This window comes from Pseudarthrobacter sp. PvP004 (genome assembly GCF_017876035.1).
GTDB classification, from domain to species: Bacteria; Actinomycetota; Actinomycetes; order Actinomycetales; family Micrococcaceae; genus Arthrobacter; species Arthrobacter aurescens_A.
In genome coordinates this window covers 4342633-4457349 of record NZ_JAGINL010000001.1, presented here as the reverse complement: position 1 = coordinate 4457349, position 114717 = coordinate 4342633, and the positions used below count along the sequence as shown (strand labels likewise).

General features: G+C 62.6%; 107 protein-coding genes and 1 riboswitch (2 of these 108 cut by a window edge). Of the genes, 48 read left to right on the top strand and 59 right to left on the bottom strand.

Annotation, left to right across the window (positions count from 1 at the left end):
* The 4 genes from J3A64_RS20370 to J3A64_RS20355 all read left to right on the top strand — a co-directional run.
* Positions 1–83 carry the 3' end of an asparaginase gene (locus J3A64_RS20370; protein WP_085939264.1) on the top strand. Its footprint begins 967 nt before the window's first position, so the window shows 83 of its 1050 coding nt (coding positions 968–1050); its start codon lies beyond the left edge, outside the window; the stop codon is at positions 81–83.
* Between the two features lie 13 nt (positions 84–96).
* Entirely contained in the window at positions 97–1512 is a 1416-nt protein-coding gene (locus J3A64_RS20365) for an aspartate ammonia-lyase (protein ID WP_011776399.1), read from the top strand.
* Between the two features lie 138 nt (positions 1513–1650).
* Complete coding sequence (locus J3A64_RS20360; RefSeq protein WP_210065641.1) at positions 1651–3159, top strand: amino acid permease; 1509 nt, start codon at positions 1651–1653, stop codon at positions 3157–3159.
* A gap of 153 nt (positions 3160–3312) precedes the next feature.
* Positions 3313–3984, top strand: coding sequence for a FadR/GntR family transcriptional regulator (locus J3A64_RS20355; RefSeq protein WP_011776401.1), 672 nt, complete (start codon positions 3313–3315; stop codon positions 3982–3984).
* On the opposite strand, the gene J3A64_RS20350 is transcribed toward J3A64_RS20355, so the two are convergent.
* Genes J3A64_RS20350 through J3A64_RS20330 form a run of 5 tightly spaced genes read right to left on the bottom strand, consistent with a single transcriptional unit; the run spans position 3981 to position 8693 of the window.
* Complete coding sequence (locus J3A64_RS20350) at positions 3981–4850, bottom strand: amidohydrolase (RefSeq protein ID WP_210065639.1); 870 nt, start codon at positions 4848–4850, stop codon at positions 3981–3983. The two genes, J3A64_RS20355 and J3A64_RS20350, sit on opposite strands and share 4 nt — an antisense overlap.
* On the bottom strand, positions 4843–5781 hold the full coding sequence (locus J3A64_RS20345) for an aldo/keto reductase (protein ID WP_286176419.1): 939 nt from the start codon (positions 5779–5781) through the stop codon (positions 4843–4845). The genes J3A64_RS20350 and J3A64_RS20345 overlap by 8 nt, the downstream gene beginning before the upstream one ends.
* A complete protein-coding gene (locus J3A64_RS20340; RefSeq protein WP_210065636.1) occupies positions 5778–6092 on the bottom strand; it encodes an L-rhamnose mutarotase in 315 nt (104 codons plus the stop codon). Before J3A64_RS20340 ends, J3A64_RS20345 begins: the two co-directional genes overlap by 4 nt.
* The gene (locus J3A64_RS20335) at positions 6085–7392 is read right to left on the bottom strand and encodes an alpha-L-fucosidase (RefSeq protein WP_210065634.1); all 1308 of its coding nucleotides are present in this window, start codon (positions 7390–7392) and stop codon (positions 6085–6087) included. Before J3A64_RS20335 ends, J3A64_RS20340 begins: the two co-directional genes overlap by 8 nt.
* Positions 7389–8693, bottom strand: a complete 1305-nt coding sequence (locus J3A64_RS20330) for an L-fuconate dehydratase (RefSeq protein WP_011776406.1) — start codon at positions 8691–8693, stop codon at positions 7389–7391. Before J3A64_RS20330 ends, J3A64_RS20335 begins: the two co-directional genes overlap by 4 nt.
* Before the next feature lie 140 nt (positions 8694–8833).
* On the opposite strand from J3A64_RS20330, the gene J3A64_RS20325 reads away from it, so the two are divergent.
* Together J3A64_RS20325 and J3A64_RS20320 are read left to right on the top strand one after the other, a co-directional pair.
* Positions 8834–9742: a fumarylacetoacetate hydrolase family protein gene (locus tag J3A64_RS20325; RefSeq protein WP_210065632.1), complete on the top strand. Its 909-nt coding sequence runs from the start codon at positions 8834–8836 to the stop codon at positions 9740–9742.
* Positions 9743–9746: 4 nt separating this feature from the next.
* The gene (locus J3A64_RS20320; RefSeq protein WP_210065630.1) at positions 9747–10508 is read left to right on the top strand and encodes an SDR family NAD(P)-dependent oxidoreductase; all 762 of its coding nucleotides are present in this window, start codon (positions 9747–9749) and stop codon (positions 10506–10508) included.
* Between the two features lie 35 nt (positions 10509–10543).
* Here the strand turns inward: J3A64_RS20320 and J3A64_RS20315 are convergent, their stop codons facing one another.
* Positions 10544–11698 (bottom strand): VCBS repeat-containing protein, encoded by a 1155-nt coding sequence (locus J3A64_RS20315; RefSeq protein WP_307807218.1) that lies wholly within the window; start codon positions 11696–11698, stop codon positions 10544–10546.
* 207 nt (positions 11699–11905) lie between these two features.
* On the opposite strand from J3A64_RS20315, the gene J3A64_RS20310 reads away from it, so the two are divergent.
* Both J3A64_RS20310 and J3A64_RS20305 read left to right on the top strand, forming a co-directional pair.
* On the top strand, positions 11906–13204 hold the full coding sequence (locus J3A64_RS20310; protein WP_011776411.1) for an ATP-binding protein: 1299 nt from the start codon (positions 11906–11908) through the stop codon (positions 13202–13204).
* A 119-nt stretch (positions 13205–13323) separates the two neighbouring features.
* Entirely contained in the window at positions 13324–14568 is a 1245-nt protein-coding gene (locus J3A64_RS20305) for a low temperature requirement protein A (protein ID WP_210065628.1), read from the top strand.
* Positions 14569–14594: 26 nt separating this feature from the next.
* Here J3A64_RS20305 and J3A64_RS20300 read toward each other — a convergent pair whose 3' ends face one another.
* Positions 14595–15131: an HD domain-containing protein gene (locus J3A64_RS20300; protein WP_210065625.1), complete on the bottom strand. Its 537-nt coding sequence runs from the start codon at positions 15129–15131 to the stop codon at positions 14595–14597.
* 101 nt (positions 15132–15232) lie between these two features.
* Positions 15233–16024 (bottom strand): SDR family oxidoreductase, encoded by a 792-nt coding sequence (locus tag J3A64_RS20295; protein ID WP_210065623.1) that lies wholly within the window; start codon positions 16022–16024, stop codon positions 15233–15235.
* Between the two features lie 103 nt (positions 16025–16127).
* Between J3A64_RS20295 and J3A64_RS20290 the strand changes: the two genes are divergently transcribed.
* Entirely contained in the window at positions 16128–16739 is a 612-nt protein-coding gene (locus J3A64_RS20290; protein WP_011776414.1) for a TetR/AcrR family transcriptional regulator, read from the top strand.
* 46 nt (positions 16740–16785) lie between these two features.
* Here J3A64_RS20290 and J3A64_RS20285 read toward each other — a convergent pair whose 3' ends face one another.
* Positions 16786–17904, bottom strand: coding sequence for a serine hydrolase domain-containing protein (locus J3A64_RS20285; protein WP_210065621.1), 1119 nt, complete (start codon positions 17902–17904; stop codon positions 16786–16788).
* 25 nt (positions 17905–17929) lie between these two features.
* A complete protein-coding gene (gene gluQRS / locus J3A64_RS20280; protein ID WP_210065620.1) occupies positions 17930–18817 on the bottom strand; it encodes a tRNA glutamyl-Q(34) synthetase GluQRS in 888 nt (295 codons plus the stop codon).
* 324 nt (positions 18818–19141) lie between these two features.
* Between gluQRS and J3A64_RS20275 the strand changes: the two genes are divergently transcribed.
* Positions 19142–19600 carry an Lrp/AsnC family transcriptional regulator gene (locus J3A64_RS20275; RefSeq protein ID WP_187329972.1) on the top strand — a complete coding sequence of 153 codons (459 nt, stop codon included), beginning with the start codon at positions 19142–19144 and terminating at the stop codon, positions 19598–19600.
* 6 nt (positions 19601–19606) lie between these two features.
* On the opposite strand, the gene J3A64_RS20270 is transcribed toward J3A64_RS20275, so the two are convergent.
* A complete protein-coding gene (locus tag J3A64_RS20270) occupies positions 19607–20062 on the bottom strand; it encodes an Lrp/AsnC family transcriptional regulator (protein WP_014923036.1) in 456 nt (151 codons plus the stop codon).
* A gap of 102 nt (positions 20063–20164) precedes the next feature.
* On the opposite strand from J3A64_RS20270, the gene J3A64_RS20265 reads away from it, so the two are divergent.
* Both J3A64_RS20265 and J3A64_RS20260 read left to right on the top strand, forming a co-directional pair.
* Entirely contained in the window at positions 20165–20821 is a 657-nt protein-coding gene (locus tag J3A64_RS20265) for a LysE family translocator (protein WP_210065617.1), read from the top strand.
* 199 nt (positions 20822–21020) lie between these two features.
* Positions 21021–21506 carry a peptidoglycan-binding protein gene (locus J3A64_RS20260; RefSeq protein WP_210065615.1) on the top strand — a complete coding sequence of 162 codons (486 nt, stop codon included), beginning with the start codon at positions 21021–21023 and terminating at the stop codon, positions 21504–21506.
* Between the two features lie 71 nt (positions 21507–21577).
* Here the strand turns inward: J3A64_RS20260 and J3A64_RS20255 are convergent, their stop codons facing one another.
* The 3 genes from J3A64_RS20255 to J3A64_RS20245 form a co-directional block, all read right to left on the bottom strand.
* A complete protein-coding gene (locus J3A64_RS20255) occupies positions 21578–22045 on the bottom strand; it encodes an SRPBCC family protein (protein ID WP_014923039.1) in 468 nt (155 codons plus the stop codon).
* Positions 22042–22413 carry a helix-turn-helix transcriptional regulator gene (locus J3A64_RS20250; RefSeq protein WP_210065613.1) on the bottom strand — a complete coding sequence of 124 codons (372 nt, stop codon included), beginning with the start codon at positions 22411–22413 and terminating at the stop codon, positions 22042–22044. The genes J3A64_RS20255 and J3A64_RS20250 overlap by 4 nt, the downstream gene beginning before the upstream one ends.
* 109 nt (positions 22414–22522) lie before the next feature.
* Complete coding sequence (locus J3A64_RS20245) at positions 22523–23494, bottom strand: hypothetical protein (RefSeq protein ID WP_043470781.1); 972 nt, start codon at positions 23492–23494, stop codon at positions 22523–22525.
* 156 nt (positions 23495–23650) lie between these two features.
* On the opposite strand from J3A64_RS20245, the gene J3A64_RS20240 reads away from it, so the two are divergent.
* Positions 23651–24130, top strand: coding sequence for a DUF4383 domain-containing protein (locus J3A64_RS20240; RefSeq protein ID WP_011776424.1), 480 nt, complete (start codon positions 23651–23653; stop codon positions 24128–24130).
* 117 nt (positions 24131–24247) lie between these two features.
* Here the strand turns inward: J3A64_RS20240 and J3A64_RS20235 are convergent, their stop codons facing one another.
* From J3A64_RS20235 to J3A64_RS20220, 4 genes are all read right to left on the bottom strand, one after another.
* Complete coding sequence (locus tag J3A64_RS20235) at positions 24248–25069, bottom strand: IclR family transcriptional regulator (RefSeq protein WP_210065611.1); 822 nt, start codon at positions 25067–25069, stop codon at positions 24248–24250.
* Between the two features lie 86 nt (positions 25070–25155).
* Complete coding sequence (locus tag J3A64_RS20230; RefSeq protein ID WP_210065609.1) at positions 25156–26412, bottom strand: aminopeptidase P family protein; 1257 nt, start codon at positions 26410–26412, stop codon at positions 25156–25158.
* A gap of 28 nt (positions 26413–26440) precedes the next feature.
* A complete protein-coding gene (locus J3A64_RS20225) occupies positions 26441–27799 on the bottom strand; it encodes an MFS transporter (RefSeq protein ID WP_014923047.1) in 1359 nt (452 codons plus the stop codon).
* Positions 27800–28464: 665 nt separating this feature from the next.
* A complete protein-coding gene (locus tag J3A64_RS20220; protein ID WP_210065607.1) occupies positions 28465–29136 on the bottom strand; it encodes a GntR family transcriptional regulator in 672 nt (223 codons plus the stop codon).
* A gap of 151 nt (positions 29137–29287) precedes the next feature.
* Here J3A64_RS20220 and glyA point away from each other — a divergent pair, with 151 nt between their 5' ends.
* The 7 genes from glyA to purU are packed head-to-tail and all read left to right on the top strand — an operon-like array spanning position 29288 to position 38201.
* The gene (gene glyA / locus J3A64_RS20215; protein ID WP_210065605.1) at positions 29288–30658 is read left to right on the top strand and encodes a serine hydroxymethyltransferase; all 1371 of its coding nucleotides are present in this window, start codon (positions 29288–29290) and stop codon (positions 30656–30658) included.
* Entirely contained in the window at positions 30655–31875 is a 1221-nt protein-coding gene (locus J3A64_RS20210) for a sarcosine oxidase subunit beta family protein (RefSeq protein WP_210065603.1), read from the top strand. Before glyA ends, J3A64_RS20210 begins: the two co-directional genes overlap by 4 nt.
* 16 nt (positions 31876–31891) lie before the next feature.
* On the top strand, positions 31892–32308 hold the full coding sequence (locus J3A64_RS20205; RefSeq protein WP_210065602.1) for a sarcosine oxidase subunit delta: 417 nt from the start codon (positions 31892–31894) through the stop codon (positions 32306–32308).
* A gap of 2 nt (positions 32309–32310) precedes the next feature.
* Positions 32311–35256 (top strand): sarcosine oxidase subunit alpha family protein, encoded by a 2946-nt coding sequence (locus J3A64_RS20200; protein WP_210065599.1) that lies wholly within the window; start codon positions 32311–32313, stop codon positions 35254–35256.
* Positions 35249–35908, top strand: a complete 660-nt coding sequence (locus J3A64_RS20195; RefSeq protein ID WP_210065597.1) for a sarcosine oxidase subunit gamma — start codon at positions 35249–35251, stop codon at positions 35906–35908. The genes J3A64_RS20200 and J3A64_RS20195 overlap by 8 nt, the downstream gene beginning before the upstream one ends.
* On the top strand, positions 35908–37299 hold the full coding sequence (locus J3A64_RS20190) for an L-serine ammonia-lyase (protein WP_210065595.1): 1392 nt from the start codon (positions 35908–35910) through the stop codon (positions 37297–37299). Before J3A64_RS20195 ends, J3A64_RS20190 begins: the two co-directional genes overlap by 1 nt.
* A 2-nt stretch (positions 37300–37301) precedes the next feature.
* Positions 37302–38201 (top strand): formyltetrahydrofolate deformylase, encoded by a 900-nt coding sequence (purU, locus tag J3A64_RS20185; protein ID WP_210065593.1) that lies wholly within the window; start codon positions 37302–37304, stop codon positions 38199–38201.
* Positions 38202–38294: 93 nt separating this feature from the next.
* On the opposite strand, the gene J3A64_RS20180 is transcribed toward purU, so the two are convergent.
* Positions 38295–38798 carry a DUF456 domain-containing protein gene (locus J3A64_RS20180; protein WP_210065591.1) on the bottom strand — a complete coding sequence of 168 codons (504 nt, stop codon included), beginning with the start codon at positions 38796–38798 and terminating at the stop codon, positions 38295–38297.
* A 267-nt stretch (positions 38799–39065) separates the two neighbouring features.
* On the opposite strand from J3A64_RS20180, the gene J3A64_RS20175 reads away from it, so the two are divergent.
* Positions 39066–40628 (top strand): alkaline phosphatase family protein, encoded by a 1563-nt coding sequence (locus J3A64_RS20175; RefSeq protein ID WP_210065589.1) that lies wholly within the window; start codon positions 39066–39068, stop codon positions 40626–40628.
* Positions 40629–40713: 85 nt separating this feature from the next.
* Here J3A64_RS20175 and J3A64_RS20170 read toward each other — a convergent pair whose 3' ends face one another.
* Entirely contained in the window at positions 40714–41904 is a 1191-nt protein-coding gene (locus tag J3A64_RS20170; protein WP_210065587.1) for an NADP-dependent malic enzyme, read from the bottom strand.
* Positions 41905–42179: 275 nt separating this feature from the next.
* On the bottom strand, positions 42180–42788 hold the full coding sequence (locus J3A64_RS20165) for a TetR/AcrR family transcriptional regulator (protein WP_014923058.1): 609 nt from the start codon (positions 42786–42788) through the stop codon (positions 42180–42182).
* A 202-nt stretch (positions 42789–42990) separates the two neighbouring features.
* Here J3A64_RS20165 and J3A64_RS20160 point away from each other — a divergent pair, with 202 nt between their 5' ends.
* The 3 genes from J3A64_RS20160 (at position 42991) to J3A64_RS20150 (ending at position 46492) form a co-directional block, all read left to right on the top strand.
* Positions 42991–44118, top strand: coding sequence for a VCBS repeat-containing protein (locus J3A64_RS20160; protein WP_210065585.1), 1128 nt, complete (start codon positions 42991–42993; stop codon positions 44116–44118).
* Between the two features lie 51 nt (positions 44119–44169).
* The gene (locus J3A64_RS20155) at positions 44170–45315 is read left to right on the top strand and encodes an FG-GAP-like repeat-containing protein (RefSeq protein ID WP_210065583.1); all 1146 of its coding nucleotides are present in this window, start codon (positions 44170–44172) and stop codon (positions 45313–45315) included.
* Between the two features lie 163 nt (positions 45316–45478).
* Positions 45479–46492 (top strand): VCBS repeat-containing protein, encoded by a 1014-nt coding sequence (locus J3A64_RS20150; RefSeq protein WP_210065581.1) that lies wholly within the window; start codon positions 45479–45481, stop codon positions 46490–46492.
* Between the two features lie 2 nt (positions 46493–46494).
* On the opposite strand, the gene J3A64_RS20145 is transcribed toward J3A64_RS20150, so the two are convergent.
* Positions 46495–47799, bottom strand: a complete 1305-nt coding sequence (locus J3A64_RS20145) for an MFS transporter (RefSeq protein ID WP_011776444.1) — start codon at positions 47797–47799, stop codon at positions 46495–46497.
* Between the two features lie 157 nt (positions 47800–47956).
* Between J3A64_RS20145 and rraA the strand changes: the two genes are divergently transcribed.
* Both rraA and J3A64_RS20135 read left to right on the top strand, forming a co-directional pair.
* Positions 47957–48430, top strand: coding sequence for a ribonuclease E activity regulator RraA (gene rraA / locus J3A64_RS20140; protein WP_014923063.1), 474 nt, complete (start codon positions 47957–47959; stop codon positions 48428–48430).
* A gap of 132 nt (positions 48431–48562) precedes the next feature.
* The gene (locus J3A64_RS20135; protein ID WP_210065579.1) at positions 48563–50215 is read left to right on the top strand and encodes an MDR family MFS transporter; all 1653 of its coding nucleotides are present in this window, start codon (positions 48563–48565) and stop codon (positions 50213–50215) included.
* Positions 50216–50304: 89 nt separating this feature from the next.
* Here J3A64_RS20135 and J3A64_RS20130 read toward each other — a convergent pair whose 3' ends face one another.
* The 8 genes from J3A64_RS20130 to J3A64_RS20095 all read right to left on the bottom strand — a co-directional run bounded on the left by J3A64_RS20130 (position 50305) and on the right by J3A64_RS20095 (position 57987).
* Positions 50305–51753: an aromatic amino acid lyase gene (locus tag J3A64_RS20130; protein WP_210065578.1), complete on the bottom strand. Its 1449-nt coding sequence runs from the start codon at positions 51751–51753 to the stop codon at positions 50305–50307.
* Positions 51754–51840: 87 nt separating this feature from the next.
* Entirely contained in the window at positions 51841–51993 is a 153-nt protein-coding gene (locus J3A64_RS20125) for a hypothetical protein (RefSeq protein WP_210065577.1), read from the bottom strand.
* A gap of 2 nt (positions 51994–51995) precedes the next feature.
* The gene (locus tag J3A64_RS20120) at positions 51996–53738 is read right to left on the bottom strand and encodes a urocanate hydratase (protein WP_210065576.1); all 1743 of its coding nucleotides are present in this window, start codon (positions 53736–53738) and stop codon (positions 51996–51998) included.
* Between the two features lie 44 nt (positions 53739–53782).
* The gene (locus J3A64_RS20115; protein WP_210065575.1) at positions 53783–54694 is read right to left on the bottom strand and encodes an ABC transporter substrate-binding protein; all 912 of its coding nucleotides are present in this window, start codon (positions 54692–54694) and stop codon (positions 53783–53785) included.
* Between the two features lie 98 nt (positions 54695–54792).
* Positions 54793–55545 (bottom strand): ABC transporter permease subunit, encoded by a 753-nt coding sequence (locus tag J3A64_RS20110; protein ID WP_307807217.1) that lies wholly within the window; start codon positions 55543–55545, stop codon positions 54793–54795.
* Positions 55506–56156: an ABC transporter permease gene (locus tag J3A64_RS20105; RefSeq protein ID WP_014923069.1), complete on the bottom strand. Its 651-nt coding sequence runs from the start codon at positions 56154–56156 to the stop codon at positions 55506–55508. Before J3A64_RS20105 ends, J3A64_RS20110 begins: the two co-directional genes overlap by 40 nt.
* Positions 56153–57259: an ABC transporter ATP-binding protein gene (locus tag J3A64_RS20100; RefSeq protein ID WP_210065574.1), complete on the bottom strand. Its 1107-nt coding sequence runs from the start codon at positions 57257–57259 to the stop codon at positions 56153–56155. Before J3A64_RS20100 ends, J3A64_RS20105 begins: the two co-directional genes overlap by 4 nt.
* Complete coding sequence (locus tag J3A64_RS20095) at positions 57256–57987, bottom strand: IclR family transcriptional regulator (protein ID WP_014923071.1); 732 nt, start codon at positions 57985–57987, stop codon at positions 57256–57258. The genes J3A64_RS20100 and J3A64_RS20095 overlap by 4 nt, the downstream gene beginning before the upstream one ends.
* Positions 57988–58175: 188 nt before the next feature.
* Here J3A64_RS20095 and J3A64_RS20090 point away from each other — a divergent pair, with 188 nt between their 5' ends.
* From J3A64_RS20090 to J3A64_RS20080, 3 genes are all read left to right on the top strand, one after another.
* A complete protein-coding gene (locus J3A64_RS20090; protein ID WP_210065573.1) occupies positions 58176–59375 on the top strand; it encodes an allantoate amidohydrolase in 1200 nt (399 codons plus the stop codon).
* Positions 59372–60742 carry a formimidoylglutamate deiminase gene (locus tag J3A64_RS20085; RefSeq protein WP_210065572.1) on the top strand — a complete coding sequence of 457 codons (1371 nt, stop codon included), beginning with the start codon at positions 59372–59374 and terminating at the stop codon, positions 60740–60742. The genes J3A64_RS20090 and J3A64_RS20085 overlap by 4 nt, the downstream gene beginning before the upstream one ends.
* Before the next feature lie 317 nt (positions 60743–61059).
* On the top strand, positions 61060–62529 hold the full coding sequence (locus tag J3A64_RS20080) for a sugar porter family MFS transporter (protein WP_014923074.1): 1470 nt from the start codon (positions 61060–61062) through the stop codon (positions 62527–62529).
* Between the two features lie 54 nt (positions 62530–62583).
* On the opposite strand, the gene J3A64_RS20075 is transcribed toward J3A64_RS20080, so the two are convergent.
* Genes J3A64_RS20075 through J3A64_RS20065 form a run of 3 tightly spaced genes read right to left on the bottom strand, consistent with a single transcriptional unit; the run spans position 62584 to position 64878 of the window.
* Positions 62584–63822, bottom strand: a complete 1239-nt coding sequence (locus J3A64_RS20075; RefSeq protein ID WP_011776448.1) for an MFS transporter — start codon at positions 63820–63822, stop codon at positions 62584–62586.
* Between the two features lie 30 nt (positions 63823–63852).
* A complete protein-coding gene (locus J3A64_RS20070) occupies positions 63853–64293 on the bottom strand; it encodes a MarR family winged helix-turn-helix transcriptional regulator (protein ID WP_210065570.1) in 441 nt (146 codons plus the stop codon).
* Between the two features lie 60 nt (positions 64294–64353).
* Positions 64354–64878: a GNAT family N-acetyltransferase gene (locus J3A64_RS20065; protein WP_014923075.1), complete on the bottom strand. Its 525-nt coding sequence runs from the start codon at positions 64876–64878 to the stop codon at positions 64354–64356.
* A 95-nt stretch (positions 64879–64973) separates the two neighbouring features.
* Between J3A64_RS20065 and J3A64_RS20060 the strand changes: the two genes are divergently transcribed.
* From J3A64_RS20060 to cycA, 5 genes are all read left to right on the top strand, one after another.
* Positions 64974–65303 (top strand): PadR family transcriptional regulator, encoded by a 330-nt coding sequence (locus tag J3A64_RS20060; protein ID WP_011776451.1) that lies wholly within the window; start codon positions 64974–64976, stop codon positions 65301–65303.
* A gap of 1 nt (position 65304) precedes the next feature.
* The gene (locus J3A64_RS20055; RefSeq protein WP_011776452.1) at positions 65305–65670 is read left to right on the top strand and encodes a DUF1048 domain-containing protein; all 366 of its coding nucleotides are present in this window, start codon (positions 65305–65307) and stop codon (positions 65668–65670) included.
* The gene (locus J3A64_RS20050) at positions 65667–66446 is read left to right on the top strand and encodes an ABC transporter ATP-binding protein (protein WP_011776453.1); all 780 of its coding nucleotides are present in this window, start codon (positions 65667–65669) and stop codon (positions 66444–66446) included. The genes J3A64_RS20055 and J3A64_RS20050 overlap by 4 nt, the downstream gene beginning before the upstream one ends.
* The gene (locus J3A64_RS20045; protein ID WP_011776454.1) at positions 66443–67204 is read left to right on the top strand and encodes an ABC transporter permease; all 762 of its coding nucleotides are present in this window, start codon (positions 66443–66445) and stop codon (positions 67202–67204) included. Before J3A64_RS20050 ends, J3A64_RS20045 begins: the two co-directional genes overlap by 4 nt.
* A gap of 164 nt (positions 67205–67368) precedes the next feature.
* Positions 67369–68829: a D-serine/D-alanine/glycine transporter gene (cycA, locus tag J3A64_RS20040; protein ID WP_210065568.1), complete on the top strand. Its 1461-nt coding sequence runs from the start codon at positions 67369–67371 to the stop codon at positions 68827–68829.
* 86 nt (positions 68830–68915) lie between these two features.
* On the opposite strand, the gene J3A64_RS20035 is transcribed toward cycA, so the two are convergent.
* From J3A64_RS20035 to J3A64_RS20000, 8 genes are all read right to left on the bottom strand, one after another.
* Positions 68916–73856 carry an LPXTG cell wall anchor domain-containing protein gene (locus J3A64_RS20035; protein ID WP_307807215.1) on the bottom strand — a complete coding sequence of 1647 codons (4941 nt, stop codon included), beginning with the start codon at positions 73854–73856 and terminating at the stop codon, positions 68916–68918.
* Between the two features lie 255 nt (positions 73857–74111).
* Positions 74112–74870, bottom strand: coding sequence for an ABC transporter ATP-binding protein (locus tag J3A64_RS20030; RefSeq protein WP_210065564.1), 759 nt, complete (start codon positions 74868–74870; stop codon positions 74112–74114).
* 25 nt (positions 74871–74895) lie between these two features.
* Positions 74896–75930 carry an iron chelate uptake ABC transporter family permease subunit gene (locus J3A64_RS20025; protein WP_210065562.1) on the bottom strand — a complete coding sequence of 345 codons (1035 nt, stop codon included), beginning with the start codon at positions 75928–75930 and terminating at the stop codon, positions 74896–74898.
* Positions 75923–76930: an ABC transporter permease gene (locus tag J3A64_RS20020; protein ID WP_210065560.1), complete on the bottom strand. Its 1008-nt coding sequence runs from the start codon at positions 76928–76930 to the stop codon at positions 75923–75925. Before J3A64_RS20020 ends, J3A64_RS20025 begins: the two co-directional genes overlap by 8 nt.
* An 11-nt stretch (positions 76931–76941) precedes the next feature.
* Entirely contained in the window at positions 76942–77823 is an 882-nt protein-coding gene (locus J3A64_RS20015; RefSeq protein WP_307807214.1) for an ABC transporter substrate-binding protein, read from the bottom strand.
* A 239-nt stretch (positions 77824–78062) separates the two neighbouring features.
* Complete coding sequence (locus tag J3A64_RS20010) at positions 78063–79211, bottom strand: mannitol-1-phosphate 5-dehydrogenase (protein WP_011776461.1); 1149 nt, start codon at positions 79209–79211, stop codon at positions 78063–78065.
* Complete coding sequence (locus J3A64_RS20005; protein WP_014923083.1) at positions 79211–81271, bottom strand: PTS mannitol transporter subunit IICBA; 2061 nt, start codon at positions 81269–81271, stop codon at positions 79211–79213. The genes J3A64_RS20010 and J3A64_RS20005 overlap by 1 nt, the downstream gene beginning before the upstream one ends.
* Before the next feature lie 66 nt (positions 81272–81337).
* Complete coding sequence (locus J3A64_RS20000; protein WP_014923084.1) at positions 81338–82060, bottom strand: TetR/AcrR family transcriptional regulator; 723 nt, start codon at positions 82058–82060, stop codon at positions 81338–81340.
* A 129-nt stretch (positions 82061–82189) separates the two neighbouring features.
* Here J3A64_RS20000 and ptsP point away from each other — a divergent pair, with 129 nt between their 5' ends.
* The 6 genes from ptsP to J3A64_RS24005 all read left to right on the top strand — a co-directional run bounded on the left by ptsP (position 82190) and on the right by J3A64_RS24005 (position 86599).
* Positions 82190–83890 (top strand): phosphoenolpyruvate--protein phosphotransferase, encoded by a 1701-nt coding sequence (gene ptsP, locus J3A64_RS19995; protein ID WP_210065558.1) that lies wholly within the window; start codon positions 82190–82192, stop codon positions 83888–83890.
* A gap of 30 nt (positions 83891–83920) precedes the next feature.
* A complete protein-coding gene (locus J3A64_RS19990; protein WP_011776464.1) occupies positions 83921–84199 on the top strand; it encodes an HPr family phosphocarrier protein in 279 nt (92 codons plus the stop codon).
* A gap of 114 nt (positions 84200–84313) precedes the next feature.
* Entirely contained in the window at positions 84314–84733 is a 420-nt protein-coding gene (locus J3A64_RS19985) for a helix-turn-helix domain-containing protein (protein ID WP_210065556.1), read from the top strand.
* Between the two features lie 18 nt (positions 84734–84751).
* A complete protein-coding gene (locus J3A64_RS19980; protein WP_210065554.1) occupies positions 84752–85417 on the top strand; it encodes a maleylpyruvate isomerase family mycothiol-dependent enzyme in 666 nt (221 codons plus the stop codon).
* 14 nt (positions 85418–85431) lie between these two features.
* Complete coding sequence (locus J3A64_RS19975) at positions 85432–86223, top strand: alpha/beta fold hydrolase (RefSeq protein WP_210065552.1); 792 nt, start codon at positions 85432–85434, stop codon at positions 86221–86223.
* Between the two features lie 112 nt (positions 86224–86335).
* Positions 86336–86599, top strand: a complete 264-nt coding sequence (locus J3A64_RS24005; protein ID WP_043470792.1) for a DUF6480 family protein — start codon at positions 86336–86338, stop codon at positions 86597–86599.
* Positions 86600–86602: 3 nt separating this feature from the next.
* Here J3A64_RS24005 and J3A64_RS19965 read toward each other — a convergent pair whose 3' ends face one another.
* Positions 86603–87667 (bottom strand): ATP-dependent DNA ligase, encoded by a 1065-nt coding sequence (locus J3A64_RS19965; protein WP_210065550.1) that lies wholly within the window; start codon positions 87665–87667, stop codon positions 86603–86605.
* Positions 87668–87917: 250 nt separating this feature from the next.
* Positions 87918–88063, top strand: a riboswitch (cyclic di-AMP (ydaO/yuaA leader).
* Positions 88064–88065: 2 nt separating this feature from the next.
* On the opposite strand from J3A64_RS19965, the gene J3A64_RS19960 reads away from it, so the two are divergent.
* Positions 88066–89415 carry a hypothetical protein gene (locus tag J3A64_RS19960; RefSeq protein ID WP_210065548.1) on the top strand — a complete coding sequence of 450 codons (1350 nt, stop codon included), beginning with the start codon at positions 88066–88068 and terminating at the stop codon, positions 89413–89415.
* A gap of 132 nt (positions 89416–89547) precedes the next feature.
* On the opposite strand, the gene J3A64_RS19955 is transcribed toward J3A64_RS19960, so the two are convergent.
* Complete coding sequence (locus J3A64_RS19955) at positions 89548–90762, bottom strand: CdaR family transcriptional regulator (RefSeq protein WP_043470794.1); 1215 nt, start codon at positions 90760–90762, stop codon at positions 89548–89550.
* 208 nt (positions 90763–90970) lie between these two features.
* Here J3A64_RS19955 and ald point away from each other — a divergent pair, with 208 nt between their 5' ends.
* Complete coding sequence (gene ald / locus J3A64_RS19950; RefSeq protein ID WP_011776472.1) at positions 90971–92089, top strand: alanine dehydrogenase; 1119 nt, start codon at positions 90971–90973, stop codon at positions 92087–92089.
* A gap of 67 nt (positions 92090–92156) precedes the next feature.
* On the opposite strand, the gene J3A64_RS19945 is transcribed toward ald, so the two are convergent.
* From J3A64_RS19945 to J3A64_RS19905, 9 genes are all read right to left on the bottom strand, one after another.
* A complete protein-coding gene (locus tag J3A64_RS19945; protein WP_210065546.1) occupies positions 92157–93020 on the bottom strand; it encodes a hypothetical protein in 864 nt (287 codons plus the stop codon).
* Positions 93017–93568: an RNA polymerase sigma factor gene (locus tag J3A64_RS19940; protein ID WP_014923094.1), complete on the bottom strand. Its 552-nt coding sequence runs from the start codon at positions 93566–93568 to the stop codon at positions 93017–93019. Before J3A64_RS19940 ends, J3A64_RS19945 begins: the two co-directional genes overlap by 4 nt.
* 87 nt (positions 93569–93655) lie before the next feature.
* Positions 93656–94354, bottom strand: coding sequence for a hypothetical protein (locus J3A64_RS19935; protein ID WP_014923095.1), 699 nt, complete (start codon positions 94352–94354; stop codon positions 93656–93658).
* 185 nt (positions 94355–94539) lie between these two features.
* Positions 94540–95589: a Gfo/Idh/MocA family oxidoreductase gene (locus J3A64_RS19930; RefSeq protein WP_210065544.1), complete on the bottom strand. Its 1050-nt coding sequence runs from the start codon at positions 95587–95589 to the stop codon at positions 94540–94542.
* Positions 95590–95825: 236 nt separating this feature from the next.
* Positions 95826–97553: an ABC transporter family substrate-binding protein gene (locus tag J3A64_RS19925; protein ID WP_210065536.1), complete on the bottom strand. Its 1728-nt coding sequence runs from the start codon at positions 97551–97553 to the stop codon at positions 95826–95828.
* 79 nt (positions 97554–97632) lie between these two features.
* Positions 97633–99792, bottom strand: coding sequence for an ABC transporter ATP-binding protein (locus J3A64_RS19920; RefSeq protein ID WP_210065534.1), 2160 nt, complete (start codon positions 99790–99792; stop codon positions 97633–97635).
* Positions 99789–100760 carry an ABC transporter permease gene (locus tag J3A64_RS19915; protein ID WP_014923099.1) on the bottom strand — a complete coding sequence of 324 codons (972 nt, stop codon included), beginning with the start codon at positions 100758–100760 and terminating at the stop codon, positions 99789–99791. Before J3A64_RS19915 ends, J3A64_RS19920 begins: the two co-directional genes overlap by 4 nt.
* Positions 100760–101743, bottom strand: coding sequence for an ABC transporter permease (locus tag J3A64_RS19910; protein WP_011776480.1), 984 nt, complete (start codon positions 101741–101743; stop codon positions 100760–100762). Before J3A64_RS19910 ends, J3A64_RS19915 begins: the two co-directional genes overlap by 1 nt.
* A gap of 330 nt (positions 101744–102073) precedes the next feature.
* Positions 102074–102679 carry a TetR/AcrR family transcriptional regulator gene (locus J3A64_RS19905; protein WP_193352630.1) on the bottom strand — a complete coding sequence of 202 codons (606 nt, stop codon included), beginning with the start codon at positions 102677–102679 and terminating at the stop codon, positions 102074–102076.
* Between the two features lie 124 nt (positions 102680–102803).
* Here J3A64_RS19905 and J3A64_RS19900 point away from each other — a divergent pair, with 124 nt between their 5' ends.
* Positions 102804–103373, top strand: a complete 570-nt coding sequence (locus tag J3A64_RS19900) for an NAD(P)H-dependent oxidoreductase (RefSeq protein ID WP_210065532.1) — start codon at positions 102804–102806, stop codon at positions 103371–103373.
* Positions 103374–103555: 182 nt separating this feature from the next.
* Positions 103556–104365, top strand: a complete 810-nt coding sequence (locus tag J3A64_RS19895) for a GerMN domain-containing protein (RefSeq protein WP_014923103.1) — start codon at positions 103556–103558, stop codon at positions 104363–104365.
* A gap of 29 nt (positions 104366–104394) precedes the next feature.
* Here the strand turns inward: J3A64_RS19895 and J3A64_RS19890 are convergent, their stop codons facing one another.
* From J3A64_RS19890 to J3A64_RS19880, 3 genes are all read right to left on the bottom strand, one after another.
* Positions 104395–104934 carry a hypothetical protein gene (locus J3A64_RS19890; RefSeq protein WP_210065530.1) on the bottom strand — a complete coding sequence of 180 codons (540 nt, stop codon included), beginning with the start codon at positions 104932–104934 and terminating at the stop codon, positions 104395–104397.
* Entirely contained in the window at positions 104915–106012 is a 1098-nt protein-coding gene (locus J3A64_RS19885) for a hypothetical protein (RefSeq protein ID WP_011776485.1), read from the bottom strand. The genes J3A64_RS19890 and J3A64_RS19885 overlap by 20 nt, the downstream gene beginning before the upstream one ends.
* A 104-nt stretch (positions 106013–106116) precedes the next feature.
* A complete protein-coding gene (locus J3A64_RS19880; protein WP_043470799.1) occupies positions 106117–106965 on the bottom strand; it encodes an isocitrate lyase/phosphoenolpyruvate mutase family protein in 849 nt (282 codons plus the stop codon).
* Between the two features lie 110 nt (positions 106966–107075).
* Here J3A64_RS19880 and J3A64_RS19875 point away from each other — a divergent pair, with 110 nt between their 5' ends.
* From J3A64_RS19875 to J3A64_RS19865, 3 genes are all read left to right on the top strand, one after another.
* Positions 107076–108383, top strand: coding sequence for a PLP-dependent aminotransferase family protein (locus J3A64_RS19875; RefSeq protein ID WP_210065528.1), 1308 nt, complete (start codon positions 107076–107078; stop codon positions 108381–108383).
* On the top strand, positions 108380–108808 hold the full coding sequence (locus tag J3A64_RS19870; RefSeq protein WP_011776488.1) for a universal stress protein: 429 nt from the start codon (positions 108380–108382) through the stop codon (positions 108806–108808). The genes J3A64_RS19875 and J3A64_RS19870 overlap by 4 nt, the downstream gene beginning before the upstream one ends.
* A 173-nt stretch (positions 108809–108981) precedes the next feature.
* A complete protein-coding gene (locus tag J3A64_RS19865; protein WP_014923108.1) occupies positions 108982–109293 on the top strand; it encodes a hypothetical protein in 312 nt (103 codons plus the stop codon).
* Here J3A64_RS19865 and J3A64_RS19860 read toward each other — a convergent pair.
* On the bottom strand, positions 109274–110704 hold the full coding sequence (locus tag J3A64_RS19860) for an APC family permease (protein WP_210065526.1): 1431 nt from the start codon (positions 110702–110704) through the stop codon (positions 109274–109276). The two genes, J3A64_RS19865 and J3A64_RS19860, sit on opposite strands and share 20 nt — an antisense overlap.
* Before the next feature lie 272 nt (positions 110705–110976).
* Between J3A64_RS19860 and J3A64_RS19855 the strand changes: the two genes are divergently transcribed.
* Complete coding sequence (locus J3A64_RS19855) at positions 110977–112014, top strand: amidohydrolase family protein (RefSeq protein WP_286176415.1); 1038 nt, start codon at positions 110977–110979, stop codon at positions 112012–112014.
* A gap of 11 nt (positions 112015–112025) precedes the next feature.
* Here the strand turns inward: J3A64_RS19855 and J3A64_RS19850 are convergent, their stop codons facing one another.
* From J3A64_RS19850 to J3A64_RS19840, 3 genes are all read right to left on the bottom strand, one after another.
* On the bottom strand, positions 112026–112622 hold the full coding sequence (locus J3A64_RS19850; protein ID WP_210065522.1) for a phosphatase PAP2 family protein: 597 nt from the start codon (positions 112620–112622) through the stop codon (positions 112026–112028).
* A 115-nt stretch (positions 112623–112737) separates the two neighbouring features.
* Positions 112738–114303 carry a dihydrolipoamide acetyltransferase family protein gene (locus J3A64_RS19845; RefSeq protein ID WP_011776493.1) on the bottom strand — a complete coding sequence of 522 codons (1566 nt, stop codon included), beginning with the start codon at positions 114301–114303 and terminating at the stop codon, positions 112738–112740.
* A gap of 100 nt (positions 114304–114403) precedes the next feature.
* Positions 114404–114717 carry the final stretch of an alpha-ketoacid dehydrogenase subunit beta gene (locus J3A64_RS19840; RefSeq protein WP_011776494.1) on the bottom strand. Its footprint extends 667 nt past the window's final position, so only the last 314 of its 981 coding nucleotides appear in the window; its start codon lies off the right edge, out of view; its stop codon occupies positions 114404–114406.

The window sequence follows — 114717 nt, the reverse complement described above, 5'->3', positions numbered from 1 at the left end:
TGGACACGCTTCAGAGTGCACCTGTGCTGGGTGGCGGCCTTCCGGTCGGCGAGCTCCGTGCAGCCCAAATTTTCAGCAACTAAACCAAGGACAGCTATGACCACCGTCGATCAGGCGATCCCCCTCCGTTCCGAACACGACCTCTTGGGAGACCGCGATGTCCCCGCGGATGCCTATTGGGGCGTCCATACCCTCCGCGCTATCGAGAACTTCCCCATTACCGGGCAGCCCCTTTCCACCAACAAGCACCTGGTCAGGGGCCTGGCCGCGGTAAAGCAGGCCGCCGCTCGCACCAATCATGAGCTCGGCCTCCTGGATGCCGAAAAGGCAGGTGCCATCGAGCAGGCTTGCCAGGACATCATGGACGGCATGCTCCATGACCAGTTCATGGTTGATGTGATTCAGGGCGGCGCGGGCACCAGCTCCAACATGAACGCCAACGAGGTCATAGCCAACCGTGCGCTGGAGATCCTGGGCTACCCCAAGGGCGAGTACTCCAAACTGCACCCGAATGACCACGTGAACCTGAGCCAGTCCACCAACGATGTCTACCCGACGGCGGTGAACCTCGCCACGATCTTCTCCGTCAAGGAACTCCTGGAAGCCCTCGAAGAACTCGAGGTGGCTTTCGCTGAGAAGGGCCGGGAATTCCGGACCGTGGTGAAGATGGGACGGACGCAGCTGCAGGACGCGGTCCCCATGACCCTTGGCCAGGAGTTCGGCGGCTACGCCGTGACCATCGGCGAGGACCGGGCGCGTTTGGACGAGTCCCACATGCTGATCCACGAAATCAACCTTGGTGCCACGGCTATCGGCACGGGCTTGAACGCTCCGGCCGGTTACGCCGAAGCTGCCTGCCGCCACTTGGCCGAAATCACAGGCCTTCCCCTGCTCACCGCTGCTGACCTCATTGAGGCCACGCAGGATGTGGGCGCGTTTGTTCACTTGTCCGGCGTGCTGAAGCGCGTGGCAGTAAAACTCTCCAAGATTTGTAATGACCTCCGCCTGCTGTCCTCCGGACCGCGTGCGGGTTTGGGCGAGATCAACCTTCCGGCCGTACAGTCCGGCTCGTCGATCATGCCCGGCAAGATCAATCCGGTGATCCCGGAAGTGGTCAGCCAGGTGGCGTATGAAGTCATCGGCAACGATGTCACCGTCACCATGGCCGCGGAGGCCGGCCAGCTTCAGCTGAACGCCTTCGAACCGATCATTGTGCACAGCCTGCACAAGAGCATCTCCCACCTGGAAGCAGCGTGCCGCACCCTTACGGCGCGCTGCGTCCGGGGCATCACTGCAAACACCGAACGGCTACGGCTTACCGTGGAGCAGTCGATCGGTCTCGTCACGGCATTGAACCCACATATCGGTTACGCCTCCGCCACCGCTATCGCCCAGGAAGCGCTGGCAACGGGCAAGGGCGTTGCAGAACTCGTGTTGGAGCATGGTCTCCTGACCGCCGCCCAGCTTGAGGAACTGCTTAGCCCCGAACGTCTGGCAAATCTGAGCAAATAGGCCGAAACTGGCCTGTAAACGCTCCAACCAGCCGTCTCGCCCCATAAGGCTTACCCCCACGAGGCTTTGTTCGGCGTGCCCGGAACCCCCACCGGACGCGACCAGGACACCCCCAACAGGACACCCCTAAGGATTCCAATGACCAACCCCATTACGGACCACACGGTCCCGGCCCAAGCGCACGCCAGCGAGAAAGCCCTCCACAAGGAGGACTCCGGCTATCACAAGGACCTCAAGCCGCGCCAGATCCAGATGATCGCGATCGGCGGCGCAATCGGCACGGGCCTGTTCCTGGGCGCCGGCGGCCGACTCAACGCAGCTGGTCCCTCCCTCGTTATCGCCTACGCAATCTGTGGTTTCTTCGCTTTCCTGATCCTCCGCGCCCTCGGCGAACTGGTTCTGCACCGCCCGTCGTCGGGTTCCTTCGTTTCCTACGCCCGTGAGTTCTACGGCGAAAAGGCAGCGTTCGTTTCGGGCTGGTTCTACTGGATCAACTGGGCCACCACCACCATCGTGGACATCACCGCAGCGGCGCTCTACATGGAGTTCTTCGGCAAATACGTCGCTTGGATAGGGGCCGTTCCGCAGTGGGCGTGGGCGCTCATTGCCTTGGTTGTAGTGCTCTGCCTCAACCTGGTTTCCGTGAAGGTCTTCGGTGAAATGGAGTTCTGGTTCGCGCTGATCAAGGTGGCCGCGCTGGTGGCCTTCCTCCTGGTGGGCACCTACTTCGTCGTCTTCGGTACCCCGGTTGAAGGCCAGGAAGTCGGCTTCAGCCTCATCGCGGACAACGGCGGGGTGTTCCCGAACGGCGTCCTGCCAATGATCATCCTCATGCAGGGTGTGCTCTTCGCTTACGCTTCGATTGAACTCATCGGCACGGCAGCCGGCGAAACCGCCAACCCCGAGAAAATCATGCCTAAGGCCATCAACTCCGTGGTCATCCGCATCGCCCTCTTCTACGTGGGCTCCGTGATTCTGCTGGCCCTCCTGTTGCCGTACACCTCTTACGAGAAGGGCGTCAGCCCGTTCGTGACGTTCTTCGGTTGCATTGGTGTGGAGGGCGTGGACGTCATCATGAACCTTGTGGTGCTCACCGCAGCACTGTCTTCGCTGAACGCCGGGCTCTACTCCACGGGCCGCATCCTACGCTCAATGTCCGTGGCCGGCTCGGCCCCGAAGTTCGCTCAGCGCATGAACAAGGCAGGCGTGCCCTACGGTGGCATCGCCATCACTGCCGGCGTTTCTCTCCTGGGCGTTCCGCTGAACTACCTTGTTCCGTCCGACGCCTTCGAGATCGTCCTGAACGTCGCTTCCGTGGGCATCATCGTCACGTGGGCCACCATCGTCCTCTGCCAGATGCAGCTCAAGCGCTGGGCCGACAAGGGCTGGCTGAAGCGACCGTCCTTCCGCTTGTTCGGAGCCCCCTACACCGGCTGGTTGTCCTTGATCTTCCTGGCGGCCGTGCTGATCATGGTGTTCATCGAATCTCCGTTGACCATGCTGGTCACCGCGATTGCCTGTGGACTTATGGTCTGGGGCTGGTTCCTGTGCCGCAAGCAAATCCATGAGCTTGCCGCCACCCGCGACGGCTACACCGGCAGCGCACCGGTCATCGCCAACCGCCCCTTGCCTGGCGGCGACAAGTAACAGCGGCCCTAAGTAAAGCCCAAGTAGCGTCCGACGGCGGCACCCGGGTTCCGTACCATCGGAACTCGGGTGCCGCCGTCGTTGGTTAACGCCCCACCCGGGTGAGGACGCGGCGGAAACAGACATCCGATCATTCGTGGCTACTATTGGTCCATGGCTGTCACAGACGAGGCGATCAGCAAGATCAAAGACATGCTGATCCGCGGCGAACTCAAGGCCGGCGACCGACTCCCGCCGGAAAAGGAACTGAGCGAACGGCTCGGCCTTTCAAGGAGTTCGTTGCGCGAAGCCGTGAAGGCCTTGGAGTTGATCCGCGTGCTGGACGTCCGCCGCGGAGATGGCACGTACGTCACAAGCCTCGATGCAAAACTGCTCAACGAAGCCGTGGCGTTTGTGGTGGACCTGCATCAGGACCGATCCATCCTGGAGCTCTTCGAGGTTCGGCGAATTTTGGAGCCCGCAACGGCCCACCTGGCAGCGGGCAAAATCACGCCGGACGAGATGTCGGCCCTCCGCGCCACCATGGACGGCATCGACGAGAACACGGACGTCGAGGAACTCGTGGCCCATGACCTGGAATTCCACAGCATCATTACCGAGGCCGCGGGAAACGACTACCTCGGGAGCCTCCTGGAAGCCCTGTCCAGCAGCACTGTGCGTGCCCGGATCTGGCGTGGGCTGACGCAGGAGAAAGCTGTGGCGCACACCTTGGCTGAACACCGTGCCATCGCGGACGCCCTGGAAAGGGGTGACGCCGAACTGGTGCGGGCCCTGGTCACCGTGCACATCAGTGGCGTGGAGAACTGGCTGCGGCAGGCTCTCTAGTCCTCGGTCACGGGGCTAACCGCCAAACCGTACGTCCGGATGGCAGTCTCCTCGAGCACCAGGTCCTGCTCTGAGGGACTCAAGGAAGACACGAGTTCCAGCAGAACATCCAGTGTCCGGCCATAGGGTGCCCCGAGGGTACTCACTGGCCAGTCACAGCCGATCATTAAACGCTCCGGCCCGAAAGCCTCCAACGCTGATTCGAACAGCGGCCGCAACGCATCCGCGGTGTATTCAGTGCCTGGCAGATGCAGCCCGGAAAGCTTGGCCACCGAGTTCGGTTCCCGCCCAAGCGCGCTGAAGTCGGCGCGCCACGACTCCATAAGCTGAGGGTCAGCCAGCGGTGGCTTTCCCAAGTGATCCAGCACCACTGTCAGTTCCGGCATCTCACGGGCCAGTCGGACCGCAGAACTTAGGTGCCGCGGGTACGCATCCGGTATGTCCAAGGTGAGGCCGCGCCGCGCCACCAGCGCCAGCGACGCCCGGACCGGAGGAAGGTCCAGGAAATCATCCCGGGGATCGTCATGCACCAGATGCCGCACGCCTTTGAAGACCGACTGGGCTGTGAAACGGTGCAAGTGTTCGGCAGCTTCAGCAGGCTCATCCAACCTGATCCAGCCAACCACTCCGAACACCCAGGGATTCCGTGCTGCGACGGCCAACATGCTCTCGGTGTCGGCAACCGTGTCGTCGGCCTGCACCAGCACGGCTCCCCTGACCCCTGCAGCATCCAACGTCTCGCGTGCCTCGTCCTCGCCGAAGCTGCGGTAGAGCTCACCGTGCTGCGGACCAAGCCACGGGTAGTGGCGCACACCGCCGGTGACGAAGGTGTCCAGGGACCACAGATGCAGGTGCGAATCAATCACGGCCGGCTGCCTCCAGCGCGTTCCACAGCTCTGCCGGGACGGGCGCCTCCATGCGGGCCGCGTTGGTGGCCACCTGTTCAGGAGAAGTCGCCCCGGCTGTCACGTTCACCACTGCCGGATGCCGCAGCGGGAACTGCAGCGCCGCCGTCGGAAGTTCCACAGCAAAGTCGCGGCAGATCGCCGCGAGTGCCCGTGCCCGTTCCAGCACGTCGGGCGGCGCCTGATCATAGTTGTAGTGTGCGTCGTCCGGGACTTCGGGCCGGGCCAGGAGGCCCGAGTTGTAGGCGCCAACACTGACGACGCCGGTGCGGCGCTCCGCACAGCGTTCAAGGAGCGGGACGCTGGGCTGCTCAAGCAGGGTGTAACGTCCGGCGAGCATCACGAGGTCCAGGTCTGCGGCTTCGACGCATTCCAAGGCAGCCTCGGCGGAGTTGATGCCCACACCGATTGCCCGGACCACACCCTCAGAGCGCAACTTCTCCAAGGCCGGGAGACCTTGGGAGATTCCGGCGTGGAGATCGTGGACGTCTGGATCGTGGAGGTAGGCGATGTCCACGTGGTCCAGGCCGAGCCGTTCCAGGGAGTCCTCGATGCTGCGCCGGACGCCCTTCTCGGAGAAGTCCCACACGCGTTGGGTGAGGGCGGGGACGTCGAAGCCCTCGGGGTCCTGGCCGCCTGTGGAGTTGGGTTCCAGTAGCCGGCCTACTTTGGTGGAAATGACGAACTCGTCCCTTGGCTTATCCCGGAGGACGGCCCCCAGTCTCTGCTCGGACAGGCCCAAGCCGTAGTGGGGTGCGGTGTCGAAGTAGCGGATGCCGGCGTCCCAGGCGGCCAGGACAGTTGCGAGCGCCTCCCCGTCCGGGATGGCCCGGTAGAGGTTTCCGATGCCTGCTCCGCCGAAGCCCAGCTTGCCGAGGTTGAGTGAGTTCATGGCAGTTCCCATACCTTCTGGATACCCGCATCCTCCCCTGAGTAATCGTCCTGGACTTCCAAAAGTTCAGCCATGCTGGCCTGCCATGGCACGTTGGCCGGATGGTCGGCGAGCGCATGCCGCATTTTTTGGTAATTGTCGACGTCCACTACGTGGAAGAGATCGAGCCCGCTGCGCCAGATACGCCAGTTCCGCACGCCTGCCTCCTTGAGCGCTTTCACTAGCTCAGCCGGTATGTGCGCGTGGGCGTCAGCGTATGCTTCTTCGGTCCCTGGCTTGAGCCTTGTGTGGAGGGCGATGCGCTCAACCATTCACGGCCCCGGGATCCGCAGCCGTCTGCTTCAGGAACAGTTCCAGCACAGGTACGGCGACGTCCGGCCGCTGCACTGGCAGCTTGATGGTCAGGGTTCCTGGCGGTTGGCCTCCGGGGATGGTGTTGAATGCCTGTTGGTCCGGATCGACTTCCCTGAGGAACACCTCGGACGCGTCGTTCAGCAACTGGGCGTACTCAACCTTCCCGGCAAGGTCCGGCAGATGGATGTACTCGAACGGCCATGCGAAGAGGTGCACATACAGCCGGTCGCCGCGCTGGGTGTAGCGGGCGTCAGGAGGCGCCGTGAACCGGGACGCCCCTGCACCGTAAATCGCACGGGAATGTAGCTTCATCCAAGCGCCGATACCCTCCAAGGAAGACAGGGCACGCGGATCGATGCTGCCTCGGCCGGTGGGTCCCACATTGAGCAGCAGGTTTCCTCCATTGGATACCCCGTCCACCAGCATGCGGATGAGCAGGTCCACGGATTTGTAGTTCAGATTGTCCCTGTCATACCCCCAGCTCCCGTTGAGGGTTTGGCAGGCTTCCCAGGTGACGGAAACGCCGTCGCGCATCATGGGCTCGGTGGGCTGGTATTGCTCAGGCGTCACTACGTCCCCCGGGATGTCCAAGCGGTCGTTGACCACTATCCCGGGCTGCAGCTCGCGCACCATTGCGAGCAACGCCTCCGAATCCCAATCCTTGCGGCCCTTCCCGCCCCAAAATTCCGTGATGCTGGTCCCGGAGTAAGAGAAGTCGAAGAAGAGGTAGTCGATGGTCCCGTAGTTGCTCAGGAGTTCACGCACCTGACCGTGCAGGTACTCGCGGTAGCGCGCCATGTCGCGTCCCGCGTTCAAGCTTTCGACGTCGTCCGCGTTACGTTGCGGGTGTACCCCGTCAACGGTGAAGTCGGGGTGGTGCCAGTCGATGAGCGAGTGATAGAAACCGATCTTCAGCCCCTCGGCCCGGAGTGCTTCCACATAGGGCGCGATCAGGTCGCGGCCAGCGGGTGTGTTGGTGGCTTTGTAGTCCGTGAGGGCTGAATCCCACAGGCAGAAGCCGTCATGGTGCTTGGTGGTCAGGACCACGTACTTCATACCGGCGTCCCGGGCGGCACGGGCCCATTCCCGGGGGTCGTAAAGATCGGGATCGAAGCGCTGGAAGTACTTGGAGTACTCCTCCACCGTAGTTTCCTCGATGTTCATGACCCACTCATGCCGGGCGGGCAGGGCGTAGATGCCCCAATGAACGAACATTCCAAAACGGGCCTCTTCAAACCAGGGTGCGTGCTGGATCAACGGGGTTCCTTCCAGATGGGGCCGTTCGGAAAGCTGTACGCGGCCAGTGTTTCACGGAGCATTTCGTTTCCTGCACCTGGCGCAGCAGGCGGCCAGTAGGCGCCGTCGTGGACTACAACGGGCGTGATGAAGTGTTCGTGGAGGTGGTCCACGAACTCGATGGTCCTACCCTCTTTGGTCCCGGATACAGCGATGTAGTCGAACATGGACAGGTGCTGCACTGCCTCGCACAGCCCAACACCGCCGGCGTGCGGACAAACCCTCACGCCGAACTTGGCAGCGAGGAGAAGAATGGCGATGTTCTCGTTCACCCCCGCTACCCGGGCGGCGTCAATCTGCAAGACCTGAAGCGAACCAGCTTGGAGCATCTGTTTGAACACCACCCGGTTCTGGACATGTTCCCCGGTGGCCACGGGAATGGGCGCCACTCCGCGGGCGATGGCGGCATGTCCCAGGATGTCGTCCGGGCTGGTGGGCTCTTCGATCCAGGCGATGTGGTACGGGGCGAGGTGGGCCATCCAGTCGATGGCCTGTTGGACATCCCAGCGCTGGTTGGCATCCACCGCGATCTTGATGTCGGGACCCACGGCAGCGCGTGCAGTTCGAACGCGGCGGATGTCGTCCTCCAAGGACGCACCGACTTTGAGCTTGATCTGGGCAAATCCGTCAGCCACAGCTTCCTTGGCCAACCGCGTCAGTTTCTCGTCGCTGTAACCCAGCCACCCCGGCGTCGTGGTGTACGCGGGGTAACCGTCAGCGCGAAGTGTCGCTGTGCGGGTTTCCCTTCCGGGTTGAGCGGCGCGAAGGATGGTGAGAGCTTCGTCCGGGGTAAGCGCGTCCGTGAGGTAGCGGAAGTCGACGAGCGCTACCAGCTCTTCGGGGGTCATGCCGGCGAGCAGCTCCCACAGCGGCAGTCCTGCACGTTTGGCCTTCAAATCCCACAGCGCATTGACCACGGCGCCGATAGCCATATGCATGACGCCCTTCTCGGGACCCAGCCAGCGGAGTTGGGAGTCGTGGGCCAGCAGCTTCCACGTGGCGCCCATGTCATCCAGCAGTGTCTCAACGTCCCGGCCAAGGATGTGCCCACGCAGTGCATCAAGTGCTGCGGTTTCCACTTCATTGCCACGCCCTATGGTGAACACGAAGCCGTGGCCCTCATGCCCGTCCCCGGCATCTGTGCGGATGATCAGGTATGCAGCTGAATAGTCCGGGTCCGGATTCATGGCATCCGAGCCGTCCAGTTCAAGGGATGTTGGGAAGCGGATATCAAACGTATCCACTGCGGTGATGATGCTCATGCGGCTCCTGAAGTGCGTCACGATTCACCACCGAGCCTAAACATCCGATGTCTACCTTGTCAATGGGTCACATTTCCGTATTATGGGTGAAAACATCACACTAGAGCTCGGATGTTAGTCCCGAACGCACGGAGGAAGCCATGACCTTGAAATTCGCCAGGCTGGGTACGGCCGGAAACGAACAACCGGCCGTCATCGCCCAGGACGCCCACGGTGCTGAGAAGTACTTCAGCCTCACGGCCCTGACCAACGACATCGACGGCGGTTTCCTCGCCTCGGACGGCATCGAACGCACCCGCGAAGCCCTGAACAAAGGGGAACTCCCCGAAATCTCGCCCGAAGCTGTGCGCATCGGCGCCCCCGTCGCCCGCCCGGGTGCAGTGGTAGCCATCGGGCTCAACTACACCGCACACGCAGCCGAATCCGGCGCCACGCCGCCCGAAGTTCCCGTCGTATTCCTGAAGCCAAGCAACACCATCGCTGGCCCGTTCGACGCCGCCCCCATCCCGCCGTCTTCTGAAAAGTACGACTGGGAGGTGGAACTGGCAATCGTGATCGGCAAGGAAGCGTCATACCTTTCCACCGTTGACGAAGCTGAAGCGTGCATCGCCGGATACGCGGTTGCCAACGATCTTTCCGAGCGCGACTACCAGATCCCCGGCGCTGCGGGACAGTGGACCAAAGGCAAATCCCTTCCCGGGTCCACTCCCTTGGGACCGTGGCTGGTTCCGGCCGCGGACATCGACGCCGGCAACCTTCGTCTGCAGACCTTGGTCAACGGTGAGGGCCGCCAGGATTCCAGTACCTCGGACATGATCTTCGACCCCGCCACGATCGTGCACCACCTCAGCCAGTACATGGTCCTGGAGCCGGGCGACGTGATCATCACGGGCACTCCTGAGGGCGTGGCACTGTCCGGTCGCTTCCCCTTCATTCAGCCCGGCGATGTGGTGGAACTGGAAATCGAAGGCCTCGGCCGCCAACGGCAAGAGTACTTCCGCGCGCAGGCAGGCGCGCAGACCGGTGCAACCGCCCACATCTACGCCTAAGGCCATGGCGAGCTCGGTGGGCTACGACTTCGAAGGCCTCACAGCACTCGTTACCGGCGGTGCCTCCGGCATCGGGGCAGCCATCGCAGACCGTCTCGCGGCCGGGGGCGCGAAGGTGGCGGTCCTGGACCTGGCTCCCGAAACCAGCCCGCACTTTGGAGTGCAGTGCAACGTTGCCGACGACGCCTCGGTGCGTACCGCCGTCGAGCGCGTTGTACAGCAGTTCGGCCGTCTGGACATCGTGATCAACAACGCAGGCATCGGCGCGCAAGGTGACATTGCCGCGAATGACGACGACGAGTGGCTGCGTGTCCTCAACGTCAACGTGGTGGGAATCGCCCGCGTCAGCCGCGCAGCACTGCCGCACCTCCGCGAGTCTCCGGCGGCCGCGATTGTGAACACCTGTTCCATCGCGGCGACGGCCGGACTCCCGCAGCGTGCTCTGTACTCGGCGTCGAAGGGTGCAGTCCTGTCGCTGACACTCGCCATGGCAGCGGACCATGTGCGCGAGGGCATCCGCGTGAACTGCGTGAACCCCGGCACCGTAGACACTCCGTGGGTTGGTCGGTTGCTCGATTCAGCCGCTGATCCCGCTGGCGAGCGCGCTGCCCTCAACGCCCGCCAACCGCACGGCCGGATGGTGGACCCCGCTGAAGTAGCCGGCGCCGTCGCATACCTGGCGAGCCCACTGTCCGGGTCGACGACGGGAACCTCCTTAGCGGTCGACGGCGGCATGCAGGGACTGCGGTTGAGGCCAGGTCAGTAGGGAGCCAGTTCCGTAGGGACGGGTGAGGGGCTGGATCAGTAGAGCGCGTTGAAGATGTTCCAGCCCCATCCGACGGTTTCGACGCCTTTCCAACCACCGCGTCCATCGCCGTAGTACATCAGCAGCTCACCGGCGCTGTTGACGCCGTGGACATCATTGAAGCCATCACGGTTGAAGTCCCCGGCGCTTCCGATCTTGCTCAGGGCATTCCAGCCCTGGCCAACGAGTCGGGGAGACAGCCACCCGCCCCTGCCGTTCCCGCCGTACAAGAACAGTCTGCCTACCTTGTCCTTGGCGAGGATGTCCACTGTGCCGTCACCGTTGAAATCGCCTGGAGTGATGAGCAGGTCCATCACGTTCCAGCCCTGGCCAACGTGTACCCGGGGAGTCCAACCCCGTGCGGCCTTCGGATACAAGTAGAGGTTCCCGTTGGGCTCGGTTGCCAGGAGGTCGTTATATCCATCGCCGTCGAAGTCTCCGGGCCCCACCACTTTGTCCATCGCATTCCACCCCCAGCCGATCTCGGATGGATAGGCATTGGACGGAAACGTGCCATCGCCGCGACCCCAGAACATCCACAGCCTCCCTGATCCGTCAGTGGTCAGGAGCTCGGTCTTACCGTCGCTGGTGAGGTCCCCGCCGCCGATAATCCGCGTGTACGAGCCCCAATTCGGGCCGATGAGCCGTGGTGGCTTCCAGCCCTGTGCACCATCCTGGCCCGGGTACAGCAGCAGGGCTCCATCATGGCGGCGTCCCAGCAACTCAAAGACACCCCTCCCGGTGAACCCCTCGGCACGCATGGGTTGGCGCCGGACGACGTCGGACTCCGGGACAACAACTTGCGCAGGTTCACAGGCATTCGATCCCGTCACCACGGCAGAGATGCGGCTCCCAACGTCTTCGATGTCCAGGTCATAAAACTGCGAGAAGTTCGGCTCGGGGTATACCGGCTGTCCATCACGAAGCCACTGGACCGAGTAGCTCGGCTGCGCATTCGGGTCACACGCGGAGAAGTACTCGTAGGCACCCTTGACTGACAGCCCAGAGCCCACAAATGCCGGGCCTTGGATGCTGAAGTCCTCCCCATCCACCGCATGCGCGGACGGCATCAGCGTGGTGCTCAAAAGCATTGCCGCGAGCACCCCAGCGGCACTGCTCGTGACCATCGACTTCCCGGAAAACCAGCCCACAACTCTCCTTCACGGTGCACCACAACCGGTGTTGCGCTCATCTTAGGTGGGAGGTACGACGCCGGAGCGAACGCGCGCGCCGACAGGCCGCCGTCGTGCGTTGCTTCGTAACGCAACGGGCCCGCAACGTCCGGCAGCGGTCGTTCGCCTATGCTCAACTCCAAGGAATCAACGGCGACTCACTTAGCAGACTCAGGAGATACAGCCATGAGCAACTGGCGCATCAGGGACTTCCACTCGTCCGACTTGGACGGCATCCTGCACCTCTGGGAGTCACTCAAGGCTGACGGCGTGGAACCGGTGTACGCGTTGTCCGAGGTCCTGGCGTCCTGCGAGAAGGACCACGCCGTGGTGGCGGTCCAAGGTGACCAGGTGGTGGGTGCCGCCGTCGGTCGAGCAGCGCACGATCAAGGCTGGATCGTTTTCCTGGCGACGCTGACGGAGTTCCGCGGCCGCGGCATCGGCACTTCGCTGCTGTCCGCCGTCGAGAACCGCATGGCCCCACATGGGCTCAACAAACTCTCCGCACTGATGCCGGAAACCGAAACGAGGGTGGAAGCGTTCCTGGGGCGCGGGTTCGTGGTGAAGAAGAACCTCCGCTACTTTGAGCGGACCATCCCCGTGCAGCGGCAGGAGCTTGGCGCATTGGGGCTGTTGGGCGGGCGCATCCTGGCTCGGGATCTATGGGAGAACGTGGCCGGCATGCGTCGTGAGAAGGAGCTGCTGGAACGGCGGCTGGTTCTCCCGCTGGCTGAGGCCGACCTCGCCGACGAATACGGAGTTGTACCGCCCAGGGCCGTGGTACTTTTCGGTCCTCCGGGCACCGGCAAAACCACCTTCGCCAAGGCCATCGCGTCGCGCCTGGAGTGGCCGTTCGTGGAGGTCTTCCCGTCCCGATTGGCCTCCGACCCCAAGGGCTTGGCCGGTGCGCTCCGCGAAACGTTCCTGGAAATCGCCGAGCTGGAACATGCCGTGGTGTTCATCGACGAAGTAGAGGAGATCGCGTCGCAGCGTGCCGGTGATCCGCCGTCGCCGCTGCAGGGCGTCACCAATGAACTCCTCAAGATCATCCCGGCCTTCCGTGAACAGCCCGGCCGGTTGCTGGTGTGCGCCACCAACTTCATCCGCGCCCTGGATACCGCGTTCCTGCGCCACGGCCGATTCGACTACGTCATCCCCATCGGGCTCCCCGACGTGCACGCCCGCGAAGCAATGTGGCAGCGGTTTATCCCCGCCACGGTGGTGGACTCGGTTGATATCGCCCAGCTGGTGGAACGGACCGAGGGCTTCTCGCCGGCGGACATCGAGTTCGCTGCCCGCAGCGCCTCCCAGCGGGCTCTGGAAAAAGCAGTGTACGACGACGACGGCTCCGGTCTTGCGTCCAACGGGCGTAAGGGGCCGGTCACCCAGGATTACCTCGACGCAATCGGTGACACCCGCACGACGGTGAGCCCCGAAGTGCACCAGGATTTCCTGGAAGACATCGACGTGCTGGGGCGCGTGTAGTTTTTCCCTGAACTCGCTGGAACCGTGCGGGGTCGCTGGAACCCTGCGCGATCGCCGGAACGTTCCAGTCGATCTGGACATATTCCGGCGATCTCGGCGGCGGCGGTAATCTTTGAGCCATGTCCTCGAATCCCCTTCGCCATGCGCTCTCCCGCATGGGCGGCCGCGATCCCCACGAAAAACACCGCACCGCCACCCCGCTTGAACTGTTCTTCGACCTGACGTTTGTTATTGCCTTCGGTGTTGCCGGCAGCCAGTTCGCGCACGCTGTGGCGGAAGCGCATTTCGGGGCGGGCCTTCTGGGCTTTGGCTTCGCCATGTTCGCGGTGATTTGGGCCTGGATTAACTTCACCTGGTTCGCCAGCGCCTACGACACCGATGACTGGGTGTTCAGGGTGGTCACCATGATCCAGATGGTTGGCGTCCTCATCCTGGCCATGGGCATTGAGCCGATGTTCCACTCGATTGTGGAAGGGGATCATGTCAACAACGTGGCCATCCTCATCGGCTACATCATCATGCGCGTAGCTCTAATCTTCCAGTGGCTGCGCGCCGCCCGCCAAGACCCGGAACGCCGCGAGACATGCCTCCGTTACGCGAAGTACCTGGCAATTGTGCAGGTTGGCTGGGTCATCGCGTTGGTGATCGAAACCGATGTCCTCACAACGTTCCTCCTGGCTGCTCCGCTGTTCATCCTGGAGATGGCGACTCCCTACTTCGCGGAACGCAAGATCCGCACGCCCTGGCATGCGCACCACATCGCAGAGCGCTACGGCCTGCTTGCCATCATCGCCTTGGGTGAATGCTTGATTGGTGCCATCGAAACCCTGCGTGCGATCGTTGCCACACACAGTTGGTCCTTGGACGCCGCCCTGGTGGGCTTGAGTGGAACCGGGCTCGCCTTCGCTATGTGGTGGATCTACTTCATCCTGCCCTCAGGCCCGGCGCTCCACGTCCAGCGGCATCGCTCATGGGTGTTTGGCTATGGCCACATGCCGGTCTTCGCAGCCATCGCGGCTACAGGGGCGGGACTTCACGTCGCTGCGTACTTCATCGATCATGAGACACATATCCCGGCGGCCGCTGCCGTGGCCTCCATCGCCGTCCCGGTCATCCTGTTCAAGGCCTCGCTCACCACCCTTTACTGCATCATGTTGGGTCCGGATCGCGACCTTATCTGGAGTTCCGCACTGGTGGTCCTTGGCCTGGCTGCGACCATTGCGCTGGCCGCGGCAGGTGCATCCGTACCGATCTGCATGCTAGTCATGATGCTGGTGATGGGTTTGTCCATCGCGTACGACGAACGACGCGGGCACAAAGGCCGCGCAGCTGCTCTCCGGCGTTTGGAAACCGCCGCGGGCTAAAGAGGCAACCCCTTGCGTTGCGAGGTCTACTCAGGGACGATCTCCTCCAGTTCCCGGAGCAAGTATGGGTTGATCCGTTCCAGGATCATCCGGACCTCTTCGCGGGGAACGGCCGTGTACAGCACCGGGCGGGCATCGGCGTAGCGGGTTACCGGCGGCTTGTCCGGCCACTTCTCGGCCAGCGCTTTGACCCTCTCGGGCAGCGAGTTGTGGGCGTTGTCGGCGATCTTCACCAACGTTGCGTCGTGGTCCTCCGCAACGAAACGGATGCCGGCGTCGTAATCGTCCGGGTCCTCGTGGAAGCGGCGGGTGACACGTTCGATGATGTCTACCGCCCGTTCGGACACCCCCATTTCCAGCAGGGCTTGCCGGGTGATGGGCGTGTCTTCAGCGATGTCGTGAAGGTAGCCTGCGATCTGGATGTCTTCGTCAAAGTCGGCGAGCGCATCGCCCACGGCCAGAACGTGCTCCCGATAGGGTCGTTTGAGCTTGTCCTTCTGCCGGTTGTGAGCCACCTCGGCCAAAACCTGGGCTGTCTCTACGGTAAAGCGTGGTTGGGTCATGCTGGCCTCCGGCTTGAAGAGGGACCGACGGGGATCGGTCCTCACCTTCAGGCTATCCGCTGTTTCGGAGCCTCGGCACCGAGCTACCTTTCCTGCCCGTCCTACCAGTCCTGAACGGCGCGCGCAGCGATGGCGACGGTGACGGCCCTGGGCAGACGCTGCGCGAATCCGGCCGCAACGCGATTAACCCAGCCCGAGACCACGCTGCCGGGTGTGTCCTTGCGGTCGAGGGCCTTGAGAGCAGTGCCCACAACCTGTGCAGAGGTCTGCATCTTGCCCACTGCTGCGGAGTCACCGCCGAGCACATCGAAGAATTCTGTTCTTGTTGCACCGGGGCAAAGGGCCAGGACGTTAAGTCCGGACTTTTTCGTTTCGTGGGCCACGGCTTCGGTGAAGCTGAGGACGAAGGCCTTGGTTGCGCCGTAAACGGCCATGCCGGGAATGGGTTGGAACGCGGCAGTGCTGGCTACGTTCACCAATGCTCCCTTCCCCGAGGCGAGCAGTTCCGGCAGGAAGGCCCTGGTAATGTCCACGAGGGCGGCCACGTTCAAGGAAATCTCAGACGCAATGGTCTCCGGGTCTTCCTCAATCAAGGGACCGTGGGTGCCAAATCCTGCGTTGTTGATCAAGGTGTCCACGGAGATTCCGCGGCCGGCCAGTTCGTCGAAGAGCTCGCGTCCCACTCCTGCAAGGCCAAGGTCCTTGGGGAGCACGGTCACTGTGACACCGTGCCGGGCACGCAATTCCTGAGCCAACTCCTCCAGACGGTCTCCACGCCTTGCCACCAGAACAAGGTTGGAGCCACGGGCAGCAAATTGTCCTGCAAACTCAGCGCCGAGGCCGGAGCTGGCACCCGTAATGAGGGCAGTGGTACCTGCGTAGGTCATGGTCATGGCTGAATCCCATCGGTTGAGGCGGGGACTAATGTAGTCGCTGTCTACATGGTAGGCAGTGACTACATTGTTGTCAATGACTACATTGACCTAGACTGATGGCATGACTTACCAGCCCTACCACCACGGCAAACTCAGGGAAGCCCTCCTGGAACGCGCCATGGAAATCATTGAAGAAGCTGGCGTGGACGGACTCTCCCTGCGGCAACTGGCCCGCGATGTTAATGTCAGTCACGGCGCCCCGGCCAAGCACTTCCGCGACAAGCAGGCACTGGTCGATGCCATGGCACTGGCCGGCTTTGAGTCGATGAACCGCCTTATCCAGAATGCCGCCCAATCCGGCGATGACCTCAGAGGCCGTTTCGTGAGTGTTGGCAAGGCCTACGTCCACTTTGCCGTGGCGCATCCCGCCCTGCTGACGGTGATGTACTCCACCAAGCACCACCCCGACTCCAGCGTTGAACTGCGAAGCACCGGCGAGCAAGGAATACACCTGGCCCAAGCCATGATCGCCGAGGCGCAAAAAGCCGGTGCCCTGGCCGCCGGCGACCCCGAAAAACTGGCCATGGTGTGCTTTGTGAGCCTTCACGGCGCGGCTCTTCTGGCAGCGGGCGGGCAGCTGGACGGGAAGTCAGTGGAGGACGTCATCACCGCCACCACCGATACCCTGTGGGCAGGCATGGCGGCCGGAGTCCCGGCCGCGCAGCGCAACTAAGCGCCGCCCAGCTCAGCGCCGCCCAGCTCAGCGCCGCGCAGCTCAGCTAAGCCGCGAAACCGGCGATAACTTCCCTTACTGCCGAGCTCAGCTGGAAGTTACGGCAGCCCAGCCCTCCAGGCTCAGCCGTCTGCGGGACATATCCAAAGCCGAGTTCATACACAGGGTCGGCGAACCCCAACGATGCGCTGGCGCCGTCGTGCCCGAACGCGCGGTAACTGCCGAACGGCATCCTGGTGTGGGACTTCATGAAAACGGTGCCGAAGCATCCGGTCTCACCAAAAACGCGATCGATTCCGAACACCTGCTCAGCCGACACCGTCCGGATAGTCTCCTCGGTCAGGAGGGGCGGCATGGCGGATTTACCCTCCAAGCCAGTCAATGCCGCCGCGTAGATCCGCGCCATGCCTTCCGCGCTGGCCACGCCGGCTGCCGAGCTCAGGCCCGCAGCCCGGACTTCCCGGATGTTGGGCAGATCCAGGATGTCGCCCACTGCCGCGTTGGCAGCCAGGCCAAAGTGGCTGGCCGGGTCTACCCAAGGCCATGACGGATCGGCCGCCCAGCGGAACTGCGCGAAGCGGGACTCTTCGGACTCGGGCAAACCAAGGTAGAAGTTCGCACCAGTCACCGCACGGATGCGCTGCTCGAAGACCTCCTGCAGCGTGGAGCCGGTAATGCGCCGGCACAGCTCTTCCATGAAGATGCCAATGGTCAGCGCGTGGTACCCGAACGCGGTACCGGGCTTCCATAGGGGCGGCAGCTCGGCGAGTTTGGCTGCTGCGAGCTCAGAGTTGTTGACCTCGTGGAGCGTCAGGCCGCCTTCCACTCCCAAGAGCCCCGCTCGGTGCGAAAGCAGCTGCGCAACCGTGATGGAGGACTTGCCTTCAACGCCGAACTCGGGCCAGTACTTGACCACCTCGGTTTCAAGGTCCAGTTCGCCGTCCTGAACGAGCAACGCCATGACCAAACCGGCCATGCCTTTGGAACACGAGAAGACGCCGGTGACTGAATCCGGGCGGATGTGGGGGCCGCCGCTGAGGTCCAGCACTTTGACGCCACGGTGATACGCGGCCACTTGCGCAGAGTAGTCCGGATCCTGCTCAAGAAAGACGCCGAAGAGTTCGGCGACGGGTTCGAAACCTGGGGCGATCACCTGTGAATGCATCCAGACAGCCTACGCGGTGGGCGGGTCAGGCCCGGGGAGTTGTCCACACCCAAGGCGTCATCGGCACATTCTGGGGTGTGAAGTGCGGCAGTGCATCCAGCAACGGCGCGGCAGGCAATTGCAGGGACTCCAATATCAGGTCGCGCACCCGCTCGGCAGGAATTCCGACGGCGGCGAGGTCGCCCAGCGTGACCGCACCGTCGCGCTTCGCCAGCCTGACGCCGTCGTGGTTTACCACCAGCGGAACGTGGGCGTATTCGGGCACGGGCAGCCCCAGGAGCGTCGCCAGATACGCCTGCCGCGGGGTGGATGAGAGGAGGTCGTCGCCGCGCACTACTTGATCGATTCCCTGCTGGGCGTCGTCAACAACTACCGCGAGGTTGTAAGCGGTGACGCCGTCGTTGCGGCGAAGCACAAAGTCATCCACAACACCCACATAGTGTCCGTGCAACTGGTCCTCAACACCCCATTCCGAGACCTCTGCCCGCAAGCGAATGGAAGCAGGCCGCGTCGCACGCCTGATCTCGCGTTCGGCGTGCGAAAGCCGCCTGCATGTCCCCGGGTAGGCGCCCTGCGGCGCGTGCGGCGCGGACGGCGCCTCTTGGATTTCGCGTCGCGTGCAGAAGCATTCATAGGTCCGGCCTTCGGCCGTCAGGCGTCCAATCGCCTGGTGGTACAGCTCCAAGCGCTCAGTCTGGCGTACGACGGCGGCGTCCCAACCAACGCCTACGGCCTGCAGGTCGCGGAGCTGCTCCTCTTCAGCGCCGGAGCGGGCGCGGTCCAGATCCTCGACGCGCAGTAGAAAATTCCGGCCGCTGGACTTAGCGAACAGCCAAGCGAGAATTGCGGTGCGAAGGTTGCCGACGTGCAGTTCGCCGGAGGGGCTCGGGGCGAAGCGGCCAGCAGAAGTCATGATCCAAGCCAACCACAAGAGCCCCTCAGCTACCGCAACGATCCGGTAGCTCAGGGGCTCTTGCTGTGGCGCCCGGGTGATAGGGCGGGTGCGGAATGACAATGCTGTGAACAAGAGTCAATCAGCGGCTGTTTCCTTGCGGGAAACCTGTGCAGGGCTCCGGGTGGTGTTCCGGGGTCTTGGTGCCTTCGGGGTTTGGCGGTAGCCTCGCCCTGTTTCGTTGTCACCATTTCAGCAGGAGACGTACAGTTGGTGCAACGGACATCATAATGATTGGTCGATCTGACCAGTCTGTTGCGAAAACTTAGTCAGGGAGTGGTCACTTTGCAGGAACTCGACGCCACGGACCGCCGGATCCTCGCCGCTTTGGATGACGACCCCCGCGTGCCCATCATGGTGTTGGCCCAGAAGTTGCACCTCGCCCGCGGGACAGTTCAGTCGCGCCTGGAGCGGATGACGGCGTCCGGGGCCCTCCGAGCCAACAGCAGCCGCGTCCTGCCGTCGGCTTTGGGACGTGGCGTGGCTGCCGCAGTTAGTGCCGAACTCGATCAAAGCCATTTGAACGAGGCCATCGCTGCACTGAGGGAGATCCCTGAAGTCCTTGAATGCCACGCTCCCGCCGGTGATACGGACCTCATCATCAGGGTGGTGGCGAAGAGCCCGGATGATCTCTACCGGGTATCCGAAGAAATTCGCCTGTGTCCCGGAATTGTGCGCACGTCCACCAGCATGTTCCTCCGTGAAGTTATTCCTTACCGGACCACGGGCTTGCTGGCGGAGTAAGCAAGGCTAGACCGGCGGTCCTATGTTGGTTTTCAGGTTCTTCATGACCAGCGTTGACGTGAGGCGTTCCACCGCGGGAAGGGCCGCGAGTTCGTCGTCGTAGAAGCGCTGATACGCGGGCAGGTCAGCGGCAATGACCTTGAGCAGGTAATCAGGGGATCCGAAGAGTCGCTGAGCCTCCACAATGTTGGGGCTGGCAGTCACGCGCTCTTCGAACTCCGCCATGATGGTGCGTTCCACCTGCTTGAGCGTGACAAAAACAATCGCTTCAAAGCCCAGGCCCACTGCGGCAGGATCGATGTCTGCACGGTAGCCGCGTATCACCCCCGTTGACTCCAAATCGCGGAGCCGCCGATGGCAGGGGGCCACGGTCAAACCCACCTTCGAAGCAAGGGCAGTGGCAGTCATTCGGCCATCATCTTTGAGGTGGCGCAAAATACTTCTATCGATTCCATCAATCACGCAATTATCTTACCCAGAACGGCTCCCATGGGGCTAAAAATGGGAACACTTATGGGCTGACTTTCCCTAGAGTTTTCCTACCACCTAACTCTGGAGAGACCCGTGAATCCGCAGCTGTTCCTCGCCTTCATGCTCGTCGCCGTCAGCCTGGCGTGCACACCCGGCGTCGACTGGGCGTACTCAATATCGGCAGGCCTCAAGCAACGCAGCTTCGTCCCGGCCGTTGCTGGCCTGTGCAGCGGTTACGTCATCCACACACTGCTGATGGCCGCAGGCTTGGCGGCCCTTCTGGCCGGTGTTCCGGGGCTGCTGGGATGGCTGACCATTGCCGGCGCCGCTTACTTGCTGTGGCTCGGCGTCGCTACCATCCGCTCGTGGCGAGGCGCGAGCTTCAGCGCGGAAGGCGGCACCGCGCAGTCCGGAAACCAGCTCCGCACCTTCCTTCAGGGCATGGGCACCAGCGGCATCAACCCGAAGGGCCTGCTCTTCTTCGTGGCATTGGTTCCGCAGTTTGTCAGCCCCGAGGCAGCACTGCCCGTTCCGGTCCAGTCGGGCTTACTGGGCCTGACCTTCGTGATCCTCGCCGGGATGGTTTACACCGGCGTCGCGTTGACCTCACGGAAGCTGCTGGCCTCCCGGCCGGATGCCGCCCGGGTGGTGACGCTGGTCAGTGGGATCATCATGATCGGGCTGGGGACAGTGCTGCTGTCGGAGCAACTCCTTCCGCTCCTGCCGGAGATTCAGTCGGCAAGCAACTAGTTCCTCCCCTCAGGCGCTGGCAGTTTGCTTTCCCAATTTCTGAGATGAGCGTCATGGATCCCCGTCGAGGCTCACTTCATCATTGTGGCGGCGGCATCAAGCGGCTCCGGGACCTGTAGCCTGCAGCGGCTTTGAGGACGTCCTCCACAGAAGCAGTGGGGGCGAAGCTCCGACTGGTACCTGCAGATAGGAGATTGACATGCGCTTCTCACGTTCATTAGCCACGGCCCTGACTCTGGGGCTCAGCTTGGTCACAATGGGCACAGCCGCCAATGCGGCACCGCCCCCCACGACAGCAGCGTCAGCTGTTGCCCTGACGATCCAGCACTGCAACGCGGGCGAGACCTACCAATACCCGAACGGCCAGCAGCTGTACTTTCCCGTCTATAAGGGGAACGGGATCTACACAAGGAGCTGTCTCCTGACTCAAGGAGACAAAGGCATTGCCGTCCGCTTTCTCCAGCGTGCAATTAACAAGTGCCACGGCCAGAACATTGAGGAAGACGGCGACTTTGGGCCTAGGACTCTAGCCGCCCTGAAAGCGACTCAAGCACGTCACGCTCCCCGCATCGAAGTAGGTGACACTTATGGACCTCGGACCGGGCGCACCATCGGCTGGGCAACCAGCACGTCAATGGTGACCGGAGCCGATTCCTACAAACACTGCCAAATGATCGGAATCTGACGTTACAAGGGCAAGACTGACAGCAATACTGGCATTGACGTCAGTGCCAGTATTGCTGGACGCCCAAGCATCTAGCCGGCAAGCAGCTCATCCAGGCGCTCGTATCCTTCGATCACGCCGTAGTCCATGCCGGTGGACAGGGCCATGTCGCGGGCTTCCACGGAAGGGTAGACCTCGTGCGCGGACATCCGGGTCCTGCCGTCGATTTCCTCGAAGGCGGTGGTGCTGATGACTACTTGATTGGGTGCGCCTTCGAACTCGACTGTCTGGATGATCAACGAGTCGGCTTCGACGGTGTGGAAGACGCCGCGGAAGCCATACGTCCCGCTGTCGTCGCCACTTTCGTAGCGCCAGCTACCGCCGGTGGTGGCGTTGTACTCGGTAATTTTGGTCACCGTGCTGCGTGGGCCCAGCCATTTGGCCAAGAGATCCGGGTCAACGTGGGCTTTGAAAACTGCACTGACCGGGGCATCGAATTCGCGGACCGTATCAATGAACGGCACGCCAGGATCAGCGGTGATTGTTGTTGGATTGCTCATTTCAGTTCCTCTTTCTTCTTTGCTGGTGTGTTTTCTTGTTGTTGGTGGGAGACGCTGGCACCAAGCAGCTCGTCCAGCTGCCGGAAACGGGACTCGGCGATCAGCCGGTACCGGTCAATCCAGGCGGTCAATCGCTCCAAGGCTGCTGCGTCCAAATGAACCGGCCTCCGTTGGGCATCGCGGGAACGGGTTACCAAGCCTGCGTGCTCCAAGACCTGAATATGTTTGGAAACCGCCTGCTTGGTGATGGCAAATGGTTCCGCGAGCTCGTTGACAGTGGCGTCTCCCCGGGACAACCGGGCCACCATGGCCCGCCTCACCGGATCCGCCAGGGCCATGAAGGCCCTGTCGAGAGCGTCTTCTTCCATTGCCGCATCAACCTTTCGTCATCAGCCACCCCATAATCAACCAAATCATTGATCAACTCTTTGATTGATTACAAGACTACGCTTCTGCCCCGGAAGGCACAATGGTTTTTTACTCGCCGCCCAGCTGCCTGAAATCGTTCTCCCACAGGCGACGCATCTCAGCATCCTTGCGGATGACTTCCATGGTCTCAAGCTCCGCGGGAGGGGCCGGCCGCTTGGATCGCGGGGTGAGGGTGCGGCGGCCTTGATCAACCGCGAGCAGTGCCCTGTCTGTCACCGCATCATTCTTCAAGGCCAGATTAGTCTTCCTGCGGCGAAGGACTTCTTTCAATGCAGCCTGGGCCGACTCGAAATCGCCCCTCGCCCGCTGCGACCGCGCCCGGATCAGCAAGAGCGCGGCCGAGAGGTCGTCCGTGTTCAGCAAACCTTCAGTCCACAGCACCACGTCGCGGTGGCGTTCCAGCGAGTACGCCGCCGTGCAGCGCGCCAACGCAGAAGGCAACGACGGCGGCAAACTCACCACTGCTTCCAACGCCGACTCGGTCATCCCCATTTCCCGGAGACAGTGAGACAAGGCCAGAAACACGGATTCCTCGCTGAACAGGACCGGAACCTCAATGCGTTCGGCGACCTCAACTTTGGTGACCACCTGCCCGAGGTACGTAGCCGAGAACTGGCTGGCGTCGTCGTCGATCCTTGTTGTCAAACCGCGCTGCAGCAGCTCGCTCGCCCTCAAGAACCCGCCATGTTTGTACGCGAGCAGACCGGCCATGACGTGGCACAGGCCGGCCCATCCCGGGTTCATGCGGCCAAAAGCGAGGAGCCGATCCGGCTCCGTGGACGTGAAAACGGCCTCATGCATTGCCTTCGCCGTCTTGGAGGACAGCATCTTCAGCCTTGGGACATTTCCCACAACTGTCAGCCTCGCGTGGTCGCGGCCACTGAGGACGCCGGAGAGTACATCGTTCACACCGTCGGCCAGGCCACGGACCGGGGTACGGACGTAACCCTCGCGGAAGGGCGTGAGGTCACGGGTGTCATGGAAGATCGTGTGCACACGTCCATTCGGAGCTTGGCTCATAAATCCATGCTAACCGCCGCTGAACTGGGCACATCCCCTGCTATCGGAGGCATTTCAGGAGTATTATGGCGGCGTCGGCAAGGTTTTGCCACACCCCTTGCCGCAGGTCGGCTCTCCATGAGAAGAGCCGGGTAACCGCGTGAAAGGGAGGACTTGATGACCACCGCTTCGCACCCCGCCGAACACCACCACATGATGGGGTTGACGCTTCGCAACACCGCCATGGGCGTTGGCATTGTATTTCTGCTGGTAGGCGTCCTGGGGTTCATCCCGGGAATCACCACCAATTTCGGCGCCATGACCTTTGCTGGACATGAGTCAGGCGCCATGCTGCTTGGAGTCTTCCAAGTGTCCATACTCCACAACATCGTTCACCTGCTGTTTGGCGTGGCCGGCTTGGCCATGGCTCGGAACGCACGCATGGCCCGCCTGTTCCTCTTGGGCGGCGGCGCCGTGTACATCGTTCTTTGGATCTACGGCCTGGTCATCAACCAGGAAACAGCTGCCAACTTTGTCCCGTTCAACACGGCTGACAACTGGCTGCACCTGATCCTCGGCGTTGCCATGATCGGCTTGGGCGCCTGGCTGGGCAGGGATGCCATGGACGAAACAACCACAGAGCGACGGAAGATGTAAGCACTTCCGCACCTCTTGTAAACAGCGACGGCGACCGCCACCTTGTGAGGGGACGGCCGCCGTTTCGTTTACCGCCGAGATGGCACTTAATGACCATGTTGGCGCTCCGGATTGTCATCAAATGCCGTCTCGGCGATGGTTTGGGGCGCGCCCACCCAGCCGCGTTGTGACTTTGGCGGCGGCTACAGCACACGCTTCACCGAGGCTGTCCAAGGTGTCCTCCGAAACACGGAATTTCGGCGCCGGAATGAGGACGGACGCAACGATGTCGCCGCGATGATCGTAAACGGGCGAGGCCACACCGACTTCCTCAATGGACGTCTCCCCGAAGTTCACGGCCCAGCCGCGCTTAATGGACTCCCCCACCCGGGCCAGATACGCCTCAATTGCCTCCTCGTCCAGACCAGGAAGGGTGATGGAACCGCTGCGCAACAATTGGCGCACGCGGTCCGCGTTCTCTGCGCCAAGGAACACCTGCACTGACGAACTCAGGGCCTCGTTGTACCGCGCACCCAGCGGAGTGAGGTGTTTTACCTGATGCCGGCTGGGGATCTGTTCCACGCACATGGATTCGTTACCGTTCCACACCATGAGCGCACTCGTCTCCCCTGTCCGCTCGGTGAGTTCACGCAGCACCGGGTAGGCAACGCGGCGCTCTTCGAGTTCCGCCAGGAGCGGGCCCGCCATGGCGATCATTCCCAGCCCCAAGCGGAACCTGCGTGAATCGACGTCGCGCTCTACAAGGTTTTCCTGTTCCAGGGTCGCGAGGATCCGGGAGACGGTGCTCTTGTGAAGGCCGATTCGGCCCGCGATTTCGGTGACTCCCAGAAGTGGTTCGTCAGCCGTGAAGCTCCGCAGCACTGCGATGGCGTTAACGATGACCGAGGTGCTTTTGTTGTCGCCATTGCTGGAAGCGTCGCTGGATTCCGAGGGAGTCATGGGTTCACTATATTTCGACGGCGGCCAGCTCGCCGGACCGGACGCGGCCGGTGGACACCGTACCGGGCACCCACCGGCCGAGCCGCCTAGGCTCCGATGATGTTGTACTCGGGCCCGAACGGGAACTTGGTGATGTTCTCCGCGCTGTCTTCGCCGACCACAAGGATGTCGTGCTCGCGGTATCCGCCGGCACCCGACTGGCCGTCCAGCACTGTGATCATGGGTTCCATGGAGACCACCATGCCGGGTTCAAGCACTGTATCGATGTCTTCGCGAAGTTCGAGGCCCGCTTCGCGTCCGTAGTAGTGGCTCAGGACACCGAACGAGTGGCCGTATCCGAACGTGCGATTGGCCAGCAAACCGTGGCTGATGTAGATCTCATTGAGCTCTGCGGCGATGTCCTTGCAGACGGCACCGGGTTTGATCAGCTCGAGGCCGCGCTTGTGCACCTCAACGTTGATGTTCCACAGCTCAAGGGACCGGGCATCAGGTTCGCCGTAGAACAAGGTACGTTCCAGGGCCGTGTAGTAACCGCTGGTCATGGGGAAACAGTTCAGGGACAGGATGTCGTGTTCTTGGATCTTCCGGGTGGTGGCCCAGTTGTGGGCGCCGTCGGTGTTGATGCCGGACTGGAACCACACCCAAGTATCGCGAATTTCCGAGTCCGGGAAAGTGCGGGCGATCTCGTGGACCATGGCCTCGGTGCCGATCAGGGCAACCTCGTATTCGGTGATGCCGGCCGTGATGGCGTTGCGGATGGCCTCACCACCGAGGTCGCCAATGCGGGCGCCATGCTTGATGACTGCGATTTCCTCGTCCGATTTGATCATGCGCTGGCGCATTGCCGCCTGTGCGACATCCACCAGAGTCGCACCGGAGAACGCGGCTTGGATCTTGTTGCGATTGTCCAGCGGCAGCGAGTCATCTTCGACGCCGATGCGGCGCGGGTTGATACCGCGGGTGCGTAGGACTTCCTGGATTGCGTGGATGTAGTTGTCACGGCGCCAGTCCGTGTACACCAGGTTGTCCCCGTAGCTGCGGCGCCAAGGCATACCGGCGTCGATATTCGCCGTAATGGTGACCGTGTCATCCTTGGTGACCACCATGCCGTAGGAGCGGCCGAAGTAGGTGAAGAGGAAGTCGGAGTAGTACTTGATGGAGTGGTAGCTGGTGAGGATGACGGCGTCCAGGTCTTTCTCGGCCATGATGCGGCGTAGGCCGGCGAGGCGGCGCTCGAACTCAGCATCGGAGAAGGTCAGCGATACTTTTTCGCCGTTGTTGAGGACCTTGGTGCGCTCGAGCTTGGCGACATCGTTGACGGACTCGTTCTGGGTGATGGTCATGCGGTTCCTTTCAATGGGTTTGGTTGTTCTAGTCCTGAAGCAGAGGTTTCTTGGAAGTCTCGGCGGCGAACAGGACTGCGATGAGGGAAACTACGGCGGCGGCCACGAGGTACCAGCCGGGGGCCAGTTTGCTGGCCGTCATACCGATCAGGAGCGTGGCCATGAACGGCGCCGTGCCGCCGAACAGGGCGTTGGAAAGGTTGAAGCTGACAGCAAACCCGGTGTACCGGACCTTCGTGGGAAAGAGTTCGGCGAGGAAACTCGGTAGGGTGCCGTCGTTGAGGGTGAGCATGCCGCCCAGCAGGATCTGAACCAGCACGATCACCAGGAAATTGCGGGTGTCCAGAAGCATGAACGCGGGCACTGTCAGCAGAATGAAAAGGACTGACGCGGTGATAAGCATGCGCTTGCGACCGAACTTGTCCGAGGCGATGCCCGTCAGGAAGATGAAGCCTATGTAGCTGGCCAAGGCAATGGTGGTGGCCAGGAACGACTCTGTTGCACCAAAGCCCAGCTCCTCCGATAAGTACGTGGGCATATAGCTGAGGATGACGTAGAAGCCCACCGCATTGAGCAGCACCGCACCCGTGGCGATGACGAGCTGCTTCCGGTAGGTCCGGAACATTGCGAACGCCGGAGCCTTCACCGCATTGTCCTTTTCGGCCAATTCCCGGAATGCCGGTGTGTCCTCGAGCTTGGTCCGGATGTACCGGCCGATCAAGCCCATAGGCGCGGCCAGCAGGAAGGGCAGACGCCAGCCCCATTCGTTGAGCTGCTCCGCGGTCAGGACTGAACTCAGCAGGGCGGCAAGCAAGGATCCCAGCAGCAGTCCCGCTGCGGTACTGGCAGGCACGACGGCGGCGTAGAGTCCGCGGCGATTCGCCGGCGCATATTCCACCAGGAAGGCGGACGCCCCTGCGTACTCACCTGCTGCGGAGAAGCCTTGGACAACTCTTACGACCAAGAGCAGGATGGGGGCCATCACGCCGATGGTGGCGTAGCCGGGAATCAAGGCGATGCAGAACGTGGCCACTGACATCAGCACAATCGAGAGGGAGAGTGCCTGCTTCCGTCCAAGACGATCACCGATATGGCCCCAGATGAAACCACCGAGAGGCCTCACGAAGAAGGAGATCGCGAAGACGCCGAACGTCGCCAGCAGGGCAGTTTGCCGGTCGGACTCGGGGAAGAAAACAGTCGAGATGATGCCAGCCAGGTAGCCGTAAACGGCGTAGTCGAACCATTCCACAAAGTTGCCGATGAAGCTGGCAGTGACCACTCGCCGTCGAGTGTCCTTGCTGACTTTGTTGTTGAGGCTTGGAGCGTGGTCGGAGCCGGCGGCTGATGAAAGGCCTTGCTCGGCTGCCACAGAGGATTCATTGCTCATGTGTCCACCAAAATCTTTTGGGGTTGCATTGAACGCAACGCTGTTGCAACAGGATATGTGTGAGTGACGTCACGGTCAAGAGTTAATTTTTTGGATCAACGACCAACATGAAGGCTTCAGCAAGGGGCCGCGCGAGCTAGTGGCGCGAAACGAAATTGTTGCGCCAGCTCCAACTCAGTTGCATCAAATGGGAGGTAACGGCCAACGAGGCCGCCCCTACACCCACCGACGCTCTCTCACATCCCACGCCCACATCACGAACGCTCTCTCAGCAAGGTGAAGTGGAGGCGACGTCGGCACTCAAGTCGGCATCGACGTCGAGCCTTCCACCCTTAGCGGCTGCGTACGCTCCCTCGGCCAGGCGACGGGAGCCGAAGGGTCGGAGCAGATTAGCCCCATGGGCCCGAGGGGGGCTGCATCCAGAAGAGAACCCTGCGGGACGTGAGAGAGGGTCCACCCCAACCACGAGGGACGTGAGAGAGGGTCCGCCTCAAACCCGAGGGATATGAGAGAGGGTCGGGAGGGTGGGGTTATCCGGCAGCGCGCATCTAAGCGAGGATCGAGCGAGCGCGCAGGGGATAACACCGCCACCGGGAGGCGGCACGGCTCAAGCACGCGGGATGTGAGAGAGCGCTGGGCTCAAACACGAGGGATGTGAGAGAGGGTCAGAGGACCTTGCGGATGGTCTCTTCGAAGCTGACTACGTGGTGCAGGGCGAGCTCGGCGGCGCGGTCTTCGTCACCGTCGGCAATGGCCGTGAGGAGGTCGGCGTGTTCGGAGATATGCCCGGACACGGAGGGCATCTTCTCGAGCATGTGGCACCAGATGCGGGTGGCGAGGTTGTCGTACCGGATCAGAACGTCTTCCAGGTGCGCGTTGGCGGAGGCCTTGTAGATGAGCCGGTGCACTTGGATGTCGTAGCGCATGAGTTCTTGGGAGGAGTTGTCCTGGCCTTCAAGGTCACGAATGGCAGCAGCCACAGTGCGGAGTTCCGAGCGCATGGCCGGACTGGCCATGCGGGCAGCTTTCCTGGAGGCCAAAGGTTCCAGGAGCTCGCGGATTTCGGAGACCTCGGCGAGCTGGGTGATGTCCACACCGGTGGCGAACGTTCCGCGCCGAGGGTAGGAGACCACCAGGTGGTCACTCTCCAGCCGTTTGATGGCTTCGCGGACGGGAGTGCGCCCTATGCCAAGTTCGCTGGCGATCTGACCGTCATTGATGGGATCGCCGGGTTTGATATCCAGCATGATGAGCCTGTCACGCAGCAGCAGGTATGCGTTCTCCGCGAGGGACGTGCCCTGCGGAGCTGTTTCCAGTGCTTCCAATGCTGCGCTCATTGCTCTCTCCCGTTGTCGTAATCCCAGTCTGTTGGATGAGTTACCGAAGACCTGTTGACGACTATGTGATCTCCAACATACTATGGCAATAGTTCTAATATATCAGTTGCCTAACAGATGGCCGCTTCAAGTACTTCAGAAGGAGAACACCATGGTTGAACCGCTGATCCGCCCGCTCGCACAGGCGGACCCGGAGGTCGATCAGGCGATCGCCCAGGAACTCATCCGCCAGCAGTCCACGCTGGAAATGATCGCCTCTGAGAACTTCGCCCCCACGGCCGTCATGGAAGCCCAAGGATCGGTGCTGACCAACAAGTACGCCGAGGGCTACCCGGGCAAGCGGTACTATGGCGGCTGCGAACACGTTGATGTGATCGAACAGCTTGCCATTGACCGTCTGAAGTCCTTGTTCGGCGCGGAATTCGCCAACGTTCAGCCCCACTCCGGAGCACAGGCAAACGCTTCGGCCATGCACGCACTGATCACTCCCGGCGACACGATCATGGGCCTGAACCTGGCCCACGGCGGCCACCTGACCCACGGCATGCGGATCAACTTCTCCGGCAAGTTGTACAAGGTTGTCCCGTACGGTGTCCGCGAGGACACCCACACCGTAGACATGGCGGAAGTTGAACGCCTGGCCCTCGAGAGCAAGCCGCAGCTGATTGTCGCCGGCTGGTCCGCGTACTCCCGCCAGCTGGACTTCGCTGAATTCCGCCGCATCGCGGACCTGGTAGGCGCCTACCTCATGGTGGACATGGCCCACTTCGCAGGTCTCGTCGCGGCAGGACTTCACCCCAGCCCGGTGCCGCACGCCCACATCGTCACCAGCACAACCCACAAGACCCTCGGCGGTCCCCGCGGCGGCGTGATCCTGACCAACGACGCCGACATCGCCAAGAAGGTTAACTCCGCCGTCTTTCCCGGTCAGCAGGGTGGTCCGCTGGAGCACGTCATCGCAGCCAAGGCTGTCGCGTTCAAGATGGCAGCGGAGCCGGAATTCCAGGAACGCCAGGTCCGCGTCCTCGAGGGCTCCAAGATTCTGGCCCAGCGCCTCCTGCAGGACGATGTTGCCGCAGCCGGCATCTCCGTGGTCAGCGGTGGAACCGACGTCCACCTGGTCCTCGCCGACCTCCGCCACTCAGTACTTAACGGTCAGCAGGCCGAAGACACCCTGCACCGCATCGGCATCACGGTCAACCGGAACGCGGTCCCCTTCGACCCCCGCCCGCCGATGGTCTCGTCCGGACTGCGCATCGGCACACCAGCCCTCGCCGCCCGCGGCTTCGGCGCCGAGGACTTCACCGAAGTCTCGGACATCATTGCGACGGCGTTGATCGCCGCAGCGAACAGTGGCACCGAAGCAGGCACCGAAGGTGACGTCGCCCTGGACGACGCCACCGCCGTCGAGCTCCGCCGCCGCGTGACCGCGCTGGCGGAGAAGTTCCCCCTCTATCCCCACCTGAACAACAACGGCAATGGCGCCGCAACCGAAGCAGAACTGATTGGAGCAGCCCAGTGAGTGCAGACCACCTCCCCGAGCACCCGGACTTCCTCTGGCGCAACCCGGATCCGAAGAAGAGCTATGACGCCGTGATTGTGGGCGGCGGCGGGCACGGCCTGGCCACCGCGTACTTCCTTGCGAAGAACCACGGCATGACCAACATCGCCATCCTGGAAAAGGGCTGGCTGGCCGGTGGCAACATGGCCCGCAACACCACCATCATCCGTTCCAACTACCTCTGGGACGAGAGCGCTGCCATTTACGAGCACGCGCTCAAGCTCTGGGAAATCCTCCCGGAAGAGCTGGAGTACGACTTCCTGTTCAGCCAACGCGGTGTCATGAACCTGGCCCACACCCTGGGCGATGTCCGCGAAAGCATTCGCCGCGTGGGCGCCAACCGCCTCAACGGCGTGGACGCCGAGTGGCTGGACCCGCAGCAGGTCAAGGAACTTTGCCCCATCCTGAACATCAGCGACAACATCCGCTACCCCGTCATGGGCGCCACGTACCAGCCGCGTGCAGGTATCGCCAAGCACGACCACGTGGCGTGGGCCTTCGCCCGCAAGTGCGATGAACTGGGCGTGGACATCATCCAGAACTGCGAAGTCACGGGTTTCATCAAGGACGGCAACCGGGTGACCGGCGTCCAGACCACCCGCGGCACCATCAACACCGAAAAGGTGGGCCTGTGCGCCGCCGGCCACAGCTCAGTCCTGGCAGAAATGGCCGGCTTCCGCCTGCCGATCCAGAGCCACCCGCTACAGGCTCTGGTGTCCGAACTGCACGAGCCGGTCCACCCCACGGTGGTCATGTCCAACCACGTCCACGTGTACGTCTCCCAAGCGCACAAGGGCGAACTGGTGATGGGCGCCGGCGTGGACTCCTACAACGGCTATGGCCAGCGCGGCTCGTTCCACGTGATCGAGGAGCAGATGGCAGCAGCCGTTGAGCTCTTCCCGATCTTCGCCCGGGCACACGTACTCCGGACCTGGGGCGGCATTGTGGACACCACGCTGGATGCTTCCCCGATTGTGGGCCTCTCCCCGGTGGAGAACATGTTCGTCAACTGTGGTTGGGGCACCGGCGGCTTCAAGGGCACTCCCGCGGCCGGCCTGACGTTCGCGCACACCATTGCCACCGGCGCACCGCACAAGCTTAACAAGCCGTTCGCACTGGAACGCTTCGAGACCGGTGCCTTGATCGACGAACACGGCGCCGCAGCCGTGGCCCACTAGCCAGGACAGGAAAGACATGCTCCTCATTTCATGCCCCAACTGCGGGCCACGCGACGAAACCGAATTTCACTACGGCGGCCAGGCGCACATCGCCTACCCGGAGAGCCCCAACGACCTCACGGACCGTGAATGGGCTGAATACCTGTTCTACCGCGAGAACACCAAGGGCACCTTCGCCGAGCGCTGGGTTCACAGCACCGGATGCCGGCAGTGGTTCAACATGCTCCGCGACACCGTGAGCTACGACATCCACTCGATCTACGCGATGGGCCAGCCCCGGCCGGACCTGAACACCTCCGGCCAAAGCAGCGAACCCACCCAGCCGGGTGAGTTCACCCAGGCCGGTGACTTCGGCCAAGCGGGCGAACCCGGCCTCGCCCCCGGCGCCGCCTCCCCCACGGCCACCACCCCCATCTCCTCGGAAGGAGTCTAGAAGTGACCAGCAAGAACGCACGCCTCGCCACCGGCGGACGCATCGATCGCAGCATCTCTTGGCGCTTCACCGTGGACGGCCAGGAATTCACCGGTCACCCCGGAGACACCATCGCCTCGGCACTGCTGGCGAACGGCCACATCAACGCCGGCAACTCCCTGTACGAGGACCGACCCCGCGGCATCATGGCCGCCGGCGTGGAAGAGTCCAACGCCTTGGTCAAGATCGCTCCCCGCTTCCGCGGACACGTTGCTGAATCCATGCTTCCCGCCACCGCTGTTTCCTTGGTGGACGGCATGAACATTGAGCTCCTGTCCGGCCTGGGCAAGCTTGACCCGAACGAGGACAAGGCCGAGTACGACAAGAAGTACGTCCACACGGATGTACTGATTGTCGGCGGCGGCATCGCCGGCCTGGCAGCGGCCCGCGAAGCTGTCCGCACCGGTGCCCGCGTCATCCTGATCGACGACCAGCCCGAACTTGGTGGCTCCTTGCTCTCCGGTTCAACCGCCGAGGGCCTCGCCGAGCAGATTGAAGGCAAGCCGGCCCTTGAATGGGTTGCTGATGTGGAAGCCGAGCTGGTTTCCGCTGCAGAATGCACGGTGCTGAACCGCACCACGGCTTTCGGCTCCTACGACTCCAACTACTTCATCGCGGCCCAGAACCGCACGGACCACTTGAGCGTTCCGGCAGCATCGGGTGTCTCCCGCCAGCGTATTTGGCACATCCGTGCCAAGCAGGTTGTCCTGGCTCCGGGCGCCCACGAGCGTCCGCTGGTCTTCGAGAACAACGACCGTCCGGGCATCATGCTCGCTTCGGCCGCCCGTACCTACCTGAACCGCTACGCCGTGGCAGCAGGATCCCGCGTGGTCATCAGCACCACCAACGATTCCGCTTACGCTCTTGCCGCGGACCTGAAGGCAGCAGGCGTGGCGGTTGCCGCCGTCGTCGATGCCCGTCCGCAGATCAGCGCGAAGGCCGCTGCCGCCGTCGAGTCCGGTATCCGGGTACTCGTTGGCAGCGCCGTGGCGGACACCTCCGCAGATGAGAATGGCCGCCTGAGCGGTGTCACCGTCCGCAGCATTAACGACGACGGCGAACTCACCTCGGGCGTCGAACAGTTGGCTGCCGATCTGCTGGCAGTTTCCGGTGGTTGGAGCCCGGTGGTCCACCTCCACAGCCAGCGCCAGGGCAAGCTGCGTTGGGACGACGAGCTCGCTGCTTTCATCCCCACCAAGCCTGTCCGCGACCAGCAGGTTGTTGGCGCAGGCCGTGGCAGCTACGAACTCCAGGACTGCCTGGCAGAGGGCATCTCGGCGGGAGCGGCAGCGTCCATCGCTGCTGGTTTCGAGTCCGCGACCACCCCGGCGGAACTGCAGGCTCCTGTGGCGAGCGCTCCGAGCCGCCAGCTTTGGCTGGTTCCCGGCCAGACCGGTGAGCCCGGCGAGTGGCACCACCACTTCGTGGACTTCCAGCGCGACCAGTCAGTGGCCGACGTCCTCCGCTCCACCGGAGCGGGCATGCGTTCCGTGGAGCACGTCAAGCGGTACACCTCCATCAGCACGGCCAACGATCAGGGCAAGACGTCCGGTGTCAACGCGATCGGCGTCATTGCCGCTGCGCTGAAGTTCGGCGGCGCAGAGAGCATTCCCGGCGTCGGCGAGATCGGAACAACGGCGTACCGCGCTCCGTTCACGCCCGTAGCTTTCGCAGCCCTGGCCGGCCGCCAGCGCGGCGAGCTGTTCGACCCCGCCCGCGTGACCTCCATCCACCCGTGGCACGTTGCCCAGGGCGCACTGTTCGAAGATGTTGGACAGTGGAAGCGTCCCTGGTACTACCCGCAGGGCAGTGAAGACATGGACACGGCCGTCCTGCGTGAATGCGCTGCGGTCCGCGATTCCGTGGGTTTCATGGACGCCACCACGCTGGGCAAGATCGAAATCCGTGGCAAGGATGCCGGCGAATTCCTGAACCGCGTGTACACCAACGCGTTCAAGAAGCTCGCCCCGGGATCCGCCCGCTACGGCGTGATGTGCACCTTGGACGGCATGATCTTCGACGACGGTGTGACCCTGCGCCTGGACGATGACCGCTACTTCATGACCACCACCACCGGCGGCGCAGCCAAGGTGCTGGACTGGCTGGAAGAGTGGCACCAGACGGAGTGGCCGGAACTCGACGTGGTCTGCACGTCCGTGACCGAGCAGTGGAGCACCATCGCCGTTGTCGGCCCGAAGTCCCGCGCCGTGATCGCCAAGGTAGCTCCGGAACTGGCCGAAAACGGCGGGCTGGATGCTGAAGCGTTCCCCTTCATGACATTCCGCGAAACCACGTTGGCGTCCGGAGTTCAGGCCCGCATTTGCCGTATCTCCTTCTCCGGCGAACTGGCCTACGAAATCAACATCCCGTCCTGGTACGGCCTCAACACCTGGGAAGCAGTTGCTGCCGCGGGTGCCGAGTTCAACATCACCCCGTACGGCACGGAAACCATGCACGTGCTCCGCGCCGAGAAGGGCTACCCGATTGTCGGGCAGGACACCGACGGCACGGTCACCCCGCAGGACGCAGGCATGGACTGGATCGTTTCCAAGGCCAAAGACTTCATCGGCAAGCGTTCCTACCTCCGCCAGGACGCAAGCCGCGAGGACCGCAAGCACTTGGTGAGCGTCCTTCCGGTGGACCACTCGCTGCGGTTGCCGGAAGGCACGCAGCTGGTGGAAAAGGGCATCCCGGTCAACCCGGCCAACGGACCCGTCCCCATGGAGGGCTTCGTGACCTCCAGCTACCACAGCGCCGCGCTGGGCCGCTCCTTCGCCCTGGCTCTCATTCAAAACGGCCGCAACCGCATCGGCGAGACCCTGGTGGCCTCACTGGGAGACCAATTGGTGGACGTGGTTGTTGGCGAAACCGTACTTTTCGATGCTGAAGGGACCCGCAAAGATGGCTGAAACAGCAACACCAGCAGAAACCGCACACGTCGATCGCGTCCGGGGTGCCCGCCGCAGCCCGGCCGAGCACCTGGCTGACGCCTTCACCTCCGGCTCCGTGCCGGGCACGGTGACGCTCACCGAAATCCCGTACCAAGCCATGGTGGGGGTTCGGGTTGACCGAACGTCCGACGCCGGTGCCCGGGTTGCGTCCGTAACCGGCGGCTTGCCTGCCGCTTGCGGTGAAGTGACGGGCAGTGCGGTACCCGGCAAGGACTCCGTCAACACCCTGTGGCTGGGCCCCACCGAGTTCATGGTGGTAGCGCCGGAGGAGGCCCACGATTCACTGGGCGGATCCCTGGTCAGCGACCTGACCGCAGCTCTCGGCGGCGACGCAGGCCAGGTGGTGGACCTGTCCGCCAACCGCACCACGTTCGAACTCTCCGGAAGCCACGCCCGCGCAGTGCTGGAGAAGACCTGCGCGTTGGACTTGCACCCGCGCGTCTTCAAGGCTGGCACGGCTGTGTCCACGGAACTCGCCCACATCCCGGTGATGCTCTGGAAGACCTCGGAGGAGTCCTACCGGATCTTTCCCCGGGCCTCGTTTGCCGACTTCCTGGGACGCTGGCTCCTGGACGCCATGCGGGAGTACGCCTCACCTGAGGTCCCCTAATGGCATTGAGTGTGCTTGATCTGTTTTCTGTTGGCATCGGGCCGTCGTCTTCACACACGGTTGGCCCCATGCGCGCGGCAAAGCAGTTCACGGACGGTCTCGAATCGTCCGGCCAGCTTCCGGCTACGGTGCGCGTCCAGGCTGAGCTTTTCGGCTCCCTGGGCGCCACCGGCCGGGGCCACGGCTCAGACAAAGCCGTGGTGCTGGGGCTGCAAGGCCACTCCCCCGAGACTGTGGACACCACCACGGCCGACGACCAAGTAGCGGCGGCGGCACTCGACGCCGAACTGCGCCTGGGCGGCAACCACCGGGTGGACTTCAACTGGGACGAGGACGTGGTCCTGCACCGTCGCAAGTCCCTGCCTGCACACCCCAACGGCATGACGTTCCGCGCGTTGGACCACACGGGCGGCGTGCTCCGGGAACGCAGCTACTACTCCATCGGTGGCGGCTTCGTGGTGGACGGTGACGTCTCCGGCGCAGACAAAGTGGTAGCCGACGACACCGTTCTGCCCTACCCCTTCACCACTGCAGACGAGCTCCTTGCCATCTGCCTCCGCGAAGGCAAGTCGATCTCGGACATCATGCTGGCCAACGAACTCGTGTGGCGCTCCGAGGAGGAACTGCGTGAGAAATTGCTGGGCATCTGGGCTGTCATGCAGGAATGCGTGGACAACGGCTGCTCTGCCGAGGGAATCCTGCCGGGAGGCCTGAAGGTCAGGCGACGGGCGCCGTCGTTGTTCAAAAAGCTTTCCGAAACCGACGCGGAGCTGAACGGTGCGCACTCTGCCGATCCTCTCCTCGCCATGGAATGGGTGAACCTGTTCGCCTTGGCCGTGAACGAGGAAAACGCCGCGGGCGGCAGGATCGTCACCGCCCCAACCAATGGTGCCGCCGGAATTGTCCCGGCAGTGCTGCACTATTACACAAAGTTTGTTCCAGGAGCCAACGACGACGGTGTCGTGCGGTTCCTGCTGGCGGCGGCCGCCGTCGGAATCCTGTTCAAGATCAACGCGTCCATCTCAGGTGCCGAGGTCGGCTGCCAAGGTGAGGTGGGTTCCGCCTGCTCCATGGCTGCTGCCGGTCTCTGCGAGGTCCTCGGCGGAACGCCCGAGCAAGTGGAAAATGCCGCCGAAGTGGGCATCGAACACAACCTGGGCCTCACCTGCGATCCCGTGGGCGGGCTGGTGCAGATCCCCTGCATCGAACGCAACGCAATCGCCAGCGTCAAAGCCATCAACGCCGCCCGCCTTGCACTGCACGGCGACGGCAGCCACAAAGTGTCCCTCGACAAGGCCATCAAAACCATGCGCGAGACAGGCGCAGACATGAAATCCAAGTACAAAGAGACCTCCCGTGGGGGCCTCGCCGTCAACGTAGTGGAGTGCTAGCCATGACTGCCATCCAAACCGAAACCACTGCCGCCTCCTCCGCGGAGACCACTGTGGAACACGTCCTTACCCTCGACTGCCCCGAAGGTCCCGGAATTGTGCACGCTGTGTCCGGGTTCCTGTTGGACCACGGCTGCGACATCATCGACAACAAGCAGTTCGGTGATCGTGCCGAAGGCCACTTCTTCATGCGGGTGCATTTCGCCTCCTCCGGCGACGAATCAACCGTGGAAGAGCTGCGTTCTGCTTTCTCCCCCGTTGGCGAGAAGTACGGCATGAACTGGCAACTGGAACGCCAGGGATACAAGAGGCGCGTCCTGATCATGGTCTCCAAGTTTGGGCACTGCCTGAACGACCTCCTGTTCCGCGCACGGATTGGCGAGCTGCCCATCGATGTAGTGGGCGTGGTGTCCAATCACACCGATCACCAGGGTTTGGCGGAGTGGCATGGGATCCCGTTCTTCCACATCCCTGTCACTGCAGCCACCAAGCCGGCAGCCGAGGGGCGCTTGCTGGAAATCATCGACGAACTGGACGTGGAACTCATTGTGCTGGCGCGTTACATGCAGGTACTCAGTGACGACCTGGCCCGCAAGCTGGACGGCCGCGCCATCAACATCCACCACTCGTTCCTGCCAAGTTTCAAGGGTGCCAAGCCCTACCACCAGGCCTACGCGCGTGGTGTGAAAACTGTGGGCGCCACAGCCCACTACGTGAACGGCGAGTTGGACGAAGGTCCCATCATCGCCCAGCAGGTAGTGGAAGTGGACCACACGTTCGGACCGGACGATCTCGTAGCCGCCGGTCGGGACACAGAATGCAAGGCCCTCAGCAACGCCGTTCGCTGGCACTGCGAGGGACGGATCATCCTGAATGGGAACAGGACGATCGTGTTGAAGTAGGGCTTGCAAGCACCCATTTCGATGGTTCCTTGGCGCTTACGCTGTGGCGAACGGCGGTGTGTGCAGGGAACCATCGAATTGGCGTTTAAGGGCTTAGCCGTTCACAGCGTTGATCCACACGCCGATGATCCACGTACTGGCTGCCGCGCAGGCTAGACCGAACTCCACCAGAATGCCGATGCCGGTCGCTTTCAGTGCAGCACCGCTGGACCGGACGGCCGTGCGGAAGTCACGGGTTCGCTGCACTTCGCTGAGAAGGAGCCCCACAGCGAAGCCGACAAAGAGCCCCACCACGGGAATGACGAACATTCCCACAACACCCAGCACGACGCCGATCAGCACGGACCGGTTGGGAATGCCGTGCTGCTTGAGCTTGCGTCCGGTGAGGACGGCGCTGGCGGCCATTCCAGCCACCACAAACACCATTCCGACGGCGAAGATCACCCCGCCGAGTGGACCTGCACCTCCCCAAATGGCCCAGGCCAGCAGGCTCGCGCCGATGAGGATACTGCCCGGAAGGACGGGGATGATGGTTCCGGCCACGCCGACTGCTATGGCCAGGCCGCAGAGGATGGTCACGATAAGTTCGGCGTTCATGACCCTCAGTCTAGGTGTGGTGCGTCAACAGTTGGCGTCCACCACGACGGCGCTCCGAGAACAGATGGCTGTATGAACAACTGGACCCTTGGAGCTGAATTGGAGTCCTCGAATGATGAGTATGGGTTGGAAAACAGTATCTTAACGGCAGGATAACTTGTCTATACAACTAGCGATTAGCCTTGTTTTGGCTTAGGCCAAAGCGGCAGGGTTGAAGGGTCAGGCTGTCGGCAACCAGTGATCGGCAGCTTTTATTCGGACCCGAAAATGGAGAAACCCTTGGACAACGCCCGTCCCTTCCGCGCAGCTTTGGCAACGGCCGCACTAACCCTGGCGGCCGCCGTCGTACTCCCGTCCGCCGCGGTAGCTGCACCCGAAACTCCGAACGATGCCGCAACCGGCAACTCAACGAATGCCAGCTACGCCGGTCTCCCCGACGGCAGCAAGCGCAAAAAGACTCTGGTGATCGGCCTCGACGGCGCAGCGATCGCCAAATTCGGCACCGCCGGCATGCCCAACGTGCAGGGCCTCATGGACGGCGGCATGACCGCCACAAGCAACCTGTTCGCCAACCCGATGGCCCCCACGGTGTCAGGTGCAGGATGGTCGAGCATTGCCACGGGAGTGTGGCCGGACAAGCACAACGTGGTGGACAACAACTTCGCGGCACCCAACTACGGCCAGTACCCGGACTACCTGAGCCGCCTCGAAACGTCGCAGCCGAAAGCGTCCACACTGGTGGTGGGCACCTGGTCCCCTATCCCCCAAAAAGTGTTCGGCGAGAATGTGGACCTGAGGATCGCCGGCGGCAACGATGCCGGCACCACGGCGAAGGCAATGGAATACCTGGCCAACGGCAACCCGGACAGCACTTTCATCCACCTGGATGAAGTGGACGGGGCCGGACACTCCTACGGCACCGAGCGCGAGGAATACCTTGCCGCCCTGCGCAGGGTGGACGGCCAGGTGGGTGAGATCCTCAACGCTGTGAAGAACCGCCCCGGCTATACGTCCGAGGACTGGCTCGTGGTCCTCACCTCGGACCACGGCCACACCCCCACCGGCGGCCACGGCGGGAGCACTGCCGCCGAGCGTCAGACCTTCGTCATTGCCCAAGGCAAGGGCATCGAGTCCGGCAGCATCAGAAACGACGTCAAGATCACTGACATCGCCCCGTCTGTTTTGAAGCATGAAGGCATCACTCCTGAGGCGGCCTGGAACCTGGACGGGCAGGCGTTCCCGGACATCGAAGCGGACGCCTTCGATTCCCTCCGAACCAGCCTGAAGACGCGCGGTGACGAAACAGCCCCCGCCCCCGATGTGAAGGGCTGGACCACCACGGCTCCCGAAGGCTGGAGCATAGACAACTCCGCGATGCCCGCCGGGGGCGTCACCGAATGGCGGGGTTGGTCCTTTGCCACGGATGAGTTCTGGACCAACGTGGACCGCAACCAGGGCCGTGAAACCTCCGTCCGCAACCGAAACGTCTTCGCAGTTGCCGACTCGGATGAATGGGATGACAAGGCGCACGCTGCCGGACAGTTCGACTCAACGCTTGTCAGCCCAGAGTTCAAGGTGAAGGGTGGCAAGACCGCAACACTCTCCTTCGCTTCCAACTACAGGATTGATGGACCCCAAAGCGGCGAGGTGTTCGTCAGCTACGACGGCGGCACCCCGCAGCTGGCGAAGTCTTACACCGCCAACTTCAACGGCTTCGAATCCTTGGCACTGGAGGTTCCCAAGGGGGCCAAGAAGGCAAAGATCAGCTTCCGTTACACCGGCACCAACAGCGCCTTCTGGACGGTGGACCAGGTAACTCTGGACCGCTAATCAGTCACGCGCCTTAAGCAAAGAACGACGGCGACGCTCCCCAGCACGGGAGGCGTCGCCGTCGTCGGTCTTGCGTTAGTAACCGCTACTCGGTGACGGCTGCAGCAACTGCCGCGGTGACGGCCGGCGCGACGCGGGCGTCCAGCGGGCTCGGCACGATGTAGTCGGCGGACAGGTCTTCTGCGGCCAGTTCAGCGATGGCGTTGGCGGCGGCGATCTTCATGGCGGGCGTGATGCGGCGGGCCTTGGCATCGAGCGCGCCGCGGAAGATGCCGGGGAAGGCCAACACATTGTTGATCTGGTTCGGGAAGTCGCTGCGGCCGGTGGCCACAACAGCTGCGTACTTCTGGGCAACCTCGGGCAGAACTTCCGGGTCCGGGTTGGACAGGGCGAACACGATCGACTGATCGTTCATGAGCTTCAGGTGCTCTTCGTCCAGCTTGGAAGAGGAGACGCCCACAAAGACGTCGGCACCCGTCAGGCCTTCGCCCGGACCACCTGTGATGCCGCGGGGGTTGGTGCGCTGGGCCATGCGAGCCTTGACGCTGCCGGGATCGGCCGCAAGATCGGCACGCTCAACGTTGACTACACCCTTGGAGTCGAGCAGGATGACGTCCTTGATGCCAACGGCAAGAAGAATCTCGGCGATGGCAATGCCCGCGGCACCAGCGCCGGACACAACAACCTTGAGGCCCGCCAGTTCGCGCTGTGTCACCTTGGCAGCGTTGGTCAGGGCTGCGAGAACCACTACGGCGGTGCCGTGCTGGTCATCGTGCATGACGGGGCAGTCGAGGGCCTCAATGAGCCGCTCTTCGAGTTCGAAGCAACGCGGAGCCGAGATGTCCTCAAGGTTCACGGCGCCGAAGCTCGGGCGGAGGCGGACCAGGGTTTCGATGATTTCGTCCACGTCCGTGGTGTTGAGCACCAGCGGGATGGAATCAAGGTCGCCGAAGGACTTGAAGAGGGCCGACTTGCCCTCCATAACCGGCAAGGAGGCGCTCGGGCCAATGTTGCCGAGACCCAGAACGGCGGTGCCATCGCTGACCACAACAACCAGGCGCTCGGCCCAGGTGTGCGTGCGGGCAAGCTCGGGGTTTGCGTGGATTGCGCGGCTGACCTGCGCAACTCCGGGGGTGTAGGCGATGGAGAGATCGCGCTTGTCGTTCAGGGGAACGGTGCTGGAGATGGTCAGCTTGCCGCCTTCGTGGGCTGCGAAGATCTCTTCTTCGGTCAGTACCAGGGCGTCGTTATCAGTTGCAATTGTCTCAATGGACACGTCTTTGTCTCCTCAGGCTAGCCGTGAACCCACGGCACGTTTCGGGCAGGAACAGAACTGCTGGTGCGGGCCAAGGGTGACTGGTCCGGCATTGCTTCTGCAGATAGGGGGCTGCTAGCCGCTTCGGTGTCTCCAGCCTAGGGAAACGGTGAAGGTACAAGATTCAATACCAAGAGAGACGATTCGAGAGTAAAACGTTCAACCAAGCCAAAATGTGATTCACGTCATGCCAAAAAACGTGTTCTGGGGGCCTTCCGGTCTAGACCAGCGGCTCCCTACTCACCCGTGAGCAGCGTGCAGGCTCTCTTAAGATCCTTCTCTGCCTCGAACAACGACAATCGGCGACAACGAACCGCCTGCACCAAGCCGCTCACCAGGTGCAACAAGATCCTGGCCCTGACGGTATCCCTCCCGGAGTCCTTGCTCAGCGAACCAACCACTTCCTCGGACAATGCATCGATTTCTCGCAACAGCTGGGCAGTGTCATCGTCCTTGCCCGCCGGCCGAATGAGGCAGTGCTCTACGCCCGGCTGCATGACCCGCAAGTGGAAGATTTCCATCATCAAACCCGCGAGGGCATGCCCTTTGCCTTCACGCAACCGGACACCATCACGGAGTTCCCGCAGCTGCTGACGATAGACGGCCAGCATGAGGTGGGCTGTGGAGGGAAAGTAGCGGTAGAGCGTGCCGAGCGGGATGTCAGCCCGGGCCGCAACGTCGGAAAGACTCAAGGTATCAAACTGTCGCTGGGCAAAGCCGGCGGCGGTCTTCAGGATGCGGGCATAGCGCAGCTGCTGCCGCGGGGTGGTTGGCGCGGCAGCCATACGGGGCAGTCCCGTGGTCAGGTCAAGGGAGTAGGGTTCCAGTGAGTTTGATGCGGGCATTTCCGGCGATCTCTTGGCAGGCTGACAAGGAAACGGCCGGCTGGGTCAAGGACCGCGGCTGGCCGATCGCATCAATGATACGGGAGCAAAATGACCGTTTCCTGAGAGCTCGCCCTGCGCCCTGAACCAAGGCTGTTCCCGCCTGAGGGTTCCGCCCACATACACTTCATGCAGGCTTGGAACCCAACCGGGAGGAACACACATGGGGACATTACGACGCCGGATGGCAGCGGCGCTGCTGACCGTCACCGCGGCGGCCATGGCACTTAATCCCCTGCCGGCGTCGGCCGCACCCAGCAACGGGCCGGACCCCATCCTCAACGGCGAAGCGTTTGTTGGCGAAAAGCTGACCGCTGACATCGGCCCGTACACGTTCTACGGCTGCGGAGGCGGCAAAGGCCCCGACTTCACGGTCTACTGGACCCGGGATGGCTTCCTGGTGGCCGGGGAGACAGCGCGCAGTTACGTGCTGGAGCAGGATGACACCGGAGCGCGGATGGCAGTGCACGTCACTGCCAGCAAAACGGCCTGCGGCGGAGAGTCCCTGCACAGCAACGAAACCAAGCCGGTGGGTGCCGTGAACCGGGCGGCTGGTTTCACCGGCCGCAGCTTGGAGCTTTTAACCCGCGCCAATGACGGCTCATTGGTGCTGTACGGCCGAAATGGCAGCGCCTGGGATCCTGCCCGAACCGTGGGTTATGGGTTCAACATCTTCAATACCGTGTTCTCCCCCGGTGACTTCGATGGTGATGGCAAAAGCGACATGATGGTGCGCGACTCCGTCGGAGGACTCTACCTCTTCGGTGGAGATGGCGCCGGTGGTTGGAAGCCCGCCAAGTCCATCGGCAACGGTTGGAACGTATTCGACTCCATCGTCAGTCCGGGCGACTTCAACGGCGACGGCCACAACGACGTCCTCGCCAGGGAACCCGGCGGAGCCCTCTATCTCTACCCGGGCAATGGTGCCGGGGGCTGGTTGGCGCGAACCGCCGTCGGGACGGGCTGGAACGTCATGGACTCCATGGTGACGCCCGGCGACTTCAACGGCGACGGAAATGTGGACATCCTGGCGCGCGACCGCAGCGGCTACCTGTACTTTTACGGGGGCAACGGCGCAGGCGGCTGGTCACGGTCCTGGATGATCGGCGTCGGCTGGAACGCCCTCAAATTCGTAGGCGCTGCCGGCGACTTCAACAGCGACGGCTTCCCCGATGTTTATGGTGTGGACCAACAGGGCCGCCTGATTGCCTACTACAGCGACGGGAAAACCGGCTGGAGAGGTTCCGAAGCTGTTGGAGCCGGATTCGGATGGTTCACAGCAATCTTCTAGGAAGATCCCAGACGCGGTACCATTAACCGCATAAAGTCTGGGGAGGACACAATGTTTGCTTCATCACGCCCTGCGTCTGGCGTGCGCCGGGCAATTGCCGGAATCGGGGCTGCGATCTTTGCGGCAGTTGTTCTGGCCCCCGCCCCCGCCATGGCCACCATGGACCCCGAACCTCCAGTGATTACCGGCGCGCCATACGTTGGTTCCACGCTCACGGTTACCTGGGACCCCTATGCGTACAAGGGCTGCGCGCAGGCATCGGGTCCGGATACCCGCATCTACTGGACGCGGGACGGCGAGGTAGCAACAGACCACCCCACATGGCCCAACTATGTCCTCACTGAAGAGGACCGCGGTAAAACCATAGCCGCGCACCTTGTGGCAAACCATCCCTGCGAAGGCCTGGAAGTCGCCAGCGAAGAAACCGCGCCGATTTCCGCCTCCAACCGGCCGAATGGATTCACCGGCCGCGGCGCATTTGAGCTCTTGGCCCGCCGTTCCGACGGCGCGCTGCTCATGTACCCGCGGGTTCAGAACACTTGGGAACCAGCGAAGACCGTCGGGGCAGGCTGGAACATCTTCCCCACCGTGCTCTCCCCTGGCGACTTCGACGGCGACGGCATCAACGATGTCCTGGGCAGGGACTCGTCCGGCGGTTTATACCTCTACAGCGGTAACGGTTCAGGCGGCTGGAACGGCCCGCAGAGAGTGGGCATCGGCTGGAACATCTTCACGTCGCTGGTAGCCCCCGGGGACTTCAACAGCGATGGCACCAACGACATCCTGGCCCGCGATGCCAACGGGATCCTCTACCTTTACCCCGGCGACGGTGAGGGCGGATGGTTGCCCAGGTCCGTGGCGGGCCAGGGCTGGAACGCACTGAACGCGATCATCACCCCCGGCGATTTCGACGGCGACACCAACGTTGACGTCTTGGCTCGCGATTCTTCCGGGTTCTTGCGGCTCTACAGTGGCGACGGTTCCGGCGGCTGGAACGGAATGACCGTTGTTGGCCAGGGCTGGACCGGCATGAGCAAGATCGGCAGCGCCGGCGACATCAACGCCGACGGCCACCACGACGTCTTCGCTGTGGACGGCTCAGGCCAACTGCGCGCCTACTACGGCAACGGCAACGCCGGCTGGGCTGGAGCCGCTGTTGTCGGCTGGGGCTGGAGCGGGTTCACGGACCTGTTCTAACTCGGCTTGCTTGTTCGTTGTTGAGAACCCCGTTCGGAGCGATCCGGACGGGGTTCTCGCAATAAAAGGACCAGCTATTTGCCAGCGGTTCGGCAGGCAGTAGTGTCATCCCAATTGATCTCTTCGGCCAACTCTGTGCCGCCTTATTTCTCTGGGGGAATCCTTGGGCTTCACCTCTGCCCTTCGCGCGCCTGCGCGCCGCCGCAGTCCTCGACGACTGCTTGCACTCATCACTGCTCCGGCTTTAGCCACTTGCCTCCTGGTCTCGGCTGTCCCTGCTTCCGCCGCCGATGAAGCGGTGGACACTACGGCCTCCCTCACAAAAGATGCGGTGCCCGGCAAGGAAACCGCCCAGGGCCTTCCCATTGAAGCAGCCCCGCGCTCAAGGGGTTTCGATGGCGATGGCACCTTCGATCTGTTCGCCCGCGACGCAGCCGGCCGTCTGCTGCTCTACCCCACTGACGGCAGAGGCAACTGGCGGGCACCGCAAGTGATCGGTAACGGCTGGCACCTTTACAACCTCTTGGTTTCGCCAGGAGACTTCGACGGCGATGGAACAGTAGACGTCATGGGCCGCGATGGCTATGGACGGCTCTTTCTGTACCAAGGAAATGGCGCCGGGGCTTGGAAACAAGCCTTCCAGATTGGTCAGGGATGGCAGGGGTTCGTCAACCTCATCGCACCCGGCGACTTCAACGGTGACGGCACCAACGACATCCTTGCCCAGGATGCTGCGGGTAACGTCTTCCTTTACCCCGGCAACGGACGGGGCGGTTGGCTGGCACCGAGCAAGGTCACTACGGGCTGGCAGGGATTGGATTCTGCCGGAGCGGGGCATTTCTATGGCACTTCCGAGGCTGTCGTCCTGAGCCGCACCTGGTGGGGCGACTTACAGGCCCGCTCCTCTACGCGCAACGGCTATTTCTATGATTACGGCCATCCCGACATTTACGACGGAACCCTCGGCAGAGGCTGGGAGGTCCTCAGTCGCTTTGGGGTGGCCGGTGACTTCAACGGAGACGGCTACAACGACGTTTACGGCATTAGTCCAAACGGTCAGCTGACAATGTACCTCGCCGACCCTTCAGGCTTCAGCTCATGGGGCATCTACGGCTTCAAATGGAAGGGCCAGCCGGTTGTCGGTAGCGGCTGGAACGTCATGAACGCGGTGTTTTAGGCCTAAGCCACGCTCTTGATCTTCACCACGAACACGGCGCCCAAGAGCCCAATGACTGCGGCGGCTACGTACAGCGAGACGTAGCCGCCCCAGAAAAGTACAAACGGGGAGGCGATCAAGGGGGCGATCACCTGCGGCAAGGAATTGGCAATGTTGATAACGCCCAGATCCCGGCCGCGGTCCATCCCCGTTGGAAGGACCTGCGTGATGAGCGCGAAGTCAACGGCGAGATACGCTCCAAAGCCGATCCCCAGTACCACCGCACCGGCGAGCCCGCCAATCCACGTCGGTGCAAAGGCAAGAATCAGCGACGCCAGCGCAATGATGACCGACGAAGCGATCACAAGAGGCTTCCGTTTGCCCATCCTGTCGCTCAGTCTGCCCCCGAGCACGCTGGTGATGATGACCGAGACCGCATACAGCCCGGTAAGAATGAGGACACCAAACGACGGCTCGATTCCCTCAGTTTCCTTGAGACGCACAGCATCGCTGAGGAAGAACAACAAGTAGAGCGTGACCATGTGGTTACCGGTGCTTACCAGCAGGCGAGTCAACCAAGCCCACGCGAAATCCGGATAGCGTTTAGGCGAAACCCAGAAGCCTTTGAGGAAGTCCGCCAAGTTGAAGGGCGGACGTTCTGTTGGTGGAAGCTGCTGATCGTCATTCTTGAAGAGGTAAAGCACGACGCCGGCGAGCAAGGCTGCTGCGCACAGCCAGTAACCTGCGGCAAAGTTTCCAACAACAACCGCAGCGATCACGGCTCCGATCAGAATTCCGACAGTCTGCCCCATGGCGGCAAGTCCACCTACAGTTCCGCGCTGAAGAACCGGGACACGGTCAGGTATAGCGGCCGTGATAGCGGCGTACATGGCGTTGGCTCCGGCCTGAACAAGGCACCACAGCAAAGTCATTGCTGCAACGTTGGGAGCACCGGCCAAAGCTACGAGCGCAACAGCTCCAAGGACGGCGCCCATCAGGACCCAGGGAACACGGCGGCCAAACCGGGACGTAGTGCGGTCACTGAATGCCCCGAAGAGCGGGTTTGCCACCATGGAAACGGCTGCACCGCAGCCCGTCACTAAAGCAAGGATCGCTTCCTTCTGACCTTCGTCAAAGTGAGCTGCCTGCAGGCCCAGGAGTACTTGGAGGGGGCCAAAGAACGCTGCGTTGATGCCCAGGTTAACCAGCACCACGCCCGTGACCCAGATCGGCCGGACCCGGGCAACAGGCTCAGCCAGCGCCGTGGTGGTTCCACCGCGGACTACGGCTGGATCCGGCACCGGGCCCGGTAGATCGGACAAGCTCATAGCAGGTTCCCCCTCATTCAATGTTTGGATTCAGCCTAGCGCGGCGGAGCGACACTGAACCGCCGTCGGGCTTTTTATCCACATAGGCCGAAGCATGTCCTGCCACAGCGCCGACGCGCGCGTTAGTGTGGCCTCAAAGCGATAGAGGAGCAGCACTGTGAGTGAGCGAGTAAATACCGCCGATCTTTACGACGACCGCGGCGAGGAACTGGAATCCATTGCCATCCAGTTTCAAAACCTGGGTGGGCATACACACTTCAGCGGGCCAGTCCGCACTATCCGGTGCTTCGAGGACAACGCGCTGGTAAAGACTGTCCTCAGCACCCCTGGGGACGGAGCCGTTCTGGTCATCGATGGGCAGGGGTCACTGAGGACCGCACTCATGGGAGACATGATCGCGGAAAGTGCCGTAGCCAACGGCTGGGCTGGCGTAGTCATCAACGGTGCCATTCGCGACCGCGAAGCCATCGCCCGCTTGCCCCTGGGCGTCAAGGCACTCGGCAGCAACCCGAAGAAGAGCGCCAAGACAGGCGTGGGCGAAGTAGATGTTCAGCTGGTGATCGATCGCGTCCGGATCCAGCCCGGCGTGATGATTTTCTGCGACGCTGACGGCATCTTGATAGAGCGCTAGTCCTTCCGGGGGCGTCGTCTTAGAAGAAGAGCGGAAGAAACATTCTCCCAACGGGAATCAACCGGGCAGTAAGATAGTTACTGAAAGCAACTATCCTGCTTATTCCCCTTTTCTGCCACCTCTGGAGAAGATATGTCCAAAACCGCGCCCGTTCGGGCCGCCGGCGAGGTCCTGACCCATCGTCAGACCCTCACCGTCATGGTGGGACTCATGCTCGGCATGTTCCTGTCCTCGCTGGACCAGACCATCGTGTCCACGTCCATCTACACAATCGCCAACGATCTCGATGGCCTGTCGCTGCAAGCGTGGGCCACCACGGCGTATCTCATCACCTCAACTGTGAGCACTCCGCTCTACGGCAAGCTCAGTGACATCTTCGGGCGCCGCCCGCTGTACCTCGTGGCGATCGTGATCTTTTTGGTGGGTTCCCTCTACGCGGGATCAGTCCACTCCATGACGGAGCTGGCCATTGCCCGCGGCATCCAGGGCCTCGGCGCCGGTGGCCTGCTGGCGTTGGCGCTGACCATCATCGGCGACATCGTGGCGCTGAAGGACAGGGCGAAATACCAGGGCTACTTCATGTCCGTCTTCGGTATTTCTTCCGTCCTCGGTCCGGTGATTGGCGGTGCCTTCGCAGGCTCGGCCAACATCCTGGGCTTTGACGGCTGGCGCTGGGTCTTCTTCATCAACCTCCCCATAGGGCTCGCTGCCCTTGTGGTGGTCTTCATGTACCTACACCTTCCGGCGCGGCACGTGAAGCAAAAGATCGACTACTGGGGCGCCGCCGCGATCACCCTGGCGATTGTTCCTCTGCTGCTGGTTGCAGAACAGGGCCGCACCTGGGGCTGGGCCTCGGGCGCATCCTGGCTCTGCTACGGACTTGGCGTGATCGGTATCGTGGCATTCCTGCTCGCTGAGAAGCGTGCTGGAGACTACGCGCTGATTCCGTTGCGTTTGTTCAAGAACATGACGTTCGGTTTGTCATCGCTGTTGAACTTCATCATCGGCATCGGCATGTTCGGAGCCATTGCAATGCTGCCCATGTACCTGCAACTCGTGAAGGGGCTGACTCCTACGGAGGCTGGCCTGATGATGATCACCTTCACTGTGGGCATCCTCTTCGGCTCGATCTCTGCCGGCCGAACCATCTCCTCATCAGGCGTGTACCGGATCTTCCCGATCATGGGTACGGCTGTGCTGGCTGCTGCAGCCACCGTCATGGGCTTCGTCCTCGGCGTCGATACCGGACTGTGGGTTCCCGGCCTGATAGCAGTGTTCTTCGGCGTCGGACTGGGCTTCTGCATGCAGCCGCTCACGCTCGCCATGCAGGTTTCCGTCCCGCCCAAGGACATGGGCGTCGGCACCTCTACTGCTGCGTTCTTCCGTTCCATGGGCGGAGCGGTGGGCACGGCAGTGTTCATCTCCATGCTGTTCAGCACGGCGGCCGACAAGATCGCCGAGGGCATGAAAACTGCTGCCTCCAGCCCGGATTACCAAGCAGTCATGAAGGACCCGGCTGTGGCTTCCGATCCCGCAAACGCCAAGCTCTTCGACTTCTTCAAGAACGGCGCCAACAACGAGTCCCTGAACGACACCAGCTGGCTTCACACGGCCAACAGCACGCTCACCAGGCCGATCACAGAGGGCTTCGCCCAGGCAATCGACATCGTCATGCTCACGGCTGCGGGGCTGATGCTCATTGCATTCCTGATCAGCTTCGCGTTGCCCAACAAGAAGCTCACGGATCCCCAGGCAGCAGCCAAGGAATCGGTCCCGGCGCACTAGATTCACGCGTCGGGCTTTAGTTCACGCAACACCCAGGAACGGCAGGCGGCCTTCGGACCGCCTGCCGTTCTTGTGCTGTTGCACGGACTTTAGTGCGAAGCCCGAACCAGCTGCTGTGCTTGCTCGAGGTCGCCACGCAGGTCGCGGTCAGTGACGTCGTACGGCAACGTCAGGCCGGCCTCCAGCATGGCGCGCAACCTGGTGCTGCCTAACTCTTCGGGCCGCCGGCCCTGCAATCGCAGGGCGCGCGAGGCACAAACAAGTTCGACGGCGGTGACAGTCGCCAAGGCTTCGACGGTGGACTGCAACTGGGCCGTGGCCAGGCTGGCGAAGCTTGCGTCTTCCTCCGCGCCCAACGACAACACGACTGTCTGCAAGCTTGCCGGTTGCCCATTGGCGCGGATCCGCCCCACCGCGGCAGCAGCCACGTACTCCAGCATCATGACGCCGGACTGTCCTGTCCCATCTTCAGCCAGGAAGGGATGCAAGCCGGTGTAGGTGGGGTCGCAGAGGAGATCGATCCTTCGAAGATGCGTCGCGCAGGCTGCACCTATAGCCAGCTGCAAGGTATCCACGCGGCGGGCCAGGTTGGTCATCTGGAAAAGCCCGTGGTGCGCAACGTCGTGCAAGCCATCGGACGCCGACCCATGGACCAGTGGATTCTCGTTGCCGGCTGTCACCAGACGGCTCAACAAAGCGCCCAGAGCCTGCAGCTCCTCTGCCTGGGATCCGAAGATCTGTGGCAGGGTCCGCAAGCAGTAGGGGTCCTGAATCCGCGAGGGCTCACCGCTTCCCTGAACCAAGCCATGGAAGGTGTTCGCAGCTTCTGCCACGGCAGGAGTATCCGCCGCCGCAGCCACCGCCGGGCTGAGCGCCTCCGCATTGCCGGACATCGCCACGAAGGACAACGCGGCCACCGACTCTGCGTTTTTCAAGAGACCCGACAATTCCTGATGAGCAAGAACAGCTTGCGCAATGGTCAGCGCGCTGGAACTGATGAAGGGCAGGGCGTCCGCGGTGGCCCAACCGTCCACGCTGCGTCGAGCCCCTCCCCCGCCCAAGGGCTCGCGCTCCCCGAGCATCGTGAGCGCAGTACCGGCCAGGGCCTGCAGATCCGCCGTGCCGATGCCGCCGAACTCCCGGATTTCAGGGACGACATTCGCGTTGATCAGGTCAGAGAGGGCCGCTGCGATGCCGGGGTCGATCCCCGATCCACCGGCTGCCAACTGTGACAGCCTGACCACCATCATTGCGCGGACTGTCCGGCGATCCAGCGGCCTGCCAGCATCGACGGCATGGCTCCGCAACAGTTTGAGCCCGTGGGTGTCACTCCCGCCGACCTCGGCCAAAGCCACGGTCCGATTCGCGCCAACTCCGGTTGAACGGCCGTAGACGGGCCGCTTTGAGGCTGTCGCAACGGCTGACTCCTGCGAGGCGGCCATACGAATCAACGCACCAGGTGAGAGGTGAACTGAAGCGCCGTCGGCAACGGCTGCAATATCTGCCAAGGCCAGGTTCCGGCCGTCGATCTCAATCATTGAGCGATCCTTTCATCCGGGGCCGACGTTGTACTCGCCAATGGCTGGCAGGTGTGGTGGCTGTTCGACAACCACCACACCTGCCAGCTAGTCGGTTTCAGGCGCAATACGGACGGGATTCCAAACCTTGGGGGGCCGGACCGGAATCCGTTCCTGCGGGACCGAGTCCGGCCGCTCCATCTTGACTGCCGACGAATCGGGGTCTGTTGAGGCGTGCGCCCGTGCGGTGCTGGTGGACACGCTCATTGGCTTGCTTTCAGGGAGCCCTCGTTCATGGGGATGCGGACGCCTCGTTCGTTGGCGACTTCGAGGGCGCGGTCGTAGCCGGCGTCGGCGTGGCGGATGACGCCCATGCCGGGGTCATTGGTCAACAGCCGTTCGAGCTTTTCCGCGGCGAGGTCGGTGCCGTCAGCGACGGAAACCTGGCCAGTGTGGATGGACCGGCCAATACCAACACCACCGCCGTGGTGGATGGACACCCAGGTAGCACCCGAAGATGCAGCGGTCAGCGCGTTCAGCAGCGGCCAGTCAGCAACCGCATCAGAGCCGTCCTTCATCGACTCGGTCTCCCGGTACGGGGACGCCACCGAACCCGAATCCAGGTGGTCACGGCCGATCACGATCGGAGCCTTGACCTTGCCCTCAGCGACGAGCTGGTTAAACAACAGCCCGGCCTTATGGCGCTCGCCGTACCCGAGCCAGCAAATACGTGCCGGCAGGCCTTCGAACTCCACCCGTTCGGCCGCAGCATCCAACCACTTGTGCAGGTGCGTGTTCTCCGGGAACAACTCCTTGATCGCCTTGTCCGTCACAGCAATGTCTTCCGGGTCCCCGGAAAGCGCGACCCAACGGAACGGACCCAAGCCCTCGCAGAACAACGGACGAATATAGGCCGGCACGAAACCGGGGAACTCAAACGCCCGGTCATACCCGCCCTTGCGGGCCTCATCCCGGATCGAGTTACCGTAATCAAAGACCTCGGCCCCGGCGTCCTGGAACTCCACCATCGCCTGGACCTGCCGGGCCATGGACGCCTGGGCCTTCTTCGTGAACCCTTCCGGATCAGCTTCGGCCTCGGTATGCCACTCAGCCACCGTGATGCCCTCCGGCAAATACGACAACGGATCGTGCGCGGAGGTCTGGTCCGTGACCACATCAAACGTAACCTCCCCGGCCTGGTGCCGGGCCAGCAACTCGGGGAACACCTCAGCGGCGTTACCCACGTACCCGACGGACCAGCCACGACGCTCATCCTTCGCGGCCTGAACCTTCGCGATCGCGGCATCCAGATCGGTTTCGACCTCGTCCAAGTACCGCTTCCCCACACGCCGACGCAGGCGGGACTCATCAACATCAACAATCAAGCACGCACCGTCGTTCAACGTCACGGCCAACGGCTGCGCGCCGCCCATGCCACCACAACCACCGGTCAACGTCAAGGTCCCGGCCAAAGGCCCTTCCGTGGAACCCTCCGAAGCGGGTGCCGGGTGGCGTCCCTCCGCGGCCAGCTTGTTCCCCACCGCAGCAAAGGTCTCATACGTGCCCTGCAGAATGCCCTGGGTACCGATATAGATCCAGGACCCCGCCGTCATCTGCCCGTACATCATCAAACCCTCGGCCTCGAGCCGGCGGAACTCAGGCCACGTCGCCCAATCCCCCACCAGGTTCGAGTTCGCCAACAACACCCGGGGAGCCCACTCATTCGTGCGGAACACACCCACCGGCTTACCCGACTGCACCAGGAGGGTTTCGTCCTTCTCCATGGTCTCCAACGTCCGGGTAATCGCATCAAACGCAGCCCAGGAACGCGCAGCGCGACCCGTACCGCCGTAAACCACCAGATCATCAGGACGCTCAGCAACCTCCGGATCCAAGTTATTCATCAACATGCGCAACGGCGCCTCGGTCTGCCACGACTTGGCAGTAAGCTCAGTGCCCCGCGCGGCCTTAACCGGACGGGCACCAGAAGTGAAATCGGCAGTCATTCTTTACTCCTCTAAAGCAAACAGCTAAATGAACCAGCAGGGATTTAGCCCAGGTTCTTGGTCTTGAGCCATTCCTTGGCGATTTCGCCGATGTCCTCGAACTTGGCCACACGTCCGTTCATCTTGATCAAGTCCTCCGTGGTGAGCGCAGCAGAGACCTTGTCCAGCGTTTCCTTCACGGTGTCCGTGGACTTCTTCTCGTTGATGACAGGAACGATGTTCTCGGAGAGGAAGAGGTTCTTGTTGTCTTCAAGGGCTACGAGGTTGTTCTCGGCCAGCGCGGGATCCGTGCTGAAGAGATCCGCTACCTGTACCTGACCGGAAAGGAGGGCGTTCAGCGTGAGCGGCCCACCGGCGTCGAGCGCTGAAAATTCCTTGAACTCAAGGTTGTAGACGGACTTCAGGCCGGCCACGCCGTTGAGGCGGGTCTTCCACTCCGGCGGGCCGCCGAGGACCAAGTCCTTGGCAACAGGCTGGAGGTCCTCGATGGTCTTCAGGTTGTACTGATCGGCGATGTCCTTCTTGACGGTCAGGACATCCTTATCCTCTGCTTCGGAAGCGGTCAGGACCGTCAGGCCGGCCGGGATCTTGGTGGTCAGTTCCTTAGCAACGTCCTCGGAAGAAACTGCCTTGGTGGCGGAGTCGAGGTATTGCAGGAGCGCTCCGCCGTACTCGGGCATGAGGTCAATGGAACCGTCCTTGAGGGCGGGGATGGTGACCTCGCGGCTGCCGATGCTTGGCTTTTCGGTAACCTCGACGCCCTTGGCTTTGAGCGCCTCGGCGTAGATCTTGGCGATCAGTTGGCTCTCCGGGAAGTCCGCGGAACCAACGATGATGCTGTCGCCCGAGGCACCTGCCGCAGTGTTGGAGGTGCTCATGGGGTCCCCGCCGCCGCAGGCGCTCAGGGTGATGGCAGCAACGGCCGCCAGGGTGAAACCGGTGAGGTACTTCTTCATGTCAACTCTCCTGGAATGGGCGCTGCAGGGCATGCAGCGGCCAGATGGGGGGTGGGTGGGAGGTGAATTCTGCGCCGAATGCCGGCGCTGGATGATGCTTAGACCGTGACGGGGGTCTTCACGGGTTCGGCCGCGGGAGCCGACTTGATGGTGCGGCGAGTCAGTCCTGGTGAGACAACGCGGCGCGTGATGAAGGCGAGAAGCTGGTCGAAGAACAGGGCCAGCAGGGCAACGAGAACGGCACCCGCAACCATTTGGCCGTAGTCGTTCTGAGCCTTGCCATCGATCAGGAGACGGCCCAGACCGCCGAGCGAAATGTAAGCGGCGATGGTGGCCGTCGAGATGATTTGCAGCAGCGCGCTGCGGACACCGGACAAAACCAGCGGAAGTGAACAAGGAAGCTGGACGTCCGTAAGGATCTTCATGGTGCGGAAGCCCATTCCCTTGGCGGCGTCGACGGCGGCAGCATCCACCGCGCGAACGCCGGCATAGGTGTTGGTCAGGATGGGCGGAACTGCCAGCAGCACCAGCACGATGAGGCTGGGCACGATGTAGCCCATCCGGGAAGGGAACGCAGGTGAGATCAGCAGAACCAACAGGATCAGCAAGCCAACACTGGGAAGTGCACGCAGGGCGTTGGCCAGGCCCGCGATCATGAACACGCCCTTGCCCGTAACGCCAATGTAAATGCCAAGGGGAATGGCAATCACGGCAGCAATGGCCAAAGCGATGAGTGAGTACAGGAGATGTTCGGCGATCAGCGTGGGGATGCCGTCAGCGCCGCTCCAGTGTGCGGGGTCGAACAAGTAGTTCACGATGCCACCACCTTGGGGGTCCACGGTGTCAGCCACCGGTTGATGAGGATGATCAGACCGTCCAGGATCATGGCCAGGACCACGCAAAGCACGATGCCCGCGATGATCGGTGTGTAGAAACGAAGCTGGAAGCCCTGCGTGAAGAGCGAGCCAAGCTGCGGGATGCCCAACAGCGCAGCCACGGACACGAGACTCACATTGGAGACGGCAGCCACGCGCAGGCCGGCGCAAATGACCGGAACACCGACGGGAAGTTCAACCTTCAGTAGGCTTTGGTAGCCGCGGTAACCCATGGCTTTTGCGGCCTGGACGGTGTCCTCGGGGACGGAGTCGAGCGCATCCGCCACCACACGGACCAGGAGGGCCACTGTGTAGATGGTGAGGGCGGCAACGATGTTGAGCGGGTCCAGGATCTTGGTACCCAGGACCAGCGGGAGCAGCACGAACAGCGCCAGGGACGGGACTGTGTAGAGCAAGCCCGCTACGCCCACCAGCAGTGGGTAGATACGCCGGCTCCGGTGTGCCCACCAGCCCAGGGGCAATGCGATCAGCAGGCCAAGGATCAGCGGGGTGACGGCCAACAGGACGTGCCAGCCGAGCAGGAAGACAATATTGTCAAACTGGCGGCCCAGCCATTCGAAGTTCATCGCGCCGTCTCCAAGTGTGGCTCGGCTTCGATGGCCTTGACTACGTCCGTTGCGGTCACCGTGCCCATCAGTTCGCCGTGTTCGTTGACCACGACACCCCGGCGGCTGGGCGAGGAGAGGGCAGCATCGAGCAGTTGGCGCATGGTCCCCGAAGCCGCGGCCGGGATTCCACTCAGATTCAGGTTTTCGCGCTTCACCTCACCGTTGAGAAGCTCCGGCTGAGCCCATCCGAGAGGCTTCCTGCCGCCGTCGACTACCAGCACCCAGGCACCCAGCGCCTTTGCGCGAGCCTCATCCGCGGAAGCGCCAAGCTGAACCACAGCTTCTTCTCCGATAGCCACCGCACCGGCTGTTTTCGTAAATCCGAGCGAGCGGTACCCGCGGTCACGGCCTACAAAATCGGCCACAAACTCGTCCGCCGGAGCCGTGAGCAGTTCGGAGGGAGAAGCCATTTGGGCGAGTTTGCCGCCCACGCGCATCACGGCCACCTGGTCGCCGAGCTTGAGGGCTTCGTCGATGTCATGGGTGACCATGATGATGGTCTTGCCGATCTCACGCTGCAGGCGGAGAAACTCCTCCTGCAGCTGCGCCCTTACCACCGGGTCTACGGCACTGAACGGCTCGTCCATCAGCATGAACGCGGGGTCCGAGGCCAGGGCCCGGGCCACGCCGACGCGCTGCTGCTGGCCACCGGAAAGCTGCCACGGGTATCGCTTGGCGAAGCTCGCCGGGAGTCCCACGCGTTCCATCAGTTCGAGGGCTTTGGTCCGGGCCTTTTGACGGCTCTCACCGAGCAGGACAGGCATGGTGGAGACGTTGTCCACGATGGTTTTGTGCGGGAAGAGTCCGGCGTGCTGGATCACGTAGCCGATCCGGCGGCGGAGCAACGCTGCGTCCATGCCGGAAGTGGGCTGATCGTCCAGGTAGATGGTGCCGCTGGTGGGTTCGATGAGGCGGTTGATCATCCTCAGGGAGGTGGTCTTGCCGCAGCCGGAGGGGCCAACAAGGATGGTCAGCTTTCCGGTGGGAGCCTCCAGGTTGAGGCCGTCGACTGCCACCGTACCGTCAGGGTACGCCTTGGTGACATTTTCAAATTTGATCATTTCTTTTCCATGCTTTCCTGGGGCACTTCATGGTTTCCGTTGGGTTCCACGAGGATGTTGTTGGCAACTTTCACCAGTTCCTCGCCAAATGTCTGGGCCTTCGCCTCGTCCAAGCGGTAGCTGGGCACCACGATGCTGAGGGCTGCCACGGTTCGGCCGCCGATCACAATGGGTGCGGCGACGGCCGTGATGTCGTCTTCAACGCCGCTCCGCACAATGGCGTAACCGCGGCCGTTCTGCCCGCCGGTCAGCACCTTGCCGGCCGCGGAGCCCTCCAGTGGGATGCTCCGACCGACCCAACTGGTGTGCCGGACAGAGCGGGTACCTTCGACGATGGCGATGTAGATTCCGGTTTCCCCAGGACCGGGAATGCTCAAGTAGCAGGACTCGCCCGTATCGGCCACAAGCTGCTTCATGTGCGGTGTGCAAAGCGATACCAAGGATTCCTGTCCCAATGCCAGGGCTCCCAACTGAATGACACTGGCTCCCGGGCGGAAATTGCCCCCCGGGTCCCGCGTCACGAATCCGCTGCCCTCGAGGGTACGAAGGAGGCGGAGCGCGGTACTGGCAGAGAGATCGACCACACGCGCTGCGTCACTCAGGCTGATGGAACCGTCAGTGCAGACTGCACTAAGGAGGGCCAGAGCCCTCTCGACCGTTCGGGTGGAAGAATCCGCTGCCACTGCCTGACCTGCTTTCAAGTGGTCCACATCACCATGTCTTGCCACTTAGTAAAAATCAATTTTCATCAAATGGCAAGAGTTTTTTCGAACATTGCGAGGAAAGCCCAGTTGCGTGACGCCTGAGGCCGCCCAAACGGGCGTGCATGTTTCGGCCATGTAAATAGTCCTGCCAACCCTTGTCATGTGGTGGCATCTGGTTTTTACTTGGTGGCAGTCTTCAATCGGAGGAAAACGTGGAAACCGTCAATCAGCTCTTGGCCTCAATCCAGGACGTGGGCCGCGATGCGGTGCGTGGAGGCTACTCCAGGGCCGTCTATACAACACCCGAACGCGACCTCAGGCAGTGGTTCATTGAGCAGGCCCAGCAACGCGGCCTCGAGGTCCAAACGGACAGGAACGGAATCATCTGGGCCTGGTGGGGCACGCCACACGACGGCGCCCTTGTCACCGGGAGCCACCTGGATTCAGTACCCGGCGGCGGGGCTTTCGATGGGCCCCTCGGAGTCGCCTCCGCACTGGCCGCCGTCGATATTCTCAAGACCCGAGGGGTCCAGCCACCCAGATCATTGGCAGTCACCGTCTTTCCTGAGGAAGAAGGTTCACGCTTTGGCGTCGCTTGCCTGGGGTCGCGGCTCCTCACGGGTGCGATAAGCGTCGAGAAGGCTCTCAATCTGCGGGACATCAACGGCGACACCTTTGCCGACATCGCTAGTGCCAACGGCCTGGATCCCCGTCACATCGGCCCGGATCCGGAGGCCATGGCCCGGATCGGCGACTTTGTTGAACTGCACGTCGAACAAGGCAAGGGACTGGGGCAGGATGGTCCAGCCATCGCGGTAGGGAGCTCAATACTGGGGCACGGCCGTTGGAAAATCAGCGTCAGCGGCCAAGGAAACCATGCTGGCACCACGTTGATGGGAGACCGCGCAGATCCAATGGTGGCTGCCGCGCAGATCGTCCTCGCCATTCGCGACACGGCGGCCAAGCAGCAGGATGCGAGAGCGACCGTCGGCCGATTGACTCCCGTTCCGGGCGGAACCAATGTCATCGCTTCCCGCGTTGATCTTTGGCTGGACGCCCGCCACCCGGATGACGCCGTGACCGCACAACTCATCGAAGCGATATACCGCGCAGCCCAGGATGTCGCAGCCGGGGAAGGCTGCACCGCGACCCTCACGGAAGAGTCCTACAGCGACACAGTCCACTTCGATGCCGGCCTGAGCCGACGCATCACCGAACTACTGCCGGGCGCGCCTGTTCTGGCAACGGGCGCCGGGCATGATGCCGGTGTACTGGCCGGCTACGTTCCCTCCGCAATGGTCTTTGTCCGCAACCCCAGCGGCATCTCGCATTCGCCGGAGGAATACGTAGCCGACGAGGATGCCTCCGCGGGCGCCGTCGCGTTGGCTGATGTTCTGGAGGGACTACTGTGAAGTCCTTCTGGTGCGAGACCGCGGTCATCGCAAGCAACGGCACCCCGGGCGACGACGGGCGAAGTGTTCCGGAGGTTGCCACCGGAGTGCGTGTGGAAACCATCAATGGACGAATCTCCACTATTCACACAGGCGTCCAGCCCGAACACGGCGATGAGATGCTGGTGGGCGTCGCGTTCCCCGCGGCTGCCAACGCCCACTCGCACGCCTTCCATAGGATCCTTCGCGGAAGAACCCATGATGGACGCGGAGATTTCTGGGTGTGGCGAGAGCAAATGTACCAAAGCGCGTCCGAGCTGACTCCGGAGAAATACCAGAAACTGGCGACGGCCGTGTTTGCCGAGATGGTTGTGAGCGGATTCAGCAGCGTGGCCGAATTCCACTACGTCCATCACCAACCCGAGGGTGCGCCCTATGCGGAGCCGCATGCCATGGAACTGGCCCTTGCCCGGGCAGCCATGTCCGCAGGTATCCGACTCACGCTTCTGGACACGTTGTATCTGACGGGCGGAATTGGTACGCCCCTCAGCCCCGATCAAGCACGGTTCGGGGATGCGGACGCCATGGCCTGGCTGGACCGGTTGGCTTCCCTTCGGGACGCGATAGCAGAGGAGTTTCCGTCCGAGGCGGTGGGAGTCGGGGCTGCCTTGCATTCCGTCAGAGCCGTGCCGGAAGAGGCCCTGGAGATTGTTGCCAAAAAGCTTCCCCGGGACATTCCCCTTCACATCCACTTGAGCGAACAACCCGCCGAGAACCAAGCCTGCGAGAAGGCGTACGGCACAACCCCTGCCGGTCTTTTGGCACGCTACGGCCTCCTGTCTCCCAGACTCTCGGCCGTCCATTCCACGCACCTGACCCAGGACGACATCTCTTTGTTGGGCAGAGCATCAGCCACTGTGGTGATGTGTCCCACTACGGAGGCCGATCTCGCCGACGGGATCGGGCCCGCCCGGGAACTTTTCGAATCCGGAGCCACCATTGCGCTTGGCACTGACCAGCACGCGGTGATTGATCCATGGCTCGAAATGCGCACCTTGGAACACGGGGAAAGGCTTGGCTCCGGGCAACGGGGAAGGTTCTCCCCGGAAGAACTGCTGCAGGCGGCCACGGAAGGAGCAGCGCACTCCATGGCCACGCCCATAGCTCCTCAGGCCCTGCAGGTGGGCGGGGTTTGCGATTTCATGGTCATCAACCCTTCCTCTACCCGGACCGCAGGGTCCCGGCCCATGCAGCTGGCATTCAGTGCGACGGCGAGCGATGTTACGCATGTGGTCATCGGTGGAGAGCTGATTGCCTCGAACGGGGTGCATACGCGTCTCGGCGTTCCGGGAGCCCTTCTGACCGAGGCCTTCAAGGAGTTCTCCTAGCGTCGAAGCTACCGACGGCGGGGCTTGAACTTACCCTCTCAAGGCAAGGTCCGCCGTCGTGCTTTGCGTTCAACTTGTTGAGCCAAAAGGCGCGTTCTGCGCCACAGAAACCGGTGGGCGACTACTCAGTCAACTCCCAGCCGCTCCACAGCAAGCCAATGCGTTAACTATCTGAATACATGTCACGTCGGTCACTTGACTGGAACTTGGCGGATATGACGTGCCACACTGTGTAGCGCGAGTGCACCGGCGTCCCCGTCGGACAGCCGACGACGTCCCGCACCGCAATCCCACACACCATTCCCCAAGGGAGACCCATGTCCAGTTCCAGCACCGAAGGTGCGGCCCCAGTTTCACGGAAGGTGATCGGCTTGGCCGTCGCCGGCGCAGTGGGCGGCTTCCTCTTCGGCTTCGATTCCTCCGTGGTCAACGGTGCCGTGGATGCGATGGCGGACGAATTCGTCATGAGCGAGGCGCTGACGGGCTTCGCTGTCGCAGTCGCGTTGCTGGGTTGCGCAGCAGGCGCGTACCTGGCCGGCAAAGTTGCCGATCGTTACGGACGCATCCCCGCCATGAAAATCGGTGCACTGCTCTTCCTGGTGAGTGCGGTGGGAACCGGGCTGGCCTTCGGGGTCTGGGACCTGATCTTCTGGCGCCTCGTTGGCGGCTTGGGCATTGGGCTGGCCTCCGTGATTGCGCCTGCCTACATCTCCGAGATCTCCCCCAGGCACGTACGCGGCCGTTTGGCTTCGCTCCAGCAGCTCGCCATCACCACGGGTATCTTCGCAGCCCTGCTGTCCGACGCGGTCCTTGCCAATTCGGCCGGTGGCGCCGATGGCACGTTGTGGTTTGGCATCGAGGCCTGGCGCTGGATGTTCATCGCCTGCGCGGTGCCGGCTGCCGTGTATGGCTGGATCGCTTTCCGCCTGCCGGAGTCCCCGCATTTCCTGGTGCTCAACGGCAAAGAAGACCAAGCCCGCACTATCTTCAACAAGCTCATCCCGGGTGACGACATCGAACGGCACATCCGCGAGATCCGCGAGTCCATCCAGCAGGAAAAGCTCTCCACAAAGAAGGGCTCGCTGCGCGGTAACAGGTTCGGCCTTCTCCCGGTGGTCTGGATCGGCATCATCCTGTCCGTGTTGCAGCAGTTCGTTGGCATTAACGTGATCTTCTACTACTCCACCACGCTGTGGAAGGCCGTGGGGTTCCAGGAAAAGGACTCACTGACGATCTCCGTCGCCACCTCCGTCACCAACATCCTGGTCACCCTTGTGGCCATCGCCTTGGTGGACCGCATTGGCCGCCGCCCCATCCTGCTCACCGGCTCCATCGGCATGGCCGCCTCGCTCGGCGTCATGGCACTGGCTTTCTCCTCCGCAGTTGGCACGGGTTCCGAGATCAGCCTCCCGGGCGCATGGGGTCCCGTGGCGCTCGTCGCAGCGAACGTGTTCGTGATCAGCTTCGGTGCCTCGTGGGGTCCGCTGGTCTGGGTGCTGCTGGGCGAGATTTTCCCGTCCCGGATCCGCGCCCGGGCCCTTGGTCTGGCCGCCGCTGCGCAGTGGATCGCGAACTTTGCCATCACGCTCAGCTTCCCCATCATGGCGGCAGGCTCGCTGCCACTGACGTACGCCATGTACGCGGCATTCGCGGCGGCGTCGTTCTTCTTTGTCATGTTCAAGGTTCCCGAGACGAACGGCATGTCACTGGAACAGGCCGAAACCCTGTTCGTTCCGAAGGGTGCTCCGGTGGCACCGCTGCCGGTCGCCTCGGACGAAGCGAAGTAACTACGCAATGAGCCCCGCGGATTACCGCGGGGCTCATTTGTTATTTGGCTGGGTTCACACCAAGTGTGGTTCGTGCGATGTGAGGAAACTGCGTCCGCCGAAAGCAACCAGGATGGCGATCACCATGGCCACTGCGCCGGCGAAGAACGGCACCTGCGGGCCAAAGTGCTCGCCGAGCTGGGCGGCCGCGAACGGCGCCAGCGCTCCGCCCATCCAGCGCACAAAGTTGTAACCGGCGGACGCGACGGGACGCGGTGAATCAGAAACACCCATGGCCAGTTCCGTATAGACCGTGTTGTTGATGCCCAGCAGGGCACCCGCCACGATGACAAGCACGACGACGACTGTCACTGAGTGCCCCGCGGCCAGTCCCAGCCCCATCAGGTCGAGCATGAGGACGGCCAGCGTGCCGGTGAGGACCTTGACGGCGCCGAAGCGCTTCTGCAGTACAGGGGCGACGAACACCGAGAAGACGGCAACAGCAACACCCCAGCCGAAGAACACTCCCCCGATTCCGTAGGCGTCCATGCCCAGGATGAAGGGCGTGAAGGCGAGGATGGTGAAGAAGCCGTAGTTATAGAAGAGTGCGCTGGCAGCGGTGGTGCGGAGACCCTTGTGGCCAAGCGCAAGGAGCGGATCCCTCAGGCGGGACTTTTTAGCGGGAGCGGGTGTTTTGGGGAGCAATGCCAGCAATGCGATGAAGGCCGCGGCCATGAGGACTGCAGTGCCAAAGAAGGGCGCACGCCATTGCCAGCCTCCCAACAGGGCACCGAGCAGGGGGCCGAGCGAGATGCCAAGACCGAGGGCGGCCTCATAGAGGATGATGGCCGTGCCGGTACCGCCGCTGGCCACGCCGACGATCACTGCCAGGGCAGTTGCGACGAATAAGGCGTTGCCGAGACCCCAACCTGCCCGGAACCCCACCAACTGCTCAACACTGCCGGAGAGACCGGACAGCGACGCAAACACCACGATGATGGCCAAGCCGATGAGCAGCGTCTTTTTCCCGCCGATCCTCGAGGACACGAACCCACTGATCAGCATGGCGATTGCCGTCACCAGGAAGTAGCTGGTGAACAGCAACGACACTTCGCTGGTGGAAGCCTCCAGGTTCTTGGCGATTGCGGGAAGAATCGGGTCCACAAGCCCGATGCCCATGAAGGCGAAAACGGCCGCGAGGGCCGTGGCCCAGACCGCTTTGGGCTGCTTGAGGAGGGAAGCCTTCTCGGCTTGGAGGGTGGTTTCGATGGTTGTTTCGGCGCTTGCTGAAGCGTCAGCCAACTGGCGTGACATTCACTTGCTCCTTGTCGGTGCTTTTGCTGTTTAGTTCTGGAACGAGCTGTTGAGCCTCGCGATCACGGGCAACGCCGCGGCAAGCTGCTCGATCTCCTGGTTGCTGAGGCCCTGAAGCAGCTCGGCCACCATGGCGTTGCGCCGCTGGTTGGCGGACGCGACGGCGGCCGTCCCGGCTTGGGTAATGACCACCTGGACGGCCCGCGAATCGTCGGGATCAGGCTGGCGCGTAACCAGTGAGGCGCGCTCGAGCTTGATGATCTGCTCCGTGGCGCTCGGGACTTTGATTCCCAGGTTCTTGGCGATATCGCCCACTCGGAGGCCGCCGTCGGAAATCATGGACAGCAGGCTGAGCTGCGCGGCGGTTAGCTCACCCTCGGGATCGAGGCGGCGGAACATGTACACGCCGAGTCGAAGTGACTCGCGAAATTCCTGGGCGAGGTCCAACAACCGGGGATCAAAGGTGCTCATATTTAGGTACCCTAATAGTTAGGGTACCTAAATGTCAATCATTGGGGGCAGGCATGGCACCTAGAGCATGAGCTTCATGCCCTCATGACTCGCAACGAAACCCAGGCGCTCGTAAAAACGACGCGCAGCACTGCGCGACTTGTCCGTGGTGAGCTGCACCAGCGAGCAGCCACGCTCCCGGGCCTGCTCAACGGCCCACCCGATCATGAGCGCCCCGACACCCTGGCCCCGCAGCAATTCGGAGACCCGGACCGCCTCGATCTGCGCACGCCAGGAACCTTTGCGCGACAGGCCTGGGATATAGCTGAGCTGGAACGTTGCGACAACATCACCGTCGAGTTCACCCACCACCAAGAGGTGCGCCGGGTCGCCGTCGATCGCGTCAAAAGCCCGCTCGTAGGGCGCTGGATCGTCGGCATTTTCCCGGGTGGCACCCAATTGGTCGTCCGCGAGCAGCGCGAGGATGCGCGGGAGGTCGCCCTTGCGGGCGCGACGAAGGGTTAAGGTCCCACGCTCGACGGCGGCGGTCAGCAGGGCGGGCGCGGCACCGGATTCAGTAGTCACCAACCCAGCATGCCAGCCCATCTCAACAATCCCGGAACTCAGTATTGCTAAGTACCGGTACTTAGTTCTACTATGTAGTGGTAGCTAGCAATACTGAGTAGTGAAGGAGGTGTCCGATGGGCAAGCAAATGACCGAGATGCTCAAAGGCACATTGGAGGGCATTGTCCTGGCCCTCCTGACCGGAAAGGCAGCGTATGGATACGAAATCACCACGCTGCTCCGGGAGCAAGGCTTCACCGAGATCGCTGAGGGCACCGTGTACGCGCTGCTGGTCAGGATCGAACAAAAAGGGCTGGTGGACGTCGAGAAGCGGCCGTCCGAAAAAGGGCCGCCCCGCAAGGTGTACACGCTCAACACGCAGGGCAAAAAAGAACTGAACGAATTCTGGAACACCTGGAGCTTCTTGTCCGAACGGCTCGAACAGCTCCGCAAGGAAGGAAAATAACATGGCAGCAAAATGGATCGAGCTGGTCACCGGATCGCTCGAACAGAAGAAGCAGTACAAGCAAGCCAAGGCACGGCTGGATGCCCTGCCCGAGCCGTACCTCACGGTAGCCACCGCCTTCAACCGGTACCTGATGTACTACGGCGGCGTCACTGAGGGCGACACCATGGTGCAGATGTTCACGGATCTGGCCGACCTGTGGGAACGCGCAGCCATCGACGGAACGCCCGTGAGCGAGATCGTGGGCGAAGACCCCATCGAGTTCGCCGAGAGCTTCGCCCAGGCCTACGGCGGAAAGCGCTGGATCGACAAAGAACGCGAGCGTCTCAACAAGGCAATCAATAAAGCGAAGGAGGCGGAATCATGACCGCTGCAGCAATCCGCGTAGAGGGCATCGAGAAATCGTACAAAGACCTCCACGTACTCCGGGGTGTGGACTTTGAGGTGGCATCCGGCAGCATCTTCGCCCTCCTCGGCTCCAATGGCGCGGGCAAGACCACCATGGTGAAGATCCTGTCCACGCTACTCAAGGCGGACGGCGGGTCGGCCGCCGTCGAGGGTTTTGATGTAGCCACCGAGTCGCTCCAGGTGAGGCAGTCCATCAGCCTCACCGGACAGTTTGCCGCAGTGGACGAAATCCTCACCGGCAAGGAGAACCTGATCCTGGTGGCGAAGCTGCGCCACCTCAAGAATCCCGGCCAGATCGCGGACCAGTTGCTGGCACAGTTCAGCCTCACCGATGCTGGTTCCCGCAAGGTGGCGACCTACTCCGGGGGCATGCGCCGCCGGCTGGACATCGCCATGAGCCTGATCGGCAATCCGAAGGTGATCTTCCTGGACGAGCCCACCACGGGTCTGGACCCCGAAGCCCGCCTTGAAGTGTGGCAAATCGTCAAGAAGCTCGCCACTGAAGGGACCACGGTTCTCCTCACCACGCAGTACCTCGACGAGGCCGAGCAGCTCGCGGACCGCATCGCCATTCTTCATGAGGGCCGCATCATCGCCAGCGGCACGCTTGCAGAGCTCAAGCAACTGCTGCCGCCGGCCAAGATCGAATACGTCGAGAAACAGCCGAGCCTGGAGGACATCTTCCTGGCCCTGGTTGGCACAGGTAACAACGAGTCAGTAAAGGACAGGTCATGAGCACGCATTTCTTCGCAGACACCTCTGTTCTGCTGGGGCGGTCCATGCGGCACATTTTCCGCAGCGTGGACACCATCATCACCACAGCGATCACCCCGATCGCCCTCATGCTGCTGTTCGTCTACGTGTTCGGCGGCGCCATCAGGACCGATACCGAGAACTATGTGAATTACCTGCTCCCGGGCATCATGCTGATCGCCATCGCGTCCGGCATCGCGTACACGGCTGTCCGGTTGTTCACGGACATGCAGAGTGGCATCTTTGAGCGGTTCCAGTCCATGCCGATCGCACGATCCTCGGTTTTGTGGGCACACGTACTGACCTCCCTGGTGGCCAATGGACTCTCCTTGGTGATCATCGTGCTGGTTGCGCTCCTGATGGGATTCCGCAGCTCCGCCAGCGTGCTGGACTGGCTCGCCGTTGCGGGAATCCTGGCGCTGTTCACCCTGGCGCTCACCTGGATCGCCATCATCGCCGGCCTCTCCGCAAAATCCGTGGACGGCGCAGGCGGGTTCTCCTATCCGCTGATCTTCCTGCCGTTCATTAGCTCAGCCTTCGTCCCGACGGAAACCATGCCGGGGCCGGTGCGCTGGTTTGCTGAAAATCAGCCGGTCACGTCCATCGTCAATACCGTCCAGGACCTTTTTGCTCAACGTCCGGTGGGCAGCGACATCTGGGTAGCGCTGGCGTGGTGCTTGGGAATCCTCATCGTCTCCTACGCATTTGCGACTGCTGCCTACAAGCGCCAGATCGCGTAGTGCCTCGCCAGACCAAATCAACGGCCTAAGCTCCCCTTTCCGCAGGGGGAGCTTTCGCCATGCAGACCGATTCGCCATTGGTCAGACATTAGCTATAGCTTTATCGAACAGATTTGTAACGGCCGTCACCATTGTGGCGGATCCTTCGAAGGGTTCTTGAACTAATGTCCGACCAGACAACACAGGGGAAGCTCCACGTCTCCAGCAGGGACACCGAGCCCCACCTGTCACGCTCGCTCAGCAACCGCCACATCCAGCTCCTGGCCATCGGCGGCGCCATTGGAACCGGCCTCTTCATGGGCTCGGGCAAAACCATCTCCGTCGCCGGCCCCTCCGTGATCTTCGTGTACATGATCATCGGCTTCATGCTCTTCTTCGTCATGCGCGCCATGGGCCAGCTGCTGCTCTCCAACCTGAACTACAAGTCCTTCAGCGACTTCGCAGGAGACCTCCTTGGCCCCTGGGCGGGCTTCTTCACCGGCTGGACCTACTGGTTCTGCTGGGTAGTCACCGGCGTGGCGGACGTCATCGCGATCGCGGGATACGCCAACGAACTCTGGCCGGGAATCCAGCTCTGGATCCCGGGCCTGGCCACCATCATCATCCTGCTCCTCCTGAACCTCCCCACGGTCAAAGCCTTCGGCGAAACCGAGTTCTGGTTCGCATTGATCAAGATCATCGCCATCGTGGCGCTGATCGTGGTGGGCCTGGTGATGATCTTCACCGGGTTCCAGTCCAACGCAGGAACCGCTAGCTTCACCAACCTCTGGAACCACGGCGGCTTCTTCCCCAAGGAATTCATGGGCTTCGTAGCCGGTTTCCAGATTGCCGTGTTCGCGTTCGTGGGCATCGAGCTGGTAGGAACCGCCGCTGCCGAAACCAAGAACCCGGAGCACAATCTTCCTCGCGCCATCAACGCAATCCCCCTGCGCGTCATGCTTTTCTACGTAGGCGCCCTGATCATCCTCATGTCCGTCACCCCGTGGACCGAGTTCAAGGCAGGCCAGAGCCCGTTCATTGCCATGTTCTCCCTGGCCGGCCTTGGAATGGCGGCTACGGTGGTCAACCTCGTAGTTCTCACCTCGGCCATGTCGTCTGCCAACTCAGGCATCTACTCGACGTCCCGCATGGTCTACGGCCTGGCCAACGACGGCGACGCACCCAAGCTCTTCGGCAGGCTCTCCAGCCGCAAGGTACCCCAGAACGCACTGTTCCTTTCCTGCGTCCTGCTGCTGGCCGGCGTCGCTCTCCTGTACGCAGGCAAGGACGTTGGCGTGGCATTCGACATGGTGACCACCGTGTCCGCGGTCTGCTTCATGTTCGTCTGGTCCATCATCCTGGCCAGCTACCTCGTGTACCGCAAACGCCGGCCCGAACAGCACGCGGCGTCGCCGTTCAAGATGCCCGGCGGTATCCCCATGGTGTGGGTGGTATTCGCGTTCTTCGCGTTCCTCGTCTGGGCGCTGACCACACAGCCGGACACTCTCACCGCACTGCTGGTGACGCCCATCTGGTTCGCCATTCTTGGCGTCGCCTACGCGGTTGTCCGCAGGTCGCCTCTGCATCAGGCCCGCGTGGCCGAGTGGAAGGCGATGGCAGAAGCCGAAACCGCGGCAGCGCGCTAACTCTCGGAAACAAGTAAAGCCCGACGTCGGCACCCAGCTTTGGGGTGCCGACGTCGGGCTTTTGACTTTCCTTAGCGCGGAGTGAGCTACGCCCTCTTACGTCGGCGGCCGGCAATCACTGCCACGCCTCCAGCTATCAAGAGCGCTACTGCGCCCCAGAGTGCGACGACAAGACCGGTTGCGCCCGTTTCAGGCAGCTTTTCCGTCGCGGCGGGAGGATCCGTCGCGGCGGGAGGATCCGTCGCGGCGGGAGGATCCGTCGCGGCGGGAGGATCAGCGGCTACGGGCTGAACATTCACCTCACTTGAATCACTTCCTGAGGGAGCTTTCCCACCAGGTGCCGTGGCGGTGACCACCACAACGTTGAGGTAGGACGTGGTGACGTTGGCCTGGGCGATGACACGGCTGGCCGTCTCACCCGGCGCGAGGGTGGCTACCGGCTCAATGTCTCCCAAGGCAGGGTCATCGAAGCGGACATCCGTAAGCACCGTATTGCCTGTGTTGGCCACGCTGATCTTCCAGTAGACGGTGTCACCGGAACTGATGGTCTCAGTCTCGCCCCACGGCCCGTCCTGGCTGGTGGAGACGAGCTTTTCCACCGTCAAACCAGGCACTGCGCCGAAGTAGAACGAATCATCCGAAGCACTCAGGTCAGGACCACCATTGGGATCAGCCGCCGAAGCCCGCACAGTGTTCTTGTACTGACCCTCAACAGCCTTACCCTGAGCCGACAACTCAACAGAATCCCCCGGAGCCAACGAAGGAACCGTCTCCGAGAACACCTCCTTGCCGGCACTGTCCTTATCAACAACCAGAACATCCTTCAACGCAACGTTCCCGGTGTTGGTCACCGTGTACGCCCACTTCACATCACTGCCAGGAACCAGCTGCGGACCCGGAGCAGCCTCAACATCCTCATCATTAGTCGTCTTCACAACAGACAACCCGGTAACAACACCGAAGTAGAACGAATCATCCGAAGCACTCAGATCAGGACCACCATTGGGATCAGCCGCCGAAGCCCGCACAGTGTTCTTGTACTGACCCTCAACAGCCTTACCCTGAGCCGACAACTCAACAGAATCCCCCGGAGCCAACGAAGGAACCGTCTCCGAGAACACCTCCTTGCCGGCACTGTCCTTATCAACAACCAGAACATCCTTCAACGCAACGTTCCCGGTGTTGGTCACCGTGTACGCCCACTTCACATCACTGCCAGGAACCAACTGCGGACCCGGAGCAGCCTCAACATCCTCATCATTAGTCGTCTTCACAACAGACAACCTGGTAACAACACCGAAGTAGAACGAATCATCCGAAGCACTCAGATCAGGACCACCATTGGGATCAGCCGCCGAAGCCCGCACAGTGTTCTTGTACTGACCCTCAACAGCCTTACCCTGAGCCGACAACTCAACAGAATCCCCCGGAGCCAACGAAGGAACCGTCTCCGAGAACACCTCCTTGCCGGCACTGTCCTTATCAACAACCAGAACATCCTTCAACGCAACGTTCCCGGTGTTGGTCACCGTGTACCCCCACTTCACATCACTGCCAGGAACCAACTGCGGACCCGGAGCAGCCTCAACATCCTCACCATTAGTCGTCTTCACAACAGACAACCTGGTAACAACACCGAAGTAGAACGAATCATCCGAAGCACTCAGATCAGGACCACCATTGGGATCAGCCGCCGAAGCCCGCACAGTGTTCTTGTACTGACCCTCAACAGCCTTACCCTGAGCCGACAACTCAACAGAATCCCCCGGAGCCAACAAAGGAACCGTCTCCGAGAACACCTCCTTGCCGGCACTGTCCTTATCAACAACCAGAACATCCTTCAACGCAACGTTCCCGGTGTTGGTCACCGTGTACCCCCACTTCACATCACTGCCAGGAACCAACTGCGGACCCGGAGCAGCCTCAACATCCTCACCATTAGTCGTCTTCACAACAGACAACCCGGCTTCGCCGGTACGGTACCAAGACTCAGCGGTAGCTGGTGCGGGCTGCTGGGCCAGCGGGGTTCCTTCTGCGTCGGTGGCCGTGGCCGTTGCGGTAGCTGTGTTGTGGTACTGACCTGTCACGGCGGTGCCATGAGCGGTGAAGACCCGGGTTTCGCCGGGTGCCAGTGCGCCTGTATCACTCGACGTGGGAACCAACGTGCCAGTGCTGCCGTCCCCTGCCGAATATTCATCGGAAACTGCCACATTTGAGAGCGGCGTCCTGCCTGTGTTGGTTACCTCGTAGGTCCATGTCACGTCCGAACCGTTGGTGACGATTGCACCGGGAGCTGACGAGTAGGCTTTTCCGTTGGTCTTCTTCACGATTCCCAAGCCAGGAGCACCAGTAACATTCACAGCAGCCTGGTTAGTAGCGAACTGTACTGGTTCCCCGTTGTAGGTTCCCGCTGCCACGAGGACATTGGTGGCCTTCTGTCCGAAGCTGGGATCGCCCGTCACCTTGGTAGGAACCACCAAGGTGAAGTCATCGCCGGAAGCCAAGGCGTCAACGAACATCCGGAACGCAGTGGCGTTGACCGGATCAGTGGACCAGCTACCCGAGGTGGCATCTGTGGCGTCGGTGGAGTATTCGATCTTCGCTCCAACTGGTGCGCCCGTTACTGCACCTGCAAGGACGACGTCGAAGTCGTCGCCTGTTGCTACTGCCGGCAAACGGTCAAAGAAGGTGGTACCGGTAACCGGGTTTGGCAGGACGTTGCTGACGTAAACCTGCCAGTATGCGTTCCTGTCAACGGTGGTTGCCAAGGACCAGGGACCAGTTGCCGAGGAACTGGACAACTTATCGAGCAGCAAACCACCGGCGATGTTAAGCGACACACGGCCAGTAGCCTTGGCGACACTCGACCGTGCAGCATCGAAGTTGTAGATGTCTTCGCCGAAGAAGGCACCGTAGCCCGTCATCGCCACCGTCTGCTCGGCCTTGCCGCCATCAGCAACTCCGACGAAACGCGGGTCTGATGTGTAGGCATAGGACTCGACTTGGACGGAGGAGGAGCCGGGGTGGTAAGCCTTGGCAAGGATCGTCACCGGAATGTCGTACTGCCATCCTGTGTTTTCAACCCGGCGGTCTGAAGATTCCTTGGGGTCCCGCATCGGGCTGATCTGATCGTAGGTCAAGGTAACCACCTGCAGTTCACAACCGTCTGCGTCCGTGACCCGAGAGGTGGAATCCACCGTCACCCCGTTGCCGATAGTCGGGATGGGCTCCACTCCCACAGCAAGGTCCGTAACCGGCGTGATGGTCTTGGTGGGGTCGTACTGAACGCCGCAGGGAAGCACCACAGACATCGCGGCATCCTTGTAGGTTTCCGAGGGGTTTTGGTTCACGATGCCGGCCCTGATGGTGCCTGCATCACCCACGCTCAGGACCGAAGGAGCAGAGACGTTGGTGGTCAGGTACACAGAATCCAGAGGGGTAAAGGTATCGGACGCCTCTCCTGTCAGGTCGCCTGCCTTGAGCGTGGCGGTGTTGTTCACTGGTCCTGGCGCAATACCCGCAGGGCTGTTCGCCGCGAGCACACCAGCGGTGATATCGCGGAAGACCGGCACACTTCCTACTGTGACCCGAACCTCCGAGCTCACCCGAACTGTTTCGCCGCCGGGTGCAACGGAGATTCGCCACCCTGTCAGAACGGAGCCGACCGGCAGATCGAGCGTGTTGTTACCGTTGAAAGATTCCCAGCCGCTTGAACCGGTGTTCTGCACGGTCAACGCCAATGCTGTGTTGGTTGTTGGATTTGCAGGAATGAAGGTCTGCCACGCATCTGAGAAATCAGTCTGGTACTCAAAGGTGTAAGGGAGATTCTCCGTGGACAGCACCGGGCTGAAGGCCACGTTGATTCCAGTGACATCGTTGTGGTGATACCACCCCTCAGAACTGCTACCGGCTGCGCCGCTATCGGTGACAACGAGGTCGTCGGCCTCCGGGCTGTTCCGGGGTCCGAGGTAGGAGGCATTGACGTATGTGCTTCTGGCTATCATGCCAGCCGAGGTCTGTCCTCCTGACGATTTTTCAATAGCCGCAGTTACGCCACCGCTGGGGCTGAAAGCAGGGCCCTGCGCAGAGGCGGGGGTGCCGGCTCGAACCACACCGTTGGCGTCCGTGGTCTCCAACGTCACCGTGTTGACGGGAGGCTGCTGACCGTCCTCCCAGCCGGCAACATGGTCCGGGTACCGTACGGTAAGCCAAATGCCGGTTCCGCTCCGGTCCAGGCAGTATCCGGTATGGTCATAGCGTTCGTCGTTGGTCCAGGTGGCTGCGGGCCATGCACTCGTGTCCCATTGACCAACGCCCGTTGAGGCAGAGGCGAATTCTGCGCCCGCGGGGAAGACGTCCGAGAGTTTCTGAGCAAAGGCGGAGAAACTCATGTAGCTTTCCTCCGAGCACACGTTGAACCTGTACGTCACCTCGCGATGCGTGGAGCCAGTAATAGTGGTGGCAATCTTTTGCGCCCGGTAATCATGCGGACCCGTGACTAGTGAGGTGACCGGCCCGGATGCTACTTGGCCGCTGGGGCCGCCGGTACCGGTCATCTCCGTGGTCAGCGGAAAGCCCTCGTATTTGTGCTCGTTGTCCACCTGCGACACCGTGTACACAACGCTGACCAGGTCCTCGGTGGTTTCGTCGAGGGTCATGCTCAATACCCGGGTAGCGGGATCGTAGCTATGGTTCAGCACTGGCGAAGAGGCACCAAGGGGGAGACCCGCGAAGGTGGTACCTTCCGGAAGTGTTGTGGTCATGGCTACGCCGGTTGCCGGATTGGACGAATCAACGCCGCTGAAATCAACGGTGGCGGTGTAGTTGTAGTTCTGGCTCAGCGGGACCGTTTCGGGGGCGGAGAGCGTGATGGTGAAATCACCGGCGGCTGCCATGGCCGGGGAGACGCCCAGCATGAGTGAACCCGCAGTGACTCCTATGGCAAGCATTGCTGCCGGCAAACGCAGGGCAGAATTCCTTGCCGCAAGGGTTTTTTTCCGGGCTTTGCGCAGGGGACCCGCGCTCACGTCGGGACTCCTTTCCCGACGGCCGCGACGGCCGGAACGGCCCCATGACGGTAATGCAAACATCCACTGCTCCTTCGCTTAGTCCCGGGTGGCGCCGCCGGCGTGCACAAGACTGGGTGCACAGAACGGGGCGGTTAGGGGTAGAAAGTGAGCGTTCGCTCTCCTTCCTCTAAGTAGTGGGCAGGGTTCCGCAAACGTGACGGAGCGCAATTTCAGTCAGTGAGAACTGTTGATAAACCCTTGAGCCGTAAACGATCAGGCGAAGTAGACACCAATGCGGTTGCCGTCGATTTCCTCGATGCGGATATCGATGTCGTAGACGTCGTACAGCATCCCGGCGCGCATGATGTCCGAGGGTGCGCCTTGGTGGATGAGCCTGCCGTTCTTCATGGCCAGGATGGTGTCCGAGTAGCAGGACGCAAAGTTAATGTCGTGGACCACCAGCACAACGGTCTTTCCGAGTTCGTCAGCCAGGCGCCGCAGCAGCCGCATCATTTCCACTGAGTGCTTCATGTCCAGGTTGTTGAGCGGCTCGTCGAGCAACAGGTATTCAGTGTCTTGCGCCAGGACCATGGCAATATAGGCACGTTGTCGCTGCCCGCCGGAGAGCTCGTCCACGAACTTGTCCGCCATGGATGTGAGGTCCAGCTGCCGGATGGCCTCGTCCACATGCTCCAAGTCCTCGATCGTCGGGCGGCCGCCGCTGTGCGGGAAGCGCCCAAACGCCACGAGGTCGCGGACCGTGAGCCGCATGGTCAGGTGGTTTTCCTGCCGAAGGATGGCCATGGTCTTGGCCAATTCTTTGCTGGGTGTCGCGGCCACATCCAGCCCGGCTACGGAAATTCTCCCGGCGTCCATGGGCTGGAGGCGGCTGACCAACGAAAGCAGTGTGGATTTGCCCGCACCGTTGGGGCCGATGATGGACGTGATGCCGCCACGGGGAATCTCGCAGCTGACATCGTCCAGTACGGTGGTGCCGCCGTAGCGCTTGGTGAGGTTCCGGACGGTAATCATGGGCGGATTCCGCTCATCTTAGCGGTCATTTCAGCGAGCCTTTCAGCAACAGGTAAAGGAAGAGAATGCCGCCGGTGAATTCAATGATCACGCTCAGAGCCGTGGCGAACCCGAATACGCGTTCCAGCAGCAGCTGGCCACCCACCAGTGCGATCGCACCAATGAGGACCACGATCGGCAGCAACCAGGCGTGCCGGAATCCACGGCAGAGCTGATAGCCGAGGCTGACCACCAGGAGCCCGAAGAACGTCACAGGACCCACCAGCGCAGTGGAAATCGCCACCAGCAGCGAGCATGCCAGCAACACACGCATCACCACACGCTTGTGGTCGACGCCCACGTTGATGGCTACTTCACGGCCCAGCGCCAGGACATCCAGGGTGTGCCTCATGCGCCAGACGCCAAAGCACACCGCAGCGACCAAAAGCGCGGAAACACCCAAGAGCCCCGGGTCCACATTGTTGAAGCTGGCAAAGAACAGGTCCTGCAGGATGATGAACTCGCTAGGCTCCATCAGCCGCTGCAGGAGCGAAGAGAAACCGCGGAACAACGTGCCCAGGACAATTCCCACGAGCAACAGCAGATGCAGCGATCGCGTGGCTCCGGTGAACATCCACCGGTACAGGAACGCGCTGAACCCCACCATCAGCAGGATCTCCAGCCCGAACTTGAGCGTGGAGGGAGCCGTAGCCAGGGTCGCAGCACCGGCCACGAAAGCCAGCGCGGTCTGCACCAGGATGTACAGGGAATCGAAGCCCATGATGGACGGCGTCAGGATCCGGTTGGCCGTGACGGTCTGGAACAGCAGCGTGGACACGCCCACCGCCACGGCCACCAGCAGCATCGCGGACACCTTGATGGCCCGGCGCGGCAGGATGTAGGCGATGTTGCCCTTGAGGTCGATGGTCAGAAACACCGCAACAAGCACGACGGCGGCAAGTGCCAAAATGGCGATCACCAGTCCGGGAGGGGTGCTTCGGACAGCGTCCCGCCAGCGAGTGCGCGCGGATACGGGAGCGACGGGCGTCAAGGATGGAGACGGCATGGAGGTTTCAGGCATTGCGTTTCCTCAGGAGCAGGAAGAGGAAGAGGATGGCGCCAAGGACAGACATAACCATGCCCACGGGGACCTCGTAGGGGAAACGGATGGTCCGGCCGATGATGTCGCAGACCAGAACGAACGCCGCTCCAAAAAGCGCAGTCCATGGAACTGCCCGGCGGAGGTTGTCGCCGAACAGCAACGAGACGATATTGGGGACCACGAGTCCCAGGAAGGGAACAGCGCCAACAGTGGTGACAACGACGGCGGAGATCAGCGAGACGATCATCAGGCCGAGCCGCATGGTGCGGGCGTAGTTCAGGCCAAGGTTGGTGGTGAAGTCCTGGCCCATGCCTGCCACGGTAAAGCGGTCAGCAGCAAAGAGGCCCACCAGCACCAAGACAGCCACGATCCACAGAAGTTCATAGCGTCCGCGGAGCACGCCGGAGAAGTCGCCGATCATCCAGTTGCTGAGGGTCTGCAGGAGGTCGAAGCGATAGGCAAAGAACGTAGTCACTGCCGCAATAACGCCGCCCAGCATGATGCCCACCAAGGGAATGAGTAGGGTGTTGCGGGCCGGGAGTCGGCGCAGGATCGCCAGGAACAACGCCGTGCCGAGGATAGCGAACACAGACGCCACCAGCATCTTGGTGAGTATTGGAGAGTCCGGAGCCAGCACTGTGACCACCAGAATGCCGAGTGTGGCCGACTCCACGGTGCCCACTGTGGACGGCTCAACGAACCGGTTCCGGGCCATGAGCTGCATGATCAACCCGGCGACGGCAACGGCCATCCCGGCCAGGACCACAGCCAAGGTCCGCGGCACCCGGGACACCCAGAAGATTTCCCAAGCACCGGCGTCGTTCGCCAACAGCGCGGGCAGTGAGACGTCACTGACCCCAACGAAGATGCTGCCGACGGCGATCACCAACACAACGGCAGCAGCCGCAACCAGGCGGGCGGTCTCGCCAGTCCGGTTGCGGCTTGCTGGTGCCGTGGGGCGCACGGCTGTGGTTGTCACTTCAGTGAAGGCTAAGCGACCGAGTCGGCCACTGCGGTGACCATGGCCTGGACGTTGTTCAAGCCATAGCCCACGATGTACCAACCTGCGGGATCCAGGTTAACGATCTTGCTGTTCTTGGCGGCGTTGGTGGACTTCACGAGCTCGTTGTCCAGGATCGGGTTGGCCGTGGAGCCGGCCGTGCCAATCGCAGTGTCGCGGTTGATGACGTAGAGGATGTCCGGGTTGGTTTCCTTGATGTATTCGAAGGAAACGGCCTCGCCGTGGGAGCCCTCGGACTTGACGTCGGCCGCCGTCGGAACGCCCAGGACGTCATGGATGATGCCGAAGCGCGAGCCCGCGCCGTACGCTGTGACTTCGCCGCCGGAGGTCAGGACGATCAGGCCCTTGCCGGCGGTAGCTGCTTTGGCCTTGGTGTCGGCCACGGTCTTGTCTACCTCGGCGAGCTTGGAAGCGACTTCGTCTTCCTTCTTGAAGATCTTGCCGAGCTTCTCGGTCTGCGCCTTGAAGCTTTCCATCGGCTTGGCCGCATCCACGGAGAGATCGATGGTGGGGGCGATCTTGCTCAGTTCTTCGTAGGCGCCGGCGGTGCGGCCTGAGACGATGATGAGGTCCGGAGCAGCGGAGCTGACGGCTTCGAAATCGGGTTCCTTGAGGGAGCCGACCTTGGTGTACTTGGTCTCGGAGAACTTCTTGAGCGCCTCCGGGTAGCTGGCTTCGGGAACACCGGTGGGTCGACGCCGAGCGCGTTCATGGTGTCCAGAACGCCCAGATCGAACGTGACAACCTTTTCCGGGTTCACGGGAACGTTGGACGTGGAGCCCTGGGCGTGCTCGATGGTGATGGTGCTGGCTTCCTCGGGCTGCGAAGACGCCGTTGCCCCGCCTCCACACGCTGTAACAGTCAGCAAGGCAGCGCCTGCAGCCAGTGCCCCGATGTAGCTCGACAGCCTCTTCTTCACGCCTGTACTCCACTCACTAATAAGTCATAGATGTGTTGCCTAATTGCCTGTTGACTCTATTAGTAAGGTGAGGCTAACTTCAAAACCGAAAGGCTCTCCAGCGGGCAAAAGTGACGGAACTCACTTGTTTTTCTCCCGCCGGAGAGCCTTTATGACAATCGGTTGTGGAAATTACGCTTCAGCCTGCCGATCCTCCACGAGCTTTTGCAACGCCGGGAACAGCGGGTGCGTCGGCGTCAGTTCCGTGATGCGTTCGACGGCGGCAGCCGCGTCCAGTTCGGACAGCAAGTTGGTGAGTTCCACGGCTTCGTCGTCGTTGCCGTCGTCGAAACGGAGGGCTGCAGACATTGCCTCAAGCAATGCCGCCGGCGTGACGCCGCGTTCGGCCAACTCCGCCGCCGGACCAACGAACCGTTCGTGCCGGCTTAGCTTCCTCAAAGGCGCCCGGCCCACGCGGTTCACGGTATCGGGCAGGTGCGGGTTGGTGAAGCGGGAAAGGATCTTCTGCACGTACGCTTCCTGCTCAGCCTCCTCGAACCCGTGCTTGGCCACCAGCAGTTCCTTGGTTTCCTCCAGCACCGCCCGGACCTTCGCTGCCACAGCCGGATCCGCCATGGCATCGGAGATCTTCTCAAGCCCGGCTGCGTAGCCGAAGTACGCAGCAGAAGCATGGCCGGTGTTCACCGTGAACAGCTTGCGCTCGATATACGGCCCCAGCTCGTCCACGAAGGTAGCTCCGGGAATCTTCGGGGCGTTGCCACCGAACGGCGTACGGTCGATGACCCACTCGTAGAACGTCTCCACAGTGACGTCCAGGCCCTGGCCTGGCGCCTGGTTGGGGACGATGCGGTCCACTGCGGTGTTGGCAAAAACCGCGACGGCGTCCAGGTCGCCGGCGGAGTCGTCCCAAGCCGCCCGGATCTCCGTGTGGAGGAGGTCCGTGGCATTGATGGCGTTCTCGCAGGCCATGACCTGAAGGGGTGGCAAGTCCGCGGGCCGGACGGCCAGCCCGCGGGCGATCACCGGTGCCACGAACTTCAGGATGTGCGGCCCCACAGCAGTGGTGAGCACATCCGCCGTCGAGATTTCCTCCACAACAGCAGCTTCCTGCGAAGCGGAATTGAAGGCACGGAAGCCGCTAACGGTCTTGACCGCCGGGTTCTCGCCCACCTCGTGGACGTCGTAGCTGCTTGCCGAGGCGAGCTGGCTGATCAGCGCGTCCGCAACATCCGCGAACACCACCTCATAGCCGGCCTCGTGAAGCAGCAGCCCCACGAAGCCACGCCCGATGTTGCCTGCCCCAAAATGAACTGCCTTCACTATGCGTTGACCTTTCCGAACAGCTCCAAAACTTCATCAACCGTGGTTGCCTCTTCCAACTGGGCCACCTGTGCCTTGTTGGTGAAGATCTTGGCGATCGAGGACAGGATGTGGAGGTGCTCATTGTTGAGGCCTGCCACGCCAACCACAAACTTCACTTGCTTGCCGCCCCAGTCGATGCCCTCCGGGTAGCGGATGATGGACACTGCCGAGTGGTTGATGTGTTCCTTGGCATCGTTGGTGCCGTGCGGGATCGCCAGGAAGCTGCCCATGTACGTGGACACGGATTCCTCGCGCTCGTGCATGGCGTGGACGTAGCTGACATCCACGGCACCGCGATCCAGCAGGAGCTTTCCGGCCTCGTCAATCGCTGCGTCACGGTCGGTTGCAGTGCCGTTCAGGACCACGCTTTCGCGGAGCAGGACACCTTTACCTTCGGCGGCTTGACCTTCGACGGCGGCAACCGGCTCGGCGACATGCGCACCGTGGCCGGCGGCTACTGAGGTTGCGGCGGCGGGCTGGGCTCCGGCGGTGGATTCCGCCGTCGTTCCTGCGTCGGAAGCCGCACCTTCAGTGTTGCTGCTCCGGACCAGTTCAACAATGTCGTCGTACTTGGGGCTATTCATGAAGTTGTCCACCGAGTAGTGGACGGCGCTGGCCGTCCTCGGCTGGGCGCGTTCGGTCAGATCCTGGTGCGTAACCACCACATCGTAGCTGTCGTTGAGGTTGGCGATCGCCGAGTTGGTGACCTTGACCTCCGGGAAGCCGGCCGCCTTGATCTTATTGCGCAGGACCGAGGCACCCATGGCACTGGAACCCATGCCGGCGTCGCAAGCGAACACGATGTTCTGGACGGGGCGAGTGAGGACGGTACCGGCCTGGGCGCCAGCGTTGTTCCCGGTAAGTGCCGAGGAGACGGAGCTCTTCTTGCCCTTCATGGCCTCCATGCGGGATGTAGCTGCGGAGAGGTCGTCCTCACCCTTGTTCTTGGAGAGACGGAGGATCAATGAAGCGATCAGGAAGGAGGCAGTGGTTGCAAAGACCACGGAAAGAATGACGCCCAAGTAGCTATCGCGGGACGTTTGGGCGAGCACGGCGAAGATCGAACCGGGGGCGGCCGGCGCCACCAGGCCTGCGTTGGTGACAGCGAGGGTTGCGATGCCGGCCATGCCGCCACCAATGGCAGCGAGGATCAGGACGGGCTTCATCAGGACGTACGGGAAGTAGATCTCATGGATGCCACCGAGGAAATGGATGATCGCTGCACCGGGAGCAGAAGCCTTCGCGGCGCCGCGGCCAAAGAACATATACGCCAGCAGGATGCCGAAGCCCGGGCCGGGGTTGGCTTCGAGGAGGAAAAGCATCGACTTGCCCTGCTCCAGCGATTGCTGGATGCCCAGCGGCGTCAGCACGCCATGGTTGATGGCGTTGTTGAGGAACAAGACCTTGGCCGGCTCAATGAAGATGCTGGTCAGCGGGAGGAGTCCGTTGTTGACGAGGAACTGGACCACGTTCCCTGCGCCGGTGCTGAACGCCGTCACCAGCGGTGATATGCCGTAGAAGCCGAGGAGGGCTAGGATCGCACCCCAAATACCGGCGGAGAAGTTGTTCACCAGCATCTCGAAGCCAGGGCGGATCTTGCCGTCCCACAGGCGGTCGAGTTGCTTCATGGTCCAGCCACCGAGGGGGCCCATGATCATGGCGCCGATGAACATCGGGATGCCGGCGCCGACGATGACGCCCATGGTACCGATGGCGCCGACGACGCCACCTCGGACGTCATGGACCATTTTGCCGCCCGTGTAGGCGATCAGCAGGGGAAGCAAGTAGGTGATCATCGGGCCGACCAGGCCCACGTTGGGAACACCCTCGGCGTTGGTGCCGAAGCCACCGAGCACAGGCACAGGAATGTACCCCTTCTCGATGAACAGGGCCGTGATGAGGCCCCAGGCGATGAAGGCGCCAATGTTGGGCATGATCATGCCGGACAGGAATGTTCCGAACTTTTGGACACCAACGCGCACGCTGGTGCGGGGCTTCGCAACGGTCTCTGTTGCCATGTGAATTCCTAACGTGTGTCCCGCTGCGGCGCGGGGTCAGTCGATATAGATCGAGAGAGAACAGCCTTAGGAGCTGCTGGAAATGCGGTGAAGCCACTCAAGGAACAGCTTCAATTCAGAGCTGGAAAGTTGGTCCGAATGCGAGGCCTGCAGTGCCGCATTCAGGGCGATTGCCGCAACAACCACGGACGACTTACCGGAGTCGTCCGCTGCGGCGCCACGGGCGGTGTCCGTGGAGACGGCAAAAATCATGGAATCCCGGGTCATCGTTGAGAGCTCGAGGTTCCGTTCTTCCACCGGTTCTGCGATCAACATGAGCGTGACACCCACATTGGCCGCCAGAATGCTTCGCGCCGCTTCGCGGGGCGGCACGTTGATCTGGCCGGAGATAGCGGCCTTGTTCAGCATCTCCTCCAGAAGCGCTTCAGCATCGGCCACGATTGCTGGGCGGCTTTCCGGCCGGATATTGCCGAACATCACCAGATACAGATGGGGTTGACTGAGTCCGAACTGGACGTGGTTGTCCCACATTCGCCGGACATCTTCCAAGGGCTCCCCGGACGGTGCAAAATCCCGCTCCCCCGCCACATACTCTTCAAATCCGGCTGAAACGACGGCGTCGAACAGGCCTTCTTTGTCGCCAAAGTGGTGGTAAAGCGTGGGCGCCGTGACCCCGGCAAGCTTGGTGATCTGGCGCGTTGAGACCGCTGACCCCTCCGAATTCGCCAGCAACTCGGCAGCTGCGCGAAGCAACCGAATTTTGGGCGGAAGCTGGTCATCGAAACTCATAACCGCTACCCTAGCACCTATAGCGTTGCTATATGAAGTGGCTCACAAAGGAATTTTGTAGGCTAGTTTTCGAGGCTCCCGGTGCCGTCGCCGGAGGGCCTGAACCAACAAGCAGGAACAGAGGATTCAGTGCAGAATTTCCAAGGAGTAGGGGTAAGCCCTGGCCGCATCATTGGTTCCGTCCGCCAGATGCCCAAGCCGGTGAGTGAGCCGCCGTCGGGAGATCGATTGGCTGCGGACGTGAGCCCGGAAGACGCCGTCGCGGGCTTGAAAGCGGCTGCGCAAGCCGTCCATGACGAACTCAAGGGACGCGCGGACAGTGCTTCCGGCGACGGCAAAGCCGTCCTCGAAGCCACTGCCTTGATGGCCAAGGACACCATGCTCCTGAAATCGGCTGCCAAGCTCATCAACGCCGGGTCGTCGGCCGAAAGGGCCATCTGGGAAGCCGGCGCGTCCGTCTCCGAAATGCTGCACAACCTGGGCGGCTACATGGCCGAGCGTGCCACCGACGTCCTGGATGTCCGCGCCCGCATCGTGGCCGAACTTCGCGGCGTCCCCGCTCCCGGCATTCCTGCCTCCGACACGCCCTTCATCCTGGTGGCCGAGGACCTCGCTCCCGCCGACACCGCAACACTGAATCCCGCGGTGGTGCAGGCGCTGGTGACTTCAGGCGGCGGCCCGCAGTCCCACACGGCCATCATTGCGCGTTCGCTCGGCCTGCCCGCCGTGGTTGCGGCCCATGGTGTTGACGACATCGCGGATGGAACCGAGGTGTACGTGGACGGCGCCGCTGGCTTCGTTGCCGTTTCGCCCACCGACGAGCACCGTGCGGCAGCTACGGCCTGGGCGGAAACCTCCGCCACCCTCGCCGAATTCGACGGAAACGGCACGACGGCGGACGGCCACCTGGTGCCGCTCCTCGCCAATGTGGGCGGAGCCAAAGACGCCGTGGCAGCTGCCGCTCTGGGCGCACAGGGAGTGGGCCTGTTCCGCACGGAGTTCTGCTTCCTGGAGCGCGACACCGAACCCTCCGTGGACGAGCAAGCCGCAGCCTACAAAGCCGTATTCGACGCGTTCCCGGGCAAGAAGGTGGTCCTCCGCACCCTTGACGCGGGCGCCGACAAGCCGCTCCCCTTCCTCACGGATGCCACCGAGCCCAACCCTGCACTGGGTGTCCGCGGCTACCGCACCGATTTCACCACACCGGGCGTCCTGGAGCGTCAGCTCGAGGCCATCGCCCGGGCAGCTTCGGAGTCCGAGGCAGACGTTTGGGTCATGGCCCCCATGATCTCCACGGCCGCCGAAGCCGGACGGTTCGCCTCACTGTGTGCCGCCGCCGGAATCCAAACGCCGGGTGTCATGGTGGAAGTTCCCTCTGCCGCGTTGACTGCTGCCACCGTGCTGCGCGAAGTCGGTTTCGCCTCTTTGGGCACCAACGACCTCACCCAGTACGCCATGGCCGCCGACCGCCAGCTTGGACCCCTCGCGGAACTCAACACTCCGTGGCAGCCTGCCGTGCTTCGGCTCGTGCAGCTCACCGTCGAAGGTGCGGAGCAGGAAAGCTCTGGTCGCGAAGGTACTGCCAAGCCCGTGGGTGTCTGTGGTGAGGCAGCAGCTGACCCTGCGCTCGCCGTCGTGCTGACCGGCCTGGGCGTCACCACACTGTCCATGACCGCGCGCTCCCTGGCCGCCGTCGGGACTGTGCTGAAAACCGTCACGCTGGAGCAGGCACAGGAACTGGCCCGCCTGGCCCTTTCCGCGCCCAGCGCCACCGAAGCCCGGGACTGGGTCCGCGCCAAGCTGCCCGTGCTCGAAGAACTCGGCCTCTAAACCCTGCCTGTTTCTGTCGAAGGAGAAACCATGCCCGAACGCACAGCCACCATCGCCAGCCGCTCCGGCCTGCACGCCCGTCCCGCCGCCTTGTTCGCGGAAGCCGCGGGCGAGCAGCCCGTGGAGGTCACCATCGCCATGCAGGGCGACCCTGCCGATGACGCCCTCGACGCCGCCAGCATCCTTTCCCTCATGACCCTCGGCGCCGCTAAGGGCGACGTCGTGGTGCTGCGGGCCGAGGGCGACGGAGCCGACGCTGCGCTGGACGCGCTGGTGAAGCTGCTGGAGACAGACCTGGACGCAGAGTAGTTTTTGCCCGGGCGGCCGTTTCGATGGTTCCCTGCCAACAGTGCCGTGCGCACGGCATGACCCGCAGGGAACCCCCGAATCGGGCAGCCCACTCCCACAGGCTAGGCTTCTGCCATGGCATTGATAGCTCCCCGCGTCACTCCTGGCTTGCCCGCCGACGACGCCCGGAATCTGGCGCGCTCCCTCCAGGACAGCAACGACATCACCGTGTTCGTGGATGGCACGGTCCACCGCCTGCCGAACGAGGCCAGGGACGCCGTCGTCGACCTCCTCGCAAGACTGAGCCGCGGCGAAACGGTGACGGTGAGCAGCGTCGAGGAAATGCTCACCACATCCCAGGCTGCAGAGCTCGCGGGCATCTCTCACACCTATCTGCGCAACATGACCGATCGCGGCGAAATACCGGTGGAGTACCGGGGAACGCATCGTCGGATCCGGCAGGCCGCCATCATCGCCTGGCTGGAAACGCAGAAGAAGAGGCAGCAGGCCGAGGCGAGCGCAGGAGCTGACGAATCCACCGATTCCCACAGCTAGCCACCCCACATCACCAGCATGCTGTTCAATAGCGGTATGGCAACAAGCTCCTCTTCGACCGTTTGGCCCGTGGTGCACCAGGAGCGCCGTGCGCTGTTGCAGGATCTGGAGCCGCTTCCGGCAGCTCAATGGCAGACGCCGTCGCTGTGTGCCGGTTGGAACGTGCACGACGTCCTGGCTCACGTAATCGACAGCGCCAAGACGACGAGGTTGAGCTTCATCCGCCGGCTGGTTGCCTCCCGAATGGATTTTGACCGTGATAACGCCGTAGGTGTGGAGCGCGAAAAGACACGAGAGCCTGCGCAGACGTTGAACGGGCTGCGCGCGGTGCTTTCGCGGACCTCGGGTCCGCCGGCAAGCTTGGCTACCCGGCTGGTTGAGGCGTTCGTCCACGGAGAGGATATCCGGCGCCCCCTCGGAATCCGCCGCGAGTACCCTCCTGTCCACGTTGCCACCGCCCTCAAGTACCAACTCAGGACTACAACCAAAATGGGCGGCGGCAAGGAGATCGCGCAGGGCTGGCGCTTGATTGCCACCGACACCGCGTTTGACCACGGGGATGGTCCCGCAGTTGAAGGGCCGGCGATCGCGCTGCTTCTTGCCGTGTCGGGACGGCCCGTGAGGGACGACGAATTGAGTGGCCCGGGCGCACCGGTTTTCCTGCAACAATTGGGAATTCAGTGAAAGCAGGAGCAAAGATGACCGCGCTACTCTCTGCCGACGTCGAAGTCTTGGGCCTGACCGGCCGGATTCTTTGGACCGAGGGCACGCCTGCGCCGGAACCGGACGCCGGGCCCATGTCCGAGCCCGCATATATCCTGATCCACGGCATCGGGGTGTCGCATCGATATCTGGCACGGCTGCATGCTGACCTCGCGGCGAGCGCGCCCACGTATTCACTGGACCTTCCCGGTTTCGCCGGGACTCCCAAGCCTGGGCGCCAGCTTTCAGTGGAGGAATACGGCGCGTTCATTGCCGAGGCCCTGAAGTCCCGCGGTATCGATTCCTACGTGTTGGTGGGTCACTCCATGGGCGTGCAGTTTGCCATCGAAGCGGCCTTGCACGCCCCCGAGCAGCTCAGGCAGTTGGTACTGATGGGGCCGGTGGTGGATTCGCGGCACAAGAATGTGTGGCGGCAGTCGCTGGCCCTGACACTGGACGGAATACTCCGCGAGAGCCCCACGTCCAACTTGATCGTCATGTCCGATTACGTCCGTTGCGGCCCTCGCTGGTACCTCACGGAACTGCCGGTCATGATGAAATACCCCACGGAGAAACGCCTCGCCGGAGTCCAGGTTCCGGTGCTGGTTCTGCGCGGGAGCCGGGACCATGTGGCGGGCCCCGAATGGTCGCTCCGGCTTTCGCGGGCCGTGGCCCAGGGGCGGCTGGTGGAAATCCCGGGCGTCGGGCACGTGGCTCAGCACATGCGTCCCAAGGCTGTGGCGGATGCCATCCGGAGCTTTGTCACCGCCACGACTCCCCACCGCTGAAGGTAAAGTACGACGCCGCCCCATGGCTTGGGTGCCCCTTGTTGGGTCAGCACGTCCCGGCTAGGCTGACGAAGCAAGCACAATAGTAAGCTTGCTTACGAAAGGGCTGATCGTGACCGACAAAAACTCGAATGAAGAAACCCAGGGCTTCGGCGCAACCGGCGCAACCGGGCCTTACGACACCACCTCCGATGCCGACAGCATCCACGACGATCCAGACATGCGCCAGGACGAAGACGATGACCCCGCCGCTTCCGCCAACCCTGATCCCCTCGACGGAAATGTCACAGGCTTGGAGCCGGGCGGCGGCGTGCCTCCGGGCGAAACCCCACCGGCCGAGGGCAGCATGAGCAGCGACCAAGGCCACGAAGAGTAGGGGCTAGGGCAGCCTCAGGATTTCCCCGAGATCGTAGTCGGCAGGCTCTTCCAGTTGCGAGTACGTGCAGCTCTCGGGGGTCCTGTCCGGCCGCCACCTACGGAACTGCGTGGTGTGCCGGAACCTGTCGCCTTCCATGTAGTCGTACTTTACTTCGATCACAAGTTCGGGGCGCAGGGGCACGAAGGAGAAGTCCTTCCCCCCGCTCCACCGGCTTTGGGCGCCGGGCATGCGTGAACCCCCGGCAGCTTCGTCCTGGTTGGCCCACTCACCCCACGGGTGCTCGCTGAGTTCAACCTGGTACGGCTCCAGTTCTGCCACCAAAGCCTCCCTGCGGGCCATAGGGAACGATGCCACCACTCCCACATGATGCAGCCGGCCCGTGTCATCGTGCAGGCCGAGCAACATCGACCCCACAACTTTCGCGGTCTTGTGCCAACGGAATCCCGCCACCACACAGTCTGCCGTGCGCTCATGCTTCGTCTTGAACATCACCCGCTTATTGGGTTGGTAGGCCCCGGTCAACGGCTTGGACAGCACCCCATCCAGTCCCGCGCCTTCCAACTGCACGAACCATTCCTGCGCCCGCTCGAGATCCGTCACCGCGGGCGTCACGTAGACTGGCGGATCGGCCTTGGCGAGCGTACGCTCCAGGATGGCGCGGCGCTCGGAGAACGGCTTGTCCATGAGGTTCTCGTCGCCCAGCGCGAGGATGTCGAACGCAATCATGGACGCCGGGGTCTTCTCGGCGAGCATCCGGACGCGGCTGTCGGCGGGGTGGATCCTTTGCTGGAGTACCTCGAATTCGAGCCTCTTGCCCTCGATCAGGACGATCTCGCCGTCGATCACGCATTTGTCCGGCAGGTTCTTCCTGAGCGCCTCCACCACCTCGGGGAAGTAGCGGGTCATCGGCTTCTCGTTGCGGCTGCCCAGGACGATCTCGTCGCCATCCTTGAAGACGATGGTCCGGAACCCGTCCCATTTGGGCTCGTAGTGCCCAACATCGGGGATTGTCGGAACGGATTTGGCGAGCATGGGCGAGACGGGTGGCATCACAGGCAGGTCCATAGACAATGTCTACCTGCCGGTGCACGCCGAAGCTAGTGTTAGGCCATGGATATCTCGCTCGATCCAGAAGATCCAGCATGAGCTACCTGCCCCGGCGCCAGCCCCGAAGCCTAAGTCATAGAACCCCCTCGCTTGCTCAGACCTACCGCCCGTTACATTAATGTGACTTTACTTTCCGGCTCATGTACCGTCGTAGGGCGACCCGTATCTCCGCTGGGCCGCTTCCGGATTGACGCCGAGCTCTGCCGCAATCCGGGATCCGCCAGACCCGCGGCAGAGACGGGGGACCCAAAAGTTCCCGGACTTACTTCAAGTCCTTGGGGTGAAGCCGCTTAGGCGGCCGGACGGCCTCGTCCGAACCCGACAGCTAACCTCGAAGGCGTTGAGAGGCAACCACCATGTCCCCAACCATGGATCAGCCGCGCCGCGCCCAGACTGAAGGCGAGCGCACCAAGCCAACCGGACGCCGTCGGGCCCAACCCAGCGGATTCCTCACCAGCGCGCAGGCGGACGCCGCGACGCCCGAAAACGCCGTTAAGACAGGCACAACGAACACAGGCACGACGCCGGAACCCGCCACTGCGGCCATGCCCACGGTTGCGATGCCCGCCACTCGTGCGGAGGTTCGTGCGGCCGAGCGGCAGAGGGCAGCCCAGGCTGTGATCGCGCCCGAACTATCGGCCCCCGAAAAGTCCGCGACCGAGCAGCCCGCGCAGGCGGAACCGGCAACTGCGGCGATTCCCGCCGTTGAGGCCGCTCAGGCTGCAGCGCCGGCGTCCACCACACCGGGACCTCCCACCGCGGCCATTCCCATCGTGCCGCCAGCCGCCACGACACAGGGCTCCCAGGAAGACGAGACCTCGGAACCCGCAACCGCAGCTATTCCAGTGGTGCAGCCTGAGACCTCGGAACCCGCAACCGCAGCTATTCCAGTGGTGGCCGCCCGCGCGGAGTCGCCGCGCGGCAAGTCCCCGGCGCAGGTTGCTGCAGCCGCAACGGCCTCGGCGTCCTTGGCCAGCCGCAAGGACGTTCGACAGCCTGCCGCGCGCACAGCAACCAGGTCCAACTTCGGGGCGGGGTCTTCATTTGGCCGCGAACCTCATGCCGCGCTGCGAAAAGCCGCGTCGGTCAAACACATGAGCCAGCGCATGGCCGTGGTTGCCGGTGCCCTTGGCCTCGTGTTGACGGCCGGAACGTTGGGGCAGGCCCTTGAGCTTCCTTTCTTCGGCCAGGAGACCCCGGTCCAGGAAGCCAGTGGCAGCGACGGCCGCACCTCGGCTTCGGCGTCGCCCGCGCCCAGGGCGTCCTACTCCACGGCGTCATCGCCGTCAGCTTCGTCAACAGCAACGGAGACTTCGGAGGCCGGCCAGCCGGCAACGGTGGCGGAAGCACCTCAGGCCGTGTCGCCGTCGTCGACTGCGACCCCCAAGGTATCCCTCGCGGACCCGGTATGGGTTCCTTCAGCCATACCGTCCTCTGTCCCGGCCGCGCCTGGCGCTGCCAGCCCGGTCCCCACGCAGCCGGCTCCTGCGCCGAGCGAGGTGCCGTCGGACACGATCACCACGCCGCCGTCCCCGACGCCGACAACCACGCCGACGCCCACGCCCACTCCGACACCCACACCAACGGAAACTGCAACCCCGACCTCCAAGCCCCGGCCGAGCAAGCCGCAGGCCGCCTCGGCCCCCCAGCCCAGCGAGTCGACTCTTCAGGACATCCTGGATGCAGCCCGGACGGCCCTCAAGTGAGCACCCGGCTGCCCCGTACCTCCACTCATGTGGGATGGCATAGCCGGCACTGCAGCAGCAGCCGGACTGCCACGTTCCGCCGCCGGATGGGGCGCTGGAGCTGCCAGCGTCTGCGGCGCTCGTAAGGACCCTTCAGATGCGCGGCCGCCCCGCCCAGCGCCGCGCCTTCAGGGCCGCATGCAACTCGAGCCGGATCGCGCCACTCAACGGATCAGCACCGATGAGTTGGCGGATCCGGCCGAGCCTGTTGTAGATGCTGCTCCTGTGGAGATGAAGTTTGGCAGCGACGTCCTGAACTGAGCCGTCATTGTCGTACAGCAATTCCAGGACGGGCAGGAGTTCGCCGTTCTTGTCGTGGTCCTCAAGCGTCCGAAAATGCACCGATCCTGTGTCATCCCAGCCGCCGGGCGCCACCAAGCGATCGAAAAGTTGATAGACACCAACAGTCCGGCTGTCCACCAACTCTCCCAAGGGCTGGTCCACTGCAGCCGCCTGCGCAGCAACCTTTGATTGACGGTACGCGCCCGAGAGCTGCCGGATGACTTGGAAGGGTTCGCTGATGCCCAGGATCACCCTGTCCACCTTGCGGCCCGCGCGTTTTGCAAGCTCCAGCTGATAGTGCACCAGTACTTGGGCGTGGTCCGCCCGGCCGCCCGACTCGCGGAACAACACCACCGAATGCGTCTCCGTTCCGGCGCTGAACAGGGCAGCGTTGACGCCGATAGTGGACTGCAAAGCCGCGGAACGGTGCGTCAAGGTAGCGGCAATGGGATCGACGTCGGACCTCGCGCCATCAGGGTCGAGGATGGTCACCAGCTGCCACGGACCGCGGCCCTGGATTTCCTTCCAACCCGCGACGGCGGCCACAGCGTTCGATTCGCCGCCGCAAGCTGAGAGAAACTCCTGTTCACGCCTTCGCCGGAACTCCGATTCAGCCGTATTGGAATCAAGGAGCAAGCCCGCCAACAGGTCCAGCTCGTCACGCACGCCGGGCAACTCAGCGAGTATCGCCGTCGCACTCTGTTCTTCAAGGTCCAGCTGGACCCACAAGTACCCCACGCGGAAACCGCGGACCAAAAGCGGCACGCAGACGCGGCCCAACATGCCGAGTTCATCGTTGGCGGGAACCACGACGGGTCGCACCGCCGTGGCAATGCCGTGAGCGAGCTGCCAGGCGCTGACGTCGCTGGGGACCCGCTTGCTCAGGAGGAAGTTCACCCGGACGCGGTCGGCGTGGGATTGGTTGGAGCTGTAGGCCAGGAGAACGCCGTCGAGGTCCTCCAGGGACAGTCCTCTGCCCAGCTTCAAGGCCACGCGTTCAACGATCTGTTCCACGTCCTGCTGCATCCCGAAAGCGTACCAACAGCAGGCGACACTTGACGCTTCAGTCCTCGACAAATGTCGAGCATTATCGCTGCAGAACCTTGACTTTTCGGGGTTCCGGCGTGCTGGCTGCTCGGAGTCCATGTCGCCTGCCTCACAGCCGGATTTATTCTGGAATCACAGCCCGCAACACATTTTCGGCCGAAGAGGCCGCTAACGATGGAGCCCACAGATGATCATCGGCGTCCCCAAAGAAATCAAGAACAACGAGTTCCGCGTAGCCATCACGGCCGCTGGCGTCCACGAGTTCCGCACCCACGGACACACCGTTCTGGTTGAACGCGGCGCAGGCCTCGGCTCGGGCATCACCGACGAGGAATACTCGATCGCCGGCGCCGAAATCGTCAACGAAGCAGATGACGTGTGGGCCCGCGCGGACATGGTCATGAAGGTCAAGGAACCCATCGCGGCCGAGTACCACCGCTTCCGCAAGGGCCTCATCCTCTTCACCTACCTCCACCTCGCCGCAGAACCCGAACTCACCGCCGAGCTCATCAACTCCGGCGTCACGGCCATCGCCTACGAAACCGTGCAGGAAGGCCGCACCCTTCCGCTGCTCGCCCCGATGTCCGAGGTCGCAGGCCGCCTGTCCGTCGTGGTCGGCGCATCCTCGCTCATGGCTCCGGCCGGCGGCAAGGGTGTCCTCCTGGGCGGCGTACCGGGCGTGCGCCCGGCCAAGGTTGTTGTCCTCGGCGCCGGTGTTGCGGGAACCAACGCCGCCGCCATGGCGCTGGGCCTCGGTGCTGACGTCACTATCATGGACATCAACATCAACCGGCTCCGCGAACTGGATGCCCTGTACCAGGGCCGCCTGAAGACCGTAGCCTCCAACGCCTACGAGATCGAGAAGTCAGTTATCGACGCAGATCTCGTGATCGGCTCCGTCCTGATCCCCGGCGCCAAGGCACCCAAGCTGGTCACCAACGACCTCGTTGCCCGCATGAAGCCGGGCTCGGTTCTGGTGGACATCGCGGTGGACCAGGGCGGCTGCTTCGAGGACACGCACCCCACCACCCACCAGGAACCGACGTACAAGGTCCACAACTCGATCTTCTACTGCGTGGCCAACATGCCCGGCGCTGTTCCGAACACCTCCACGTACGCACTGACCAACGTCACCCTGCGCTACGCCGTGGCACTGGCCAACCTGGGCGTCAAGGCCGCTTTCGACCGCGACCCCGCACTCGCCGCCGGCCTCAACATCGCTGCAGGCCACGTGGCACACCACTCCGTTTCCGAGGCGCACAACCTGCCCCTCGTCAACGACTGGCACACGCTCGTTTCCGCGTAGTTCCAAGGATTAACAAGCGCGACGGCGGGGTGCGGCTTCCACGAGAAGCCGCACCCCGCCGTCGTGGTTAACCCGCGGGGATGCTTGGGTCTGCCGGGAGCGACGGGATGAGCTGCGTCGGAACCGGCACGGGAACACCCGATGGGCCCAGCTTTGAGGGATCAATCTTGGAAGGGTCGATACCCGGCGGTGTCACGGGTAGAGCTGGAGGCGTCGGGATAACGCCGTTGCCGGGGTCCTTCTGCGCCGGTGCCTTGGGCGTGTGCGGCGACGCGCCACCGGGCCCCGGCTGAGGAGCGGGAACGGCGGGGTTGCCCGGCGCGTCCGGCGTAGGCTGCGGCTCCGCCGGAACAGGAGCTTGCTGCGGCTCTTCCCGGACAGGCAACGGCCCGGGGGTGGTGCCGGCGGGTGCACCGGGCTGGGGAGCACTACCGGAACCCGGGCTCAGCTGCGAGACCACGGAACCGATCGCTGCCCCGAGATGCTGGAAGGCCCCCGGCAGGCCGCCCTCGGAAGCGACGGCAGCCGTAGCACCGCCGGCCAAGGACACAGCAACAGCGAGACCCGCGATGGCCGTGCGGCGCTTCTTCCGACGCCGGGCGGCAAGTTCGTCTACGGGCGCGGGTTCCGGGGCTACCGTGGCGAGTACCGCCGTCGGTGCATCCGACACCGCGGACGGGCCGTCCGCCGTCGTGATGTGCTGGGTGGCAGTGATCCCCTGGGGGGCAGCTATTTGCTGGGTGGCAGCGGCCGGGCCGCCGACCATGAGCGCGCGAACAGCCTCGGACGGCAGAGGGGCAGTGCCCGCCAGGGATCGGAGCTCAAGTAATTCAGTGCGCAGCTCGGCGTCGTCCGCGAGTCCGGCATCGGCCAGCAGGTGGTCGATTGCCCGCTGGTCACTGAGTCCGCGGGGCGCAAATTGTTCGCTCATGATGTGCCGTTCCTTAGTAGTGCACGCTTCTTCAGTGCACTCAATGCCCTGCGCTGCAGTTGTTTGACGGCGCCTTGGGATTTGCCCATGATCGCCGCGGTATCTTCCACTGAGACATCGGCTACGACCCGGAGGGCCAAGACCTCCCGATAATCGTCGGGGAGGTCATCCAGAATCTCCGTGACTCCCAAGCCGGCGACCCGCCCGAACGCCTGGTCCTCCGCCGATGGCGCCCGCCGAGCGTCCAAGTCCGCTTCATACGGCGTGGAGTCGGGCGTTCGTTCCCGTTTGCGATAGTGATCCACCATCCGGGCGTGGGCTATGGAGAACAACAGGGTCTTTGCTCCTTGGAGCCCGCCATGCAGCGTTTCCAGCTTTGGGTACAGGGCCAGGAATACGTCCTGCGTCACGGCTTCGGGGTCGTCCACGCCGCGTGCCCGGAGGTAACCAAACACCGGTCCGGCGAAGTTATTGTAGGCAGCCGTGAAGAGCAGGGCGGGATCGTCCTGATCCGCCTGCACGTATTCATCAGCCAAAGGGTCAAGCACCCGTGGATGTCTCCGTCCCACATTACGTAGCGGGGCTCCTTGTCCTAAGCCAAGGAGCCCCGCCCTTAAACCGTAACCGCTGCTTGCTTAGCGGACAGAATCGAGAGACGCGCCGGGAACAGCCGGAACCTGCGTCGGCAGCTCAGGCGTCGCTGGAACGGCAGGCACCGCGGGGACAGCCGGCGTTGCGGGCACGGCGGGTACTGCGGGTACAGCCGGAACAGCAGGCGTTGCGGGCAGTTCGGAGGTTACGGCGGCGTCTGCGTCGGCCTCTGCCTTGGCGGAGCCGTCAGCCTTCAGGCCGGCGGCGTTACCGGCTTCGACCACGGCTTCGCAGTGCGCCTCCACCTTGGCTTCGCCACCGGCAGCGATGGTCAAGGACTCGAAGCCCGGGACCTTCGCATCGGACTTCAAGCCGCCATTGAGGAAAGCGGTGCAGAGGCCAAACGCCTCCGGAGACGTGGCGTCTTCAACTGCCGCCTTGGCATCGGACACAGCGTCCGTGGCCTTCGCCTGGCCGGCCTCGGCAGCCTCAGTTGCAGTGGACTGCGCGGTCTCGACGGCGTCAGTCGCCTTGGTCTTGGCGGTTTCGGCTGCGTCGGCTGCCTCAGCGGCCTTCTCAGCAACCGGAGCCGGCGCGCCAACGAAGTCGTGAGCGGTCTGCTGGATCCCGGCGGGAAGTGCGCCGTTGAAGGCAGCGACACCGGTTCCGCCGGCAGCTACAGCTCCGGCAGCCAGGACGCCCGCGGCGACTTTGCTGGTGGCAAGGACAGTGAACAAGGACATGAAACCCTCCGACAAACGATTTTGGGATTGCCCCGGCCGCGGTTGGGTCGCGACCGGATGATCAGCGTGCGGACGTGGCCCGCACTCCCCTTACATCGTTCGCGGCACCGGCGAGGTTACGCGTTGTCCTGAAATTCTTTTTTGCCGGGTTTCATCGCCGACGAATGTGGGTGTCGCTCACGAATCTAAGCGGCCAGCGCCCTGGCTTGTTCAATCAGCGTCAGCACCGCAACGGAGTCGGCTGGATCCACCGGCGCCGGAAGCGCGGAGGCGGTGCCGCCGTCGTCGAGTTTTTCAGCGAGAATACGGTAGAACTCAGGGTACGCACCGCGCTCGGTGGGGATGGTGATGCGCTGCCCGTTTACCTCAAGGGTGCCGTGGTTTTGGGGAGGTTCGACGCCGTACTCCGCGTCTGTCGGAAGGCCGCCACCCAGCACATAGGGCTCCTGCGGGTCGGTGCCGAATTTCACGAAGCCGCCCTCTGTGCCGAGGATGCGGAAGCGTGGGCCAGGGAGGTGGCTGTTGAGGTTGATGGTGACATGGCTGACCACACCCGACTCGTGCCGGAGCACAAGAAAGACGTCGTCGTCGGCGCTTTCCTGAGGACGCCGAGCCTGTATTTCCGCGAAGGTGACGGTAGCCGGCCCAAAGAACCGGAGAGTGAGATCGAGGACGTGGGTGCCGAGGTCGAACAGGACACCGCCGCCGTCTTTGGCCGTGGCGCTGGCTTTCCAGGCCTTGGAAATCTCCGGCGCCCAGCGTTCCATGCCCACCTCAAACCGGGTCACGGTTCCCAGCGTCCCGTCGTCGAGCAGTTTCTTCACCGTCAGCGAGTCACCATCCCACCGCCGGTTTTGGTAGACAGTGAGGACACGCCCCAGTTTTGCCGCCAGCTGGATCAGTTCCTCGCCCTCGGCGCTGCGCACCGTGAACGGTTTATCCACGACGACGTCGAGCCCGGCTTCCAGCGCAGCTTTCGCAAGGGGGAAATGGGTGGCGGGCGGCGTGCCCAGAACGATCAGGTCCAACGTGTCAGCGAGGGCCAGGATGTCCTCCGGGGTGTTGACGATGGTGGCTTCCGGGTAGCGATCTTTCGCTTTCACCTGCCTCCCGGCGTCCGACGTTGCGATGACGGCAAGCTCATAAGCAGGGTTGCTCGCGATGAAGGGGGCGTGGAAGACGCTGCCCGACAGGCCAAAACCTGCGACGGCGGTACGGATCGGATCGGAAGTCATGTGCCTAGGCTACCGACCCTCTCGCAGGTAATAGCCCTTTCCCGCCGACCCTCTATCACCAGGTGAGAGAGGGATCGGCTGAAGGGCGCGGGATGTGAGAGAGGGATCGGCTGAAGCACGAGGGATGTGAGAGAGGGTGGGGACGGCGAAGGCCGGGAGCCCCCCCGCACTGACGAATCAGCTCAGGGGGTTCCCGGCCTTCAGGAAACTACACCTTGGAAACTACAGAATAGGGGCTATTTCTTGGCGCCCTTTTCCCAGCCAATGGTGGTCCAGTCCGGAACGTTGGAGGTGCTCTTGAAGAGGGACGGACCGTAGTTGGCCAGGCCCGTGCGCACGAACTGGATCTCCGGGCCGTTCAGCAGAGTACCCATGGAGAAGTACTTCTCCATGTGCTTCTTCTCTACCTCCATGGCGGCCTTGTTGCGCTCTTTGTCATCAGCAATGGTTGCCAGGCGCTTGATTTCAGCGTCCAACTCAGCGTCGCCAAGCTTGTTTTCGTTGGTGGTGGACTCGTAGAACTGCTTAACTCCGCTAGTGGCATCCGCGCCAACGGTGTAGCCCGAAATCGTGAGGTCAAACTCCCGTGATCCCAGAACCTTCTGGAAGTCCGCGTCACCTCGCTGCTCAACCGCGACATCCATGCCCGCGGCCTGAAGCTGCTTCTGCAGGGTCTGTGAGACGGCCGCCCGTGTGGGATCCTCGCCAAAGTAGGTCACCTTGAAAGTTACTGGGACGCCGTCCTTGGCCATGATGCCCTTGTCATTGGCAGTGTAGCCCGCGTCAGTGAGTACCTTCTTGGCGGCCTCAGCGTCCGCGTCCTTTACGGGGTAGTTGTCTTGGTAGTACTCGGAGAACGGCATGAGCATCATCGAGCCCGAGCTTTCCTCGGACCAGTTCAGGCCGTTGAACTGAACATCTCGGAGAGCTTTTCTGTCCACGGCCGTGAAGATGGCTTTGCGGATGGCCACATCGGCGAGGGCGGGCCGCTCGGCGTTGATGTTGAGACCACCGGCGAACAGTCGCTGACCGCGGCGGACCTCAGCGTTCTTGGTTCCTTCAAGCTGCTTGTAGCGGCTCAGAGAGCGGGCGTCAGTAGCATCAATTTCGCCGTTCTTGAAGGCGGCGATGGTTGCGCTGGGTTCCATCTGGCGCCAAATGATCTTGTCCAGGACAGGCTTCTGGCCCCACCACTTGTCGTTGGGAACCATAGTGACCGTCTTGGCGGTGGTGTCGTAGTTCTCCACCTTGAACGGGCCAGCCATCCATTCAGGATGCATGTTGCCCGCAAAGCCGTTGTTGAAGATTTCTGCGGTGTTGATGGCCGGGTGGATCAGCCCGAAGAACAGGTCCTCCAGTGGGTAGACCGGCTGACTGGTGGTGACAATGACTTCTTTGTCGTTGGCCCCGGCCTTGACTGATTCAACAAACGGATACGCCCCGGGGTTGACGATGTCAATCGCCTTGTCTTCGCCGCGGGACATCTTCCACGTGTTCTCGAAGGTCTTGACGTCGATCGGGGTGCCATCGTTCCAGGTCGCCTTCTCGTTGACCTTGATGGTGATGGTCTGTTTGCCATCTTTGATTTCGCTCTTGACCTCTTCGCAGAAGTCCTTGTTCGGCTCAGCCTTGCCGTCAAAGTCCAGCTTCCAGCAACCGCCGATCCCGCCGCTGCTAAGGGCCGCCGGATTGACCGGAGTCAACACAGCTGAGGTGGCGGCGCTATTCCCGACGTTGGAACTATTGTTGAAATCCGGACCCAGATCGACAGTTGGCAACGTCACTGTCCCGCCCTGCTCCAGATCCTTTGCTTCCTTGGCGTTGACGCTGATCAGCTTGCTGATATCGCCTCCGCTCTCTTCGGCCTTCTGAGAGGCCGGACCCGACGGCGTTCCCCCGCCGCAAGCGGTCAGCATAAGCGTTGCTGCGAGCGCTACGCCACCGATCGTCGTGTACTTTTTCATGGTTTGCCCTTCATGTTTACGACTGGAAATTCATTTGCGAGTTGAGACCAGGGATTCATTTCAAAAGCGTCATATGTCGTCAGGCATGCACCACCAGCATGTCGGAATCTATCTCTCCGTCGGGGAAGAAGCATGCGAAGTCCTGTGTGCCTTCCTTTTCCGAGGCCAATGGCGGCTCCAGATTAAGGCACTTCTCCTGCTTCGCGGCGGGTAGTGCGGCAAATACGGGACAGCGGGTGGCGAAGTTGCACCCCTTGGGAGCATCAAGGGGGCTGGGCAGGTCGCCCTGCAGGATGATGCGTTCGCGGGTGCGTTCCAGGGAGGGGTCCGGCACCGGGATCGCGGACAGCAGTGCCCGGGTGTAGGGGTGGCGCGGGTTGTCGAAGACGTCGTCCACGTCTCCGGTTTCCACAATCTTGCCGAGGTACATCACGGCCACACGGTCGGAGATGTGCCGGACCACCGAGAGGTCGTGGGCCACCATGAGGTAGCTCAGGCCCAGTTCGGCACGGAGTTTGTCCAGCAGGTTGATGACACCGGCCTGCACGGATACGTCCAGCGCGGACACGGGTTCATCCAGCACCACGAGCTTCGGATTGACCGCGAGCGCCCGGGCAATGCCGATGCGCTGGCGCTGGCCGCCGGAGAACTGGTTGGGGAAGCGGTTCACATGGTCAGGTTGCAAGCCCACCAGCTTCATGAGTTCCATGATGCGTTTCTTGATGGCGGCCTTGGGCATGCCCAGGTTTTCCAGCGGTTCGGCCAGGACCTCGTACACCGTGAAGCGCGGATCCAGGGCACCTGTGGGGTCCTGGAAAACCATCTGCATTTCCTTGCGCATGGCCATCTTGGTCTTGTGATCGGTGGCCACCTTGTTGCTGACGCCGCCGATGACCACTTCGCCCACCTGGTCCGGGTGGAACTCCATGATTTCCAGGAGTGTGGTGGTCTTGCCGCAGCCGGACTCCCCCACAATGGAAACGCACTCGCCTTCGCGGATATCGAAGCTGAGGCCGTCCACGGCCTTGACCGTGCCGATCCTTCGCTTGATCAAGGCACCCTTGAGCAGCGGGAAATGCTTTTTGACGTCCTTGAGTTCCAGGACCTTTTGGCGCTCGACGCGGGCGACGCCGTCGAACTTTGACACCGGCTTGGGCGGCGCATGGAAAATCTTGTGAGCGTCAGCGTTACCGGACAGTTCGCCAGCCTTGATGCAAGCGGCTTTGTGTCCCAAGGTCTGTCCCTCAACACCGGGCACCGGGAACAGTTCCGGTTCCCCGTGCAGGCAGGCATCACTGACCATGGGGCAACGGGCAGTGAAGGAGCATCCGGTCACCGGCAGGGCCAGGTTGGGCGGCGTCCCTTCAATGGGAACCAACGACTGCCTGGTGGCGGTGTCAACACGGGGAACTGCGCCGAGGAGGCCCAGCGTGTACGGCATCCGCGGGTTGTAGTAGATGTCCTCCACAGTGCCGGTTTCCACAGGCTTGCCCGCGTACATGACCATGATGTCGTCGGCCATGCCGGCCACGACGCCGAGGTCGTGCGTGATCATCACGACGGCGGCGCCGGTCTCCTCTTGCGCGGTGTGCAGGACTTCCAGCACTTGCGCCTGGATGGTGACGTCCAACGCCGTCGTGGGTTCATCCGCGATAAGTACGCGCGGATCGTTGGCGATCGCAATGGCGATCATCACGCGCTGCCGCATACCGCCGGAAAATTCGTGCGGGAAGGCCTTCAGCCGGTCCTTGGGGCTCGGGATGCCCACCATGCGCAAAAGGTCGACGGCGCGGGCTTCTTTCGCCTGCTTGCTCATTGTCGGGTTGTGGACAGTCAGCGCCTCAATAATCTGGGTGCCCACCGTGTAGACCGGAGTCAGCGAGGACAGCGGGTCCTGGAACACCATGGCGATGTCACTACCGCGGTGCTTGCACATGGCTTTGTCGCTGAGGCCCAGGAGTTCCTTGCCCTTGTAGCGGACGGAGCCTGTGATGTCCGCGGTTTCGGGCAGGAGTCCCATGATGGCCATGGACGTCACGGACTTGCCGGAGCCGGACTCGCCCACAATGCCCAGCGTCTTCCCCGGCATGAGGTCGAAGTCGACGCCCCGGACTGCATGGACCACACCGTTCTCGGAGTTGAAGCGGACGTTCAGGTCGCGGACGCTGAGGACGGCATCGCCGGGTGCGTAGAGTCCGGCGTCGCGGAGGCGCTCGGCGGGAGTGGTGTTGGTGCTCATTTGGTGGTCTTCTTCGCAGTCTGGGGCTTGGCCTGCTTCGCCCGGCCGATGGAACTGGAGCTGGGGTCGAAGGCGTCGCGGAGGCCGTCGTTCATCATGGCCAGCGAGCCGGTCAGCAGGAACATGACGGTGAGCGGAACCCAGAACATCCACGGGAAGGAGGACACCTGGCCGGTCGCTTGCCCGATGAGGACACCGAGGCTGACGTCAGGGAGCTTGATACCGATGCCGATGAAGGAGAATGCCACTTCGGCCAGGATTGCGCCGGTGATGCCACGGGTGAAGTCGAGGACCAGCAGTGAGCCGATGTTCGGAACGAGGTGGCGCCATACGATCCTGCGGGACGGGACACCCATGTAAGTGGCGGCTTTGACGTAATCGCGCTGCATCAGGGACATGGCCAGCGAGCGCACCAGGCGGGCGGTTCCCATCCAACTGAAGAACAGGAGCACGACCACCAGCAAGAGCCAGCTGGGGAGGTCCTTGAGCCCACCACTTCCGCTGGTTGCGACGGCGACCACCAGGATGGCGGGCATCATGATGAGCGCTTCAAGGATGAACAGCATGGTGGCATCCACCTTGCCGCCGAAGAACGCCATGGTGCAGCCGTACACCGCCGAGATCAGCACGGACACGCCGCCCACGATCAGGCCGATGAGAATGGAAGTCCGGGTGCCATCCACAATGAGCGCCATGAGGTCGATGCCGGCCTGTGTGGTCCCCAACAAGTGGTCCGGCGACGGCGGCATACCGATGTTTAGCGGATCAAGGGTGTCCTTGTCCCACGAGGTCAGGAACCCGCCAAAGATGGAGAAGAGGAACAGCGCCAGGAAAATGAACAAACCGGCGACGGCGGTCCGGTTCCGCATGAAGCGACGGAAGATGATCCGGGACTTCCCAATGACGACGTCCTGGTCGGCAACCCGGGCTTCGTCGATTTCCGCAATGGGATCAATGATGTTGGTCATTACTGGACCCTCACTCGTGGATCGACCAGCGTGGTGGCGAAGTCGGCAAGGATGGCGCCGATCGCGAAGATCACGGAGCCGTAGGCCAGCGTGGCGGTGGCTACGTTGACGTCCTGAAGGCTGATGGCCTGGATACTCCAGAGGCCGATGCCGGGCCAGGCGAAGATGGCCTCCGCGAAGAAGCCGCCCGTGAAGATCGCCGGGATGGTGAACGCAATGCTCTGTGCCACCGGGATGAAGGAGACACGCAGTGCGTGCTTCCTGATGGCCTGGTTGCGGGTCAATCCCTTGGCCCGGGCGGTGCGGACAAAGTCCGCGTTCACGTTGTCCAGGAGGTACTGCCGCTGGGCGATCTGGTAACCGGCCCAACCGAAGATGGTCATCGCGAAGGTGGGCACGGCGTAGTGGGCCACAAGGTCGACGAAAGCCGGCCAGCCTGGCTCAATTCCCGGCGTCGAAATTCCCGTCACGAAGAAGATGCGCTCGCCCACTGCCTCATTGATGCTGATGGCGCCCAGCTGCACCAGGAAGTAGGCGATGGGCGCGGGGAGGATGTGGACCAGGTAGCTGTAGGACGTGATGACGCGGTCTTGGAATTTGTACTGGCGGGCGGCGGAGTAGACGCCGAGCGCGACGCCGATGATCAGTGTCAGGATGATCGAGGCGATGAACAGCCGGGTGGAGACCAACACGCGGTCCGCGAATTCGGCGTTGACGAAGGCCCCGTTCGGGCTGCGGCCCCAGTCCCAGCGGGTGATGATGCCCCAGAGCCATTGAATGTACCGTTCCCACGGGTTCAAATCCGGATCCAGTCCGAGTCCCCTGAAGGACGCCGCTACCTGTTCGGGGGTTGGCCGCGGGATTTTCTCCTGCTCCAGTACTGCGGGCTTCAGCGACGAGACCGCCAGGAAGTACCCCGCGCTAGTGGTCAGGAAGATCATGATCAGGTAAATGCCCGACCGCTTCATCAGATATTTCAGCATGTCGGGCGGCTGCCCCGAATCGTGGCAAAACTCAATGCTCGTCCTTCCGCGGTTCCCGGCTGTGGCCGGCGTCAGCTACGAATTGGCGCAGCGGGTTCTTGGGCCCCCCGCACCCCTTCAGTGATCACCAGCCCTGTATGGCATGCGTCACATTCAAGAGGAAACTACCACAATAACTGCTTCACGTTTTGCTTCGAGGCGTCCGGTTTCGCGCCTGCAGCCAGATTGTTATGTGCAGGTTGCGCCATGTTTACGACGCCGGCAGCATTGTTGCGCTGTCAGCGGGACGGATGGGGGCGCTAACAGTGCCGGCTGGCGCCGCGGTGTGCTCTAAGCGGCGCCCATGAGCCGAGTGACCAGATCGCGCCATGACTCCGCTAGCCGGGTGGGGGAAATGCCGCGGACACGGACGTCGTCCACTATCCGCTCAGGGTCCAGCGCGTAAGTCAGGGACATCGCCATCACCCAAGGATCCGCGATTCCCGCCTCCCGCAGCAGGACCTCCATATGTCGATGCGAAAGTTTGGTCGCCGGGACATCGAACCTGTTACGGGTAGCCGCCCCGGCGGCTTTCAAGAGCTCGCCGTTCTCGAGGACAAAATAGATGCGCCCCTCCCCGAAGGCCACCAAGCGATCCAGCGGTGCGGCCCCCGGACCAAGCGGCGGCGGCCCGAACATGAAGCCGTGCTGGAATTCGGACTCGGAGTCACTCAGCAGGGTCATCATGAGCCCGGCGCGGCTACCAAAGCGGCGGAATACTGTCCCCTTGCCCACTTGGGCCTTGCAGGCGAGCGCATCCATGGTCAGCGCTTCAGCGCCAAACTCGGCCACCAAGTCCCGGGCAGCATTAAGCAAGCGCTCGCGATTCCTCGCTGCATCACTGCGCTCGTGGGGCGCACCCAGGGGCACGTCCGGACGGATTGGGATCGAGCTCACAGAAATATTCTAGACCCCGGGAATAGAAAGCGGACCATAGTCCGTTTAGTATCGGTGAAGGCCCCAAAGCCCAGACATCGCAGGTCGGGTCCGCAAGGTACCCGGCCAGACACAAGGAGACACCATGTCCAAGAGCACTGTTCTTACCCTCGTCGGCAGCCTGCGCGCCGATTCCCACAACAAGAAGCTCGCCGAAGCCATCCAGCTGAACGCACCCGAGAACGTTGACGTGCGGATCCACGGCTCGCTGGGCACCATCCCCTTCTACAACGAAGACATCGACGTCGAAGGCCAGGTTCCCGCCGAAGCCGCCGCCCTCCGCGCTGCAGCAGCCGACGCCGACACCATCCTGCTGGTCACCCCCGAGCACAACGGCACCATGCCCGCCTCCCTGAAGAACGCCATCGACTGGCTGTCCCGCCCGTTCGGTGCCGGCGCCCTCTCCGGCAAGCCGACCGCCGTCGTCGGAACCGCCTTTGGCCAGTTCGGCGGCGTGTGGGCCCAGGACGAGGCCCGCAAGGCCGCTGGCATCGCCGGCGCAAAGGTCCTTGAAGACGTCAAGCTGGCCGTTCCGGGTTCCATGATCCGCTTCGCTGAATTGCACCCGAAGGACGACGCTGAAGTTGTTGAGCAGATCAAGGGCATCTTCGAGCCCCTGACCGCCGTTCAGGACGAAGAAGAAGCAGCAGCTTAGTCTCTACGCTTTTGATGCCCCTGTCCCGCTTTCGGCGGGGCGGGGGCATTCGCGTTTCTTCAGCTTTGCCGTGCCGGGCGTGACCAACTCTTGTCCGAACCGTCACCCTAACGGCATGTTGTGATCCGCCGTCCAGTCCTAACGTAGGAAGTACAGGTGGACGGACAGGAGCGCGGGCTGTCATGCATGCCGGACGGGGAACAAAAAGTACGACGGCGATCACGGCCGCCTGCCTCCTCTTCGGCCTGTGGGTGGCTGGCTGCACCGCAGTGCCCGCTGGACCTGAAGATTCCGAGGTCGCCGGACCGTTGCCGACAGTTTCCGTGACTCCCCCTGCCGTGCCCAGTACCGAGCCGGTGGCTTCAACCCCTGCGGCGTCGGCTTCAGGGACTTCGGCCCCTGCACAGCCCAGCCCGGGTACTCCCTCGGTTGCCGTCCCGGCTGCGCCGCCCGCACCATCCACCGCGCCCCCGAGCAGCCCGTCGCCTGCGCCGACCCAGCCGGTGCCCGTCGTCGAGCCTTCACCCCAGCCGGGCACCAGCGCACCCGAACCAACAGCGACCGCAACGGTCATACCCGTGGACTCTGCCGACTCCGGACCAGCGGTCTACTACGTAGCAATTGACGACGGCGGCGCCCGCGGCGTGCGGTTCGGATGTAACGACAGCCTGGTACCGGTCAGGGGCGTTGCCGTGCCCGGCGATCCGTTGTCCGTGGCACTCGGCCGGCTGCTGGAGGCCGGGATGCCGGTGGACAGCGACGCGGCCCTCTACGACGCCCTGGCTGATTCATCCCTGCGCTACCTCTCCGGCTACAAGAGCGGGGCAACAGTGGTGGTTAACCTCAGCGGATCACTGCGGCCCGGGGGTGTGTGCGACATTCCACGGATCCAAGCTCAACTGACCCAGACCATAGTGCAGGCCAGTGGTGCTTCGCGTGCCGAGATCTACGTGAACGGCCGGACATTGACGGAGGCGCTAAGCGTGCGGTGATCCCGCGCCTGCCGTTCTTCAGGGAGTGGCTACGCCGTTGCGATAGCCAGCACCCTCCGCAGTGCCCACGCCACACGCAGCAGGGCAAGAACTGAAGCGAAGGCCAGCACGAAGACCAGCGCCTGAGGGATCCACAGGCCCGTGACGGCGTCTCCTTCGAGGATCACCGTGACCAGGGCAGCAACCACCAGCAGGCCCAGCCCAGGGATGGCAAACAGGAACACCTCGCCGATCTGACGCCGGTAGGTAGCGGATAGTTTCTCCAAGGGAAGTTCGCGCTGACCCGGTGCAGCTTTCTTTCCCAGCACGTTGATCAGCATGGAAACACTGGTGAGGGTCAGGCCAGCCGTAGCCCCTGCCAGGGTCGCGAGCGTTTGGAAGAGGGTACGCCGGGCGCCGGGGTCCACGTTCTCCAGCATCAAGGGTTGACGCGCAAGCAGGGCGAATCCCAGCCACAGCAGCACGGCCAGTGCAGCCCATCCGAAGTCAGCGCTGGGGTGCAACAGAAACCAACGCCACAAAGTCCTGCGGCGGCCGGTTCGCTCGACGTCAACCTCGTACAAGCTCATGATCCGCACCGCCTTGGTTCTCCCCTGGTGCGTGACTGGCTGGTACGTGCCTGGCTGCTTCCGGACTAGCCGCTACGTGACCGCCCTTTTCAGCGCTCTCCACCGCGGCCGCCAAAGCTGCCCGAACAGTGGCCATTCCACCCGCAACGATGTCCGGCACCAAACCTGAATCAGCCGAGCCCTTGATGTCCGGCAATGTCCTCGCGAAAAATGCCTCGTTGTCCCTGGCCTGTTTATTGAGGATGGCGATAGCCTCAGCGGTGGACTTCTGAGGATCATTGAAGACGTCCGGATCCACTTCGATGTGCGAGATGAACCGCTCCTTCAGCAGGTCCACCACCTCACGGTCCCCCGTCAGGGAGTCCTTGCCCTCCGCCACAACATAATCGAAATGTTCCACGGACCCGGCCCTGCGGAAGAGGTCGATCAGCTGTTGAATGCGGTCACGGATCCGCTGTTTGTCCTCTGCCTTGCCGGACCTGCCCACGCTCAAGGAAATACGGAATGTACCCTCATTCATGAGGCGCGACGCGCTGTCCAGGACATCGGCCCACTCGCCCTCCATGAGCTTCCCGGACAGACGTTCGGCGGGAAGGGCGAACTCGAAACGGCTCACCTCCAGTCGGGTGAGGATTTCCTCGATATCCTCGCGGACCACCGGCACCAGGGCTGGCTCAAGCCCCAGCATTCCCTCGAGATACTCGCCCATCCTGGACGCGCGGGGGCCGTTGCCGCTGGTCAGCACAGCGATGACATTCCTCTTCAGGAAGGCAAAGTAGGTGGTCTCCAGCAGATGGTCACCCGGGGCCAACGGCAGAGGCTTCCGCCGTCCGAGCGCATCTCCCACACTCGGAAGATTGGTGTCCCGTACTCTGTCCAAGAGCAGCACGGGGTGCGGCGACGACGCCACAGCCTGCGCGAGCAACACTGTGCCGTCAACACTAGTGAAGTGCCGGTCCGTCCCGGCATCCTGGGCCTTCTTCAGCACCTCGGCCACGCGGCGCGCCGGAAATGGCCGGCTGAGCCCGTCACCGTTCAGCTGCTCGATCCGCCAGAACTGCACACTGCGCCGTGCCATGGACCCTCCCCTCGTCTTCCGTGACCCACGCTATCGGCGAGGTCCGACATTAAAGCCGAGTGCCGCCGTCGAGCCTTTCAGCTACCTCACAAGCTGTACCGGGCTCACAAGCTGTATTTGGGCCCCGGGGCGAACAGCGAGTCCATCTCATCGTGGCTGCGCGTCCCGGCCAAGCCCGCCCAATTGCCATCGTCCAGGATTTCCTTAGCCACCCGGGCCACCTTGGCGTAGGCCGCCTTGGCTGCGTTCCCGCCGATGCTGACGCGACGAACCCCGGCGTCGTGCAGTTCCAAGGGCGAGGGATCTCCGACGCCCGCCAAAGCGTTGAGCGGCGCCGGAATCCGGCTGGACAGCTCATGCAGGGCATGCAAATCCACGACGCCGGGTACAAAGACTCCGTCCGCGCCCGCAGTCAGGTAAGCCTCGGCGCGCCGCAAGGTCTCGTCAAAGGCCGCGTCGGGGAACTGACCTGACAGGTAGGTGTCCGTGCGGGCGTTGATGAACAGCGGTATACCGCGATCGTCCGCAACAGCACGGATCAAGGCAAGGCGGCGTGACTGTTCCGCGATGTCAGTCAGCGGCTCCACGGCGGAGTCTTCAATGTTGATCCCCACAGCGCCCGCGTCCAGGACGGCGTGGACAGTGGCGCGGAGTTCGTCATCGGTGCGTCCGTAGCCCGTCTCGATGTCTGCCGACACCGGCAACCGGGTAGCCCCAACCACTCGACCGAGCGCGGCCATTGCCAAGCCCCACGGCACGTGGTCCCCGTCCCGGAACCCCAGGCTCCAGGAGACGGCCGAGCTGGAGGTGGCAATCGCCGTCGCACCTGCCTCCTCCACAACGCGGGCGGAAGCCGCGTCCCAGACGTTCACCAACACCAGAGGCGTTGGCCCGGCGTCGTGAAGTTTGTGGAAGTTTTCGGCCTTGGTCACGGGTCCCCGGTGCGCTGTCATAGCTACATTCCAGCCCTTCCCGATCCCGGCGTAAAGCTTGGCCTGCGAAAATGGGACGATTCGAAAACAACTGTTGCCTCTTTAGCAACATCGAGGAGTATCCTGTCACTGTGACCCACGAAACATTGGATGCCGGCGCAACGCTGCCCGCTGAAGCCATCGACGCCATTGAGCGGGCCGCCACGGCCGCCCACCCGCACGAGGAATTGTTCTCCGCGCGGGCCGCCAACATCAAGCAGTCCGCAGTCCGGGATGTCTTCGACATCTCCATGCAGCCGGGCCTTGTCTCCCTCGCTGGAGGCAACCCCTACCTGCAGTCGCTGCCGCTGGAGAAGCTGGGCCAGACCGCTGCCCGGATCATCGCAGAAGAGGGCATGGCTGCCCTGCAGTACGGTGGCGGCCAAGGCACCGAAGAACTCCGCCAGCAGATCTGCCAGATCATGGCAGCCGAGGGAATCACGGACGCACTCCCCGAAAACGTCGTCATCACCGCGGGATCGCAGTCCGCACAGGATGTCGCCACCAAGGTCTTCTGCAACCCCGGCGATGTTGTCCTGGTGGAGAACCCCACGTACGTGGGCGCCCTGAACACGTTCGAGGCGTACCAAGTGCAGGTGGAACCTGTGGAAATGGACGACGACGGCCTGGTACCCGAGCTGCTTGAAGCCAGGATCGCGGCACTCCAGTCCGAGGGAAAGAACATCAAGTTCCTCTACACGATCCCCAACTTCAACAACCCTTCCGGGATCACCCTGGCCGCGGAACGCAGGCAACGGATCGTCGATATATGCCGTGAGGCAAATATCATTGTCCTGGAGGACAATCCCTACGGACTCCTGCGGTTCGACGGCCACCCCATCGCGCCGATGCGCGCCGCCAACCCGGACGACGTCATCTACCTTGGCTCATTCTCCAAAATTTTTGCCCCCGGACTGCGCATTGGCTGGGCCCTGGTTCCCGCCCACCTGCAGCGTCGTTTCTACTTGGCCTCCGAGGCCGTCACCCTCTGCCCGCCGCCGCTGAACCAAATGCTCGTCTCGGCATACCTGCGTGAGTACGACTGGGAAGGGCAGATCGACACCTACCGGGCCCTCTACGCGGAACGCTGCAAAGCACTCCTTTCCGCACTGGAGGAGCACATGCCTGCGGGGCTCACCTGGACACGCCCGGATGGTGGCTTCTTTGTTTGGGTCACGCTGCCTGAAGGCGTGGACACCTATCCCCTGCTCGGGAAAGCCATCGATGCCGGCGTCGTCTTCATCCCAGGGGCAGCCTTCTCCCCTGCCGACGGCCCCTCCAACAAGCTGCGACTCGCCTTCAGCGCGGTACCGCCGGATACGATAGCGGAAGGTGTCCGCCGATTGGCCCCTGTCCTGGCGGATGCCATTGAAGCTACCAATGAAGGAGCACCACAATGACCGGAGTTGTGATCGTCGGAGTAGACGGCAGCGAAACGGCGATGAGGGCGGCGCAGACTGCCCAGCAGTTGGCAATCGGCCTCGGCGCCAGCCTTCGAGTGGTCAGCGCTTTCGACAGCAACCGAACAGAGGTTGTTGAGATCGGCACCGATAAGTGGATTGTCTCCGACGCCGCCGAAGCTGAGGCTGTGGCCCGTGCCGTAGCCGAGCGCCTGGCAGATGACCGCCTCGAGATCACCTACTCCGCGGCCCGCGGCAAACCGGGTGAAGCTTTGGTCAAGGAAGCTGAAGTACAGGATGCCCGCCTGATCGTGGTGGGGAACCGTCGGATGCAGGGCCTGGGTCGCGTCCTCGGGAGCGTAGCCAACACCGTTGCACACACCGCACCCTGCGACGTGTACATCGCCAAGACCGACCAGCCGTAACGCGAGCTGAATCACGTCGCCGGGTGGGGAGCCTCACCCGGCGATTGGCGTAATTTGAGCCAAACCCCGGAAGTCATCGTTATAAAATCGAGATGCCCCCAATGGCGCGTGCCACCTCCATTTACTGACTTCAGGGGATCATCTTCTTGCTTACTTTGCAGCCGCGCCAGCGCGTGGGACACGACATCCTGCTTGCCCGCCACGGCAACCACATCAGCACCATGCGCTACGACCGAACCAACGATCGCATCATCGCCATGCTCGACGACGGCTCCTGGGACAGCGCCCCCAACATGATCACTCCCGGCCTTGATATGCCGGAGACCATCAGCAGCGTTTTCCGCAAGGATTGGCGCTTCCTCTCCTTGGCCTGCGTTGCCATGGTCACCGTTGCCGCCATCGCGATGGGCATCAGTGTCGAGATGGCAAACAACATGTCCACGACGGAACTTCAGGCACTGCTGGTCAGCTACCCGGCCTTCTAGCGCCTTCCCGTTCCCACGGTTTAGGCCCCGCGGGGAGCGCATCCTCATCGGCGACCAAGCTGTCGTCGAACGTGAGAGCTACCTGCCCTCCCGACTTCCGCCTGCGCACCAGGAAAATAACGGCTCCTACTGCAAGCCACGCGGCGCCCAGCAGGTACGTGAACCAGGCCAGCGAAGTCCAAAGCCAGGCGATGAAGGCAAAACCCAGCACCGGCATGACCAAGTTGCGCATGGTCCCCGCTGTTCCCCGCTTCCGCAGGTCAAAAAAGACCACCTTGATGGTTGCCAGGTTCACCACGGCGAAGGCCACCAGAGCTCCGAAGTTAATCATGTACACCGCCTGTTCCAGCGTGATGACAAGGGCGATCAAGGACACCGCGGAGACAAGCGTTGCCGCGAAGTATGGGGTTCGGAACCGTGGGTGCAGCCTTGCCAAGGCCCCGGGCAGGATCCCGTCCCTGCCCATGGCGTAGATGACGCGACTGACGCTCATCTGGGCAGCAGTACCGCAAAGGACCAACCCGCCAAGGTTCACGATCACGAATACCACCATGAGCACATCGCCTCCGGCGCGCTGCATGAGTTCGGTCCCCGCAGCATCGAGGTTCTCGATTGACCTCCACTCGGGAGCGATGAGACTACCGGCCACGGAAAACAGGGTGTATCCCAGGCCAGCAAACAGCGTGGACAGGATGATGCCCCGCGGCACATCGCGCTGCGGATTGCGTGTCTCTTCGGAAAGGGTGGACACGCCATCGAATCCCAGGAAGGCGAAGGCCACAATGGCCGCGGCCGCCATCACCGGCGCAATCCCACCCTCCCCCAGGGTCAGAGGCCGGGCAAGATTGTCGAAGGACAGGTCCGGGGCGTTAACCACAGCCAGGACAAGGAACACCAGAATCACCAGAACCGAGGCCGCCACCACCACGATGTTCATCTTCTTGATCCATGCAACGCCGATCACGCTGAAGAGCCCCACCACCAAAAGGCAAAGCAGGACGGCGAGCTGCGGCGCTATGACGGGCACCAGGCTATTGAGATACAGGCCGAAGAGCAGGAAGTTCACCATCGGCAGGAACAAATAGTCCAGCATCATGGCCCAACCCACCAGGAACCCCACTGGGCTTCCGAACGCACGGGAGGCGTAGGCGTAAGCTCCACCGGTTACGGGGACGTGCCTGGCCATCTGGCCATAACTATGCGCGGTGAACAGCATCGCCACCAGCGCAGCGACGTAAGCGGCCGGTAGGTGCCCGTCGCTGATCTCGGTCCCCGCACCGTAGACCGCCACCACGGACAGGATGCCCATGGAGGTCAGGCCAAACGCGATGAGCGACGGTAGGCCCAGAACGCGTCTGAGCGTAGGGACCGCTGCCGGGCCATCCATTGTGCTTCTTCCAGTGATGGTCATGGGTTCTCCTCGATGCGATGCGGGTCACATAAATGAATGTTGTTCATTAGAGTAAGTCGCCGCATGGTCCATGTACAGCTTTGGTATCCCAAAAATTCTTGAATGACGACTCCCCGCGATCATGCTTGGCCAAATTGCAGGGCCCGTGGTGGAAACTTCTCTGGGGTCTGAATATTTGGTATACCTAAAATGAGTACAGCGAAAGGACTCCGATGACTGCACCAGCGTTAAAAATCAGCAGTAGGGGCGAGCCTCCCTATGGACGGGGTCTCATGATCACGCCTGGTTTCGTCGACGTGCACATCCACCCGGACAAAACCACCTGGGGCTCCGGCTGGATGTCCCGCGTACCAGCGCAAACACTGACGGACCTCATAGGGAACGATCTCCGGGCACAGCTCGCGTTTCAGGACAGCGTCGAGGACCGAGCTTATGCCTTGATGAGCCATGCCGTCCTCAACGGGACCATGGCCATGCGGGCGCACGTGGATGTGGGACCGCAAATAGGCCTCAGGAACATGCACGGTGTTCGTGCAGCCGCTGAGCGTTTGGCTCCGTTCCTGCAGGTCCAGGTGGTCGCATTCCCGCAGTTCGGCCTGCTGAGCAACCCCGGCACACTTGACCTCATGGAGGCTTCCCTGGCGGAAGGGGCAGACCTCGTGGGTGGGATCGATCCGGAGTCGGTGGACGGCGACCTGCATGGACATCTGGATGCCGTCTATGCGCTGGCCAACAAGCACGGCAGGGACGTGGACATCCACCTGCACGACGTCGGTGCGGACGGCTTGGCGCAGCTGAGTGTCATCGCTGAACGCACCGTGGCCGAAGGCATGCAAGGGAGAGTCACTATCGGGCACGGTTTTGCTCTCTGCGATGCCTCACATCCCGATCTTGGCTCTACGTTGGACGCCATGGCCGAGGCAGGAATCTGGATGGCTACCTGCGCCCTTGGAGCCGATCCCGTACCGGATCTAGACCTTTTTGAAAAACATGGGGTCAAGGTTGCCCTCGGCTCAGACGGAGTCCGCGATGCCTGGTCTCCGTTCGGCACCGGCAGCATGATGGATCGCGCGCACCTGCTGGGTTACCGCACAGGAGCCTCCACCGATGCGGAGTTGGAGCGCTGCTTCCGGCTTGCCACATCAGCTGGTGCAGAGCTCATTGGATCAGCCGAGGTGAAGAACTTCTCCGGCCCGGAATCCGTTGACCGGCTCGAATTCGCTGCGAACTCCATCCCGGAGCTGGTAGTTGACCGATCCGCTCCACTGAGGGTGGTGCGGGGTGGCAGAGCTGTGGCCCTCCAAGCTTGATCGGACGGCAGCTAGAGCATCCACTCCCGCAGCAGCCACCACAGGCCTGCGATCACAACGCCTCCAAACAACGAGCCTGCAATGACCTGGGCCAAGGTATGGGCCCGCAGGACCAGCCGCGACCAGCCAACAGCCGGCACGAGAAGTAGCAGAGGGAGCCAAGCCGGCCCGAACATGAGGATGGCTATGACCACTGCAGCCGAAAGCGCCGAGGCATGCCCGCTCATTTTCCAGAACGCGCTGACAACCGCCAGTATCCCGATCCCGCCTATGAGCGCGATGATCATCACCGTGACACCCACTGGACCACTGAGCAAGTGCAGCACGAGCAAACCAACCAGCACTGACACCAGCGTCATCAGAAGCAGCGCGGGCCGCTGACGGCGGTCACTGACATGGTGGTCCGTGATCCTTCCCAGCTTCACCATCACCAGGACATACGCCAGCGGAAGTACGCAGACGAACATCGCCGCGAGCAGCCCGAACCATAGGGTGCCCGGGTACCCGGGTTCCGTCGCAGGGCTGATCAGCAGAAGGGCCAACACAACAACGGGTGGCTGGAAAACTTCCGTCAGCACTCGGGCAACCCTGCGCCACGGCCCTGTCACCAGTTGAGGGGGAACGTGGCCTGTTTGGCCTGTTTCCTCTGTTGCAGTTCCGCACCCGGTTGCTGTTCCGGTGCCTCTTGCTGTCCCGCTGCCTGGGCCGGACCGGGCATTCTCGTCAGTCAAGCAGGAGAGCCGGTTCTTCGAGAATGGAGGCCACGTCCGCCATGAAGCGCGCGGACAAATCACCGTCCACCACGCGGTGGTCGAAGGAACCGCCAAGAGTAGTGATCCAGCGCGGGATGACCTCGCCGTCCAAGACCCAAGGCTTCTGCTTAATGGTTCCGAACGCAATGATGGCTACTTCGCCCGGGTTGATAATGGGCGTTCCTGTATCAATACCGAGTGCGCCGATGTTGGTGACAGTCAGGCTTCCACCCTGCATCTCAGCCGGCTGTGTCTTCCCTGCCCTGGCCTTGGTTGCCAGCTCATTGAGGGCCAAGGCCAATTCCTTCAGGGACAGATCCTGGGCATCCTTGATGTTGGGGACCATGAGGCCGCGAGGAGTTGCAGCGGCAATTCCCAGGTTCATGTAGTGCTTCACATGGATCTCCGCGCCGCCTTTACCATCGGCGTTGTCCACCCACGTCGCGTTGACGCTGGGGTTGCGTGCGGCGGCCCAAATCACTGCTTTGGCCAAGATGAGCAGGGGCGAAACCTTGATGCCTTCGAAGTCGCGTGAGACCTTCAGCCGCTTGACGAACTCCATGGTCCTGCTGGCATCCACATCCACGAAAATGCTGACGTGCGGAGCCGAGAAAGCTGAATCCACCATGGCCTTGGCGGTGGCCTTGCGCACGCCCTTGACCGGCATCCGCTCCACGCGCTGATCCTGCGGCTTCTTGGACGCCCCCCAGAAGCTGTCCGCTTGGTCATGCTCAGCATCACGTTGGGCCTGATAGCTCACCAGGTCCTCGCGGGTCACTTCACCGCGTTGGCCGGTAGCCACCACATCAGCGAGGTCGATTCCCAGATCGCGGGCGAATTTGCGCACAGGAGGTTTTGCAAGGACCTTGTTGACCAGACCACTGATGGTTCCGCTGATAGCGGCACCGCGGGAGGCAGCAGCCTGCGGCGCTTCGGCTGTGACGGGTTGCGCTTGAGCGGCAGGCGTCTGGGTGACGGGCGCGACGCCGGCGGCTGCCGCCGTCGTGCGGTGTGCAGCAGGAGTTTCTGCTGCCTTGGCTTCCAGTGCGGCTTGGTGGTCCTGGACAGTACCTTCTGCGTTCTCCTCGACCGTAGCTGCCTCAACCACCGGCCCAGCCGGGCGTTTGCGCGCACGGCGTTTGACGGCGTCAGCCTTGGGCCCGGAACCGACCAACGGGCCGCCTGCCGGACGGTTGTCGTCGCCTTCGTCGTCGACCAGCAACTTTCCGTAGAGGGGCATCTCGACGGCGGGTGCCTCCGGGGCAACCGGCGTCACGGGTGCGGCATCCCCATCCTGTCCTTCCGAAACAGCGATGATCGCCGTGCCGACCTCCACTGTGATGCCTTCCTCCACCAGCAGCTCAGTGACAGTGCCTGCGAAAGGCGAGGGCAGCTCAACGAGGGACTTGGCGGTCTCGATCTCGCACAGGACATCGTTGATGGCAACGACGTCCCCCGGCTTGACCTTCCAAGCCACTACCTCGGCCTCGGTCAGGCCTTCGCCAACGTCCGGCAGGTTGAATTTCTTTACAGTCACAGTGGTCCTCGATTTCCGGTTACCCGGCAGCGAAGCCGGGCTGGATCAGGGCGGTTAGTAGGACGGCGGTGAACAGGCGGTCCTGGTGGAACCGGCAGTTCTAGTAGGACAAGGAGCGGTCGAGCGCCTCAAGGATCTTGTCGATGTCCGGCAAGTAGTCCTCTTCCACCTTGGCAACGGGGTATGGCATGTGGAAGCCGCCAACTCGAATGACAGGAGCCTCCAAGTGCAGGAACGCCCGTTCACTGATGCGTGCAGCGATCTCGCCGCCGATGCCGCCGAAAGTGGGGGCCTCGTGGGCCACGATCAAGCGGCCTGTCTTCTTGACCGATGCTTCCACGGTGTCGAAGTCCAAAGGTGAGATGGAACGGAGATCGATGACTTCAATGCTCCGTCCGTCCTCCGTGGCGGCGT

What these genes read in the sequence shown, in the direction of transcription:
- J3A64_RS20365 (WP_011776399.1), top strand. Translation starts at nt 97, where the DNA reads ATGACCACCGTCGATCAGGCGATCCCCCTCCGTTCCGAACACGACCTC.
- J3A64_RS20360 (WP_210065641.1), top strand. Translation starts at nt 1,651, where the DNA reads ATGACCAACCCCATTACGGACCACACGGTCCCGGCCCAAGCGCACGCC.
- J3A64_RS20355 (WP_011776401.1), top strand. Translation starts at nt 3,313, where the DNA reads ATGGCTGTCACAGACGAGGCGATCAGCAAGATCAAAGACATGCTGATC.
- J3A64_RS20345 (WP_286176419.1), bottom strand. Translation starts at nt 5,781, where the DNA reads ATGAACTCACTCAACCTCGGCAAGCTGGGCTTCGGCGGAGCAGGCATC.
- J3A64_RS20340 (WP_210065636.1), bottom strand. Translation starts at nt 6,092, where the DNA reads ATGGTTGAGCGCATCGCCCTCCACACAAGGCTCAAGCCAGGGACCGAA.
- J3A64_RS20330 (WP_011776406.1), bottom strand. Translation starts at nt 8,693, where the DNA reads ATGAGCATCATCACCGCAGTGGATACGTTTGATATCCGCTTCCCAACA.
- J3A64_RS20325 (WP_210065632.1), top strand. Translation starts at nt 8,834, where the DNA reads ATGACCTTGAAATTCGCCAGGCTGGGTACGGCCGGAAACGAACAACCG.
- J3A64_RS20320 (WP_210065630.1), top strand. Translation starts at nt 9,747, where the DNA reads ATGGCGAGCTCGGTGGGCTACGACTTCGAAGGCCTCACAGCACTCGTT.
- J3A64_RS20310 (WP_011776411.1), top strand. Translation starts at nt 11,906, where the DNA reads ATGAGCAACTGGCGCATCAGGGACTTCCACTCGTCCGACTTGGACGGC.
- J3A64_RS20305 (WP_210065628.1), top strand. Translation starts at nt 13,324, where the DNA reads ATGTCCTCGAATCCCCTTCGCCATGCGCTCTCCCGCATGGGCGGCCGC.
- J3A64_RS20300 (WP_210065625.1), bottom strand. Translation starts at nt 15,131, where the DNA reads ATGACCCAACCACGCTTTACCGTAGAGACAGCCCAGGTTTTGGCCGAG.
- J3A64_RS20295 (WP_210065623.1), bottom strand. Translation starts at nt 16,024, where the DNA reads ATGACCATGACCTACGCAGGTACCACTGCCCTCATTACGGGTGCCAGC.
- J3A64_RS20290 (WP_011776414.1), top strand. Translation starts at nt 16,128, where the DNA reads ATGACTTACCAGCCCTACCACCACGGCAAACTCAGGGAAGCCCTCCTG.
- J3A64_RS20285 (WP_210065621.1), bottom strand. Translation starts at nt 17,904, where the DNA reads ATGCATTCACAGGTGATCGCCCCAGGTTTCGAACCCGTCGCCGAACTC.
- gluQRS (WP_210065620.1), bottom strand. Translation starts at nt 18,817, where the DNA reads ATGACTTCTGCTGGCCGCTTCGCCCCGAGCCCCTCCGGCGAACTGCAC.
- J3A64_RS20260 (WP_210065615.1), top strand. Translation starts at nt 21,021, where the DNA reads ATGCGCTTCTCACGTTCATTAGCCACGGCCCTGACTCTGGGGCTCAGC.
- J3A64_RS20255 (WP_014923039.1), bottom strand. Translation starts at nt 22,045, where the DNA reads ATGAGCAATCCAACAACAATCACCGCTGATCCTGGCGTGCCGTTCATT.
- J3A64_RS20250 (WP_210065613.1), bottom strand. Translation starts at nt 22,413, where the DNA reads ATGGAAGAAGACGCTCTCGACAGGGCCTTCATGGCCCTGGCGGATCCG.
- J3A64_RS20245 (WP_043470781.1), bottom strand. Translation starts at nt 23,494, where the DNA reads ATGAGCCAAGCTCCGAATGGACGTGTGCACACGATCTTCCATGACACC.
- J3A64_RS20240 (WP_011776424.1), top strand. Translation starts at nt 23,651, where the DNA reads ATGACCACCGCTTCGCACCCCGCCGAACACCACCACATGATGGGGTTG.
- J3A64_RS20235 (WP_210065611.1), bottom strand. Translation starts at nt 25,069, where the DNA reads ATGACTCCCTCGGAATCCAGCGACGCTTCCAGCAATGGCGACAACAAA.
- J3A64_RS20230 (WP_210065609.1), bottom strand. Translation starts at nt 26,412, where the DNA reads ATGACCATCACCCAGAACGAGTCCGTCAACGATGTCGCCAAGCTCGAG.
- J3A64_RS20225 (WP_014923047.1), bottom strand. Translation starts at nt 27,799, where the DNA reads ATGAGCAATGAATCCTCTGTGGCAGCCGAGCAAGGCCTTTCATCAGCC.
- J3A64_RS20220 (WP_210065607.1), bottom strand. Translation starts at nt 29,136, where the DNA reads ATGAGCGCAGCATTGGAAGCACTGGAAACAGCTCCGCAGGGCACGTCC.
- glyA (WP_210065605.1), top strand. Translation starts at nt 29,288, where the DNA reads ATGGTTGAACCGCTGATCCGCCCGCTCGCACAGGCGGACCCGGAGGTC.
- J3A64_RS20205 (WP_210065602.1), top strand. Translation starts at nt 31,892, where the DNA reads ATGCTCCTCATTTCATGCCCCAACTGCGGGCCACGCGACGAAACCGAA.
- J3A64_RS20195 (WP_210065597.1), top strand. Translation starts at nt 35,249, where the DNA reads ATGGCTGAAACAGCAACACCAGCAGAAACCGCACACGTCGATCGCGTC.
- J3A64_RS20190 (WP_210065595.1), top strand. Translation starts at nt 35,908, where the DNA reads ATGGCATTGAGTGTGCTTGATCTGTTTTCTGTTGGCATCGGGCCGTCG.
- purU (WP_210065593.1), top strand. Translation starts at nt 37,302, where the DNA reads ATGACTGCCATCCAAACCGAAACCACTGCCGCCTCCTCCGCGGAGACC.
- J3A64_RS20180 (WP_210065591.1), bottom strand. Translation starts at nt 38,798, where the DNA reads ATGAACGCCGAACTTATCGTGACCATCCTCTGCGGCCTGGCCATAGCA.
- J3A64_RS20175 (WP_210065589.1), top strand. Translation starts at nt 39,066, where the DNA reads ATGGAGAAACCCTTGGACAACGCCCGTCCCTTCCGCGCAGCTTTGGCA.
- J3A64_RS20165 (WP_014923058.1), bottom strand. Translation starts at nt 42,788, where the DNA reads ATGCCCGCATCAAACTCACTGGAACCCTACTCCCTTGACCTGACCACG.
- J3A64_RS20160 (WP_210065585.1), top strand. Translation starts at nt 42,991, where the DNA reads ATGGGGACATTACGACGCCGGATGGCAGCGGCGCTGCTGACCGTCACC.
- J3A64_RS20155 (WP_210065583.1), top strand. Translation starts at nt 44,170, where the DNA reads ATGTTTGCTTCATCACGCCCTGCGTCTGGCGTGCGCCGGGCAATTGCC.
- J3A64_RS20145 (WP_011776444.1), bottom strand. Translation starts at nt 47,799, where the DNA reads ATGAGCTTGTCCGATCTACCGGGCCCGGTGCCGGATCCAGCCGTAGTC.
- J3A64_RS20135 (WP_210065579.1), top strand. Translation starts at nt 48,563, where the DNA reads ATGTCCAAAACCGCGCCCGTTCGGGCCGCCGGCGAGGTCCTGACCCAT.
- J3A64_RS20130 (WP_210065578.1), bottom strand. Translation starts at nt 51,753, where the DNA reads ATGATTGAGATCGACGGCCGGAACCTGGCCTTGGCAGATATTGCAGCC.
- J3A64_RS20120 (WP_210065576.1), bottom strand. Translation starts at nt 53,738, where the DNA reads ATGACTGCCGATTTCACTTCTGGTGCCCGTCCGGTTAAGGCCGCGCGG.
- J3A64_RS20115 (WP_210065575.1), bottom strand. Translation starts at nt 54,694, where the DNA reads ATGAAGAAGTACCTCACCGGTTTCACCCTGGCGGCCGTTGCTGCCATC.
- J3A64_RS20105 (WP_014923069.1), bottom strand. Translation starts at nt 56,156, where the DNA reads ATGAACTTCGAATGGCTGGGCCGCCAGTTTGACAATATTGTCTTCCTG.
- J3A64_RS20100 (WP_210065574.1), bottom strand. Translation starts at nt 57,259, where the DNA reads ATGATCAAATTTGAAAATGTCACCAAGGCGTACCCTGACGGTACGGTG.
- J3A64_RS20080 (WP_014923074.1), top strand. Translation starts at nt 61,060, where the DNA reads ATGTCCAGTTCCAGCACCGAAGGTGCGGCCCCAGTTTCACGGAAGGTG.
- J3A64_RS20075 (WP_011776448.1), bottom strand. Translation starts at nt 63,822, where the DNA reads ATGTCACGCCAGTTGGCTGACGCTTCAGCAAGCGCCGAAACAACCATC.
- J3A64_RS20070 (WP_210065570.1), bottom strand. Translation starts at nt 64,293, where the DNA reads ATGAGCACCTTTGATCCCCGGTTGTTGGACCTCGCCCAGGAATTTCGC.
- J3A64_RS20065 (WP_014923075.1), bottom strand. Translation starts at nt 64,878, where the DNA reads ATGGGCTGGCATGCTGGGTTGGTGACTACTGAATCCGGTGCCGCGCCC.
- J3A64_RS20060 (WP_011776451.1), top strand. Translation starts at nt 64,974, where the DNA reads ATGGGCAAGCAAATGACCGAGATGCTCAAAGGCACATTGGAGGGCATT.
- J3A64_RS20055 (WP_011776452.1), top strand. Translation starts at nt 65,305, where the DNA reads ATGGCAGCAAAATGGATCGAGCTGGTCACCGGATCGCTCGAACAGAAG.
- J3A64_RS20050 (WP_011776453.1), top strand. Translation starts at nt 65,667, where the DNA reads ATGACCGCTGCAGCAATCCGCGTAGAGGGCATCGAGAAATCGTACAAA.
- J3A64_RS20045 (WP_011776454.1), top strand. Translation starts at nt 66,443, where the DNA reads ATGAGCACGCATTTCTTCGCAGACACCTCTGTTCTGCTGGGGCGGTCC.
- cycA (WP_210065568.1), top strand. Translation starts at nt 67,369, where the DNA reads ATGTCCGACCAGACAACACAGGGGAAGCTCCACGTCTCCAGCAGGGAC.
- J3A64_RS20030 (WP_210065564.1), bottom strand. Translation starts at nt 74,870, where the DNA reads ATGATTACCGTCCGGAACCTCACCAAGCGCTACGGCGGCACCACCGTA.
- J3A64_RS20025 (WP_210065562.1), bottom strand. Translation starts at nt 75,930, where the DNA reads ATGCCTGAAACCTCCATGCCGTCTCCATCCTTGACGCCCGTCGCTCCC.
- J3A64_RS20005 (WP_014923083.1), bottom strand. Translation starts at nt 81,271, where the DNA reads ATGGCAACAGAGACCGTTGCGAAGCCCCGCACCAGCGTGCGCGTTGGT.
- J3A64_RS20000 (WP_014923084.1), bottom strand. Translation starts at nt 82,060, where the DNA reads ATGAGTTTCGATGACCAGCTTCCGCCCAAAATTCGGTTGCTTCGCGCA.
- J3A64_RS19990 (WP_011776464.1), top strand. Translation starts at nt 83,921, where the DNA reads ATGCCCGAACGCACAGCCACCATCGCCAGCCGCTCCGGCCTGCACGCC.
- J3A64_RS19985 (WP_210065556.1), top strand. Translation starts at nt 84,314, where the DNA reads ATGGCATTGATAGCTCCCCGCGTCACTCCTGGCTTGCCCGCCGACGAC.
- J3A64_RS19980 (WP_210065554.1), top strand. Translation starts at nt 84,752, where the DNA reads ATGCTGTTCAATAGCGGTATGGCAACAAGCTCCTCTTCGACCGTTTGG.
- J3A64_RS19975 (WP_210065552.1), top strand. Translation starts at nt 85,432, where the DNA reads ATGACCGCGCTACTCTCTGCCGACGTCGAAGTCTTGGGCCTGACCGGC.
- J3A64_RS19965 (WP_210065550.1), bottom strand. Translation starts at nt 87,667, where the DNA reads ATGGACCTGCCTGTGATGCCACCCGTCTCGCCCATGCTCGCCAAATCC.
- J3A64_RS19960 (WP_210065548.1), top strand. Translation starts at nt 88,066, where the DNA reads ATGTCCCCAACCATGGATCAGCCGCGCCGCGCCCAGACTGAAGGCGAG.
- J3A64_RS19955 (WP_043470794.1), bottom strand. Translation starts at nt 90,762, where the DNA reads ATGCAGCAGGACGTGGAACAGATCGTTGAACGCGTGGCCTTGAAGCTG.
- ald (WP_011776472.1), top strand. Translation starts at nt 90,971, where the DNA reads ATGATCATCGGCGTCCCCAAAGAAATCAAGAACAACGAGTTCCGCGTA.
- J3A64_RS19945 (WP_210065546.1), bottom strand. Translation starts at nt 93,020, where the DNA reads ATGAGCGAACAATTTGCGCCCCGCGGACTCAGTGACCAGCGGGCAATC.
- J3A64_RS19935 (WP_014923095.1), bottom strand. Translation starts at nt 94,354, where the DNA reads ATGTCCTTGTTCACTGTCCTTGCCACCAGCAAAGTCGCCGCGGGCGTC.
- J3A64_RS19930 (WP_210065544.1), bottom strand. Translation starts at nt 95,589, where the DNA reads ATGACTTCCGATCCGATCCGTACCGCCGTCGCAGGTTTTGGCCTGTCG.
- J3A64_RS19925 (WP_210065536.1), bottom strand. Translation starts at nt 97,553, where the DNA reads ATGAAAAAGTACACGACGATCGGTGGCGTAGCGCTCGCAGCAACGCTT.
- J3A64_RS19920 (WP_210065534.1), bottom strand. Translation starts at nt 99,792, where the DNA reads ATGAGCACCAACACCACTCCCGCCGAGCGCCTCCGCGACGCCGGACTC.
- J3A64_RS19915 (WP_014923099.1), bottom strand. Translation starts at nt 100,760, where the DNA reads ATGACCAACATCATTGATCCCATTGCGGAAATCGACGAAGCCCGGGTT.
- J3A64_RS19910 (WP_011776480.1), bottom strand. Translation starts at nt 101,743, where the DNA reads ATGCTGAAATATCTGATGAAGCGGTCGGGCATTTACCTGATCATGATC.
- J3A64_RS19900 (WP_210065532.1), top strand. Translation starts at nt 102,804, where the DNA reads ATGTCCAAGAGCACTGTTCTTACCCTCGTCGGCAGCCTGCGCGCCGAT.
- J3A64_RS19895 (WP_014923103.1), top strand. Translation starts at nt 103,556, where the DNA reads ATGCATGCCGGACGGGGAACAAAAAGTACGACGGCGATCACGGCCGCC.
- J3A64_RS19890 (WP_210065530.1), bottom strand. Translation starts at nt 104,934, where the DNA reads ATGAGCTTGTACGAGGTTGACGTCGAGCGAACCGGCCGCCGCAGGACT.
- J3A64_RS19885 (WP_011776485.1), bottom strand. Translation starts at nt 106,012, where the DNA reads ATGGCACGGCGCAGTGTGCAGTTCTGGCGGATCGAGCAGCTGAACGGT.
- J3A64_RS19880 (WP_043470799.1), bottom strand. Translation starts at nt 106,965, where the DNA reads ATGACAGCGCACCGGGGACCCGTGACCAAGGCCGAAAACTTCCACAAA.
- J3A64_RS19870 (WP_011776488.1), top strand. Translation starts at nt 108,380, where the DNA reads ATGACCGGAGTTGTGATCGTCGGAGTAGACGGCAGCGAAACGGCGATG.
- J3A64_RS19860 (WP_210065526.1), bottom strand. Translation starts at nt 110,704, where the DNA reads ATGACCATCACTGGAAGAAGCACAATGGATGGCCCGGCAGCGGTCCCT.
- J3A64_RS19855 (WP_286176415.1), top strand. Translation starts at nt 110,977, where the DNA reads ATGATCACGCCTGGTTTCGTCGACGTGCACATCCACCCGGACAAAACC.